Source organism: Enterobacter cloacae complex sp. 677-3DZ2D5B (assembly GCF_004136695.1).
Lineage (GTDB): Bacteria > Pseudomonadota > Gammaproteobacteria > Enterobacterales > Enterobacteriaceae > Enterobacter > Enterobacter hormaechei_C.
This window is the reverse complement of record NZ_QFLS01000019.1, coordinates 1-110,285: the sequence shown is the minus strand read 5'-3', so window position 1 is coordinate 110,285 and position 110,285 is coordinate 1. Positions and strand designations below refer to the sequence as shown.

Below are 110,285 nucleotides of genomic sequence, written 5' to 3'. Positions count from 1 at the left end.
GGTGTGTAAGCGCAGCGATGCGTTGAGCTAACCGATACTAATGAACCGTGAGGCTTAACCTTACAACGCCGAAGCTGTTTTGGCGAAGAGACAGACACGATTTTCAGCCTGATACAGATTAAACAGAATTTGCCTGGCGGCTTTAGCGCGGTGGTCCCACCTGACCCCATGCCGAACTCAGAAGTGAAACGCCGTAGCGCCGATGGTAGTGTGGGGTCTCCCCATGTGAGAGTAGGGAACTGCCAGGCATCAAACAAGAAGAACCCCGTACCGTAAGGTGCGGGGTTTTTTGCTTTTGTTTTTCTCCCTCTCCCTGTGGGAGAGGGCCGGGGTGAGGGCACCAAACCGCACCGTCCCCTCCTTGAAACTTTCTCACCTTACGCTTGCAGGCTCGACATTAACCCCGTTTCTGGGTATCGTTAGCTGTCTGGATGTCTAAACGTTTATACGTATGCTGTGAGGATTTAAGGTTATGCCGATTCGGGTGCAGGACGAGCTACCAGCCGTCAATTTCTTGCGTGAAGAGAATGTCTTCGTAATGACAACTTCGCGTGCTTCTGGTCAGGAAATTCGCCCGCTGAAGGTGCTGATCCTTAATTTGATGCCAAAGAAGATCGAAACAGAGAACCAGTTCTTGCGTTTGCTCTCCAACTCTCCGCTTCAGGTTGATATCCAGTTGCTGCGCATTGACGCGCGTGAGTCACGCAACACGCCTGCTGAGCATCTGAATAACTTCTACTGTAATTTTGAAGATATTCGCGATGAGAACTTCGATGGATTGATCGTCACCGGCGCACCGCTGGGTCTGGTGGAATTTAATGACGTTGCCTACTGGCCACAGATCAGGCAGGTGCTGGAGTGGGCAAAAGATCACGTCACGTCCACCTTGTTTGTCTGTTGGGCGGTACAGGCCGCATTGAATATCCTGTATGGTATTCCCAAGCAAACCCGCAGCGACAAACTTTCTGGCGTATACGAACACCACATCCTTCACCCGCATGCGCTGCTGACGCGTGGTTTCGATGACACTTTCCTGGCCCCGCATTCTCGCTACGCCGATTTTCCGGCACAGCTGATCCGAGATTACACCGACCTGGAAATCCTGGCCGAAACGGAAGACGGCGATGCCTACCTGTTCGCCAGTAAAGACAAACGCATCGCGTTCGTTACCGGCCATCCTGAGTACGATCCGCATACCCTCGCGGCAGAGTATTTTCGTGACGTTGAAGCGGGTCTGAATCCGGATGTCCCGTACAACTATTTCCCGAAAAACGATCCACAAAACACGCCTCGGGCAACCTGGCGTAGTCATGGAAATTTGCTGTTTACCAACTGGCTCAACTATTACGTCTACCAGATTACGCCGTACGATCTTCGCCACATGAATCCGACGCTGGAGTAATCGTCTGCATTAAACGATCCTAAAGCGTTTCAGCTATTCAGATCAGGCACCTTCGGGTGCCTTTTTTATTTCCGAAATCCTGTTCAACATACCAGGAAACTTTAACTCTATAGTAATCATGAAGTTGCGTTGCAATTAAAATTAAAATGGAAATTGTTTTTGATTTTGGAAAAATTATAGATAGTCTTAATTCTGCTGAGCGAAAACTACACAACGATCTTTCGCTCGCGTCGGGGGCGTGATTTGGATCTTTGATGAGGAGCAGAACGATGACTCAACAGGCAACAACGGTCGATGAACTGACCTTTACCCAGCCGAATGGTGAGCAAGAACAGCAAGTTTTGACGGCAGAAGCGGTAGAGTTTCTGACTGAACTGGTGACTCGCTTTACGCCACAGCGTAATAAACTGCTGGCGGCGCGCATTCACCAACAGCAGGGGATCGATAACGGCAAGTTGCCAGGATTTATTTCGGAAACTGCTTCCATTCGTCATGGTGATTGGAAAATCCGCGGAATCCCTGAAGATTTACAGGATCGTCGTGTGGAGATCACCGGCCCGGTAGAGCGCAAAATGGTGATCAACGCCATGAATGCCAACGTCAAAGTCTTTATGGCCGATTTTGAAGACTCGCTGGCACCGGACTGGCAGAAAGTTATCGACGGGCAGATCAACCTGCGCGACGCCGTCAATGGCACCATCAGCTATACCAACGAAGCCGGTAAAATTTACCAGCTCAAACCGAATCCGGCGGTGCTGATCTGTCGCGTACGCGGTCTGCATTTGCCAGAAAAGCACGTCACCTGGCGCGGAGAAGCGATTCCGGGCAGCCTGTTCGACTTTGCGCTGTACTTCTTCCACAACCATAAAAACCTGCTGGCGAAAGGCAGCGGCCCCTATTTCTATCTGCCGAAAACCCAGTCCTGGCAGGAAGCGGCGTGGTGGAGTGAAGTTTTCAGCTACGCAGAAGACCGCTTCAGCCTGCCGCGCGGCACCATTAAAGCCACGCTGCTGATTGAAACCCTGCCTGCCGTATTCCAGATGCATGAGATCCTCCATGCGCTGCGTGACCATATTGTGGGCCTGAACTGCGGCCGCTGGGATTACATCTTCAGCTACATCAAAACGCTGAAAAACCATGCCGACCGGGTATTGCCGGATCGTCAGGTTGTGACTATGGATAAACCGTTCCTCAGCGCCTACTCGCGCCTGCTGATTAAGACCTGTCACAAACGCGGCGCCTTTGCGATGGGCGGCATGGCGGCCTTTATCCCGAGCAAAGATGCTGAGCGTAACAACCATGTGCTCAACAAGGTGAAAGCCGATAAAGAGCTGGAAGCCCGTAATGGCCACGACGGGACGTGGATTGCCCATCCTGGTCTGGCCGATACGGCGATGGAAGTCTTTAACCGCGTACTCGGCGACAACAAAAACCAGCTGTTTGTCACCCGTGAAGATGATGCGCCCATCGCAGAAGAACAGTTGCTGGCGCCGTGTGCGGGCGAACGCACGGAAGAGGGGATGCGCGCCAATATTCGCGTCGCCGTGCAGTACATCGAGGCATGGATCTCCGGCAACGGCTGCGTGCCGATTTACGGCCTGATGGAAGATGCCGCCACGGCGGAAATTTCACGTACCTCCATCTGGCAGTGGATCCACCATCAAAAAACGCTCAGCAACGGCAAACCGGTAACCAAAGCCCTGTTCCGTCAGATGCTGGCCGAAGAGATGCGGGTCATCCAGGACGAACTGGGCGAGCACCGCTTCAGCAGTGGGCGTTTTGACGATGCTGCACGTCTGATGGAGCAAATCACCACCTCTGATGACTTAATCGACTTCCTGACCCTGCCGGGCTACCGCTTCCTGGCGTAATTCACCACATAACAATATGGAGCATCTGCACATGAAAACCCGTACCCAACAGATCGAAGAGTTACAAAAAGAGTGGACCCAACCGCGCTGGGAAGGCATTCGCCGCCCGTACAGCGCAGAGGAAGTGGTGAAGTTACGCGGCTCGGTTAACCCGGAATGTACGCTGGCGCAGAACGGCGCGGCGAAAATGTGGGATCTGCTGCACGGGGGAGCTAAAAAAGGCTATATCAACAGCCTCGGCGCACTGACTGGCGGTCAGGCATTGCAGCAGGCGAAGGCCGGCATTGAGGCTATCTATCTTTCCGGCTGGCAGGTCGCGGCGGATGCTAACCTTGCCTCCAGCATGTATCCGGATCAATCTCTTTATCCGGCGAACTCGGTGCCGTCAGTGGTGGATCGGATCAACAATACCTTCCGCCGTGCGGATCAGATCCAGTGGGCTGCGGGTATCGAACCCCACGATCCGCGTTTTATCGACTATTTTCTGCCGATCGTCGCCGATGCGGAAGCCGGTTTCGGCGGCGTGCTGAACGCCTTTGAGCTGATGAAATCGATGATTGAGGCCGGTGCAGCAGCCGTACACTTTGAAGATCAGCTGGCGTCGGTGAAGAAGTGCGGGCATATGGGCGGGAAAGTACTGGTGCCAACCCAGGAAGCGATCCAGAAGCTGGTTGCCGCGCGTCTGGCTGCTGACGTGCTCGGCGTGCCGACGCTGGTGATTGCCCGTACCGATGCGGACGCGGCGGACCTGATCACCTCTGACTGCGACCCGTATGACAGCGAATTCATTACCGGCGAACGTACCAGCGAAGGGTTCTATCGCACGCATGCCGGTATTGAACAGGCGATCAGCCGCGGCCTGGCGTATGCCCCTTACGCCGACCTGGTCTGGTGTGAAACCTCCACGCCGGATCTGGCGCTGGCGAAGCGCTTTGCCGATGCGATTCATGCGAAGTATCCGGGCAAGCTGCTGGCCTATAACTGTTCGCCGTCCTTCAACTGGCAAAAGAATCTGGACGATACCACCATCGCCAGCTTCCAGCAGCAGCTGTCGGATATGGGCTACAAGTACCAGTTCATCACCCTGGCGGGTATCCACAGCATGTGGTTCAACATGTTCGACCTGGCGCATGCCTACGCGCAGGGCGAAGGCATGAAGCACTACGTTGAGAAGGTGCAGCAGCCAGAATTTGCGGCAGGCAAAGAGGGATATACCTTCGTTTCGCACCAGCAGGAAGTGGGAACCGGCTACTTCGATAATGTGACCACGATTATTCAGGGCGGGGCCTCCTCCGTCACGGCATTAACGGGCTCAACGGAAGAAGCACAGTTCTAATCTTTTCCCCCTCTCCCCCCTCGGGGAGAGGGTTGGGGTGAGGGGGAATATATGTCGCGTGGTCTGGAATTACTGATTGCCCAAACTATTTTGCAGGGCTTCGATGCCCAATATGGCCGCTTTCTGGAAGTCACCTCCGGCGCGCAACAGCGTTTTGAGCACGCCGACTGGCATGCGGTTCAGCAGGCCATGAAGCAGCGTATCCATCTTTATGATCACCATGTAGGTCTGGTGGTGGAGCAACTGCGCTGTATCACCGACGGTAAAAGCCCGGATGCGGATTTTTTACTGCGCGTGAAAGAGCATTACACCCATCTGTTACCCGACTACCCGCGCTTCGAGATTGCGGAGAGCTTTTTCAACTCCGTCTATTGCCGGTTATTTGACCACCGCTCATTATCTCCTGAGCGGTTATTTATCTTCAGCTCCCAGCCGGAGCGCCGCTTCCGTACCATTCCGCGTCCGCTGGCGAAAGATTTCTTTCCCGATCGCGGCTGGGAAAAGCTCCTGCACCGCGTCTTAACGGATTTGCCGCTGCGCCTGCCGTGGGAGAATAAACCCCGGGATATCGGCTATATCCACGCGTATCTCAGTGAAACCTTCGGCGAGGAGGTGCTCAGCCGCAGCCATTTGCAGGTTGCCAACGAGCTTTTCTACCGGAATAAGGCCGCCTGGCTGGTGGGCAAACTGGTTACGCCGACAGCCATCGTGCCGTTTCTGCTGCCCATTCACCGTACCGACGACGGCGAACTGTTTGTCGATACCTGCCTGACTACCAGCGCTGAGGCCAGTATCGTATTTGGCTTCGCCCGTTCCTATTTCATGGTCTATGCCCCACTGCCTGCCGCCCTGGTGGAGTGGCTGCGCGAGATCCTGCCGGGCAAAACCACCGCCGAGCTGTACATGGCGATTGGCTGTCAGAAGCATGCCAAAACGGAAAGTTATCGGGAATACCTGCGTTATGTCACCACGGCTGATGAGCAGTTTATCGAAGCGCCGGGGATCCGCGGCATGGTGATGCTGGTTTTTACGCTGCCGGGCTTCGACCGGGTCTTTAAGGTGATTAAGGATAAATTCGCGCCGCAGAAAGAGATGAGCGCCGCGCACGTTCGCGCCTGCTATCAGCTGGTTAAAGAGCACGACCGCGTTGGGCGCATGGCGGATACCCAGGAGTTCGAAAACTTTGTGCTGGATAAGCAGCAGATCGATCCGGCACTCATGGCGCTTTTACTGCAGGAAGCACCCGCCAAAATCACCGATCTTGGCGATAAAATCGCGATCAGCCATCTCTACATTGAACGACGCATGGTGCCGCTGAATATCTGGCTGGAGCAGTCCGAGGGGCAGGCTTTAAGAGATGCGATTGAAGAGTACGGCAACGCGATTCGCCAGCTTGCCGCCGCCAATATCTTCCCGGGCGATATGCTGTTTAAAAACTTCGGCGTCACCCGTCACGGGCGGGTGGTGTTCTACGATTACGACGAAATTTGCTACATGACCGAGGTGAACTTCCGCGATATCCCACCGCCCCGCTACCCGGAAGATGAGCTTTCCAGCGAGCCGTGGTACAGCGTTTCGCCGGGCGATGTGTTTCCCGAAGAGTTTCGACACTGGCTGTGCGCCGATCCGCGCATCGGGCCGCTATTCGAAGAGATGCATGCTGATCTGTTCCGCGCCAGCTACTGGCGGGGACTGCAAACGCGGATCAAAAACGGGCACGTGGAAGATGTGTACGCTTACCGCCGCAAGCAGCGGTTTTGCATCCGGTTTTCAGAGGGCATCATGTAGGCCGGGTAAGGCGAAGCCGCCACCCGGCAATGCATGCTTAACGAATCCCACCGTACGCCAGCGTGACCTCTTTCGCCGCCTTAATCACCAGCGCACCCAACTCAGTGACCCGATCGTCGGTCATACGTGAAATCGGCCCGGAGATAGAGATGGCGGCAAACGGCTCGCGGTGCTCGTCAAAAATGCAGGCTGCGATACAGCGCAGGCCGAGGGCGTGCTCCTCATCGTCAAACGAATAGCCGCGCTTGCGGGTCAGGGCCAAATCTTCTTTCAGATGCACCGGCGAAACCAGCGTGGCGTGGGTATAGGCATGCAGTCCTTTACGGTGCAGCAGCCCCGTCACCTGCTCCTCGGTCAGCTGCGAGAGGAACGCTTTACCCGCCCCTGAGGCATGCATCGGCAGCTTGCCGCCAATCGGCGCGGACATGCGCATCAGCTGCGTGCATTGCACCTGGTCGATGATAATCGCCTGATGGTCGCTCTGGTCGAGCACGGCCAGATTCACGGTCTCGCCCGACTCTTCCATCAATTTGCGCAGAATCGGGTGCACAATCGCCAGCAGGTTACGGCTCTGCAGGAAGCTGCTGCCCACGATAAACGCATGCGCGCCCACCGCCCAGTGCCCCAGCTCGCCTACCTGGCGGACAAAGCCCAGCTGCTGCATGGTGGTCAGCAGGCGGTGCGTCGTGGAGTTCGGCAGGCCAGCCTGCTGGGCCAGCTCCGTCAGGGCCACGCTGCTGTGCGACTCGGCTATCCACTCCAGCAGCTTCAGACCGCGCGTGAGCGATTGAACCTGTCCACCCTGTTGTGCGGCAGCGGTGGTGGCAGCAGGTTTTCTGCCGCGTTTAGCGGGAACGGTCGTAACCATGACGAACTCCTTTTTCTGTATCGTGGAAATCATTTTCGTTTTATTTGGTGGTTTTGCAACCGCTTTCCTGACTGATCGGAGGAGTGATAGTGAACATGTCTCATGTTACCGCTGTGTGACTTTTCGACCCTGCGAGATTATGCCAGTATGGAACGCAGCCTTTTGGCCATGTTGAGCGTTGTCGGGAGCAAGTGTGAGCAGCAAAGTAGAGCAACTGCGTGCGCAGTTAAATGAACGAATTCTGGTGCTGGACGGCGGCATGGGCACCATGATCCAGGGTTATCGCCTGAGCGAAGACGATTTCCGCGGCGAGCGCTTTGCCGACTGGCCTTGTGACCTGAAAGGGAACAACGACCTGCTGGTGCTCAGCAAGCCGTCCGTGATCAAGGATATCCACAACGCCTACTTCGAAGCGGGTGCGGATATCGTTGAAACCAACACCTTTAACTCGACAACCATCGCCATGGCGGATTACCAGATGGAATCCCTGTCGGCGGAGATCAACTTTGAAGCCGCAAAGCTTGCGCGCGCCTGCGCCGACGAGTGGACGGCCCGCACGCCGGACAAGCCGCGCTACGTTGCCGGGGTGCTTGGCCCAACCAACCGCACCGCGTCGATTTCTCCGGACGTGAACGACCCGGCGTTTCGGAACATCACGTTTGACCAGCTGGTGGCCGCGTATCGGGAGTCCACTAAAGCGCTGGTGGAAGGCGGCTCCGACCTGATCCTGATTGAAACCGTATTCGACACCCTCAACGCCAAAGCGGCAATTTACGCGGTAAAAGAGGAGTTCGAGTCGCTGGGCGTCGACCTGCCGATCATGATTTCCGGTACCATCACCGATGCCTCGGGGCGCACGCTTTCCGGCCAGACAACCGAAGCGTTTTATAACTCTCTGCGCCATGCCGAAGCGCTCTCCTTCGGCCTGAACTGCGCGCTGGGGCCGGACGAGCTGCGCCAGTACGTGCAGGAGCTTTCCCGTATCGCGGAATGCTACGTCACCGCCCACCCGAACGCCGGTCTGCCGAACGCGTTTGGTGAGTACGATCTGGATGCCGACACCATGGCGGCGCAAATCCGCGAATGGGCTGAATCTGGTTTCCTCAACATCGTCGGCGGCTGCTGCGGCACCACGCCTGAGCATATCGCCGCCATGAGCAACGCCGTGGCCGGATTGCCGCCGCGCAAGCTGCCCGAACTGCCGGTTGCCTGTCGCCTGTCCGGCCTGGAGCCGTTGACCATCGGCGACGACAGCCTGTTTGTGAACGTGGGTGAACGTACTAACGTTACCGGTTCTGCGAAGTTCAAGCGCCTGATCAAAGAAGAGAAGTACAGCGAAGCGCTGGATGTTGCTCGCCAGCAGGTGGAAAGCGGCGCGCAGATTATCGATATCAACATGGACGAGGGGATGCTCGACGCCGAAGCGGCGATGGTGCGTTTCCTCAACCTGATTGCCGGTGAGCCGGATATCGCCCGCGTGCCGATCATGATTGACTCCTCCAAATGGGACGTCATCGAAAAAGGGCTGAAGTGCATTCAGGGCAAAGGCATCGTTAACTCTATCTCAATGAAAGAGGGGGTCGATACCTTTATCCACCACGCGAAGCTGGTGCGTCGCTACGGGGCCGCCGTGGTGGTGATGGCCTTCGATGAAGTGGGTCAGGCCGATACCCGCGAGCGCAAGATTGAGATTTGCCGCCGCGCGTACAAAATTTTGACCGAAGAGGTGGGCTTCCCGCCGGAAGACATCATCTTCGACCCGAACATCTTCGCCGTCGCGACCGGCATCGAAGAGCACAACAACTACGCCCAGGACTTCATCGGCGCGTGTGAAGACATTAAACGCGAACTGCCGCATGCGCTGATCTCCGGCGGCGTGTCAAACGTCTCGTTCTCGTTCCGCGGCAACGACCCGGTTCGTGAGGCGATCCACGCCGTGTTCCTCTATTATGCCATCCGCAACGGGATGGACATGGGGATCGTCAACGCCGGCCAGCTGGCAATTTACGACGATCTGCCAGCCGAGCTGCGCGACGCCGTAGAAGACGTGATCCTCAATCGTCGTGACGACGCCACCGAACGCATGCTGGATCTGGCGGAAAAATACCGCGGCAGTAAATCTGACGAATCAGCCAACGTTCAACAGGCCGAATGGCGCTCCTGGGATGTGAATAAGCGTCTGGAATACTCGCTGGTAAAAGGCATTACCGAGTTTATCGAGCAGGATACTGAGGAAGCGCGTCAGCAGGCCGCCCGTCCGATTGAAGTGATCGAAGGGCCGCTGATGGACGGCATGAACGTGGTCGGCGATCTGTTTGGCGAGGGCAAAATGTTCCTGCCGCAGGTGGTGAAATCCGCCCGCGTCATGAAACAGGCGGTGGCGTATCTGGAACCCTTTATCGAAGCCAGCAAAGAGAAGGGCTCCAGTAACGGTAAAATGGTCATCGCCACCGTGAAGGGCGACGTACACGACATCGGCAAAAACATCGTTGGCGTGGTGTTGCAGTGTAATAACTACGAAATTATCGATCTTGGCGTGATGGTCCCGGCGGATAAAATCCTCAGGACCGCGCGCGAAGTGAATGCGGATTTGATTGGTCTTTCCGGGCTGATTACGCCGTCGCTGGACGAAATGGTCAACGTGGCAAAAGAGATGGAGCGCCAGGGCTTCACCATTCCACTGCTGATTGGCGGGGCAACCACCTCGAAAGCCCACACGGCGGTGAAAATCGAGCAGAACTACAGCGGGCCGACGGTGTATGTCCAAAACGCCTCGCGCACCGTGGGCGTGGTCTCCGCGCTGCTGTCTGACACCCAGCGCGATGACTTTGTCGCCCGCACCCGCAAAGAGTATGAAACCGTCCGCATTCAGCATGGACGTAAGAAACCGCGCACGCCGCCGGTTTCGCTTCAGGCGGCGCGCGAAAACGATCTGGCGTTCGACTGGTCCAGCTATACGCCGCCGGTCGCACACCGTCTGGGCGTGCAGGACGTGACGGCCAGCATCGAAACGCTGCGTAACTACATCGACTGGACGCCGTTCTTCATGACCTGGTCGCTGGCGGGCAAATATCCGCGCATTCTTGAAGATGAGGTGGTGGGCGAAGAGGCGAAGCGCCTGTTTAAAGATGCTAACGACATGCTCGACAGGCTGAGCGCAGAGAAAGCCCTCAACCCGCGCGGCGTGGTGGGGCTGTTCCCGGCGAACCGCGTGGGCGACGACGTGGAAATCTACCGCGATGAAACCCGCACCCATGTGCTGGCCGTGAGCCACCATCTGCGCCAGCAAACCGAGAAAGTGGGCTTTGCCAACTACTGCCTGGCGGATTTCGTCGCACCGAAACTCTCCGGTAAAGCCGACTATATCGGCGCCTTTGCCGTAACCGGCGGTCTGGAAGAAGACGCGCTGGCGGATGCGTACGACGGGCAGCACGATGATTACAACAAAATCATGGTGAAAGCGATTGCCGATCGCCTGGCGGAAGCCTTTGCCGAGTATCTGCACGAGCGCGTACGTAAGGTGCACTGGGGCTACGCGGCGAATGAGAACCTCAGCAACGAGGAGCTGATCCGCGAAAACTACCAGGGCATTCGTCCGGCACCGGGGTATCCGGCGTGTCCGGAACATACCGAGAAGGGCACTATCTGGAAACTGCTGGACGTAGAAGCGCATACGGGCATGAAGCTCACCGAGTCATTTGCCATGTGGCCGGGCGCGTCCGTTTCCGGCTGGTACTTCAGCCATCCGGGCAGCAAGTACTTCGCCGTGGCACAGCTTCAGCGCGATCAGATTGAGGATTACGCTCTGCGTAAAGGCATGAGCGTGTCAGAGGTGGAACGCTGGCTGGCGCCGAATTTAGGCTACGACGCAGACTAACGTCACTTTTCCTTACAACAAACAGGGCACCGCTATGGTGCCTTGTCTCTTTCTTACGTTTAAACCCTTATACTGAACCTCAGGAAAACGAATAACGATAAGGAGGAATGCCTACCGTGTTGACGTTGTTACACCTGCTCTCCGCAGTCGCACTGCTGGTATGGGGCACCCATATCGTTCGTACCGGCGTGATGCGTGTGTTTGGCGCACGTTTACGTACCGTTCTCAGCGGCAGCGTTGAGAAGAAGCCGCTCGCCTTCTGCGCGGGTATTGGCGTCACGGCGCTGGTGCAAAGCAGCAACGCCACCACCATGCTCGTCACCTCGTTCGTGGCGCAGGATCTGGTGGCGCTCGCCCCGGCGCTGGTGATTGTCCTGGGCGCCGACGTCGGTACCGCGCTGATGGCGCGTATCCTGACGTTCGATCTCTCCTGGCTGTCGCCGCTGCTGATTTTTATCGGCGTCATTTTCTTCCTCGGCCGTAAGCAAAGCCGTGCCGGGCAGCTTGGCCGCGTCGGTATTGGCCTCGGGCTGATCCTGCTGGCGCTGGAGTTGATTGTGCAGGCTGTCACGCCGATCACCCAGGCCAACGGTGTACAGGTCATCTTCGCCTCGTTAACCGGCGATATTATGCTGGATGCGCTGATCGGCGCAGTATTCGCCATCGTCAGCTACTCCAGCCTGGCAGCGGTCCTGCTGACGGCGACCTTAACCGCCGCAGGGGTCATTTCCTTCCCGGTGGCGCTGTGCCTGGTGATCGGTGCCAACCTCGGCTCTGGCCTGCTGGCGATGCTCAACAACAGCGCCGCCAACGCTGCCGCCCGCCGCGTGGCGCTGGGGAGTTTGCTCTTCAAGCTGGTGGGTAGCCTGATCATTCTTCCGTTTGTGCACCCGCTGGCGAACCTGATGGACAATCTCTCTCTGCCGAAAGCGGAGCTGGTGATCTACTTCCACGTCTTCTACAACCTGGTGCGCTGCCTGGCGATGGTGCCGTTTGCCGCGCCGATGGCCCGCTTCTGCGAGCGGCTAATTCGTGATGAACCGGAGCTGGACGCGCGCCTTAAACCGAAGCATCTGGACACCTCTGTGCTGGACACGCCCGCGCTGGCCATCGCCAATGCCGCCCGCGAAACGCTGCGCATGGGTGACGCGATGGAAACCATGCTGGAAGGGTTGCAAAAGGTGATGCACGGCGAGCCGCGCGAAGAAAAAGAGTTGCGCAGGCTGGCGGACGATATCAACGTGCTGTATACCGCCATCAAGCTCTATCTGGCGCGGATCCCCCAGGACGAGCTGGCGGAAGAGGAATCCCGCCGCTGGGCGGAAATCATTGAGATGTCGCTTAACCTGGAGCAGGCTTCGGATATTGTCGAGCGTATGGGTAGTGAAATCGCGGACAAATCCCTGGCAGCACGTCGGGCGTTTTCTGTGGAAGGGCTGAAGGAGCTGGAAGCGCTGCACGAACAGCTGGTCAGCAACCTGAAGCTGGCGATGTCGGTCTTCTTCTCCAGCGACGTGCCGAGCGCGCGCCGCCTGCGCCGCAACAAGCATCGTTTCCGCATCCTTAATCGCCGCTACTCGCACGCCCACGTTGAGCGTCTGCATCAGCAGAACGTGCAGAGTATCGAAACCAGCTCGCTCCATCTGGGGCTGCTGGGCGATATGAAACGTCTCAACTCGTTGTTCTGCGCGGTGGCGTACAGCGTGATGGAGCAACCGGATGAAGATGACGAGCGGGATGAGTATTAATCCCCAGAGGGTTTGATTGTTAACCCAAGGCCCAATGCTTTCATGACCGCCAGCGTGGTTTTGAGCGTTGGGTTCCCCTTATCACTGAATGATCGATACAGTTGTTCTCGTGACAGGCCCGTTTGCAGGGAAATAGTCGACATCCCTTTCGCTCGGGCGATGACGCCCAGCGCTTTAGCAATGTACGCTGAGTCACCCGTCTCTAATGCATCAGCCATAAACACAGCGATTTCCTCGTCATCCACCAGTGCGTTGGCTGGATCGTAGGGTGTTAATTTATGCATGCTCATTCACTCCTGCCATTGGGATACATTGCTCAGCATTTTTGCCATAAGTATGTCTCTGCTGCTTTTGTCACCACCACATAACAGCACGATGATGCAATTGCCCTGGTCCTTAAAATAGACTCTGTAGCCCGGGCCAAAGTGGATCCTCAGTTCACTGATACCTTCCCCCACGGGTCTAATGTCGCCCGCTAAGCCATTTGCCAGCCTAAAGAGGCGGGAAGCGATAATCGTCTTTGCCCGCCTGTCCTTTAAATTTTGCTCCCAGCGTCGGAAGGATTCTGTCTGAACGATCTCCTTCATATTACTCCCTGTGATTTATAAACTACAAGCAATTGTCTCTGGAGAGTAAAGCTAAAAGGAGTTAGCTCAAGGATAAATAGCCTGACGCTAAATCCTGAAAGCGTCTCGCAAACTAAAAAACCCGTCTCAGTAACCGTCGGCTAATCTTTTTTTCCAGCCCAAACCTAAGGTATATTTCGCCCTTCACAGGAGAAACTATGCTGCCAACTCAATCAACCCGATTAAACAAATACATTAGCGAGAGCGGGATCTGCTCACGTCGCGAGGCTGACCGTTACATTGAACAGGGTAACGTGTTTCTTAACGGCAAACGCGCCACCATTGGTGATCAGGTGGTACCTGGCGATGTGGTGAAAGTGAATGGTCAGGTCATCGAACCGCGTGATGCCGAAGACCTGGTGTTTATCGCGTTGAACAAACCGGTTGGGATTGTCAGCACCACGGAAGATGGCGAGCGGGACAACATTGTTGATTTCGTGAACCATAGCAGCCGCATTTTCCCGATTGGCCGTCTGGATAAGGACTCTCAGGGGCTGATTTTCCTCACCAACCACGGCGATCTGGTCAACAAAATTCTGCGTGCCGGTAACGACCACGAGAAAGAGTACATCGTGACGGTGAACAAGCCGGTGACGGACGAGTTCATTCGCGGGATGGGCGCAGGCGTGCCGATTCTGGGCACCGTGACGAAGAAGTGTAAAGTCAAAAAAGAAGCGCCGTTCGCGTTCCGCATCACGCTGGTTCAGGGCCTGAACCGCCAGATCCGCCGCATGTGCGAGTACTTCGGTTATGAAGTGACGAAGCTGGAACGCACGCGCATCATGAACGTCAGCCTGTCCGGGATCCCGCTGGGCGAGTGGCGTGACTTAACGGATGACGAGCTGATCGAGCTGTTCAAGCTTATCGAAAACTCCTCGTCCGAAGCGAAGCCGAAAGCCAAAGCCAAACCGAAAACGCAGGCGATTAAACGTCCGGTGGTGAAGGCACCGCAGGCAGAAGAGAAAGGGCGGGGCAAGCCGGGTAACGGAAAACGCTTTACCCAGCCGGGGCGCAAAAAGAAAGGGCGCTAATTAGCGCCTTCCACGGGTTGATGTATTGGCGGACCAGGAAAAGGTCGCCTCTGCATCCGGCTTATAAGCCTGCTCTTTTTTCAGCTTGCGGGCTTTTTTCGCCGCAGCCTCACGTTGCGCCATCAGCTTGTCGATGTACTCTTTTTTAACCTGATTGGTTTCGGCGTTCGTCAGCGTGCGGCCATGCGCGATGCGGGCGCGGTCGAGAAGCGTTTTAAGTTCGCGCTGCTCGGCTTCGGTCATGTCTTTCTGGGTCAAACGTGGTGTAGCCATTGCTGAAGCCTCCTGATGGGGAGGCTTCAGTGTAAAGCAAGCCGGGACAATTAACCCTGTTTCACCGCATCTTTTTTCGGTTGGTCATCAATCGGCTTACCGGACCAGTACCCTGCTAACAGCGAACCGGACAGGTTATGCCAGACGGAGAACAGCGCCCCCGGTAGCGCTGCCAGCGGTGAGAAGTAAATTTTACCCAGCGCCGCCGCCAGGCCGGAGTTCTGCATCCCCACTTCGATCGCCAGCGTGCGGCAGGTGGATTCGTCAAAGCCAAACAGCTTCCCGCCCCAGTAACCGCCCAGCAGACCAATAGTGTTATGCAGCACAACCGCGACGATCACCACAAAGCCCACCGAAGCAATGTGCGATGCGGAACCGGCTACCACGGCGCTGATAATGGCCAGTATGCAGATCATCGAAAACGCGGGCAGATACGGCTCAACCGCTTTTACCACCCGCGGGAAGAGATGGTGGATCACCAGCCCCAGCGCAATCGGGATCACCACGATTTGCAGGATGCTGAGCAGCATGCCCATCACGTCCACCTGGATATGTGCGTCCACGTACAGGCGGGTTAACAGAGGCGTGGCAATCACGCCCACCAGCGTGGAAACGGACGAGATGGTGACGGAAAGCGCCACGTCGCCTTTCGCCAGATAGATCATGACGTTAGATGCCGTGCCGCTGGCGACGCTCCCCACGAGCACCATCCCGGCGGAAAGGTCGGGCGGCATCTTAAAGGCCATCGCCAGCAGCCAGGCCGCGAGCGGCATCACCAGGTAGTGCAGGAAAATCCCTGCGGCAACCGGCGCCGGGCGAGACAGCACGCGTTTGAAATCGTCAATTTTCAGATGCACGCCCATGCCGAACATAATCAGCATCAGCAGCGTGGTGACCCACGGACCAATGCCCGTGAACGTGGCAGGAGTGTAATACGCGAGTACAGAGAGCAGCAGCGCCCATAACGGGAACAGCCGGGTGATAGCGGAGAGCATAGTGAATTCCTTGCAGTATTGTCGTGTTGTTTTGTTATAAAAAAGCCGGGTCTGTGCCCGGCTTATTGATATTGTTTATCGTGCTAACGAATTTTATTCAAACAAATTCTGATGAAGTTTCTGCACGACCTGCTCGGCCTGATCGGCAGGGACCAGGAAGCAGAGGTTGTAGCTGGACGCGCCGTAGCAAATCATGCGGATATTGAACGGGTCGAGCACGCCGAACACCTCTTTACCCACGCCACAGGCGCGCGACAGCTTGTTGCCGATGATGGCCACCAGCGCCAGGTCTTCTTCCACTTCCACACGGCACAACTCGGAAAGCTCAATCAGCAGCGACTGCGTCAGCAGGGTATCACCCGTTGAGGTTGAACCGGTGGTGTCCAGCGTCAGCGCAATACTCACTTCGGAAGTGGTAATCAAATCTACAGAGATATTGTGGCGCGCCAGGATGCCAAACACTTCTGCCAGGAAGCCGCGGGAATGCAGCATATTATGGCTGTGCAGGGTAACCAGCGTCTGCTTACGACGCAGGGCCAGCGCGCGGAACAGCGGCGGGTTCTCGGTTTTCTTGCAGACCAGCGTCCCGCCCGCCTTTGGATCTTTACTGGAGCCAACGAAGACCGGAATGTCGCTGCGCACGGCGGGCAGCAGCGTGGCCGGGTGCAGCACTTTCGCGCCGAAAGTCGCCATTTCAGCCGCTTCTTCAAAGGCGATCACGTCAATACGTTTTGCCGCAGAGACCACGCGCGGGTCGGTGGTGTAAATTCCCGGCACGTCCGTCCAGATATCCACGCGGGTGGCGTGCAGGGCTTCACCCAGCAGGGCGGCGGTGTAGTCGCTACCGCCACGGCCCAGCGTGGTTGTGCGCCCTTTGGCTTCGCTGCCGATAAAGCCCTGGGTGATCACTATGCCTTCATCCAGGCGCGGGGCAAGCTGCTGGTTAGTCAGCTCAGCCAGGACTTCCACGTCCGGCTCGGCGCGGCCAAAGCGGTCGCTGGTGCGCATGACTTTACGCACGTCGAACCACTGCGCCTGAATATTGCGCTCGCGCATGATCTCAACGAACAGCAGGGTAGACATTAATTCACCGTGGCTGACCAGCTCATCGGTCAGGGCGGTAGAGGTTGCCAGCGACGCGGCTTCGGCCAGAGTGGTGATATTTTCCAGCAGGCGTTCCACTTCCTCACGAATGACGTTCGGGTTTTGCAGACGCTCGAGAATGTCGAACTGAATTTTGTGCAGTGCATCCAGCTTCACGAAACGCTCGGTCGCTTCCAGTCCTTCAGACAGAGAAACCAGCAGGTTCGTCACGCCGGCTGAGGCGGAAAGTACCACCAGGCGGGTATTCGGATCGGCCAGCACCACATCGGCGCTGCGGTTCATGGCATCGTAGTCTGCCACACTGGTGCCGCCAAACTTGGCGACCACAAAACTCGTCATAACAACCTCGTGTCAGGGAATGAATAGAGCGACCTTGGCACAAGAATGAAGCGAGAACAGGTGCAGGCGCAAAATACGGCCCTATAAATAAAATGCGGGGGAGGTCCTGTCAATGCTGGGATTATGCGGATTTTTCATGGGGGGGTACCCCTCAGAAACAGGACTTATAACAGGCCCATATTTTATGCTCCTTTTTACCCCTTTTTGACCAACATTTCGCCACGCCGGAAGGGCGCGACAGCAGCTATACTTTTCGGGTCTTTTCACCTGCGTTTGATGCAGACCAGGGCAATGGCATAAAAACCATCACAATTTTTATTTGCAGGCGCTACAATCGACCGCAGTCACAATTCTCAAATCAGAAGAGTATTGCTATGAAAAACATCAACCCAACGCAGACCGCTGCATGGCAGGCACTACAGAAACATTTTGATGAAATGAAAGACGTCACCATCGCGGATCTGTTCGCGAAAGATGCCGATCGTTTCAGCAAGTTTTCCGCCACCTTCGATGACCTGATGCTGGTGGATTTCTCCAAGAACCGTATCACCGAAGAGACGCTGGCGAAGCTGCAAGATCTGGCGAAAGAGACTGAACTGGCAGATGCCATCAAATCCATGTTCTCCGGTGAGAAGATCAACCGCACCGAAGACCGTGCCGTGCTGCACGTGGCGCTGCGCAACCGTAGCAATACTCCAATTATCGTTGACGGCAAAGATGTGATGCCGGAAGTGAACGCGGTGCTGGAAAAGATGAAAACCTTCTCCGAAGCGATCATCTCAGGTAGCTGGAAAGGCTACACCGGCAAAGCGATCACCGACGTCGTAAACATCGGTATCGGCGGCTCTGACCTCGGCCCGTTCATGGTGACCGAGGCGCTGCGCCCGTACAAAAACCACCTCAACATGCACTTCGTGTCCAACGTCGATGGGACCCACATCGCTGAAGTGCTGAAAAAGGTGAACCCGGAAACCACGCTGTTCCTGGTGGCGTCTAAAACCTTCACCACTCAGGAAACCATGACCAACGCCCACAGCGCGCGCGACTGGTTCCTGAAAACCGCGGGCGACGAAAAGCACGTGGCGAAACACTTCGCGGCGCTGTCCACCAACGGTAAAGCGGTGGGTGAGTTCGGCATTGATACGGCGAACATGTTCGAGTTCTGGGACTGGGTTGGCGGCCGCTACTCTCTGTGGTCTGCAATCGGCCTGTCCATCATTCTGTCCGTCGGCTTCGACAATTTCGTTGAGCTGCTCTCCGGCGCGCACGCGATGGACAAACACTTCTCCACCACCGCGCCTGAGAAAAACCTGCCGGTACTGCTGGCGCTGATCGGGATCTGGTACAACAACTTCTTCGGCGCTGAAACCGAAGCGATTCTGCCGTACGACCAGTACATGCACCGCTTTGCGGCCTACTTCCAGCAGGGCAACATGGAATCCAACGGCAAGTACGTTGACCGTAACGGCAACGCGGTGGATTACCAGACTGGCCCAATCATCTGGGGCGAGCCGGGCACCAACGGTCAGCACGCGTTCTACCAGCTGATCCACCAGGGCACCAAAATGGTACCGTGCGATTTCATCGCCCCGGCGATTACGCACAACCCACTGTCCGACCACCATCCGAAGCTGCTGTCTAACTTCTTCGCCCAGACCGAAGCGCTGGCGTTCGGTAAATCCCGCGAGGTGGTTGAGCAGGAGTACCGTGATCAGGGTAAAGATCCGGCAACGCTGGAGCACGTGGTGCCGTTTAAAGTGTTCGAAGGCAACCGTCCAACTAACTCCATTCTGCTGCGCGAAATCACGCCGTTCAGCCTGGGGGCGCTGATTGCCCTCTACGAGCACAAAATCTTCACTCAGGGCGCTATTCTGAACATCTTCACCTTTGACCAGTGGGGCGTTGAGCTGGGCAAACAGCTGGCAAACCGCATTCTGCCAGAGCTGGGTGACGATAAAGCGATCGACAGCCACGACAGCTCCACTAATGGTCTGATTAACCGTTATAAAGCCTGGCGTGCGTAATAAATATGTCATGAACAATGCCGGCGATATGCCGGCATTTTTTTATCGGATAATTCCTGATGTCTGTTAGTTATCTCAAATTCTGAATCTGAGTTTAATCCGAAAAAGACGGTAACCCCGTTAATTGCTGAGGTTTATTTTAAGAAAATACGGAGTGATGCTTTAATGTTCTTATATTATAAATGCTTGATTTATAGTGATTATATATTTCCTTGATTCTTTTTTCCTTCCATTTTTAACCATTAGTCTGAAAACCTCATCCCTATTTACCCCCACGGTAAACCCACTGCTTTAGTTGTGTATACTCGAATCCGCCTGAATTTCTTTTCGGGCAAATCTCCATTCATTCATTGAAGGGAAATTGTTATGAAGAAAGTACTGTATGGCATTTTTGCCATATCTGCGCTTGCGGCGACGTCTGTCTATGCAGCTCCGGTCCAGGTCGGGGAAGCAGCAGGGTCGGCAGCGACGTCTGCGTCTGCGGGGAGTTCTACCGCAGCCAGCACCAGCGCCGTAAGTTCAGCCGTGGGTGTCGCGCTGGCGGCAACCGGTGGCGGTGATGGCTCCAATACCGGAACCACGACCACTACGACGACCAGCACCCAGTAATACCGGGTGTTTTAATCATAACCACACTTCGGTGTGGTTATTTCGCCCCTTCGGAGAAGAGTCGTGAAGCGACCTGCAATCATCCTGATTTGCCTGCTGTTGCAGGCGTGCTCAGCTACCACCAAAGGGCTGGGCCACTCACTGTGGGACAGCATGTTCGGCACGCCGGGCGTGCATCTGACCGATGACGAACTTCAGAACATGCCGTATGCCAGCCAGTACATGCAGCTAAACGATGGTCCGCAACTGTTTGTGGTGCTCGCTTTCGATGAAAACGGGCAGCAGAAATGGGTGACGCAGGATCAGGCCACCATCGTGACGCAGCATTCCCGCATCGTGAAAACGTTGCTCGGCGGCGACAACCTGCTTGAGGTGAACAACCTGGCTGAAGATCCGCTCATCAAGCCGAATCAGATTGTCGATGGCGCAAGCTGGACGCGCACGATGGGCTGGACCGAGCACAAACAGGTGCGCTACGCCACGGCCCGCTCCACCTTCCGCTGGGACGGTACGGACAGTGTCAAAGTGGGCAGCGACGAAACGCAGGTGCGCGTGCTGGATGAAGAGGTGACAACCGATCAGGCCACCTGGCATAACCGCTTCTGGGTGGACGAAGAGGGGCAAATCCGCCAGTCCTTGCAGTATCTCGGTGCCGGTTTCTTCCCGGTGAAGACCACCCTGATCAAGGCGGCGAAATCATGAAAATGTTCATCCACATTGCGCTTCTCGCCAGCCTGGCCTCGCCGCTGGCGTGGTCTGCGGGAACGGTACAGGTCTACACCCCGGACAGCGAAAAACCTAAAACCTTAACCAATGCCGGGCATCTGCTCGATCTGGTGGGGCAGCCGAGGCTGGCGAAAAGCTGGTGGACCGGGGCGGTTATCAGCGAGCGTCAGGCGACGATTGTAGCGGAACAAAAACATCAGGCGCTGCTCGCCCGACTGAGCGGGCTGGCACAACAGGAAGATGCCGACGATGCCGCGGCTATTACTAGCCTGCGTCAGCAGCTTCAGGCGGTTAAGGTGACGGGGCGCCAGAAGGTGAATCTCGATCCCGACGAAGTGCGTGTCGCGGAAAACGGCAATCCGTCGCTGGAAGGGGACTATACCCTGTGGCTTCCGGCTCAGCCTTCCACCGTCACCGTGATGGGGCTTCTCAGCAGCCCTGGCAAAAAGCCGTTTACGCCGGGCCGGGACGTGGCGAGCTATCTCGACGAGCAAAGTCTGCTCAGCGGAGCGGATAAAAGCTATGCCTGGGTGGTCTATCCGGACGGGCATACGCAGAAAGCGCCGGTGGCTTACTGGAATAAACGCCATATCGAACCTATGCCGGGCAGCATCATTTTTGTCGGTTTTGCCGACCATTTCTGGACGAAAGCGTATGACGGGCTTAATGCCGATATCCTTCGCTCCCTGATACAGCGGATACCGGAATAATGAAAAAAACCTATCTCTACAGCATGCTTGCACTGTGCGTGAGTGCCGCCTGTCATGCAGAAACGTATCCGGCACCCATCGGCCCGTCGCAGTCCGATTTTGGCGGCGTGGGCTTACTGCAAACCCCAACCGCGCGTATGGCCCGCGAGGGGGAAATCAGCCTTAACTATCGCGATAACGATCAGTACCGTTACTACTCTGCGTCCGTGCAGCTGTTCCCCTGGCTGGAGACCACGCTGCGCTACACCGACGTGCGTACAAAACAGTACAGCAGCGTAGACGCTTTCTCCGGCGATCAGACCTACAAAGACAAAGCCTTCGACGTGAAGCTGCGCCTGTGGGAAGAGAGCTACTGGATGCCGCAGGTCTCCGTTGGTGCGAAAGACATTGGCGGGACCGGCCTGTTTGACGCGGAATACATCGTGGCCAGCAAAGCCTGGGGACCGTTTGATTTCTCGCTTGGTCTGGGATGGGGCTATCTGGGTACCAGCGGCAACGTCAAAAATCCGTTCTGCTCCTACAGTGATAAATACTGCTACCGTGATAACAGCTACCAGAAAGCGGGCTCCATCAACGGCGACCAGATGTTCCACGGCCCGGCCTCGCTGTTTGGTGGTGTAGAGTATCAAACGCCATGGCAGCCGCTGCGCCTGAAGCTGGAGTACGAAGGTAATAACTACAGCGAAGATTTTGCCGGCAAAATTGAGCAGAAGAGCAAGTTTAACGTCGGCGCCATTTACCGCGTCACCGACTGGGCCGACGTTAACCTCAGCTATGAGCGCGGTAATACCCTGATGTTTGGCTTTACCCTGCGCACTAACTTTAACGACATGCGGCCGCACTATAATGACAACCCGCGGCCAAAATATCAGCCGGAGCCGCAGGATGCGATCATTCAGCACTCCGTGGTAGCGAACCAGCTGACGCTGCTGAAATATAACGCGGGCCTGGCGGATCCGAAGATCCAGACCAAAGGCGATACGCTGTATGTTACCGGCGAGCAGGTGAAATACCGCGACTCCCGCGAAGGGATCGAGCGCGCCAACCGGATCGTCATGAACGATCTGCCGGAGGGGATCCGCACGATCCGCGTGACGGAGAACCGCCTGAATCTGCCGCAGGTCACCACCGAAACCGATGTTGCCAGCCTTAAGCGTCATCTTGAAGGCGAACCGCTCGGGCATGAAACCGAGCTGGTGCAAAAACGCGTTGAGCCGGTGGTGCCGGAAACCACCGAGCAGGGCTGGTATATCGATAAATCGCGCTTCGATTTCCATATCGATCCGGTGCTGAACCAGTCCGTGGGTGGGCCGGAAAACTTCTACATGTATCAGCTGGGCGCGATGGCGACGGCGGATCTGTGGGTGACCGACCACCTGTTGACCACCGGTAGTCTGTTCGGCAACATTGCCAACAACTACGACAAATTTAACTACACCAACCCGCCGAACGATTCAAAACTGCCGCGCGTGCGTACCCGCGTTCGCGAATATGTGCAGAACGATATCTACGTGAATAACCTCCAGGCCAACTACTTCCAGTACTTCGGCAACGGCTTCTACGGCCAGGTTTACGGTGGCTATCTGGAAACCATGTTCGGCGGCGCCGGGGCAGAAGTGCTTTATCGTCCTGTCGACAGCAACTGGGCGTTTGGGGTTGATGCCAACTACGTGAAACAGCGTGACTGGCGCAGCGCGCAGGACATGATGAAGTTCACCGACTACAGCGTCAAAACCGGCCACCTGACCGCCTACTGGACGCCGTCGTTCGCGCAGGACGTGCTGGTAAAAGCCAGCGTCGGCCAGTATCTGGCGGGCGATAAGGGCGGCACGCTGGATATCTCCAAACACTTTGACAGCGGCGTTGTGGTGGGCGGCTATGCCACCATCACCAACGTTTCGCCAGACGAGTACGGGGAAGGGGACTTCACCAAAGGGGTGTACGTGTCGATTCCGCTGGATCTGTTCTCATCAGGCCCAACCCGCAGCCGTGCGGCAGTGGGCTGGACGCCGCTGACGCGCGACGGCGGTCAGCAGCTTGGACGTAAATTCCAGCTGTATGATATGACCAGCGATAAGAACATTAACTTCCGCTGATGCTTCACGCCGGGCGGCACTGCGTTTGCCCGGCCTACGGTTTTTGTAGGCCCGGTAAGCGCAGCGCCACCGGGCGAATGCGCCAAACATAAACAAAAAATATAGATCCCCGTCACATTTTTGCGTTATACAGGAACCTCGCCCTGGAGAATGAGGTGCTGTATGACATCCCTGACTCGTCCGCGCGTTGAGTTTATCTCAACGATACTCCAGACCGTACTGAACCTCGGTCTGCTGAGCCTTGGCCTGATCCTGGTCGTTTTTCTGGGTAAAGAGACGGTGCATCTGGCGGATGTGCTCTTCGCTCCTGAGCAAACCAGCAAATACGCACTGGTGGAAGGCCTGGTGGTCTACTTTCTCTACTTTGAATTTATCGCCCTGATTGTGAAGTACTTTCAGTCCGGCTTTCACTTCCCGCTGCGCTATTTTGTCTACATTGGCATCACCGCCATTGTGCGGCTGATCATCGTCGATCATAAATCCCCGCTCGACGTGCTGATCTACTCGGCGGCGATCCTGCTGCTGGTGATCACCCTCTGGCTGTGCAACTCAAAGCGGCTAAAACGCGAATAAAAAAAGGGCGCTCCGAAGAGCGCCTAACAACAGTCACAAGTTGGTTCAATACAATACGTCTAAAGTTGAGGGTTGCAGTGGCATAACAAATGAAACTTAACCTTTCACACCGCCCGCCGTCAGGCCGTTGACCAGCCAGCGCTGGGCCAGCAGGAACACCACGGTAATCGGGATGGCAGAGAGGACGGCCGCCGCGGCAAAGTCGCCCCACAGGTAGTTTTGCGGGTTGAGATACTGCTGCATACCGACGGCCAGGGTGTAGCTGTTTACATCGCGCAGTAACAGAGAGGCGACCGGTACTTCGGTGATCGCCGCGATAAACGACAGAATAAACACCACCGCCAGAATCGGCACCGACAACGGCAGCAGCACCAGGCGGAACGCCTGCCACGGTGTCGCGCCATCCAGTGCCGCCGCTTCTTCCAGCGAGCCGTCGATGGTTTCGAAATAGCCTTTAATGGTCCACACGTGCAGGGCGATACCGCCGAGATAGGCGAAGATCACGCCGCCGTGAGTGTTCAGGCCGATGAACGGCACGTACTGGCCCAGACGGTCAAACAAGGCATATAACGCCACCAGCGACAGTACGGCCGGGAACATCTGGAAAATCAGCATCCCTTTCAGCAGGGTCGCTTTGCCCGGAAAACGCATACGGGCGAAGGCGTAAGCACAGGTGGTGGAGAGCGTCACGATGCCGATGGCTGTGATGGTTGCCACCTTCACCGAGTTCCACAGCCACAGCAGCACCGGGAACGGCGGCGGTGTGACGCGGCCATCCGCGTGTTCCACGCTGAAGCCCAGCGCGAGCTTCCAGTGCTCCCAGGAGATTTCGTCCGGGATCAGGCTCCCGGTGGCGAAGTTCCCCGAACGCAGGGAGATGGCGATAACCATCAGCAGCGGGAACATGATCGCCGCGATGAAAATCAGCAGGCCTAAGTGCGTCGCGAGGAGGCGCAGTTTCTGAGATTTGGGTTGTACCATTGCCATGTTCAGTGCCCTCCTTAGTCAAATTTCATACGTGTGGCTTTCAGGTTCACAATCGCCAGGGCGCCCACCAGCAGGAAGATCAGGGTGGCAATCGCCGCCGCCAGGCCGAAGTCCTGACCGCCGCCGCCCTCGAAGGCGATGCGGTAGGTGTAGCTCACGAGCAGGTCGGTATAGCCTGCCGGCGTGGTGGTGCCGAGACGGTCCGGACCGCCGTTGGTCAACAGCTGAATCAGCACGAAGTTGTTAAAGTTAAAGGCGAAGCTGGCAATCATCAGCGGCGTCAGCGGCTTAATGAGCAGCGGCAGGGTAATTTTGAAGAAGTTCTGGAACGGACCCGCGCCGTCCATCGCCGAGGCTTCGTAAAGGTCGTCCGGGATGGCCTTCAGCAGCCCCATGCACAGGATCATCATGTACGGATAGCCCAGCCAGGTGTTCACGATGATAATCATCGAGCGAGCGGTGGTCGGGTCGCTGAACCAGGCCGGTTTAATGCCGAACAGCGCGCTCAGCATCATGTTGATTTCACCGAAGCTCTGGTTAAACAGCCCTTTGAAAATCAGAATCGAGATGAACGACGGCACGGCGTACGGCAGAATCAGCAGCACGCGGTAAATCGCTTTGCCCTTCAGGGACTCCCACTGCACGAGGCAGGCCAGCACCATGCCCACGGCCACGGTCAGGATCACGGTCAGCACCGAGAAGACCACCGTCCAGACGAAGATGGCGAAGAACGGTTTCTGGATGCCTTCGTCGGTAAACACGCGGATAAAGTTGTCCCAGCCGATGGTGACGGTATAGCCCGGGCTGAGTTTGTCATCCCCCCAGCTGCCGTCGGCATTCACCGACTGATAGAAACCGATATCGTTGTTCGGGCGGTACTTCACGCCGCTCTGGTTGTTGGTCAGCGTGCCGTCATCCGCCAGGGTATAGAGCGGTTGGGTGCCGGAGAACTGGCGCAGCGAGCTCATGATCACTTTGCTTTCGTCTGGCAGTACGGCGGTGAGCTGGGTCAGTGCCTGGCGATTCTGAGTGATGATACGCAGGTTGGCACGTTCACCTTCCGGCAGGGCCGCAGCCTCTTTTAAGGTCAGCTTCTGCTCACCGCCAAATTTGAACGCGTCGGAAAGATAGGTTTTGCCGCTCTCACCGTCAGTGAGCGCTAACTTCCACTCATCACCCGCAGGATACAGGCCGAAGTTAAAGGTTTTACCCGCCTGATAAGAACGGTCCAGAAGCACCTGGGTGGCACGCTCCTGCGCGAGCTGGTTGGTGCTGCTGTAGTTGGTAAAGGCAATCGCGATGGTGCAGATCAGCGGAAAGAGGACAAACAGCCCCATCCCGGCAACACCCGGGTAAACATAGCGCCAGGCATACGCTTTACGGTTGGCGAAAATATACAGGCCAACCGAGCTTAAAATCAGCGTCATGATGGCGAATAGGTATTCCCCTTGCACGTACATTAAAACAACAAGGTAACCCACCAGCAGACACAGCAGACCTATCACTGACCACTTCAGTGCGTCGCTTTGCCACCAGTGTTTCTTTTTAATGACATCCATGGGGTTCTTCCTCTACAACGGTGGAAACTTATCGTCAGGTGGCGCTGCGCTTACCTGACCTACGGATCGTGCCGTAGTCGTAGGGCGGGTAAGCGCATGCGCCACCCGCCGTTTTTCAGACTTACTTAGTAATACGACCCTGAGCATCTTTCAGCGCGGCATCGACAGTCTGGCGACCGCTTGCAGCGTTGATGACGGCGGTACGGGTGGCGTACCAGAATGCAGCCATCTGAGGGATGTTCGGCATGATTTCGCCTTTCTGGGCGTTATCCATGGTGGCCGCAATACGTGGATCTTTCGCCAGCTGATCCTGGAAGGATTTCAGCGCAACGGCGCCCAGCGGTTTGTCCTTGTTCACTTCATCCAGACCCTGATTGGTCAGCAGGTAGTTTTCGAGGAACTCTTTCGCCAGCTCTTTGTTCGGGCTGGCGGCGTTGATGCCTGCGCTCAGCACGCCCACGAACGGTTTAGACGGTTTGCCGTTGAAGGTTGGCAGCAGGGTCACGCCGTAGTTGATTTTGCTCTTGCCGATGTTGGTCCAGGCCCACGGACCGTTGATGGTCATCGCGGTTTCGCCTTTGTTGAACGCCGCTTCCGCGATGGAGTAGTCAGTATCCGCGTTCATGTGTTTGTTCTTAATCAGGTCAACCAGGAAGGTCAGACCTTTTTTCGCGCCCGCACTGTCCACCCCCACGTCTTTCACGTCATATTTGCCGTTTTCAAACTTGAACGCGTAGCCGCCGTCGGCAGCAATCAGCGGCCAGGTGAAGTACGGTTCTTGCAGGTTGAACATCAGAGCGGATTTACCCTTCGCCTTCAGCTCTTTATCCAGAGCAGGGATCTCTTCCCAGGTTTTCGGTGGGTTTGGCACCAGGTCTTTGTTGTAAATCAGTGACAGGGCTTCAACCGCGATTGGGTAAGCGATCAGCTTGCCGTTATAGCGAACGGCGTCCCAGGTGAACGGGAACAGTTTGTCCTGGAAGGCTTTGTCTGGCGTAACTTCTGCCAGCAGGCCAGACTGCGCGTAGCCCCCGAAACGGTCATGCGCCCAGAAGATAATGTCCGGGCCATCGCCCGTTGCCGCAACCTGCGGGAACTTCTCTTCCAGTTTGTCCGGGTGCTCTACGGTGACTTTGATACCGGTGTCTTTCTCAAATTTTTTGCCCACTTCGGCCAGACCGTTATAGCCCTTGTCGCCGTTAATCCAGATAACCAGCTTACCTTCTTCAATTTTGGCGAGAGCCGGTGCGGAAATCATCATTGCTGCGAGGGCGGACAATGCGAAAACGCGTGCGCCAGTCTTGATCTTCATATCTGCCATCCTTTATTGGTGATGTGCTCGTGGATACATAAGGTGGTTCAACGTGACTCAGTCTCCTTATTTGACATCCTCTTTCCATCCTCCCAGTCCCTACGCCCCACCCCCTGTTTGTGTGATCCCTGTAACATAAATTTAAGTTATGAGTGCTGGCGCACATAAAAACCCACTGAATTTTGCAGGCCGCTTCACGATTTTCGCCTCGGCCCCTCAGCTGCGGTCGCAGAGCCTGCTCTCTCATCCTCCCGCCTCCTCCCCCATAAAAAAGCCGGGGGGTGGAGGATTCACGAAAGTAATGGAACACGCATAGTGAACTTATCTTGAATGTTTCTGTCGGTGACAGGTTGTAACGAAGGGAGAAGGGCATGGCGAGCGTACAGCTGCGTAATGTAACGAAAGCCTGGGGCGACGTAGTGGTGTCAAAAGACATCAATCTGGACATCCACGAAGGTGAATTTGTGGTGTTCGTGGGTCCATCAGGCTGTGGTAAATCGACTCTGCTGCGTATGATTGCCGGTCTTGAAACCATCACCAGTGGCGATTTATTTATTGGTGATACCCGAATGAACGACATCCCACCAGCAGAACGCGGCGTGGGCATGGTGTTCCAGTCTTATGCGCTTTATCCGCATCTTTCCGTTGCCGAGAACATGTCCTTTGGCCTGAAGCTGGCCGGCGCGAAAAAAGAGACCATTAACCAGCGCGTCACCCAGGTGGCGGAAGTGCTTCAGCTGGCACATCTGCTGGAGCGTAAACCGAAGGCGCTCTCCGGCGGTCAGCGTCAGCGTGTGGCGATCGGCCGTACGCTGGTGGCCGAGCCGCGCGTGTTCCTGCTCGATGAACCTCTCTCTAACCTGGATGCCGCCCTGCGCGTCCAGATGCGTATCGAAATCTCCCGTCTGCACAAACGCCTTGGACGCACGATGATTTACGTCACCCACGATCAGGTCGAAGCGATGACGCTGGCCGACAAAATCGTGGTGCTGGATGCCGGTCGCGTGGCGCAGGTGGGCAAACCGCTGGAGTTGTATCACTACCCGGCAGACCGCTTTGTTGCGGGCTTTATTGGCTCGCCAAAGATGAACTTCCTGCCCGTAAAAGTGACCGCGACGGCAATCGAACAGGTACAGGTGGAGCTGCCAAACCGTCAGCAAGTCTGGCTGCCGGTCGACAGCGCCAACGTACAGGTGGGGGCCAATATGTCCCTCGGTATCCGCCCTGAGCATTTACTGCCGAGCCACATCGCTGATGTGACGCTGGAAGGTGAAGTTCAGGTCGTCGAACAGCTTGGTCACGAAACACAGATTCATATCCAGATCCCCGCCATCCGTCAGAACCTGGTCTACCGCCAGAATGACGTGGTGTTGGTAGAAGAGGGTGCCACATTCGCTATCGGTTTGCCGCCAGAGCGTTGCCATCTGTTCCGTGAGGATGGCACTGCATGTCGTCGGTTGCACAAAGAGCCAGGCGTTTAAGCATTCCAATTACAAAGAAAAGCAATGATCTCAGGAGATAGAATAATGATTACTCTGCGCAAAGTCCCTCTGGCTGTCGCCATTGCGGCAGGCATCCTGTCTGCCCAGGCGGGCGCCGTAGACTTTAAAGGTTATGCTCGTTCCGGCATTGGCTGGACCGGAAGTGGCGGTGAACAACAATGTTTCCAGGCAACAGGCGCACAAAGTAAATACCGTCTCGGTAACGAATGTGAAACCTACGCCGAACTGAAACTGGGCCAGGAAGTGTGGAAAGAAGGCGACAAGAGCTTCTATTTCGACACCAACGTAGCGTACTCCGTTTCTCAACAGAATGACTGGGAATCCACCAGCCCGGCCTTCCGTGAAGCTAACGTGCAGGGTAAAAACCTGATTGAATGGCTGCCAGGCTCTACCATCTGGGCCGGTAAGCGCTTCTATCAGCGTCATGACGTACACATGATCGACTTCTACTACTGGGATATCTCTGGTCCTGGTGCCGGTATTGAAAACATCGATCTGGGCTTTGGTAAACTCTCTCTGGCAGCGACCCGTTCTTCTGAGTCCGGCGGTTCTGCAACCTTCGCCGATCGTGATGCGAACGGCGACCGTATTTATGACAACGTGGTACCAAACGATGTCTTCGACGTCCGTTTAGCCGGTCTGGAAACCAACCCGGGCGGTACGCTGGAGCTGGGCGTTGACTACGGTCATACCAACATTCCTGACGACTACTATCTGCAACCTGGCGCCTCTAAAGATGGCTGGCTGTTCACCGCTGAACACACCCAGAGCATGATGAAAGGATTCAACAAGTTCGTACTGCAATACGGTACGGATTCCATGACCTCTAACGGTAAAGGTATTCCACAGGGCGGCAGCATCGATAACGACGGCTCTATGTGGCGCGTGCTGGACCACGGTGCAATCACCCTGGCAGACCGTTGGGACCTGATGTACGTCGGTATGTACCAGAACATCGATCGTGACAACAACAACGGTACCGAGTGGTGGACCGTGGGTGTTCGTCCAATGTTCAAATGGACGCCGATCATGAGCACCTTGCTGGAAGTGGGCTACGACAACGTTAAGTCTCAGAAAACTGACGACAAAAACAGCCAGTACAAAATCACCCTGGCACAGCAATGGCAGGCAGGCGACAGCATCTGGTCCCGTCCGGCTATCCGTGTCTTCGCAACCTACGCGAAGTGGGATGAGAAATGGGGCTATGCAAACAACGACTCAGGTGCAGGTTACACCTCTGGCGTAGCGTATAGCGACACCTCCGCGAAAACCTTCAGCCGTGGCGACAACGATGAGTGGACCTTCGGCGCCCAGATGGAAATCTGGTGGTAATTCGTCGAGCCTGACGTAATGACCTGAAAAGAGGGGCGTAAGCCCCTCTCTCCTTAGGGTGCTGCGCGCTATTGCCTGGCCACCGCAGTGCTCACGCTATCAGAGGTAATAACAATGAAAATGAAGAAAAGTCTCGTCGCGCTGTGCCTCTCTGCGGGGCTGTTGGCCTGTGCGCCTGCGCTCACCTATGCAGATGTGAATTTTGTTCCTCAAAATACCAGTGCTGCGCCAGCTATTCCGGCTGCGGCACTTCAGCAACTGGTGTGGACGCCAGTTGATCAGTCGAAAACGCAAACCACCCAGCTTGCCGCTGGCGGTCAGTCGCTGAACGTGCCGGGTATCAGCGGTCCGGTTGCGGCTTTCAGCGTGCCGGCGAATATCGGCGAGCTGACCCTGACGTTAACCAGTGAAGTCAATAAACAGACCAGCGTCTTCGCGCCTAACGTGCTGATCCTCGATCAGAGCATGACGCCATCCGCATTCTTCCCAAGCGACTATTTCAGCTATCAGGAGCCTGGCGTCATGAGTGCCGATCGGCTGGAAGGCGTTATGCGCCTGACGCCAGCCCTGGGTCAGCAGAAGATTTATGTCCTGGTGTTCACGACTGAAAAAGATCTGCAACAGACAACGAAGCTGGTTGATCCGGCGAAAGCCTACGCAAAAGGCACCGGTAACGCTGTCCCGGATATCCCGGATCCGCATGCTCGCCATACTACCGACGGCCTGATCAAGCTGAAAGTCTCCACCAACAGCGCCTCCAGCGTACTCGTAGGCCCGCTGTTTGGCTCATCTGGCCCGGGGCCGGTAACGGTGGGTAATACTGCCGCGCCTGTGTATGCCGCGCCAGCCGCAACACCGGCCGCGGCTCCGGCCCCGGCGAAAAAAGCCGAGCCGGTGCTTAACGATACTGAAACTTACTTTAACAACGCCATCAAGCAGGCAGTTAAAAACGGCGATGTCGATAAAGCGCTGAAACTGCTTGATGAGGCCGAGCGTTTAGGTTCAACCACTGCCCGTTCCACCTTTATCAGCAGTGTAAAAGGCAAGGGGTAACCGTCTCCCCACAGTGCTGATTTTGTTAGTCGTTTAGTGCGCCTTCACGGGCGCACTTTTTTTGGCTAAGTTGCACCATTGTTGCGATAGTGATCGTTAAATTCTGTTTGTCCGTCCTCATTTTGCCAATCTGCGATACAATGCTTTTACGTTATGTATCGGAGAGTCTGGCATGTCACACCCCGCGCTCACGCAGCTGCGTGCGCTACGCTATTTCGACCACATCCCTGCGCTTGACCCGGAACAGCTGGACTGGCTGCTGCTGGAAGATTCCATGACAAAACGTTTTGAGCAACAGGGTAAAACGGTCACGGTGACGATGATTCAGGAAGGGTTTGTCTCGCCTGCGGAGATTGCCAGCGAGCTGCCGCTGCTGCCGCAGGAAGAACGCTACTGGCTGCGTGAAATTTTACTCTGTGCGGATGGCGAGCCGTGGCTTGCCGGGCGGACGGTGGTTCCTGAGTCTACACTTTCCGGGCCGGAGCTGGCATTGCAACGCCTCGGCAAAACGCCCCTGGGGCGCTATCTGTTCACCTCGTCTGAACTGACCCGTGATTTTATTGAAATTGGTTGCGATGCCGATTTGTGGGGGCGCCGTTCCCGCCTTCGTTTGAGTGGCAAGCCGTTAATACTGACGGAACTCTTTTTGCCTGCATCGCCGTTGTACTAAGAGGGAGAGAAAATGGAGTGGAGTCTGACGCAGAATAAGCTGCTGGCCTATCACCGCCTGATGCGTACTGATAAACCCATTGGCGCGCTGCTGCTGCTGTGGCCGACCTTATGGGCGCTGTGGGTTGCCACGCCGGGCGTGCCGCCGCTGTGGATCCTGGCGGTGTTTGTGGCGGGCGTCTGGCTGATGCGCGCTGCGGGTTGTGTGTTCAACGACTATGCTGACCGGAAATTTGATGGACATGTTAAGCGCACCGCGAATCGTCCTCTGCCGAGCGGTCAGGTGACCGGGAAAGAGGCGCGCATCCTGTTTGTGGTGCTGGTGCTTCTCTCTTTCATGCTGGTGTTAACCCTTAACACCATGACCATTCTACTGTCCGTTGCGGCTCTGGCGCTGGCCTGGGTTTACCCGTTCATGAAGCGATACACCCATCTGCCGCAGGTGGTATTGGGTGCGGCATTTGGCTGGTCGATTCCCATGGCGTTTGCCGCGGTCAGCGAGTCCGTTCCGCTCAGCTGCTGGCTGATGTTCCTGGCGAATATTCTCTGGGCCGTTGCGTACGATACCCAATACGCGATGGTCGATCGCGATGACGATCTCAAGATTGGCATCAAATCGACGGCGATCCTGTTTGGCCGTCACGACAAACTGATCATCGGCATATTACAGGTGGCGGTGCTGGCGCTGATGGTGGCGATTGGTCGCCTGAACGGGCTGAACTGGGAGTTTTACTGGTCCGTACTGGTGGCGGGGCTGCTGTTTGCGTATCAGCAGAAGCTGATCGCGAAGCGCGAGCGTGAAGCCTGCTTTAAAGCGTTTCTGAATAATAACTACGTCGGGCTGGTGCTGTTTCTGGGCCTGGCGATGAGTTACTGGTCATAAAAAAGCCGGGTGGCGGCTTCGCCTTACCCGGCCTACGATTTAGCGGAACATGTAGGCCGGGTAAGCGTTAGCGTCACCCGGCTTTAGCATCATTCGCCCTGCGTCGAACTCTCAATCGTTAAACGCACATCCGCGGTAATCAGCTCTGCCAGCATCTGGTAAACCTTCATCGTCTCTTCCGGCTCGGCATCGCCCGTATCGCTAATGTACCCTTCGTCGCGCAGCGTCAGCACCAGGGAGCTGAATACCGCTTTGTCGAAGAATTCCGGGGCGTTAATGCCATGCAGAACGGAGAGGCGCTGGGCCAGCGTCCGGCTCTCTTTTTCCAGCGTACCGCGGTTGATGGACGGATTTGCACTCAGCAACCAGAAGGTAATGGCGTAGCGCTGCAACGTCTCACGCGCACCGGAAGCCAGGAGCTGCAAGGTACGGGAACGTGACGGATTGATATGCAGTTCATCATCACTGATGGTAATCAGCCCCTGACGATGCATCTCTGCCGTCATTTTATCGAGCTCTGCCGCCAGTTCATCCTTACTCCAGCGCAGGAACAGCTCCGCTTTCAGCATCGGGTAGATGGTCTGAATATGGCGCAGCAGCTCCTGACGTGAAATACGGCGGTGCTGGGTAATAATGGCCGCCATCAGCGACGGCAGCATCAGCATGTGCGTGATGTTATTACGGTAGTAGGTCATCAGCACGGCCTGCTCGCGCGGCAGAATGATGATGTCACCAATCGTATCTTTCTCGACTTCGAACTTGTTCATCTGCAACGCGTGATCGATCAGCTCGCTGGCGGTGGCAGACGGCACGGTCGAATCCACGGAATACGGCACGTTGCGCATGATATCCAGGTAGCAGTCAATCTGCTCGGTCAGCTGTTCGCGGGTCAGTGAACGCTGGCGAGAGGCCAGAAGCGCAGTACAACACAGGTTCATGGCGTTTGCCGCACCAGCATTGTTGATGCGTACCATCAGCTCGGATGCAATGCCGTTGACCGTTGGCGTCAGCCAGGCCGGACGTACCGCTTCGATAGGATCGATAGACTCGCGCCACTCCGGAACATGATGGTTCAGATATGTCATCAGCGGCAGGGGCTCGCCAAAGTTCACGTATCCCTGGCCGAGGTTGCGCAATTTACTCAGCCCACGCAGCATCTGCGGCAGACTCTCTTTCTCTTTAGTCGCACCGCGCAGCTCTTTCGCGTAGGTGCCCACTTCCATCACGTGTTCATAACCGATGTAAATCGGCACCAGCGTGATAGGACGGGTACCGCCACGCAGCATGGCCTGAATGGTCATCGACAGCGTGCCGGTCTTTGGATCGAGCAGACGACCGGTACGCGAGCGACCGCCTTCAACAAAGTACTCCACAGAATAACCGCGGCTGAACAGCTCGCCCAGATACTCCCTGAAGACGGTGGAGTAAAGCTTGTTACCTTTAAAGGTACGACGAATGAAGAACGCACCCAGACGGCGGAAAATCGGGCCTGCTGGCCAGAAGTTCAGGTTGATACCGGCAGCAATATGCGGTGGCACCAACCCCTGGTGATAGAGCACGTAAGAGAGCAACAAGTAGTCCATGTGGCTGCGGTGGCAGGGCACATAGACAATCTCGTGGCCGTCGTGCGCTAACTGACGCACGCGTTCGGCGTTGTGGACGTTAATCCCCTGATAGAGGCGGTTCCACGTGAAGCCGAGGATACGGTCAGAGAGGCGAATCATCTCGTAGGAGAAGTTCGCGGCGATCTCTTCCATCAGCGCGATTGCGTTCTGCTGCGCTTTCTCGTGCGAAATTTTCTTGCTGCGCGCTTCGTCTTCTACGGCACGGGCAATCGCTTTGGAAGCCAGCAGCTTGTTGAACAGATCCTGACGTGCCGGGAGACGTGGTCCAACGGCCGCCAGACGCTGACGTGCAAAGTGCATACGCGCAACGCGCGCCAGCTTTTGCGCAATGATTTTGTCAGTGCCGTGTTCATCCGCCATGCGGCGCAGTGAAACGGAAGGTGAGAAGCGGACAAAACTGTCGCGTCCCAGCCAGGAGACGGCGAAAAACTTCTGAATGCCGTTGAGCATACGCAGCGGCGGGTTCTCTTCCCCTTTTTCGCGCCCCGGACGACGGCCAAACATCACCGACACCGGCACCATCTGCACGTCCAGATCGGGGTTGCTGCGGTGCAGATCGAGGTAATCATGGAACAGCTTAATGGACTCTTCTTTCGGCGTGTAATAGGTGAACACGCGCGGCCCGCCATGGATGAACACGTAGCGTGGCAGCAGCGTACCGTCGACTTCCAGCGGTTCAAGTGGGTCAGGTAAATCGTGCGCCAGACATTGAGCGCGAAGCGTCAGCAGGTCTGCCTTCGAGTTATAAGGCAAAACGTACATAATAGGGCGCGACGTATCGAGCCCTAATTCCAGCGCAGGTTCTGCTGGGATAGACTTACTTTTTACCAGGACGCTTAATGGTAAATTAAGTAATTTGTAGTAAATTCGTGGCCAGCCGGACATAAACGATGTAAAGCCTCTGGTTAATAATGCAATTGCGGCGCAAGGATAACAGAAAGCGCGCAAAATTTCTGTTGTTACCCGTCATACTTCAGGTTGCAGCAAAACGCGCTGCGGCTTTAGTTACAGACGCTATTTATCATAAAAGGTTCTTTTAATGGCCAATAATACCACTGGGTTAACTCGAATCATTAAAGCTGCCGGTTATTCATGGAAAGGTTTCCGCGCTGCATGGGTTAATGAAGCCGCTTTCCGCCAGGAGGCGGTTGCTGCAATCGTTGCCGTTGTCATCGCCTGCTTCCTTGATGTTGATGCTATCACCCGCGTACTGCTCATCGGATCTGTCTTTCTGGTGATGATAGTGGAAATTCTTAATAGCGCTATTGAGGCCGTTGTTGACCGAATCGGGTCGGAATTCCATGAATTGTCTGGCCGGGCGAAAGACATGGGTTCCGCTGCCGTACTGCTGGCGATTATCACTGCGGCGATCACCTGGGTCACGCTGCTTTGGTCGCATTTCCGATGAGCCTCGAGGAATAATTAAGTCCCTGGTTTTTTGTGCAGTTTTTGGTTCCAAAATCGCCTTTGACTGTATATACTCACAGCATAACTGTATATACACCCAGGGGGCGGTATGAAAGCGTTAACGACCAGGCAGCAAGAGGTGTTTGATCTCATTCGGGATCATATCGGCCAGACGGGTATGCCACCCACGCGTGCAGAAATTGCGCAGCGTCTGGGCTTCCGTTCTCCTAATGCTGCCGAAGAGCACCTTAAAGCGCTGGCGCGTAAGGGCGTGATTGAGATTGTTTCCGGCGCCTCACGCGGTATTCGTCTGCTGGTGGAAGAAGAGAGCGGTATTCCGCTGGTGGGTCGCGTAGCGGCAGGTGAACCTCTGCTGGCGCAGCAGCACATCGAAGGGCACTATCAGGTTGATCCAGGCATGTTCAAGCCGAGCGCCGATTTCCTGCTGCGCGTTAGCGGAATGTCCATGAAAGATATCGGTATTCTGGATGGCGATCTGCTGGCGGTACACAAAACGCAGGACGTGCGTAACGGGCAAGTCGTGGTGGCGCGCATTGATGATGAAGTGACGGTTAAGCGCCTGAAGAAACAAGGCAATACCGTGCAGCTTCTGCCTGAAAACAATGAATTCTCCCCGATTGTGGTGGATCTCCGCGAGCAGAGCTTCTCTATTGAAGGACTGGCGGTCGGCGTTATCCGCAACGGTGAATGGCTGTAATCTCTTCCTGACAGGCTGTAGTTCCTCTACAGCCTGGCCTGTTTTCTGATTCCGGTAATTTCCATGGCATTGCTAACTTCTGCCGATAAGGCGTTGTGGCGTCTTGCGCTACCGATGATTTTTTCCAATATTACCGTTCCTCTGCTTGGGCTGGTGGATACGGCGGTTATCGGGCATCTCGATTCGCCGATTTATCTCGGCGGCGTCGCGATCGGCGCAACGGCGACCAGCTTTCTCTTTATGCTGCTGCTTTTTCTGCGCATGAGTACGACGGGCCTGACGGCCCAGGCGTATGGTGCAAAAGATCCCCTGCGTCTGGCGCGTGCGCTGGTTCAGCCGCTCATTCTGGCGTTCGGTGCTGGCGCGTTAATCGTTCTGTTGCGTACGCCGCTGATTGATTTTGCGCTCCATATTGTGGGCGGCAGCGATGCCGTACTGGAACAGGCCCGGCGGTTCCTCGAAATTCGCTGGCTCAGCGCGCCCGCTTCACTGGCAAACCTGGTCCTGCTGGGCTGGCTGTTGGGCGTGCAGTACGCCCGCGCGCCGGTGATCCTGCTGGTGGTAGGCAACCTGCTTAACATTATACTCGATCTGTGGCTGGTGATGGGGCTGCACATGAACGTCCGGGGCGCGGCGCTGGCCACGGCGATTGCCGAGTACGGTACGCTGCTAATTGGTTTGGGAATGGTCTGGCGCGTACTGGCGATGCGCGGTATCACCCTGGATCTGCTGAAATCGGCCTGGCGCGGCAACATTCGTAAGCTGCTGGCGCTTAATCGCGACATCATGCTCCGTTCGCTCCTGCTGCAACTCTGCTTTGGCGCCTTAACCGTTTTTGGTGCGCGTCTTGGGCCTGAAATCGTCGCAGTCAACGCAGTGCTCATGACGTTACTGACCTTTACCGCTTACGCGCTGGATGGTTTTGCTTACGCCGTCGAGGCGCATTCAGGGCAGGCCTATGGCGCGCGTGAAAGCGGCCAGTTACGTGAGGTCTGGCGTGCTGCCTGTCGTCAGGCGGGCCTGGTGGCGCTGGTCTTTGCTCTGGTGTACGCCTGTTTTGGTGAGCATATTGTCGCGCTACTCACCTCGTTGCCCGCGCTACGTGAGCTGGCCGATCGCTACATCCTCTGGCAGGTAGTATTACCGGTGGTGGGTGTGTGGTGCTATTTGCTGGACGGCATGTTTATTGGTGCGACGCGAGGGGCGGCGATGCGCAACAGCATGGCCGTCGCGGCGGCGGGGTTTGGCCTGACGCTGCTGACCCTGCCGTATCTCGGCAATCATGGTCTGTGGCTGGCGCTGGCGGTGTTTCTCTCACTGCGTGGCCTTTCGCTGGCCGTTATCTGGCATCGTCACTGGCGAAACAATACCTGGTTTCCAGCCCCGCACGATATATCGTAACGGTTAAAGATTCCGAATATAAAAACAACTACCGAATCCTTAACTACAATAATAATCACGTCCAGCAGAAAAGAACGTAGCGGGCGATACTCATAGACGCTTAACACGAGGACACGATTATGAATAAAGACGAAATCGGCGGCAACTGGAAGCAATTCAAAGGTAAAGCGAAAGAACAGTGGGGTAAGCTGACAGATGACGATATGACCGTCATTGAAGGTAAGCGCGATCAGCTGGTAGGTAAAATCCAGGAGCGCTACGGTTACGAAAAAGATCAGGCGGAAAACGAAGTCAAAGACTGGGAAACCCGTAACGACTACCGCTGGTAACCGGTACTATCCCCAAGGGCGGCCCTGAGCCGCCTTTTTCTTTGGCTTTAACGCGGCTTTTTCTTCACCAGGATAGAGTGATCGTGCTGACAGTCATCCTGATGACGGCATGACTCCACCTCCACGCAGGCAGAACATAAGCCGTGGGCTTCAATCACGTTATGGCGCAGCGCAAAGCCCATTCTGGCTGCCAGCGTATGCATAATATCTTCCACACCTTCCGCACACTCTTCCTTCACCACACCACAGCGATCGCAGATAAACATGGCGGACGTGTGAGTTGGCTGGTCAAAAAGATGGCACAGCACATAGCTGTTTGTTGATTCCACTTTATGCACAAACCCTTGCTCCAGCAGAAAATCCAGCGCCCGATAAACGGTCGGCGGTTTCGCCTGCGGCTCGCTTTCACGCAGCAGATCGAGCAGATCGTAGGCGCTGATGGCGCCCTGTTGCAGGCTCATCAGACGCAGTACCTCAAGGCGCTGCGGGGTCAGGCGCACATTGCGTTGCGCGCACAGCTTTTCAGCTTGCGCTAACAGCTCTTTTGTGGACTTGTCCATCGGGCACCTCGGATGTGGTAAGGGGTGAAAACTCTCACTTTATCATGTTCTGCTAAAAACACCGAGATCCGCCAGGCTGTGCTATACCTGACGCATCGCAAATCAGGAGATCGCAAAATGAAAAGACCTGACTGTATTCGGCACTGGCGGGACGTGGAAGGCGCTGATGACGCAACGTATCCTGACAGCAACGAACGTTTTTCTATTGGCGCGCCGCTGGCCCGCAAACTGGGTCTCGGCCGCATTGGTATTCAGCATGAACGGCTGCCGCCCGGACGCCGCACATCTTATCCGCATGCGGAAAGCGACGAAGAGGAGTTTGTTTACGTTCTGGAGGGTTACCCTGAGGCCTGGATCAATGGCTATTTATGGAAGCTCGAACCCGGGGACAGCGTGGGATTTCCAGCAGGGACGGGCGTGTGTCACACCTTTATCAACAATACCGATGAAGAGGTGCGCTTACTGGTGGTGGGTGAGGCCAATAAAAAACATAACCGTATCTACTATCCGCTCAATCCGGTGTATGCCGCGACGCGCGAAGACCGCTGGGTCGACCATCCGCCTCAGTTTTTTGGGCCGCACGATGGAAAACCTGGGCGAAAATAATTTCCTCTTCTATAAATATTGATGGTCGTCACATATTACAACAGGCCGGGATGGAATTTAACTTAAGGAAATAGCGGGTCTTTTTGCACTTATTCACAGCAATAGTTCGTTCCTGTTTGGGTGATAACAGACAGGGTTAACTAATAACAAACTATTTACGAGCACACTGTGAAAAAACATTTTAAATTTTCGATGGTTAGCATCGCTGTCTCCTTTTTTATGGCAAATCAGGCGGGAGCAGCCAATACCTGGACGGAAGCGCGTAGCGACGCAATGGGCGGAACGGGTGTCGCGGCAGGGAGCTATGGCAGCGGGGCGTTAATCAACCCCGCGTTGCTGGCAAAATCTAAACCGGACGATAGTGTCACTGTGATCCTGCCGTCCATTGGTGCGCAGATTTCAGATAAAGACAATCTTCGGGATAAGATTGATGACATCAGTGATGATGTGAATAACTATCGCAGCACACTGAATAATATTAATCCTGTCGATCTTTTTAACCCTTCAAGCCCTGCCTCTTTGCAGGTCTCTTCGGCGGCAGGCGATCTTGCCGATCAACTGGATTCATTGAAAGGGAAAACCGCCAGCGGTAAAGCAGGAGGGGGGATCGCCGTAAGCATTCCTAATGATGTACTTTCAGTCGCTTTTGTAGCGAAAGCCAATGCGCGTGCACGCGTGAGCTCTTATATCGATCAGGGCGATATCGATAAGCTACGTTTAGTAGAGGCTACGCCCGTTGCCGTATTTGGCGTTAACCCGAATGATCTCAAATCAAAAGGGTATGGCCGTGCAGCAATCGTTTCGGATTATGGTGTTGCAATCGCACGTCAGTTTGATCTTAGCGGTGTGCCGGTTTCCGTCGGCATCACCCCGAAGCTACAAAAAACATGGCTTTATAACTACACCGTTTCTATCTACAACTTTGACAGTGATGATATAAACAGTAGCCGTTACCGCAATGATGACACCGGGTTTAACGTTGATGCTGGCCTTGCGGCAGACTTTGGGGAAAACTGGACGGTCGGCCTGACCGGTCAGAATCTCTTCTCTCGCGATATCGACACCAAAGAAGTGGATGGGGTACGCGATACCTATCAAATTAGTCCTGTCGTCACTGCCGGGGCCGCCTGGCATAACGATCTGGTCACGCTTACCGCAGACGGCGATCTGACCGAAACCAAGGGCTTTAAAAGCGAAGACACCTCCCAGTACGTTGGCGTCGGTGCCGAAGTCACGCCGCTGAGCTGGCTGGCAGTACGCGCCGGTTATCGTGCGGATATGAAAGGGAACGACAGCAACGTCTTTACCGGCGGTGTCGGTTTCGCGCCGTTCAACGCCGTCCACGTTGACCTGATGGGGCTTTATGGCGAAGACGAGACCTGGGGCGCAGGGGCACAGTTGAGCATGACGTTCTAAAGTCCACCGGAGGCGCTGCGCCTCCGGCTTTTCTTTATGCTATAGTAGCGCCCCTTTTCCACCAGATGCTTAAAACTTCGCCATGTCGTCAGAATTCCAGACCGCTTTCCCTGCACACCGTTTCTCCATTGCGCCAATGCTCGACTGGACGGACAGACACTGCCGCTATTTCCTGCGCCAGCTCTCCCGCCATACGCTGCTGTACACCGAAATGGTCACTACCGGCGCAATTATTCATGGCAAGGGCGATTATATGGCGTACAGCGAAGAGGAGCATCCGGTTGCGCTGCAACTGGGTGGCAGCGATCCGGCTGCGCTGGCGCAGTGCGCGAAGCTGGCTGAAGAACGCGGCTATGACGAGATTAACCTCAACGTCGGTTGCCCGTCCGACCGTGTGCAAAACGGTATGTTCGGCGCGTGTCTGATGGGAAATGCACACCTGGTGGCGGACTGCATCAAAGCGATGCGCGACGTCGTCTCTATCCCGGTTACGGTCAAAACCCGTATCGGCATAGACGACCAGGACAGCTACGAGTTTCTGTGTGATTTCATCAACACCGTATCAGGGAAGGGTGAATGCGAGATGTTTATCATCCACGCCCGTAAAGCCTGGCTCTCTGGCCTCAGCCCGAAAGAAAACCGCGAGATCCCGCCGCTGGACTACCCGCGCGTGTACCAGCTGAAACGCGATTTCCCACACCTGACCATGTCGATCAATGGCGGTATTAAGTCGCTGGACGAGGCCAAAGCGCACCTCGAACATATGGATGGCGTGATGGTCGGACGCGAGGCGTATCAGAATCCGGGCATTCTGGCGACGGTTGACCGGGAAATCTTTGGCGTTGAGGGTGCTGACACCGATCCCGTGGCCGTAGTGCGCGCCATGTATCCGTACATTGAGCGCGAGCTGAGTCATGGTACGTATCTGGGCCACATTACCCGCCATATGCTTGGCCTGTTCCAGGGCATTCCTGGTGCGCGCCAGTGGCGTCGTTATCTCAGCGAGAACGCGCATAAAGCCGGTGCGGATATTGAGGTACTGGAACACGCGCTGCGTCTGGTTGCGGATAAACGTTAAATTTCGCTAAAAGATGGTCAAATACGCCACGCCCTGCAACACATTGCGGGGCGTTTTGCTTTCAGAACAACAACTTATTTTTGGCATGATTCTTGTAACGATCGCAGCATCATTCGGGAACTCGTGGGAGAGCACCATGCTTGAACTACTTTTTGTGATTGGCTTCTTTATCATGCTGATGGTCACGGGCGTGTCGCTGCTCGGCATTCTGGCCGCGCTCGTTGTGGCCACGGTGGTGATGTTTGTCGGCGGTTTATTTGCCCTGACGATTAAACTCTTGCCGTGGTTACTTCTGGCGATTGCGGTGGTATGGGCCATACGGGCGATTAAATCACCAAAACTGCCCAGTTATCAGCGTAATAACCGCTTCCGTTACTAAGGTATTGAGGGGTACGTCACATACCTGCAACTTTTCCGGCAGCAATCCTTAGAACAGAATAGGATTTACTTATCGAATCTGTCACTATGGCTGCCGCTAAAGAATTCATCGAGCTGTACCCTACATACAGCCGAACTAAAAAAAGAAAGGGCTTCCCACGGGAAGCCCAATTTCTTTTTATGGCTCAGGGAATTAACAGACTCGACCCCTGCGTTGCCCGGCTCTCCAGCACCTCATGCGCACGTTGCGCATCGGTCAGCGGATATTTCTGCGCCTCTGCCACATCCACTTTAATCACCCCGCTGGCGATCAGCGAGAACAGCTCGTTGCTGGCTTCCTCAAGTTCTTCCCGGTTGGTGATGTAACCTTGCAGGGAAGGGCGAGTGACGTACAGTGATCCTTTCTGATTCAGAATGCCCAGGTTCACCCCGGTGACAGCCCCGGAGGCGTTACCGAAGCTCACCATCAGCCCGCGACGTTGCAGGCAGTCCAGCGAAGATTCCCAGGTGTCTTTCCCCACCGAGTCATACACCACGCGGACCTTTTTGCCGCCAGTGATCTCTTTTAGCCGCTCAACGATGCTCTCTTCCCGGTAGTTGATCACCTGCCATGCGCCCGCGTCCAGCGCACGCTGCGCTTTTTGCGCGCTGCCTGTGGTGCCGATCAGCTTCGCGCCCAGGGCTTTCGCCCACTGGCAGGCAATCAGCCCCACGCCACCTGCGGCTGCGTGAAACAGGAATTGCTCGTCAGGCTTAATTTCGTAGGTTTTACGCAGCAGATAATAGACCGTCAGCCCTTTCAGGAATGAGGCGGCAGCCTGCTCGAAGCCGATCGCATTTGGCAGAAGCGCCGCTTTCTCGGCCGGAACGTTATGGATGGAGCTGTAAGCGCCCAGCGCCGACTGCGCGTACACCACGCGATCGCCTTCCTTAATGTGCTTAACCGCGCTGCCCACTTTGCTGACGATGCCGGCCGCCTCTGTGCCCAGCCCGCTCGGCATCGACGGAGGCGGATAGAGGCCGCCGCGAATATAGGTATCGATGTAGTTAATGCCGATAGCTTTGTTTTCCACCTGGATTTCGTTCTCGCCAGGCGCAGCGGGGGTAAATTCCACCGCTTTGAGTACGTCAGGGCCACCATGCTTGTGAAATTCAATACGTGTTGCCATGCTTCCTCCAGAATGTGGTAATCTTTCGACCCACTCTTTATCTCGGTAACTCCATTCACTATGGCAGGAAACAAACCCTTCAACAAACAGACTGAACCTCGTGAGCGTGATTATCAGGTCGCCGGGTTAAAAGTCCCGCCGCACTCGATTGAAGCGGAACAGTCGGTGTTGGGCGGTTTAATGCTGGATAACGAACGCTGGGACGACGTCGCCGAGCGCGTTGTCGCGGAAGACTTCTATACCCGCCCGCACCGCCACATCTTTACGGAAATGGCGCGTTTGCAGGAGTCGGGCAGCCCGATCGACCTGATTACGCTCGCAGAATCGCTGGAGCGTCTGGGACAGCTCGACAGCGTCGGCGGATTTGCCTATCTGGCAGAACTGTCAAAAAACACGCCAAGTGCGGCGAACATCAGCGCTTACGCTGATATCGTTCGTGAACGTGCCGTTGTCCGCGAGATGATCTCGGTGGCGAATGAGATCGCCGAGGCCGGTTTCGATCCCCAGGGGCGCACCAGCGAAGATCTGCTCGACCTGGCGGAATCCCGCGTCTTTAAAATCGCCGAAAGCCGTGCGAATAAAGACGAAGGCCCGAAAAACATCGCCGATGTGCTCGACGCCACCGTCGCACGTATTGAGCAGCTTTTCCAGCAGCCGCACGATGGCGTGACGGGGGTGAACACCGGTTATGACGATCTCAACAAGAAAACGGCAGGTCTTCAGCCGTCGGATTTGATTATCGTGGCCGCACGTCCGTCGATGGGTAAAACGACATTTGCAATGAACCTCGTCGAAAACGCGGCGATGTTGCAGGATAAGCCGGTGCTTATCTTCAGTCTGGAGATGCCCTCTGAACAGATCATGATGCGTTCTCTGGCGTCCCTGTCGCGCGTGGATCAGACCCGCATCCGTACCGGTCAGCTGGACGATGAGGACTGGGCGCGGATCTCCGGCACCATGGGGATTTTGCTGGAAAAACGGAACATCTATATTGATGACTCCTCCGGCCTGACGCCGACGGAAGTGCGCTCCCGCGCGCGCCGTATCGCCCGTGAACACGGTGGCATCGGTCTCATCATGATCGACTACCTTCAGCTGATGCGCGTTCCGTCGCTTTCCGACAACCGTACGCTGGAGATTGCCGAGATTTCGCGCTCGCTCAAGGCGTTAGCCAAAGAGCTGCACGTGCCGGTGGTGGCGCTGTCGCAGCTTAACCGCTCTCTGGAACAACGTGCAGACAAGCGCCCGGTCAACTCCGACCTGCGTGAATCCGGCTCCATCGAGCAGGATGCCGACTTAATCATGTTCATCTACCGTGATGAGGTTTATCACGAGAACAGCGACCTGAAAGGGATCGCCGAAATTATTATTGGTAAGCAACGTAACGGCCCCATCGGTACGGTACGTCTGACCTTTAACGGCCAGTGGTCGCGTTTCGACAACTATGCCGGTCCTCAATATGATGATGAGTAATTTCTAAGGAATTCAAATGCAAGCGGCAACTGTTGTTATTAACCGCCGCGCTCTGCGACACAACCTGCAACGTCTGCGAGAACTGGCGCCCGCCAGTAAGCTCGTTGCAGTCGTGAAAGCGAACGCTTACGGACACGGTCTTCTTGAGACCGCGCGAACGCTCCCCGATGCCGACGCTTTTGGCGTCGCCCGTCTCGAAGAAGCTCTCCGCCTGCGCGCAGGTGGAATTACGCAACCGATTCTGCTCCTCGAAGGCTTTTTTGAAGCCTCGGACCTGCCGACCATTGCCGATCAGCACCTGCACACGGCGGTGCATAACGAAGAACAGCTGGCCGCGCTGGAAACGGCCGAACTGAGCGAGCCGGTCACCGTCTGGATGAAGCTCGACACGGGCATGCACCGTCTGGGCGTGCGGCCGGAAAGCGCGGAGGCGTTTTATCAGCGTCTGTGTCAGTGCAAAAATGTGCGTCAGCCGGTAAACATCGTCAGCCACTTTGCCCGCGCCGATGAGCCTGAATGCGGCGCAACGGAACAGCAGCTTGATATCTTCAACACCTTCTGCGAAGGCAAACCGGGGATGCGCTCGATCGCGGCATCCGGCGGTATTCTGCTGTGGCCGCAGTCGCACTTCGACTGGGCGCGTCCGGGCATCATTCTTTACGGCGTATCGCCACTGGAGAACAAACCCTGGGGGCCGGACTTTGGCTTTAAGCCGGTGATGTCGCTGGTTTCAAAGCTGATTGCCGTGCGTGAGCACAAAGCGGGAGAGCCGGTAGGTTACGGCGGCACCTGGATCAGCGAGCGCGATACCCGTCTTGGCGTGGTGGCGATGGGCTACGGTGACGGCTATCCCCGCGCCGCACCAACGGGCACGCCGGTGCTGGTCAACGGTCGTGAAGTGAAGATTGTCGGCCGCGTGGCGATGGACATGATTTGTGTTGATCTGGGGCCCGACGCGCAGGATAAAGCGGGGGACGATGCGGTGATGTGGGGCAAAGGCCTGCCGGTAGAACGTATTGCTGAAATAACAAAAGTGAGTGCTTACGAACTTATCACGCGTCTTACCTCAAGGGTCGCGATGAAATACGTCGACTAAGCATGAGCGGGATGCGGTGCATCCCGCTTCTGTTAACATCCCCTCGATCTTCTTCCGCTTCCGGTTTATTGTTGAATTCCCTGCCTCATAATAATCCGGAGAACATCGCGTGTTTCAGAAAGTAGACGCCTACGCCGGCGACCCTATCCTCTCCTTGATGGAGCGTTTCAAAGAAGATCCTCGCAGCGACAAAGTGAACCTCAGCATTGGTCTTTACTACAACGAAGACGGCATCATTCCTCAGTTGAAAGCCGTTGCCGAAGCTGAAGCGCGTCTTAACGCAACCCCGCACGGTGCTTCGCTTTATCTGCCGATGGAAGGATTAAACACCTACCGCAACACTATCGCGCCGCTGCTGTTTGGTGCCGACCACGCGGTGCTCGCGCAAAAGCGCGTGGCGACTATCCAGACGCTGGGTGGCTCGGGTGCGCTGAAGGTAGGCGCAGATTTCCTGAAAAAGTACTTCCCGGATTCCGGCGTGTGGGTCAGCGACCCGACGTGGGAAAACCACGTTGCGATCTTCGAGGGCGCGGGCTTTAAGGTTGAAACCTATCCGTGGTTCGACAGCGAAACCAACGGCGTGCGCGTTGATGCGCTGCTGGAAAAACTGAACACCCTGCCGGAGCGCAGTATCGTATTGCTGCATCCGTGCTGCCATAACCCGACGGGTGCGGACCTCACCAATGCCCAGTGGGATGCGGTGATCGAGATACTGAAGGCGCGTAACCTGATCCCGTTCCTCGACATCGCCTATCAGGGCTTTGGCGCGGGCATGGAGGAAGACGCCTACGCCATTCGCGCGATTGCCAGCGCGGGGCTTCCCGCTCTGGTCAGCAACTCCTTCTCAAAAATCTTCTCCCTGTACGGCGAGCGCGTTGGCGGTCTGTCCGTGGTGTGTGAAGACGCTGAAGCGGCGGGCCGCGTGCTGGGCCAGCTTAAAGCGACGGTCCGCCGTATCTACTCCAGCCCGCCGAACTTTGGTGCGCAGGTGGTGGCGACAGTTCTCGGTGACGAAACACTGAAAGCGTCCTGGCTTGCCGAAGTAGAAGCGATGCGTAAGCGCATCCTGTCGATGCGTCAGGAGCTGGTTAACGTCCTGAAAGAGGCCGTGCCTGGGCATAACTTTGATTATCTTCTCAAGCAGCGCGGGATGTTCAGCTACACCGGACTGAGCGCAGCGCAGGTCGATCGCCTGCGTGAAGAGTTCGGTGTCTACCTGATCGCCAGCGGCCGTATGTGCGTGGCGGGTCTGAATGCCAGCAACGTCCAGCGCGTGGCGCAGGCGTTTGCAGCTGTGATGTAAGTACTCACTACTTATTATCTCCCTCTCCCTGTGGGAGAGGGCTGGGGTGAGGGCATCAGGCCGCAGAAAATCTTGCCCGGTGGCGGCTGCGCCTTACCGGGCCTACATCACTCATCCACACTTTGTGATCGTCTTCTTTTTATTCCGCTTCATAAGTAAAAACTCCTTTCCTTCCCCTCCCGCTGGGGTTATGGTCGGATAGTTTTTTGACCATCCGCTCAAAATAAAAAGATAACAAACTGAATATTCAGGGGAAAATATGCGCAAGATCACACTGGCGCTCAGCGCCGCCTGCTTATTGTTCTCGCTTAATAGTACCGTTGTTGCGCGGGCTTCTGCACCCACGCCGCTTTACACCGGCACCACCGCCGCCATTCTTGCCGAACAGGCCCCCATTCACTGGGTTTCAGTGGCACAAATTGAAAACAGCCTGACGGGTCGCCCGCCGATGGCCGTGGGCTTCGATATTGACGATACCGTTCTCTTCTCCAGCCCCGGTTTCTGGCGCGGCAAAAAAACGTACTCCCCGGACAGCGAAGCCTATCTGAAAAACCCGGAATTCTGGGAAAAGATGAACAACGGCTGGGATGAGTTCAGTATCCCGAAAGAGGTTGCCCGCGCGCTGATCGCCATGCACGTAAAGCGCGGCGACAGCATTTACTTCGTGACCGGACGTAGCCAGACCAAAACCGAAACCGTCTCGAAAACGCTACAGGATGATTTTCTGATCCCGGCGGCCAGCATGAATCCGGTCATTTTTGCCGGGGACCAGGAAGGGCAAAACACCAAAACCCAGTGGCTGGAAAAGAAAAATATCAAAGTGTTCTACGGGGATTCAGATAACGACATCACCGCGGCGCACGACGTGGGAGCCAGAGGCATCAGGGTGTTACGCGCCTCGAACTCCACCTACCGACCGCTGCCGATGGCCGGAAAATTTGGTGAAGAGGTGATCGTTAACTCTGAATACTGATGCATTAACGGCGGGGTGAATGCTTTTTTAAGCAAATCTCGCTGCGCGGGTTTTACCTTTCGCTTTCTTGCTGCACACTTAGAAAGATTCACCTTTCATAATGGAGCAGCACATGTGGTATCAACAGACCCTGACCTTAAGCGCAAAACCACGCGGATTTCACCTTGTGACGGACGAAGTCATCGGGCAAATCCGCGACCTGTCGCGCGTCAAAACGGGTTTGCTGCATCTGCTGCTTCAGCACACGTCTGCTTCTCTCACGCTCAATGAAAATTGCGATCCCACCGTCCGGTCTGATATGGAGCGGCATTTTCTGAAAACCGTCCCGGATAACGCCCCGTATGAGCATGATTACGAGGGGGCGGATGATATGCCCTCACACATCAAATCCTCTTTGCTGGGCGTCTCGCTGATGCTGCCGGTCCACAACGGACGGCTGCTGTTGGGCACGTGGCAGGGGATCTGGCTGGGAGAGCATCGCATTCACGGTGGTTCGCGTAAAATTATCGCAACGCTACAAGGGGAATAAAGATGACAATTTCGGAGATACTTCAGTACTGCATGAGCAAGCCCGGCGCGGAGCAGAGCGTCCATAGCGACTGGAAAGCCACGCAGGTTAAGGTGGGGGATGTGCTGTTTGCGATGGTGAAAGAGGTAGAAGGCCGTCCGGCGGCGTCGCTGAAAACCAGCCCTGAACTGGCGGATTTACTGCGCCAGCAGCACGATGATGTCAGGCCTAGCAAGCATCTGAATAAAGCACACTGGAGTACGGTGTTTCTCGACGGCTCGCTGCCAGATTCGCAAATTTACTACCTGGTAGATGCGTCGTATCAACAGGCGGTAGAACTGCTGCCGGAAACGATCCGACAGCAGCTCTCCGTGTAACGATTACAGCAACGGTTTGAGGAAGCGCGCGGTGTGCGAGGCTTCGCACTCTGCAACGGTCTCTGGCGTACCGGAGACGAGGATTTCACCGCCGCCGCTGCCGCCTTCCGGGCCGAGATCGACAATCCAGTCCGCGGTTTTAATCACGTCCAGGTTGTGCTCAATCACCACGATGGTGTTGCCCTGATCGCGCAGCTGGTGCAGCACGTCCAGCAGCTGCTGGATATCCGCAAAATGCAGGCCGGTGGTCGGCTCATCCAGAATGTACAGCGTCTGACCGGTACCGCGTTTAGACAGCTCACGCGCCAGCTTCACGCGCTGCGCTTCACCACCGGACAGCGTTGTCGCTGACTGCCCCAGACGGATATAGGTCAGACCCACATCCATCAGGGTTTGCAGCTTACGCGCCAGCGCAGGGACGGCGTCAAAGAACTCGCGCGCCTCTTCGATGGTCATATCCAGCACTTCGTGGATGGTCTTGCCTTTGTACTTAATCTCCAGCGTTTCACGGTTATAGCGCTTGCCTTTGCACTGGTCGCACGGCACGTAGATATCCGGCAGGAAGTGCATCTCAACCTTGATTACGCCGTCGCCCTGGCACGCTTCACAACGGCCGCCGCGCACGTTAAAGCTGAAACGTCCTGGCGTGTAGCCGCGCGAACGCGCTTCCGGCACGCCGGCAAAGAGTTCACGTACGGGCGTAAAGACGCCGGTATAGGTCGCAGGGTTGGAACGCGGCGTACGGCCAATCGGGCTCTGGTCGATGTCGATAACCTTGTCGAAATGCTCCAGCCCCTGAATGTCGCGGTACGGTGCAGGTTCAGCCAGCGTCGCGCCGTTCAGCGCCGTCTGCGCAATCGGGAACAGCGTATCGTTGATCAGCGTCGATTTACCGGAACCGGACACGCCGGTGATGCAGGTGAACAGCCCGACAGGCAGCGTCAGGGTCACGTCCTTCAGGTTGTTGCCGCGCGCCCCGGTTAGCTTCAGCACTTTTTCCGGGTTCGCCGCCACGCGCTGTTTTGGTACTTCAATTTTGCGCTTGCCGCTCATGTACTGGCCGGTCAGCGACTCGGGCACCGCCATAATGTCTTTCAGCGTCCCTTCTGCCACCACCTGTCCGCCGTGCACGCCAGCGCCCGGGCCGATGTCGATCACGTGGTCAGCGGCGCGAATGGCGTCTTCGTCGTGCTCAACCACAATCACAGTGTTGCCAAGGTTACGCAGGTGAACCAGCGTGCCGAGCAGGCGTTCGTTGTCGCGCTGGTGTAGGCCGATAGACGGCTCATCCAGCACGTACATCACGCCGACTAAGCCTGCGCCAATCTGGCTCGCCAGACGGATACGCTGGGCTTCACCGCCGGAGAGCGTTTCAGCCGAGCGGGAAAGCGTCAGGTAGTTCAGGCCAACGTTCACGAGGAACTTGAGGCGATCGCCGATCTCTTTCAGCACTTTTTCAGCGATTTTCGCGCGCTGGCCGGAGAGCTTCAGGTTGTTGAAGAAGTCCATCGCGTGGCCGATGCTCATGTCTGAGATGGTCGGCAGCGCCGTGTTTTCGACAAACACGTGACGCGCTTCGCGGCGCAGGCGCGTGCCCTCGCAGGTGGCGCAGGAGCGGTTGCTGATGAACTTCGCCAGCTCCTCACGCACCGCGCTGGATTCGGTCTCTTTGTAGCGGCGCTCCATGTTGTGCAGCACCCCTTCGAACGGGTGGCGACGCACGGAAGTGTCACCGCGATCGTTCATGTACTTGAACTCAATGTTCTCTTTGCCGGAACCGAACAGGATCACTTTATGTACGTTCGCGCTCAGGCTGGCCCACGGGGCTTCAACGTCGAACTTGTAGTGCTCCGCCAGCGACTTCAGCATCTGGAAGTAATAGAAGTTACGCTTGTCCCAGCCGCGAATGGCGCCACCCGCCAGCGACAGCTCCGGATTCTGGATCACGCGATCAGGGTCGAAATACTGCTGAACGCCCAAGCCGTCACAGGTCGGGCACGCGCCCGCCGGGTTGTTGAACGAGAACAGGCGCGGTTCCAGCTCGCGCATGCTGTAGCCGCAAATCGGGCAGGCAAAGTTGGCGGAGAAGAGCAGCTCTTCCGCTTTTGCATCGTCCATGTCTGACACCACCGCCGTGCCGCCCGACAGTTCCAGCGCCGTTTCAAAGGATTCCGCCAGACGCGTCGCCAGATCTTCACGTACCTTAAACCGGTCAATCACCACTTCGATGGTGTGTTTCTTTTGCAGCTCCAGCTTTGGCGGATCGGACAGGTCACACACTTCGCCGTCGATACGGGCGCGGATATAGCCCTGGCTTGCCAGATTTTCCAGCGTTTTAGTATGTTCGCCCTTACGCTCTTTAATGATTGGCGCCAGCAGCATCAGGCGTTTGCCTTCCGGCTGCGACAGCACGTTATCCACCATCTGGCTGACGGTCTGGGCCGCCAGCGGAACGTCGTGATCCGGGCAGCGCGGCTCGCCCACGCGCGCATACAGCAGACGCAGGTAGTCATGGATTTCGGTAATGGTACCGACCGTGGATCGCGGGTTATGCGACGTGGATTTCTGCTCAATGGAGATAGCAGGAGACAACCCTTCAATGTGGTCGACATCCGGTTTTTCCATCAGCGACAGGAACTGACGCGCGTACGCCGAGAGCGATTCAACGTAACGACGCTGTCCTTCGGCATACAAAGTGTCGAAAGCCAGTGAGGATTTGCCAGACCCCGAAAGCCCGGTCACGACGATGAGTTTGTCGCGAGGGATTATGAGGTTGATATTCTTGAGATTGTGGGTGCGGGCGCCCCGAACTTCGATCTTATCCATTCACCTTTCCCGGTTGGAACACGGATTGCCTGATTTGTTTGAAGGACAAACGGCTGTCAGAAACGGCTAATTATGACACAAAATGACCTGTTTGAATATACAGTATTGGAATGCATTTTCTGATTCACTGTGTAACAATGTCGAGTCCGCGAGAGAACTCTGGAACATGCTACGCAACTATCAAAGTGTCGCATGGAAATGGTACACTCGCGCGTTTACACTATTAAGAAACGTATTCAGGAGACACGAACATGGCCAGCAGAGGCGTAAACAAGGTGATTCTCGTCGGTAATCTGGGCCAGGACCCGGAAGTACGCTACATGCCGAGTGGTGGCGCAGTTGCCAACATTACGCTGGCTACATCCGAATCCTGGCGTGATAAAGCGACCGGTGAAATGAAAGAGCAGACCGAATGGCACCGCGTTGTGCTGTTTGGCAAACTGGCTGAAGTGGCCGGTGAGTATCTGCGTAAAGGCTCTCAGGTTTACATTGAAGGCCAACTGCGTACCCGCAAATGGACCGATCAATCCGGTCAGGAAAAATACACCACGGAAGTGGTGGTGAATGTTGGCGGCACCATGCAGATGCTGGGTGGCCGTCAGGGCGGCGGCGCACCGGCAGGTGGCGGCCAGCAGCAGGGCGGTTGGGGCCAGCCTCAGCAGCCGCAGGGCGGCAATCAGTTTAGCGGCGGCGCGCAGTCCCGTCCGCAGCAGCAGTCTGCTCCGGCACCGTCTAACGAACCGCCAATGGATTTCGACGACGATATCCCGTTCTGATATCCAGACGCGTGAAACACAAAAAACCCAGACAATGTCTGGGTTTTTTTATAACAGGCTATCAGGTAATCACCATCGGCCAGTCTGGTGGGGTGTGGCTCATGGCTTCAACCATCACCACTTTAATGTTTTCCCAGACGGCGGCTATATCCACCAGCGTAATACCGAGCAAACCTGTTGCGAACCAGCATGCGGCGCCTAACCCTAACAGGGTGCTAATCACAGCAAGACCTGCGTAGTCGGACTTTCGGAACTGAATGTTTAACGTGCTGGCCAGGAACATCAAAACCGCGCTCAATAACGGCCAGCGCAGGAGCACCATGCTGGTGGTAATGGTTGCCATAAAACCCATCCTCGACAAAACAGACGAACTGGAATGAAACAATGTTTCTCGTTACATAAGATGTGTGAACTATATCACATTTGCTGTTTTATTAGCCAGTATCCGCGTGAGGTAAAAGTGGGTTTATTACCAGGGAAAATATATCGTCGTCGCTCGTATCCGCGTCTGGTCGGAATTTTTATTTTTAAATCATTCAGATAGCAAAACCTTTGCAAAACACCTTCGGCTGTATAGCGTTTACAGCAGTATGTCTATGGATTATGCTTGTGTGGAACAATAAATGTACCCGCAGAAATAATTCATCGCATTGAATTAATTGCCTTTTTTGGATTTTATATTCTTTGTTTTACACTCAGCATGCTCTTTGATTTCGTGGTCTTATTCTTTTATTCAGATATGAGTTATTGCGGTTGCTCTCTCGATTAATGACCTGCGAAAAGATAATGAAAGAACAAAGACGCGAGATTATTAACGACAGCATGCAGGCGCTGCACGCCCTGGCGAAGCTGATGCCGCAACTCAACGCGCAGTGTTCGCCGGTGGAAATGCTGGAAACCATCAACAGCGCTCTGGGGGCAAATCTCTCGTGGGTCAGTGTCGAATCCGCAGACGGGCCGCGCGTGGTTTGTGCTGGCGACGTGACGTGTCACGCCTTCAACGTGGCGGATTTTCTTGCCAGCACCCTGTTGCAGCGGCATCACCGCGCCTGGCGCGTTATCTACTGGAAAGCGCATATTGGCCGGGCGGTATTTTCCCCTCAGCACCCGGGCTATGCGCGGCTGCAAAGCGGCGTCCTGTGTAAACTCTCAGCGCATGGCAGACAGTGCAGTGGTTATTTCTTTTTGGCTTTTAATGGAAAACTTACCTCGTTGCCGATACTGAAAAATATCGTGGTGGTATTGGTTGAGAAGCTAAAAGATTATTTTGATGACATCATCGTGCGGGAAAAAACGGCGCAAGAAATGCAGCGCGTCGTCACGCAATATAAAACCTTATTTGAGCGTGCGCCGGTATTAATGAACGCCTTTGACAGGCATAACCGGTGTGTATTGTGGAATGCCGAATGCGAAAAAGTCTTTGGCTGGAGTATGACTGAAATCGACGAGCACCCCGATCCACTGGCCCTGTTTTATCCGGATCCCGAGGAGCGACAGCGCGTGCAGGAGTCGGTTCGTTTCGCACCACTTAAGGATATGTACGAATGGCACCCGGTGCGTAAAGACGGGACGCAGTTAACGATTCTCTGGTCAAACATCCTTTTGCCGGATAACTCCATTCTCAATATTGGCCTGGATATCACCGAACGTAAAAAAGCAGAACAGCAGCTGACCGTCAAAGCCACCACGGACGATCTGACGGGCTGTCTGAATCGCTCGACAATCTTACAGCAGCTCAAAATGGCGCTGGCAGCCAGTTCGCCGCAGGATGTCAGTAGCCACTTCTGTCTCCTGATGTTCGATCTCGATTATTTCAAGCAGATTAACGATCGGTGGGGACATCAGGTTGGCGATGCGGCATTGATTCACTTTTGCGACCGTATTCGCGAGGTGAGCCCGGCCGGGTCAGCGCTGGGACGGGTGGGGGGCGAAGAGTTTGTTCTTCTGCTGGCGCGTACGGATGGTATGGCCGCTACGTTGCTCTCTTCTCGCCTGCGTGCCGCGCTGATCTCAAAACCGCTGCGTGTGGGCGATAAAACGCTGGTACTCTCCTTCAGCGCCGGGGTGGTTGAAGTCTGTCAGGGGCAACGAGATACTTCTGCCATACTGATGCGTGCCGATAAGGCATTATATGACGCCAAGCGTACGGGAAGAGGAAAAACGGTCCTGGCGTCTGATTATTTATAAATCAGCATAAGAACAAAGAGCAGGCTATTTCAGCCAGCGAATTTTCCACACCTGTCGCGGGTAATTATTTTCCTTATCAGAAACGAAATGAATACTTTTAGTTTGGCTTACGGGAAAATATTATCGGCATCACGAATTTTAGGATTTTTAATACCAAAAGTCAGTTGCTAACTTCCTATGATTCATGCAACGTAATCACCTGTTTATCAAAGCAGCCGGTCTTCATTGCTACAGGCGTACAACATGCAGGGATACAGAGCGGGAAATGAATCGTAGCGCGCGGCGCAAAATGCTCAAAGTGGTCGGGATTATCATGGTAGTTATACTGCCGGTGATGCTTGCGCTATGGTTTGCCCAGCTTAGTGCAGTGTCGGAAATCAGCGCCCAGCTGCGCACGTTTGCTGAACTTGCTTTAAATAAAACTGAACGGGTTATTCAACAGGTTGACCTGGCCCGGAAAGACGCGGAAAAATATCAGGGCAAAGTGTGTACGCCGGAGCATCGTCAATATATGTTGAACGTTTCCCGCGGTCGCCTTTTTGTTGCCGATTTAATTTATGCTGATGGCCAGGACTTTCTCTGCTCGACCCTTTTTACGCCGGAGCATCCTTACATCATCCCCGCTGCCAATTACACACGTAAACCCGACGTTGCTATCTATTATTTTCGCGATACACCATTTTTTAATGGTTATAAAATGATATATATGCAGCGCGGAAATTATGTCGCAGTGGTCAACCCGCTTTCGTACAGTGAGGTGATGTCAGACGATCGTTCCCTGTCGTGGGGAGTGTATGACACCGTCAGCAATGCATTCTTTTCTGTGAGCCAGAAAGCCAATATTTCTTTATTGCATTCGATGCTTCGACATCAGGAAACGACTTTTCAGAAAGATGACCGTTTTTATACGATCGTAAAATCAGAGCAGCGGCCCATTGCGGCCATCGTTTCAACCTCCAGTGCCCGTTTTTATAAAACGCTTTATCATCAGGCTACCCTGACGCTACCGCTAGGGATAATTTGCAGCATTATTATTCTGCTGGTGTGGTCGCGTACACACCGTGAATTCAATTCGCCTGGCCGACTTCTGCACCGGGCGCTGAATAAACGCCAGCTGTGCGTCCATTATCAGCCCATCATTGATATTAAAAATAACCAGTGCGTGGGGGCAGAGGCGTTGTTGCGCTGGCCTGGATTCAACGGTCAGGTTATGAGCCCGGCGGAATTTATTCCCCTGGCAGAAAAAGAGGGGATGATTGAGCGCATTACGGATTACGTCGTGGAGGAGGTGTTCAGCGATCTGGGGCATTTTCTTGCCGCTCATCCCGATCTGTATGTCTCGATTAACCTGTCGGCGTCAGATTTCCACTCTTCGCGTCTTATCGCCCTGATCTCCGACAAAGCCCGCTTTTACTCGGTTCGCGCGCAGCAGATCAAAATTGAGGTGACGGAGCGGGGGTTTATTGACGTGCCGAAAACCACGCCGGTCATTCAGGCGTTTCGTCAGGCGGGGTATGAAGTGGCGATTGATGATTTCGGAACCGGCTACTCTAACCTGCATAACCTCTATTCGCTGAACGTCGATATCCTGAAAATCGACAAATCCTTTATCGATACCTTAACCACCAACAGCACCAGCCACCTGATTGCCGAGCACATCATTGAGATGGCGCAAAGCCTGCGGCTGAAAACCATTGCGGAAGGGGTCGAGACGGGGGAGCAGGTGAGCTGGCTGCTGAAGCGTGGCGTACAGTATTGCCAGGGATGGCACTTCGCGAAAGCGATGCCGCCCCAGGCATTTATGGCCTGGCAGCAGCAACCCTTGCGTTAACACGCATTAATTGAGCTGATGGCGGTAGTCGCTCGGCGTACGGTCAAACTCGCGGCGGAAGACGCGGGAAAAGGTCTGCTGCGACACATAGCCCAGATCCATTGCGATATCAAAAATGGGCCGCTGCGTTGAGCGTAACGCCTGCGCCGCCAGCAGGAGCCTGCGCTGGCGAATGTAATCACCCAGCGTTTGATGCATTACGGTGCGGAACATTCTCTGTAAATACCATTTCGAATAGCCCGACTTTTTAGCGACCACATCAATGTTCAACGGCTGGTCGATATGTTCATCAATCCATTCAATAAGCGTCTGAATAATTTGCTGATGCGACATAAGGTTACCCCTCTGTGGAGACATCTGTCCTGGTTAATTCGTCGTTTTCTCTGCGGGGGAGTATAATTCCTCAAGTTAACTTGAGGTAAAGAGGTTTTATGGAAAAGAGATTACCGCGCATCAAAGCACTGTTAACCCCCGGTGAAGTGGCGAAGCGAAGCGGTGTGGCGGTGTCGGCGCTCCACTTCTATGAAAGCAAAGGGTTAATAAAAAGTACCCGCAACGCCGGAAACCAGCGGCGCTACACGCGCGACGTGCTCCGCTACGTGGCGATTATCAAAATTGCGCAACGTATCGGCATTCCTCTGGCCACCATTGGTGACGCGTTCGGCGTATTGCCGGAAGGGCACTCACTGAGCGCGAAAGAGTGGAAGCAGCTGTCGTCCCAGTGGCGAGAAGAACTGGATCGTCGTATTCACACGCTGGTGGCCCTGCGCGATGAACTGGATGGCTGCATTGGTTGCGGGTGTTTATCACGTAGCGATTGCCCGCTGCGTAACCCGGGTGACAGGCTTGGCGAGCAGGGAACAGGGGCACGGTTGCTGGAGGAGGATTGAGAGGTGTTTGCCGGGTAAGGTGCAGCCGCCACCCGGCAACAAACATAAAGAACTAAAGCGCCACTAAGGGCGCTTTAGTTTTTTCCGGTCTTTGTCTTTCTCTCTATCCCGCTGGCTCACGGGAGGGTTTCCCCCGACATCAGTACCCCTCGTGTCGAGCTTGTGAAGGAGGTTCCGGTTTGTACTGACACTTTAATTTTATGCCCGGCCGCCGTTTTTGCCACCGGAGACGGTGAGATTTTAGCCGAATTTTTTTCGTGAAGTTGTTCAGTTTTCTATAGTTAAAAAGTATGAATCATCGGAGAACATCATGCTAACGGTCCACCACCTTAATCAGTCTCGTTCACATCGTGTCCTCTGGGCGCTGGAAGAGCTGGGTCTGACGTACGACATCGTGCGCTACCAGCGTGAAAAAACCATGCTCGCGCCAGACTCGCTCAAAAAAGTGCATCCGCTGGGAAAATCCCCGGTACTCGAAGATAACGGACTGGTTCTGGCCGAATCAGGTGCGATTCTGGAATATCTTCAGGAAACGTACGATTCGGCGTCACGATTCAAACCGTTAGATCCCGCCCATAAAGTGCAGTATCGCTTCTGGCTGCATTACGCCGAAGGGTCTTTGATGCCGCTACTGTTAATGAAGCTGGTGTTTAACAGCCTCGGCAAACCACCCGTCCCGTTTGGCCTGCGCACGCTGGGTAAGGCGCTGGGGCAGGGGGTGCAAAAAGCGTATCTCAACCGCCAGCTGGAAACGCATGCGCGCTTTATTAACGATCATCTTGCCGAAAACAGTTGGTTTGCCGGCGACACGCTGACCATGGCTGATATCCAGATGAGTTTTCCCCTCTTCGCCCTGCTGGCGAGAGGCGGCATCGACAATCTCGACCACATAGCGGCGTGGAAACAGAGAGTGGAGGCACGTCCGGGCTGGCAGACAACGCTTGCGAAAGGCGGCCCGCTGACGATCCCCGGCGAGGGATGAAATTTAACGAAATTGCGCATGGACGATAACGTTTGCGCATCCTCTGCTTAATTCTTCATCGTCATGAGGCAATTTTAGCGAAAAACGAGAAAGTTCAGTTGAAAAGGGCGGGTATTAGGCTAGATAATCGTTTGCCTTAATTTGACCACCCGTTTGTAAGCGCGGAGCTAAACGTTTGCTTTTTCTGTGACGCCCTTTCGTCGCAAACGCAACACAAGGATTTGACGTTTAGCTGGCAGTGGCGTCTCCACCTCGCTTACGGACTTCCTAAAAAACTCTCAGGGGATGTTTTCTATGTCTACGCCATCTGCGCGTACCGGCGGTTCACTTGACGCCATGTTTAAAATTTCTGCTCGCGGCAGCACCGTGCGCCAGGAAGTTGTTGCCGGTCTGACCACGTTTCTGGCGATGGTGTACTCCGTCATCGTGGTGCCGGGCATGCTCGGCAAAGCGGGCTTCCCGCCAGCGGCGGTCTTCGTTGCCACCTGCCTGGTTGCGGGTGTGGGTTCGATTGTGATGGGCCTGTGGGCGAACCTGCCTCTGGCGATCGGGTGCGCCATCTCCCTGACCGCGTTTACCGCCTTCAGCCTGGTGCTGGGCCAGCAGATCAGCGTCCCGGTAGCGCTCGGCGCCGTGTTCCTGATGGGCGTGCTGTTCACCGTAATTTCAGCAACCGGCATTCGTAGCTGGATTTTGCGCAACCTGCCGCAGGGCGTGGCGCACGGCACCGGCATCGGTATTGGTCTGTTCCTGCTGCTGATCGCTGCCAACGGCGTCGGCCTGGTCATCAAGAACCCGCTGGACGGCCTGCCGGTTGCGCTGGGTAACTTCGCGAGCTTCCCGGTGATCATGTCGCTGGTGGGTCTGGCGGTGATCATTGGCCTGGAAAAACTGAAAGTGCCGGGCGGCATTCTGCTGACCATTATCGGCGTGTCCATCGTCGGCCTGATCTTCGACCCGACCGTTCATTTCTCCGGGATTTTCGCCATGCCGTCGCTGAGCGATGACAAAGGCAACTCCCTAATTGGCAGCCTGGATATTATGGGCGCGCTGAACCCGGTGATCCTGCCAAGCGTGCTGGCGCTGGTAATGACCGCGGTATTTGACGCCACCGGCACCATCCGCGCGGTGGCCGGTCAGGCGAACCTGCTGGATAAAGACGGACAGATTATTGACGGCGGCAAAGCGCTGACCACCGACTCCCTGAGCAGCGTTTTCTCTGGTCTGGTGGGTGCGGCACCAGCGGCGGTGTACATCGAGTCCGCAGCGGGTACGGCGGCGGGCGGTAAAACCGGCCTGACGGCCATCACCGTTGGCGTACTGTTTCTGCTGATCCTGTTCCTCTCTCCGCTCTCTTATCTGGTGCCAGCTTACGCGACCGCACCTGCGCTGATGTACGTTGGCCTGCTGATGCTGAGCAACGTGGCGAAAATCGACTTCGCGGATTTTGTTGATGCCATGTCCGGCCTGATCACTGCGGTATTCATCGTGCTGACCTGTAACATCGTGACCGGCATTATGATCGGCTTCGCCTCGCTGGTGATTGGGCGTCTGGTCTCCGGTGAGTGGCGCAAGCTGAACATTGGGACCGTGGTCATCGCCGTTGCGCTGGTGGCGTTCTACGCGGGCGGCTGGGCCATCTGAATTGACTTTTTATGCGAAAACGGGTGGCTAAGGCCGCCCGTTTTTATTTTCAGGACTCATCCTGTTGCCTTTTACGTTACTCTGGAGAGGATAGAATAAGAGGCACGACGCCTCAGGTTTGGCTTATAAGAAACACAGCAAACAGGGAACGCATGGAAATTTTCTTCACAATACTCATCATGACCCTTGTGGTCTCATTATCCGGGGTGGTTACACGCGTACTGCCCTTCCAGGTCCCCCTGCCCTTAATGCAAATAGCTATCGGCGCGCTGCTGGCGTGGCCGACGTTCGGTCTGCACGTGGAGTTCGATCCGGAACTGTTTCTCGTGCTGTTTATCCCGCCGCTGCTGTTTGCCGATGGCTGGAAAACGCCGACGCGCGAATTTCTGGAGCACGGGCGAGAGATCTTCGGCCTGGCGCTGGCGCTGGTGGTCGTCACCGTGGTCGGGATTGGTTTCCTGATCTACTGGGCCGTACCGGGGATCCCGCTCATCCCCGCCTTTGCGCTGGCTGCCGTGCTGTCGCCTACCGACGCCGTGGCGCTGTCCGGCATTGTGGGTGAAGGGCGCATTCCAAAGAAAATCATGGGCATTTTGCAGGGCGAGGCGCTGATGAACGACGCCTCTGGCCTGGTCGCCCTGAAGTTTGCCGTGGCGGTTGCCATGGGCACCATGGTCTTTACCGTAGGCGGCGCGACCCTGGAATTCTTCAAGGTGGCGATTGGCGGTATCCTCGCGGGCTTCGTAGTGAGCTGGCTGTACGGACGCTCGCTGCGCTTCCTTAGCCGCTGGGGTGGTGATGAACCGGCGACGCAGATCGTCCTGCTGTTCCTGCTGCCGTTCGCCTCTTACCTGATTGCCGAACATATCGGCGTGTCGGGCATTCTGGCGGCGGTAGCTGCGGGGATGACCATCACCCGCTCCGGCGTGATGCGCCGCGCACCGCTGGCGATGCGCCTGCGTGCAAACAGTACCTGGGCGATGCTCGAGTTTGTCTTTAACGGCATGGTGTTCCTGCTGTTGGGCCTGCAACTGCCGGGCATTATGGAATCCTCGCTGATTGCGGCCGAAGCGGATCCAAACGTTGAAGTCTGGATGCTATTTACCGATATCGTGCTCATCTACCTTGCGCTGATGCTGGTACGTTTCGGCTGGCTGTGGACGATGAAGAAATTCAGCGTTCGCTTCCTGACCAAAAAGCCGATGGAGTTTGGCTCGTGGACCACGCGCGAGCTGCTGATTGCCTCTTTCGCGGGCGTTCGCGGGGCGATCACCCTTGCTGGTGTACTCTCCATTCCCCTGCTTCTGCCGACGGGCGACGTCTTCCCGGCGCGCTACGAGCTGGTGTTCCTGGCGGCGGGCGTGATCCTCTTCTCGCTGTTTGTCGGCGTGATTATGCTGCCGATTCTGCTGCAACATATTGACGCGGGTGACTCCTCGCAGCAGCACAAAGAAGAGCGGATTGCCCGTGCGGCGACGGCGGAAGTGGCGATTGTCGCCATCGAGAAAATGGAGGAGCGTCTGGCCGCCGATGCCGAAGAGAACATTGATAACCAACTGCTGAAGGAAGTCAGTTCACGCGTGATTGGTAATTTGCGTCGCCGTGCTGACGGACGTAACGACGTGGAAAGTTCGTTGCAGGAAGAGAACCTCGAACGCCGTTTCCGCCTGGCGGCGCTGCGCTCCGAGCGTGCCGAGCTGTATCACCTGCGCGCGACGCGGCAGATCAGCAACGAGACGTTGCAAAAGCTGCTGCACGATCTGGACCTGCTGGAAGCGTTGTTGATAGAGAATCAGTAGCGCGCTTTGCCCCCTCACCCTAGCCCTCTCCCCATAGGGGAGAGGGAACCGATCGAGCCCCTCGCCCTATGGGGAAAGGGGTTGGGGTGAGGGGTCAGGGCACCCAAAACCCCTCACAGCATTGCAACCACGCCTGCGCGCTGTGCGACAGATAGACCCCTTCACGCCAGATCATCCCCAGCTGCCAGTGCAGGTCGCTCTCCAGCGGGATCCAGCGCAGCGTGTTTTTATCCAGCCGCTCGCAGATCGGCTGCGGCAGAATGGCAATCCCCACGCCCGCCTGTACCATCGCCGCCAGAAAATCCCACTGGCCGCTGCGCACCGCAATGCGCGGCTTTACGTTGTGCTGGTTAAACAGCGCCATCAGCTGGCGGCTTAAGGCAAAATCTTCGTTGTAAATCAGCAGCGGGTGTTCGCCGAGCAGCTCGGGTTTTACTGAGTCTATCTTCAGCCAGTCGCCGGAGCGCGGCACCAGCACGCACAGCGGGTGGCTGAACAGCGGCAGCGTCGCCAGGCCGCTTTCCTCCTCTACGGGAAGGGCCGTCATGGCCACGTCCAGTTCACCGTTCATCACCGCCTGCTGCACGGTCAGGCCGCCAAATTCAGAAATTTTTAGCTCAACGCCGGGATAGCGCTGACGAAACAGGCTTATCGGCCCGGCCATCATCATGCCGACCATCGGCGGAATACCGAGCCGCAGCAGCCCTTTTGTCAGGTGGTTGATGTCCCCAAGCTCGGCCTCCAGCTGGCGGAACTCTGCCAGAATGGCCAGCCCGCGCTCGAACACTACGCGACCGGTATCGGTCAGCAGTAGCTTGCGCCCGTCGCGGATCAGCAGCGTACAGTTCAGCTCATCTTCGAGGTTTTTCAGCATTTTGCTGATGGTCGGCTGGGTTACGAATAACTTCTCCGCTGCGCGAGTAAAACTTTGCTGGCGAACCACCTCGACAAAATAGCGCAGCGTTCTTATGTCCATGATTATTCCTCGAAACTATACCTTCGATGATTTTAATTCATTTCAGTCGATACCGTACGCTCACTATACTGGCGCCTCGTCTCATTTCTGAGGAAAACCCCCATGGCCGTGGCGTTAAGCCGTGTTACGCCTGCCGTTGTGCAACGACTTCAGGTACCGGTTCAGGTACTGCTTTACGCGGGACTGTTTGTTTTCGCGGAATATCTTGTCGACTGGCTGCATCTGCCTTTACCCGCCAACCTGGTGGGGATGGTGCTGATGCTGACGCTGATCCTCTGTCGCGCGTTGCCCCTTAACTGGGTGCGCGCCGGGGCGCGCTGGCTGCTGGCGGAGATGCTATTGTTCTTTGTGCCGGCCGTGGTGGCGGTGGTGAATTATGCACAACTGCTGATGGTCGACGGCTGGCGCATCTTTGCGGTTATCGCCCTGAGCACGCTGATGGTGCTGGGCGCCACCGCCTGGGTGGTGGATAAGGTGTATCGCTTTGAAATCAGCAGGCAGAAGCATGACTAACTTTCAGATAAGCCTGCTGTGCCTGATTGCGACAGTTGTCATCTACTTTGCCAACAAGCGCCTGTATCGCCGCTTTCGCGCGCTGCCGCTGATGCCGTTGGTCTTTACGCCGATCCTGCTGGTGCTGATGCTGGTCTTCGGCCATATCTCCTGGCAGAACTACATTGGCGAATCCCACTGGCTGCTGTGGCTGCTCGGCCCGGCGACCATCGCCTTCGCCGTACCCGTTTATGACAACCTCGCTATTATCAGACGCCACTGGATGTCGCTCAGCGCGGGCGTCGTCACCGCGACGGTGGTGGCGGTGTGCAGCTCGGTCTGGCTGGCGCGGCTGTTTACCCTGTCGGATGAAATCCAGCGCAGCCTGGCGGTGCGTTCGGTGACCACGCCGTTTGCGTTGGCAGCCGCCAAACCGCTCGGTGGCCAGCCGGATCTGGTGGCGCTGTTTGTGGTGGTGACGGGCGTCTTTGGGATGGCGGTGGGCGATATGCTGTTTCTGCGGCTTTCTATTCGGGAAGGAATGGCCAAAGGCGCGGGATTTGGCGCGGCGTCGCACGGCGCGGGCACGGCACGTTCCTATGAGCTGGGACAGCAGGAGGGCGTTGTCGCGAGCCTGGTGATGATGCTTTCGGGCGTCACGATGGTGCTGATCGCACCGCTGGTGGCGTGGGTGATGTTTTAAGCTCCCCGGCCAGAATGGCCGGGGAGAAAAGGCTTAGTGCGCGCGGCCCTGCTCAACGCCAAGACCGGTTTGTGAACGAATAAACTGGGCGCGGAATTTCTCGCGCTCCAGGTTACCTTCCGGCGAATTGTCGGTAGCCGAGAAGACCCAGATACCGATAAACGCCACGGCAATGGAGAACAGCGCCGGATATTCATACGGGAAGATGGCGCTGGCGTGACCGAGGATCTGCACCCAGATCGTCGGGCCCAGAATCATCAGGATCACCGCCGTCAGCAGCCCCAGCCAGCCGCCAATCATCGCGCCACGGGTGGTCAGTTTCGACCAGTACATGGAGAGCAGGATGATCGGGAAGTTACAGCTTGCCGCGATGGAGAAAGCCAGCCCCACCATAAAGGCGATGTTTTGCTTCTCGAACAGAATGCCCAGCAGGATCGCCACAACGCCCAGCACCAGCACGGTGATTTTGGAGACCTTCAGCTCATCGCGCTCGCTCGCGCCTTTGCGGAAGACGTTGGCGTAGAGGTCATGCGAGACCGCCGACGCGCCGGCCAGCGTTAAACCCGCAACCACCGCAAGAATGGTGGCGAAGGCCACGGCAGAGATAAAGCCGAGGAACAGGTTGCCGCCCACCGCGTCGGCCAGATGCACCGCCGCCATGTTATTGCCGCCAATCAGCGCGCCTGCCGCATCTTTAAACGCCGGGTTCGCCCCCACAAGCATGATCGCGCCAAAGCCGATAATAAAGGTCAGGATATAGAAGTAACCCATAAACCCGGTGGCGTAGAACACGCTCTTACGCGCTTCACGCGCATCTGACACCGTGAAGAAGCGCATCAGGATATGCGGCAGACCTGCGGTACCGAACATCAGGCCGAGACCGAGCGAGAGCGCGGATATCGGATCTTTCACCAGCCCACCCGGGCTCATGATCGCTTCCCCTTTCGGGTGGACCGCCATGGCTTCGGTAAACAGGTTATTGAAGCTGAACCCAACGTGCTTCATCACCATAAAGGCCATAAAGCTGGCGCCGAACAGCAGCAGCACGGCTTTGATGATCTGCACCCAGGTGGTGGCCAGCATGCCGCCGAACAGCACGTACATCACCATCAGCACGCCCACCAGCACCACCGCGATGTGGTAGTTCAGGCCGAACAGCAGTTGGATCAATTTACCCGCGCCCACCATCTGCGCAATCAGGTACAGCGCCACCACCACCAGCGAACCGCAGGCGGAGAGGGTGCGAATCGGCCCCTGCTTCAGGCGATAGGAGGCGACGTCAGCAAAGGTATAGCGCCCCAGGTTACGCAGGCGCTCGGCAATCAGGAACAGAATGATCGGCCAGCCGACAAGGAAGCCGAGGGAGTAGATCAGGCCGTCATACCCTGAGGTATACACCAGCGCGGAGATCCCGAGGAACGAGGCGGCGGACATAAAGTCACCCGCAATCGCCAGCCCGTTCTGGAAGCCGGTAATGTTGCCGCCTGCGGTGTAGTAATCGTTACGGGAGCGCACGCGTTTCGACGCCCAGTAGGTGATATACAGCGTCAGCACCACGAAAATCAGGAACATCACAATCGCCTGCCAGTTGGTTGGCTGGCGCTGGACCTCGCCGGTAATGGCATCTGCTGCATGGGCAGCAAAGGGAAGTGTGGCGGCGAGCGCCGTCAGAATTCTCTTCATGATGCTTTTACCTCGCGCAGAACTTCTCTGTTAAGACGATCGAATTCACCGTTCGCACGCCAGACGTACACACCCGTGAGCACAAACGAAATGATGATAACGCCAATCCCAATCGGAATACCGCGCGTGACGCTGGTACCCTCATGCAGCGGGGTGCCCAGCCAGTGCGGCGCAAAGGCGATCAGCAAAATAAAGCCGACGTAGATAATTAGCATGATGATGGAAAGCAAGAAGGCAAACCGTTGCCGTTTTTCGACCAGCTCCCTGTAGTGCGCACTATTCTCTATCTGCTGACAAATATCGTTATTCATCACAGAAATCTCCAGAAGTAAGGTTGGTTTGTTTTATCCCCTCTCCCCTATGGGGAGAGGGTTAGGGTGAGGGGAGAGGGAGAAAAAAATTATGAAGGCATTGCGATGGCCTGCTTCTCTTCGAGCAGTTTTTCCACCACGCCAGGATCCGCGAGCGTTGAGGTATCACCGAGGTTGCTGGTGTCCCCTGCCGCGATTTTGCGCAAGATACGGCGCATGATTTTGCCGGAGCGGGTTTTCGGCAGCGAGTCGGTCCAGTGCAGCACGTCCGGCGTCGCCAGCGGGCCAATCTCTTTACGCACCCAGTTGCGCACCTCGGTATACAGCTCTGGCGACGGCTCTTCGCCGTGGTTCAGGGTGACGTAGGCGTAGATCGCCTGGCCCTTGATGTTGTGCGGAATGCCGACAACCGCCGCTTCGGCAATCTTCGGATGCGACACCAGCGCAGACTCAATCTCCGCCGTGCCCAGACGGTGGCCAGAGACGTTCAGCACGTCGTCCACGCGTCCGGTGATCCAGTAATAACCGTCTTCATCCCGGCGCGCGCCGTCGCCGCTGAAGTACATGTTTTTGAAGGTCGAGAAGTAGGTCTGCTCGAACCGCTCGTGGTCGCCGAACAGGGTACGCGCCTGGCCAGGCCAGGAATCGACGATCACCAGATTGCCCTCGGTGGCGCCTTCCTGCGGATTGCCTTCGTTATCCACTAGTGCAGGCTGTACCCCGAAGAACGGACGGGTGGCCGAACCGGCTTTCAGCTGCGTGGCGCCCGGCATCGGGGTGATCATAAAGCCGCCGGTTTCGGTCTGCCACCAGGTGTCCATCACCGGGCACTTCTCGTTGCCGATCTTCTTCCAGTACCACTCCCAGGCTTCCGGGTTGATCGGCTCGCCCACGGAGCCGAGGATGCGCAGGGAAGAGCGGTCCGTGCCTTCGATGGCTTTATCGCCTTCCGCCATTAATGCGCGGATCGCCGTTGGCGCGGTGTAGAGAATGTTGACCTGATGCTTATCAACCACCTGGCACATACGCGCCGGCGTTGGCCAGTTCGGTACGCCTTCAAACATCAGCGTCGTTGCGCCGCAGGCCAGCGGGCCGTACAGCAGGTAGCTGTGGCCGGTGACCCAGCCCACGTCGGCGGTACACCAGTAGATGTCGCCCGGATGGTAGTCGAAAACGTATTTAAAGGTGGTGGCCGCGTAAACCAGATAGCCGCCGGTAGTATGCAGCACGCCTTTCGGCTTGCCGGTGGAGCCGGAGGTATAAAGAATAAACAGCGGATCTTCCGCGTTCATCTCTTCCGGCTGATGCTGGTCGCTCGCTTTTTCAATCAGATCGCTCCACCACAGGTCACGCCCCTCGTGCCAGTCGATTTTGCCGCCCGTGCGTTTGAAGACAATGACGTTACTGATGGATTTCACGTTCGGGTTTTTCAGCGCTTCATCAACGTTTTTCTTCAGCGGAATACCGCGCCCGGCGCGCACGCCCTCGTCAGCGGTGATCACCAGCTTCGAATTCGAGTCGACAATACGCCCGGCAACCGCCTCCGGCGAGAAGCCGCCGAAGATAACGGAGTGGATCGCGCCGATGCGCGCGCAGGCCAGCATCGCCACCGCCGCTTCCGGCACCATTGGCATATAGATCGCCACTACATCGCCTTTTTTAATGCCCTGGGCCAGCAGCACGTTGGCAAAGCGGCACACGTCGCGATGCAGTTCTTTATACGAGATGTGTTTACTCTGAGAGGCATCGTCGCCTTCCCAGATGATAGCCGTTTCGTTGCCGCGTTCGGCAAGATGGCGGTCCAGGCAGTTCGCCGCCAGGTTCAGCGTGCCGTCTTCATACCATTTAATGGAGACGTTGCCCGGCGCGAAAGAGGTGTTCTTTACCTTCTGATAAGGTTTGATCCAGTCGAGGATGTGACCCTGCTCACCCCAGAACGCGTCAGGGCTGGAAACGGACTGCTGGTATTTCTCCTGGTACTGCTCCGGACTTATCAGGCAACGGTCCGCAATGTTTGCGGGAATGTCGTGTTTGTGTATTTGGCTCATGGCTTTTTTTCTCCTTGTAAGATGTTAATAATATGTCGCAAAAACGTTAATAGTAGGGGCTTTACAAGCTTTGTTTAGTATTTGGGCGACAGATCACGCAATGTCTGAAGAGTATGAAAATTGAGCGAATGAAACTTTGAAGGGAAATAATTCATCTGAAGAATTATTCACTTTTTTGAAGTGAAAATATTTTGTATAACAAACGGTTATTTATGCGAATTGCTATAAATTACCGACAATGACACTTTTTGCAGTGAAATGCCTTGTTCTTTAAGGCTTGCGCAGCATGCCGTGCAAATGATACTCATACGGCGCGTTAAAAAATCCCATAAACCAACGCAACACAATTCATACCCTTTCAGTATGTCTCCATATTCATGCAGTTTTGATGGTGCGGAGATTTCATTGAGGAAGTCAGTTTCTATGAAAAATTTGAAAGTCAGCCTGGCCTGGCAGATCCTGCTGGCCCTTGTGCTGGGCATCTTGCTGGGCAGTTACCTCCATTATCATAGCGACAGTCGCGAGTGGCTGATTGCGAACCTTCTCTCCCCTGCGGGCGATATCTTTATTCATCTGATCAAGATGATTGTTGTGCCGATTGTGATCTCGACGCTGGTGGTCGGTATCGCGGGTGTTGGTGATGCGAAACAGTTAGGCCGCATCGGCGTTAAAACCATTCTCTATTTCGAAGTGATCACTACGGTTGCCATCGTACTTGGCATCACCCTGGCGAATGTGTTCCAGCCTGGTGCCGGGATCGATATGTCGCAGCTGGCGACGGTGGATATTTCGAAATACCAAAGCACAACCGCCGATGTGCAGAGCCATTCGCATGGGTTGATGGGGACTATTCTCTCGCTGGTACCGACCAACATTATCGCGTCCATGGCGAAGGGCGAGATGCTGCCGATCATCTTCTTCTCGGTACTCTTTGGCCTGGGGCTTTCTTCCCTGCCCGCGACGCACCGTGAACCGCTGGTGACCGTGTTCCGCTCTATCTCCGAAACCATGTTCAAAGTCACCCACATGGTGATGCGTTATGCGCCAGTCGGGGTATTCGCGCTGATTGCGGTGACCGTAGCGAACTTCGGCTTTGCCTCCCTGTGGCCGCTGGCGAAGCTGGTGATTCTGGTGCACTTCGCGATTCTGTTCTTCGCGCTGGTGGTGCTGGGCATTGTGGCGCGCCTGTGCGGGCTCAGCATCTGGATCCTGATCCGCATCCTGAAGGATGAGCTGATTCTGGCGTACTCCACGGCAAGCTCCGAGAGCGTACTGCCGCGTATCATTGAGAAGATGGAGGCCTACGGTGCGCCGGCGTCCATTACCAGCTTCGTTGTACCGACCGGTTACTCCTTCAATCTGGATGGTTCAACGCTGTATCAGAGTATTGCAGCGATCTTTATCGCGCAGCTGTACGGCATTGACTTGTCGCTGTGGCAGGAAATCGTACTGGTTCTGACGCTGATGGTGACTTCAAAAGGGATCGCAGGCGTGCCGGGCGTCTCCTTCGTGGTGCTGCTGGCGACGCTGGGCAGCGTCGGTATTCCGCTGGAAGGCCTGGCGTTTATTGCCGGTGTGGACCGTATCCTCGACATGGCGCGTACCGCGCTGAACGTGGTGGGTAATGCCCTGGCGGTACTGGTAATCGCTAAGTGGGAACACAAGTTCGACCGTAAAAAAGCGCTGGCGTATGAACGCGAGGTACTGGGTCGTTTTGATAAAACGGCTGACCAGTGATGTAAAAAGCCGGGTGGCGGCTTCGCCTTACCCGGCCTGCATAAGCCGTAGGCCCGGTAAGCGCAGCGCCACCGGGCAACAATTTACTCCCCGCTCAATGCATCAAACTCTTCACACCCGGTATCAAACCCTTCGGTACAGCTCAGGTTTAACCAGTAAAGCGCTTTCTGCTTATTCGGTGTGATAAAGCCTTTCTCACCCTGCCTGAACAGCATTCCTGCCCAGTACTCCGCATAGCCCGTCCGGGACAGAGCCGAACTCCGCTTGAACCACGATGCGGCCTGCACGTCATCCTGAGGAACTTCAACGCCGTTGGCATAGATCAGCCCCAGCAGCTGTTGCGCGTCTACCGCCGAGTCGCTATCGATGTCTTCGGTCGCCGATTGCAGCAGTGCGATGGCCTGCGGGTAGTCGGTTTTGCCCGCCTGCGTGTTCACCAGCACACGCGCCAGCATGATCGCGCCGCGTTTGCTGCCCGCAATGTTTGCCTGTTGGGCCAGGGCTTTAGCCTGCGCATAGTCACCCTGCGAAAAGTGGATTTGCGACAGCAGCGCCATGGCGTCGACATCACCGCCTTTTGCCGCTTTTTCCGCCCACAGCGCCGCCTGCGCGCTGTCGCCGGAACTGAACCAGGTATCGGCGAGATAATACTGCGCGCGCGCATCGCCCGCTTCAGCCTGCTTTATATACTGGCTGCCTATCTCATCGGCATGGGCAAACGCGGTTAAAAATAACAACATCAGAAAAAGGATTTTCATGGATTCTTATCATCTGGGTACACGCCGCGCAGTATAATCGCGGCGACAGAAGAAAAAAACGGGTGCGTTAAGACCTCAGCATCCCACAAGCCGGGCGGAACACGCGTTCCGCCCGAAGAGGTTAGCCTGCGTTACAGGCTAATTTCGCCGCCACCTCCTGATGTTCACTCTTTATTGAAAACTCGCAGAGCCTGCCGCGAGTAATAAAGGTAAAGATCACTATCGTCAGGCAAACAATAAAGACGATGCCTAACGCAGTTTTTAAAGGCGTCATGCCTTTTACTCCTTGTCAAAAAAAGAATAAGAGGCTACTCTCAACTTGTTGGAGTTGAGGGAGTAGCCTCGGGTAAATGAAAATTTCCCGGGGCTTTCTACTTTCTGTCCCTCAACAATGCTCAAGACAGAAAGTCTTAAGCACCCGCCGCACATCTTATCCCTCTGAATTAAAATGCAAAGATGTAATTCTATTCTGCGTAAATTACATTATTTCTGCGAGCCGCTTTCCAGAATAATAATCTCTATTTCTTATGAATTAATCGGAAATAAAAAGGGAGTGAATATATCACTCCCTTTATTCAACGATAAATTAACGGCTTCAACCCATTGCGCTTTCGCGCAGTCGGGCTTTCAGCTTGTTATATTCGTCGATCACATACTGTTCCGCAGCGTGTTGATCCGCAATGGACTCCACGTTTACGGCGCAGTATTTATACTCCGGCGTTTTGGTTATCGGGCTTAAGTTCTCGGTCACCAGCTCGTTGCAGGCGCCAATCCACCACTGGTAGGTCATATAGACTGCCCCTTTGTTCGGACGGTCGCTGACCTGCGCGCGGGTAATGATGCGGCCTTTACGCGAATTCACCCACACCAGCGCTTCATCTTCAATACCGAGCCGTTCGGCATCGGCGGTGTTGATCTGCGCGTAACCCGGTTCATCCGCCAGCGCCGCCAGCGCGGCGCAGTTGCCGGTCATGGAACGGCAGGAGTAGTGGCCCACTTCACGCACGGTGGAGAGCACCATCGGATACTCGTCGGTGAGCTTATCGATCGGCGCGACCCAGTCGCAGGTGAAGAACTGCGCCAGCCCGTTCGGGGTGTCGAACTTCTCTTTAAAGAGGTATGACGTCCCCTGATCGGATTCTGACTCATCCCGGCACGGCCACTGGATGTAGCCCAGCTCACCCATTTTTTCATAGGTTGCCCCATAAAAGTCCGGGCACAGATGCCGCAACTCGTCCCAGATCTCCTGGGTGTTGTTGTAGTGCATCGGGTAGCCCATGCGGGTGGCGATTTCGCTGATGATCTGCCAGTCCGTTTTCAGATCCCATTTCGGCTCGACGGCCTTGAAGAAGCGCTGGAAGCCGCGGTCTGCCGCCGTATAGACACCTTCATGCTCGCCCCAGGAGGTCGACGGCAAAATCACATCCGCCGCTGCCGCGGTTTTGGTCATAAAGATATCCTGAACAATCACCAGCTCCAGATCCTCAAAGCCTTTGCGCACTGCGGACAGTTCGGCGTCGGTCTGGAGCGGATCTTCACCCATGATGTAGGCCGCACGCACTTCACCGTGCGCCGCGCGGTGCGGCAGCTCGCTGATGCGATACCCGGTGTGTGCCGGCAGGCTCTCCACGCCCCAGGCCTTCGCAAACTTCTCGCGGTTTTCCGGGAATTTGACGTACTGGTAGCCCGGATAGGTGTCCGGCAGCGCGCCCATATCACACGCACCCTGCACGTTATTCTGACCACGCACCGGGTTCACGCCCACATGCGCTTTACCCAGATTGCCGGTCAGCATGGCGAGGCTGGTGAGCGAGCGCACGGTTTCCACGCCCTGGTAGAACTGGGTCACACCCATGCCCCACAGAATAGCGGCGGTTTTCGCCCCGGCATACATTCTGGCCGCTTGACGAATCTCCTGCGCGCTGACGCCGGTTATCGCTTCGACGGATTCAGGCGTATAGCCCTCGACTATTTTCTTATACTCTTCAAATCCTTCTGTACGGGTCGCGACAAACGCCTGGTCGTACAGGTTCTCCTCAATAATGACGTGCCCCATTGCGTTCAACAGCGCGATGTTTGAACCGTTTTTCAATGCAATGTGCATATCCGCAATGCGCGCGGTTTCAATTTTGCGCGGATCGCAGACGATGATTTTCGCCCCATTCTGTTTAGCGCGAATAACGTGGTTCGCGACGATAGGGTGAGAATCCGCCGGGTTATAACCAAAGATGAAGACGAGATCGGTATTATCTATCTCGTTGATGGCATTACTCATTGCGCCGTTACCGACCGACTGGTGCAGACCTGCAACCGATGGGCCGTGTCAGACGCGAGCGCAGCAGTCGACGTTATTGGTACCAATAACGGCGCGCGCGAATTTTTGCATCACATAGTTGGTTTCATTCCCGGTTCCGCGTGAGGAGCCGGTGGTCTGAATCGCATCCGGGCCATACTTGGCCTTGATGGCGCTGAGGCGCGTGGCGACGTAATCCAGCGCTTCATTCCAGGAGACGGCTTCCAGCTTGCCGCCGCGCTCGCGGCGGATCATAGGGGTTTTCAGGCGCGGGGTGAGGATTTGGGTATCGTTAATAAAATCCCAGCCGTAATATCCTTTCAGGCACAGCGTGCCCTGATTGGTTTTACCCTGCGCCGCTTCCGCCCGGACGATTTTGCCGTTATTGACCACCAGGTGGATCTTGCAACCTGAGGCACAATAAGGGCAAACCGTGACGACTTTTTTCATCACTTTGCTCCAGTTAAACAGTTCTTACCTGCCCAATATGCAGCTTCTATGCCATGTTTTTATTATGGGTATTTCCTGACTTTACGACCCTTTGCGTGGCAAAACCCTGACGAAAAACAGCCAATCGTCAAAATTGACGTGTCGAAAGGGCAGGGGATGTGACATGGATTGAATTTCCGTCACGTAAAAAACAATTCGGCTGGAGCCGGCGGCAGAATGGTTCAGACTTAACATAATTCCCTGACGGAAGCATGCGATGAAACCGGCGATTCTGGTGGTTGACGATGATGTCGCAGTCTGCGAACTGCTACAGGATGTGCTCAGCGAGCACGTCTTTACCGTACTGACGTGTCACTCTGGGCAGGACGCGGTGAACCGTGTCCAGCAGGACTCCGGCATTGCGCTGGTTCTGCTGGACATGATGCTGCCGGATATCAACGGATTACAGGTTTTACTGCAACTGCAAAAGCAGCGACCATCGCTACCGGTGGTAATGCTGACGGGGCTGGGAAGTGAATCAGATGTGGTCGTCGGGCTGGAAATGGGCGCTGATGATTACATCGGAAAACCGTTCAATCCGCGCGTGGTGGTCGCCCGCGTTAAGGCGGTGCTGCGGCGTACCGGCGCGCTGGACGCGGAGCCTGCCGCGCCGCGCGTTGAAGGTATTGCCTTTAACGGCTGGACGCTGGACACCACCCGCTGCGAGCTGAGCGATCCGCAGCGTAATACCGTGCCGTTAACACAAGGCGAATATGGCCTGCTGCTAGCATTAACGCAAAACGCCCGCCGGGTACTGAGTCGTGAACAGCTGCTGAAGCTGACCCACAGCGAAAGCGCCGAGGTCTTTGACCGCACTATCGACGTGTTGATCATGCGGCTACGGCGAAAAATTGAGGTCAATCCGCACCAGCCTCTGCTGATCAAAACCATTCGCGGTCTGGGCTATGTTTTTGCCACGGACGTTTCCCATCATGAGAAAGCCGCCTGACCGTTCTCCTGAATAAACGCCTGAAGCTCGGCCAGCGTTTTCGCGCCGTCAATTGCATTAGCCGCCAGCAGGCTGGCCCGCGCGCAGGCGTGCGCCAGATAAATACTCTCCGTCAGCGGCAGGGATTCATGGCAGCCGTATAAAAAGCCCGCGCAAAACGCGTCGCCCGCGCCGACGCTGCCGATAATCTCGTCCTGCGTCAGCTTCCACGACGGAACCCATTGCCCTTTTTCACCCGGCGCTTCACCCCATGCCCCTTCCGGACAGTGGATCACCACCCGCTGTCGCACGCCTGCCGCCAGCAGTTGTGTGGCAGCGTCGGCGATATGGGCCATGTTCAGCGCATCATGGCCGTCACGGATCTCAAGCCCGCTAAACTCACCGGCTTCCAGCTCGTTAATCACCAGATAATCAAGATGGCGCAGGGCAGGGAGCACCAGCGGCTGATAGCGCGGATCGCCCTTGCGGGACACCAGATCGAGCGAGGTTTCATACCCCTGATCGCGCATCTGTGCCAGTAACCGCGCGCTGCGGGTGCCAAATTCCTCGTCCGGCATGTCCAGGCTGTCGAGCAGCAGCAGGTAGCCGAGATGGAAGATCTTCAGCGATCCGTCTAAACGATCGAAGGCGGGAAGATCCAACAGGCGGTTGGCGCCCGGCGAGTGGAAAAAAGTGCGCTGTCCGCTGGGGTCGGTCATCACCTGCGACATCGACGTTGGGGCGAACGTTGTACGCTGCACGCGCTGGCGATTGACGTGATACTGGTCGAGCATCGCCAGAATATAGTCTCCGTCGCTGTCTTCCCCAATCAGCCCCACCGCCTGTAACGGCAGGCCGACGTGCATTTTCGCCAGCGTCAGCAGAACGTTGAGCGGCGCACCGCCGGTTGAGCGCTCACTGTGGGTGATTTCCGCCAGCCAGCCGCGCTCCGGCCACTGTACGATCTGGTGGACGTGATCCACCAGCATGTTGCCTGCGGCGATAATCCCTTTGCGTTCCATTATGCCTGCCCCGCGCTGCCGAAGATGCGCATCTGTTCCGCAACCGTATCGGTAATGGCCTCTTCAATGCCCAGCAGCAGCTCTGCAAATTCATCGTACAGCGGCTGGCGGTTTGCCATGCGCTGCTCAACGGCGGCGAGCGCGGCCTGCGACATGCCGGTATAAAAGTTGATTTTATGAATGCCCAGCTCGATGGCGCGGCGGAAATCAGTATCGCTTATGCCAGAGCCGCCGTGTAAAACCAGCGGCAGGCCCGTCTGCTGTCGAATGGCGTCCAGACGCGGGAAATCAAGCTTCGGCTCGCCCTTGTATTTGCCGTGCGCGTTGCCAATGGCGACCGCCAGCGCGTCGATACCGGTTAAATCGACAAACTCGCGCGCCAGCTGCGGATCGGTGAAGAAGGCTTCATCCGCATGCCCGTAAAGCGCACCCCCTTCATCACCCCCGACCGCGCCCAGCTCCGCCTCTACCGAGACGCCCACCGCATGGCACATCTTCACCACTTCCCGCGTCTGGCGGATATTTTCCTCATAGCTCAGCGTCGAGCCGTCGAACATCACCGAGCTGAACCCTAAGCGCAGGGCGCGCACGACGGCCTCAAAATGCAGCCCGTGGTCGAGGTTAAGCACCACGGGAATATCGTGACGGGCGGCTTCGAACTTCACTGCTTCGACAAGCGACTCCAGAGACACGTACTTAAAATGCACTTCGGCGATGTTGATGATGAACGGCGAGCGTTCCTGTTTCGCGGCGGCAAACAGCGCACGCAGGAAGTGGGAGTCGAGCACGTTGAACGCGCCCAGGGCGTAGCGGTGTTCCCTGGCGTGGGCCAGACCATCGGCAAGAGAAATCAATGGCATCATTCACTCCTTATATCCGAAACAGGTTGTACTCGTTGCACAGCACCAGCACCGCCGGTTCGTCTTCTTCAATGGTGTTGTAGCGGTCAATGGGCTGTAAAAAGTGGTTGTCGTGTTCATCGTCATTGACCGACGACACTTCGCCCACCAGCACGTCGCCAAAGCCGCGTTCACCCCAGAAACTGTGGTACAGGCCGGGCGTCAGGCAGATGCTCTCCCCTGGTGTGAGGCGCAGCTGGCTGCCGGGCGCGTGCGTCTGCCGACAGCCGTCGACGGTAACGGTCACGTCGGTGTTTTCGGTCTCTTCATGCGCGCCCGCATTCCATAACTCAATAATCAGATTCCCGCCGCCGCGGTTAATGATGTCCTCCCGCTTGCGCCAGTGAAAATGCATCGGCGTCACCTGGCCGTCGCGGACGTGCATGATTTTTTCGGCATAGCACTTTTCATAGGGCACGCCGTTGGGGGAGCCGTTGCGCAGGGTGAACAGCGTTAACCCCTGTGCAGCGAAGTTGTTGCCACCAAATGCCGTCACGTCCCAGCCGAGCCTGAGGTCAAACACCTCCTGCCATGCGGCCTGGTCAAGCTGCTGCCATTTTGTCGGCGGAAAGCTGGCAAAAGGCGGGAGATGCACGTCGTGCATGGAGAAGAACTGCCGCGTATGGCCGAGGATTTCATTGATGTCGGAGCGTTTCATGGGGACTCCTTGAAAACAGTTCCCTCTCCCGGTGGGAGAGGGAAAAGGATCATTTAACCGTCCACCCCTTATACGTGCCGACGTTCTTTTTATCGATCATCGTCACCGGGATCAGCACAGGCTCTTTCGGCGCAGGTTTGCCCTGAAGAATGTCATAGCCGATCTCCACCGCCTTCGCCGCCATCACCTGCGGATCCTGCGCTGGCGTCGCCACAAACAGGGAGTTTTCGCGCTTCAGGGCTTCTTCACCGTCCGGGCTGCCATCCACACCAACGATAAAGAACTCGTTGCGCTGCGCCTGCTTCGCGGCCAGATCGGCGCCGATCGCGGTAGGATCGTTAATCGCGAATACGCCGTCGATCTTCGGATTAGCCGCCAGCAGGGAGGTCATGACCTCCAGCCCGCCTTCACGGCTGCCTTTGGCGTTCTGGTTATCCGAGAGCACTTTGATATCCGGGTGGCGCCTGAACTCGGTCTGGCAGCCCTCCACGCGGTTTTGTACCGCAGAAACCGGCGGCCCGTTGATGATCACCACGTTGCCTTTACCTTTCAGGCGGTCGGTAATGTACTTACAGGCCATCTCACCCGCCTGGGTGTTATCGGAGGTGATGGTCGCATCGGCCCCTTCCGCCGCCACGTCAACCGCCACGACCACGATCCCCGCCTCTTTGGCGCGTTTTACCGCCGGGCCGATCCCTTTGGAATCCGCGGCGTTGAGGATGATCATGTCCACTTTCGCCGCAATGAAGTTATCAATCTGCGACACCTGCTGGCCCAGATCGTACCCGCTGGAGACCAGCGTCACCTTGACGTTGTCCCCCGCCAGCTTGCGCGCTTCCAGCTCGGCACCTTTGGTGATCTGCACGAAGAACGGGTTAGCCAGGTCGCCCACCGTCACGCCGATGGATTTCAGATCTTTTGCCTGCGCAAACGGGGTTGCGGCCAGCAGCGCGCCAGCACAGAGCGCGGTCACTAAGGGCTTCAATCTCATGCTGTATTCCTCACGTAGGGTATTGTTGTTATGCACTTTGATGGTGTCGGGTACGGTATTTGTCGATCAGCACCGCAATGATGATCACCGCCCCTTTGATCACCAGCTGCCAGAAGTAGGAGACGCCCATCAGCGTCATGCCGTTGTTGAGGGTGGCGATGATCAAGGCACCGACCAGCGTGCCGGTGATCGTGCCGATCCCGCCGACGAAGCTGGTGCCGCCGAGGATCACCGCCGCAATTGCATCCAGCTCATACCCCGTGCCGAGGTTGCCATTGGCGCTGTAGAGACGTGAAGCGCTCATGACGCCGCCGAGACCGGAGAGCAGGCCGCTCATGCCGTAGACAAACAGCAGCACCAGCCAGACCTTAATGCCCGTTAAGCGCGCCGCCTGCATATTGCCGCCGACCGCATAGATGTGAACGCCGAGGGTTGTGCGACGCAGAATAAACCAGCACACCACAATCACCGCCAGGGCGATCACAACCAGCCAGGGGATCGGGCCGAGGTAGTTATTGCCGATCCACTCGAAGTTGATGTTGGAGTTAATGACCGTCGTGCCGTCCGCCAGCAGGTAGGCCGCGCCGCGCAGCGCCGTGTAGGTGCCGAGCGTGACGATAAATGGCGGAAGTCCGGCGAAGGCCACCAGCGCGCCGTTGAACAGCCCCAGTACCATACCGAGCATTAGCGCCGCCGGAATGGAGAGCATCGCAAATTCAGGGATAAGCGAGACCACCATCGCCGCTACCGCCGTAGTACCCAGAATCGAGCCCACGGAGAGGTCAATCCCGCCGGTCAGGATGATGAAGGTCATCCCCGCCGCCAGCACGATGTTGATCGACGCCTGCCGGGTAATATTCAGCAGGTTGCTCTCGGTGAAAAAGTTCGGGGCGATAAAGCCAAATACCGCCACAATCAGGATTAAAATCGGCAAAATTCCGATCGTTTGCATCAGATCGCTCATCAGCATTTTTTTGGCAGAGGCGGATTTCGCCACCTGCTGCGGATGGGTTGGAGTTGTCATAATTACACCGCCTGATGATGTGTGTCGTTCACGCCGGTTGCCAGCGTCATGATGTTTTCCTGAGAGATGTCGCGCCCGTGCAGTTCACCCGCAATGCTGCCTTCCCGCATCACGTACACCCGGTCGCTCATTCCTACTACTTCCGGCAGCTCGCTGGAGATCATCAGGATCGCCACCCCTTTGCGCGCCATCTGGTTCATGATGCGGTAGATCTCGCTTTTTGCCCCGACGTCCACGCCGCGCGTGGGTTCGTCCAGAATCAGAATGCGCGGGCCTATCGCCACCCAGCGGGAGATCAGCAGTTTTTGCTGGTTGCCGCCGGAGAGCCCGCCTGCGCGCACCTGAGAATGCGGCACGCGGATATTGAGCAGGGCGATGGCGTCATCGGAAATAGACTGCGCTTTTTTGCGGTTTAGCCAGCCGAAGGTGGCGTCGCGCTCCAGCGTCGCCATGGTGATGTTCTCCTGCGCCGCCAGCTCCAGAAATAGCCCCTGCTCCTTGCGGTTCTCGGTGAGAAAACCGATGCCGTTCTCAATGGCCGCGCGCGGGGAGTGGATCACCACCGGTTCGCCGTCAACCTCGATCATGCCGCCGGTGGCTTTGCGCACGCCGAAGATCAGCTGCGCCAGCTCAGAACGCCCGGCGCCGACCAGCCCTGCCAGCCCGACGATTTCACCGGAGCGAACCTGCAAACTGCACGGCTGCACTTTTTTGCCATCCGTGAGGTGATGCACGTTCAGACGCGGGCTGCCGAGCGGAATATCGCGCTCTTTGTTGAACAGGTCGCTTAACGGACGACCCACCATCATGCGCACCAGCTCGGAGGCGTTGAGCTTGTCGCGCGTCAGGCTGCCGACGTATTGCCCGTCGCGTAGCACGCTGACGCGGTCAGAGAGTTCATACACTTCCGCCATGCGGTGGCTGATGTAGATAATCGCCATCCCTTCATCGCGCAGGCGCAAAATCAGTTCGAACAGACGGTGGGTTTCGCGTGAGGAGAGGGCGGCGGTAGGTTCGTCCATCACCAGAATGCGGCTGTTGCGGTGCAGCGCGCGGGCGATCTCCACCTGCTGTTGCTCGGCGATGGTCAGTTTCATGACCAGGTCGGTGGCGCTGAACTGCGCGCCCAGACGGTCAATGACCGCCTGGGCCTGGGCAGCCATCTCTTTGCGCTGGACCAGCCCGCCGCGCGACAGCTCGCTACCGAGAAAAATGTTTTCCGCCACGGTCAGGTTAGGAGCAAGCTGCATCTCCTGATAAATCAGGGTAATGCCTGCGGCCAGCGCATCCTTCGGCCCTTTGATGTGAAACGGCTGACCGTCGATGAGGATGTCGCCGCTGCTGGCGGTATAGGCGCCTGCGAGGATCTTCATCAGCGTGCTCTTTCCGGCGCCGTTTTCCCCCATCAGCGCGTGGATCTCACCGGGGAAAACCGTCAAATCCACGCCCTTGAGCGCGTGGAAATTGCCAAAGGTTTTGGCAATGTGGCGCATCTCTAAAACCGGGGTTCTGCTCATGGCGGATCTCCTGTGAATGTCGATATCTGCACTTCATCACAGGCGCGTAAATGCAAAATGTCAGAAGCTGTTCATATTTGTCATAGTTATGAATAGCTAATCGCCATCACATTTTCCTTTTCCCTCTCCCTGTGGGAAGAGGGCCAGGGTGAGGGCACCAAACCGCAGAGGAGCCCAAACCCATGCCATCACGCCCCCCGTTCTTCACCAGCGCCCGCGGTCGCCTGCTGATATTTAACCTGCTGGTGGTGGCGGTAACGCTGATGGTCAGCGGCGTGGCGGTGCTCGGCTTTCGTCATGCCAGCCAGATCCAGGAGCAGGTGCAGCAGCAAACGCTGGATGACATGACCGGCAGCATGAACCTCGCGCGCGACACGGCCAATGTGGCAACGGCGGCGGTGCGGCTGTCGCAGGTGGTCGGTGCGCTGGAGTACAAAGGCGAAGCTGAGCGGCTTAAACAGACGCAAATGGCGCTGCGCCACTCGCTGGAGCAGCTTGCCGATGCGCCGCTGGCGCAGCAGGAGCCGGCGCTGGTGACGCGTATTATTCGCAGGAGCAATGAGTTACAGCAGAGCGTGACGGGAATGCTGGAGCGCGGGCAAAAACGGCATCTGGAGCGTAACGCGCTGCTCAGCGCGCTGTATCAAAGCCAAAGCTACCTGCGTCATTTGCAGGATATCAACCGTCGTTACGCGAGCAATGTGCCAGACGCCCGGCAGCTTGCAGAGATGGACAGGCTGATCGTTGCCGCCATTGATACCCCTTCACCGCGCGCCACGGTGCAGCAGCTGGATGCAGTAACCGCGATGTTACCCGCGAGCGCCCTGCAACCGGTGGTCAACCTGGTGCTCCCGGATTTTAATGATGAGCTGCGCAAGCTCGCGCCACTGTCGAAGCAGCTGGAAGAGAGCGATCTGTCCATCAGCTGGTACATGTTCCACATCAAGGCGCTGGTAGCGATATTAAACCGCGACATCAATCAGTACGTTGAACAGGTGGCGCAGGCCTCCCGGCTGCGTACCGCCCAAAGTCACCAGGAGCTGCGCTCCATCAGCGTGTTTATCAGCGTTTTCGCGGTGCTGGCGCTGATCATCACCGGCTGCGCCTGCTGGTATATTTATCGCAATCTGGGCTCCAACCTGACGGCTATCTCAAGGGCAATGTCGCGTCTCGCTCACGGAGAGCAGAATGTGTCGGTGCCCGCACTACAGCGGCGTGATGAGCTGGGGGAACTGGCGCGCGCGTTTAACGTTTTTGCACGCAATACCGCTTCGCTGGAGCACACCACGCGGCTGCTTAAGGAGAAGACCTCGCAGATGGAGGTCGACCGCATCGAACGTCAGGGGCTGGAGGAGGCGCTGCTGCACAGCCAGAAAATGAAGGCGGTCGGGCAACTGACGGGCGGTCTGGCGCATGATTTTAATAACCTGCTGGCGGTGATTATCGGCAGTCTGGAGCTGACCGATTCAGCGTCACCGGACGCGCCGCGCATCACTCGTGCGCTCAAAGCCGCGGAACGCGGGGCCATGCTCACCCAGCGTCTGCTGGCCTTCTCGCGCAAGCAATCCCTGCAACCCCATGCGGTAGAGATGAAGCCGCTGCTGGAGAACCTGAGCGAGCTGATGCGGCACTCCCTTCCCGCCACGCTGACGCTGGATATTGAAGCGCAAACCCCGGCCTGGCCCGCATGGATTGACGTCAGCCAGCTGGAAAACGCCATTATCAACCTGGTGATGAACGCCCGTGATGCAATGGAGGGGCAAAACGGTGTGATTAAAATCCGCACCTGGAACCAGCGTGTGACCCGCAGCGACGGGCGCAGGCAGGATATGGTCGCGCTGGAGGTGATTGACCACGGCTGTGGGATGTCGCAGGAGGTGAAATCGCAGGTCTTTGAACCGTTCTTCACCACCAAACAGACCGGCAGCGGCAGCGGATTAGGGCTGTCGATGGTGTACGGCTTTGTGCGTCAGTCCGGGGGGCGCGTTGAGATCGAAAGCGCGCCGGGGCAGGGAACCACCGTGCGGCTCCAGCTGCCGCGCTCGACGCTGCCCGCGTTCTCCAATGATGCCGCGCTGGCGACCACGGCCCCGACAGAAAGTGAGCTGCTTGTGCTGGTCCTGGAAGATGAGGCGGGCGTGCGGCAGACCCTGTGTGAGCAACTGCACCAGCTTGGCTACCTGACGCTCGAAGCCGAAAACGGCGAGCAGGCGCTGAACATGCTGGACGCATCACCGGATATCGGCATGTTTATCAGCGACCTGATGCTGCCGGGCGGCCTGAGCGGTGCGGAGGTGATCGGCCATGTACGCAGCCACTATCCGCAGTTGCCGGTGCTGCTGATCAGCGGGCAGGATTTGCGCCCGGCGCATAACCCACAGCTGCCGGACGTTCAGTTACTGCGAAAACCGTTCACCCGCGCACAGCTGGCGCAGGCGCTGCGGAAGGTGATGGTAATTTGAGATTGCCCATTCTTTTCAGAATTTAACACCTGTTTCAGCTATTTACAGTGCTGTTTCGCCATGTAACCATCCTCGCTTAACCTCATTTTAAACAAGGTCTTTGTTATGGATAACTGGCTGGCGCTCTTCGACGGACAGACCCGTTACACCCTGGACATTACGGACTCCCGCGTCACGCCCGACGTGCTGCGTTTTAAGGGCCGCGAGGCGCTCAGCGAGCCCTTCCGATGGACCATCGACTTCACCACACCGCAGGATAACCTCACCCCCGAAGAGGTACTGATGAAGTACGCCACCCTGCGCATGCGCAGCGGGAAGGCAGTGCACGGCATCATCACCCGTCTGGAGTGGCTTTCCACCACTGCCGACCAGTCGCATTACCAGGTGGAGCTGAGCTCCCGTCTGGCGCTGCTCAGCCGCACCCGCCAGTGCCGCATTTTCCAGAACCAGTCCGTGCCGGAGGTGGTGGAACAGGTGCTGCGCAGACACGGGCTGGATGGGCCGGACTTTGAGTTTCGTCTGGAGCGCAGCTATCCGGCGCGTGAACTTATCACCCAGTGGCGGGAGACGGATTTACAGTTTATCCAGCGCATTCTGTCAGAGGTGGGGATTTACTGGCGCACGGAGATGGACGACGTGCGCGGTCTGGATACGTACATATTTGCCGACAGCCAGCTTAACTACCGGTTTGATGTGCGCCTGCCTTACCGTGAGCCATCGGGGCTGTTCGACGGTGCGGCAGAATCGGTCTGGGATGTGCGGACCTGGCACAGGGTAGTCACCGGCACCGTCGCCACACGGGATTACAACTACCGGACAGCCACCACGCCGATGGATGCGACGGTCAGCGTGCGTCATGATGGGGTCACCACCGGGGAGCATTACCGCTACGCCGCGCCTTACCGTGAGGCGGGTAATGACACCAGCCCGGAGCCGGAAACCGAATCCGGGGCCTTTTATGCCCGCATCCACCACGAGCGGGAACTCATCAAATCAGCCCGCATTCACCTGTTCAGCAATGCTGCCCACCTCACGCCCGGGCAGGTGCTGGAGCCGCAGGGCGATGTCATTGATGCCCTGAAAGAGGGTGTTGTCCTCACGCTTGTGACCTTCCGGGGGGCCCGTGATTCCCGCCTGCACGTGTCGGTGTGGGGCATGCCTTACACCGAACGGTACTGTTTCCGCCCTGCGGACATCCCGCGTCCGGAAATCCACGGCACGCTTCCGGCCCGGGTCGAGAGCCGGGAGAAAAATGATATTTACGCTCACCTTGACGAGCAGGGCCGCTACCGGGTGAAGCTCGACTTCGACCGGGAGGGGACGGAAGCCGGTTACAGCTACCTGTGGCTGCGGATGGCGAAACCGTATGCCGGTGACACGCTGGGCTGGCACACGCCGCTCACCGACGGGACCGAAGTGGCGATAGCATACAGCAACGGTGATATTGACCTGCCGTATATCTCTCACGCCCTGCACGACTCCAGACACCCCGACCCCGTGACCCGCGACAACCACACCCGCAACGTGCTGCGCACTCCGGCGAACAACAAGCTGCGGATGGAGGATAAGCGCGGGGAGGAGCATGTCAAACTCGCCACGGAATACGGCAAAACGCAGCTGAACAGCGGGCATCTGGTGGACGCGCAGGAGCAGCCCCGGGGCAAAGGATTTGAACTCCGGACCGATGAACACGGCGTCATTCGCGTCGCAAAGGGGCTGTTTGTCACTGCGGACGGGCAGCAGAAGGCCGCAGGCGGGGTGCTGGACATGAGCACGGCACTCAGGGAAATCGACGTCTGCCTGAAACAGCTTCAGCAGCTGGAGATGGCGGCAGAGCAGGCGCAGGCGCTGAAGGCGGATATCGACAGCCAGATACAGATGTTTGAGCAGCGGCTGAAACCGCTCAATGAAGCCGTGCTGTTCTCGGCCCCGGCAGGGATGGCGCTGACCAGCGGTGAGCACCTGCAAATGGCAGCCACAAAAAACGTTGCCATTAACGCCGGGGGCGATATCAGCGCCGGAGCAATGGGCAATGCGACCCTGCTTACCGGGGAGAAACTGGGGCTCTTTGCCCGCACCGGTCAACTGAGCCTGAAATCCGGCGAAGGGCCAATCGATGTCCAGGCGCAAAATGCGAACATGCGGTTGTTTGCGGAGAGAAAGCTGACGCTGAGCTCAGCAAGTGACATCTCGTTTGCCGGGAAAAAGCGCATCACGCTGATTGGCGGCGGGAGCTACCTGCGGCTTGAGGCCGGGAAGATTGAGTACGGTACGACAGCGACGTACCTGCGGAGAACAAAGAGAACAATGGCGGCGGCCCCGGCCACCATGCCATTACCTATTCCATTGCTTCCCGGTCAGTATCTACCGCTTAACGGAACAATTTGCATCGAGTGCCTCCTCAATGCCATCAAAGCCAATGACGCTATTGTCCAGGGAGCGTAGAAAATGAATGCCACAAATATGATCCAGGCGTTACCGGAATCGAAAAACGCACATTTATTTCTGTTACTGGAAGGTGGGGCGCAAACAACAGAATCTTTTCAGGCTTTTTATAACGAAAACGCAGCAGTTATGTATTCGTTGTATCTTCATCCACAACTTACCGAAGCCAGAGATTATGGTCCCTGGTTGTTTGCAATAAGGGATAAAGAGGAGTTAACGGCCCGTATTACCTCAACGCCGGGGTTAACTGCTGTTATCGCCTCTTCACGATCCGCAGGGGCGTTAGCCGTTCAGCTTTCTGCGGCCTGCACAATGATTTCTCCGGAAGGAGCAGCGACTTTAGTGCGTTTTTATATGCATGATGTCATTCGTCTGCTGGCGGGCCTGAACGAACGTGAGTGGCATAGCCTATTATTCAGGGAGATTTCTCAGTGGTGGGCACCTGGTGAAAACGAATGGCAGCAGATGCACATTCCCGCTTCAACAGCAATCAATGCCAGAGACAGTGCCATACGGCTAAATCATGAAGAATGGCAACACATCACGGATAAACCTGTTGTCTCCGTAGTGTTAGCCGCGTGGCAGAAAATGCCATCCAGCCAGCATTTTCCCGCCTGTGCTCAACGTGACATGGTTATAAAAGCACTGAATAAGGCCAGAGAGGCGAAAATGAAAGCGGGTACAGAGCAAAAACTTTATGCTCTTTATCATCTTAATGGCGGAAAAAAGAACCTGGAGTCAGATGATATTCAGGCTGCACTCGAAAAAGTGGTTCAGGGAAAAGTATCGCTGGAATATGTGTTATTCAAACATGCGCAATCTCAGGGATGAAAATACAGAATGGGATTCTTCAGGACGTATAAGAAAATAGACGGTGCGGTTAACCGGGGTTATGCCCGCTGGGGAAAAGGGCTCTGGGGGGCATTGTTACTGCCGGTGGTGATTTATCTTGGCTGGTCGGTATGGGCGGCTGTCTGGGGGCCGCCGTCAGGGCCAGTGACGCTGATTATTCACAGCGAACTCGACAGGCCCATTTTAGAGTTTAGCGTGAATGGCATGGCAGGGGGGAATGCGTTCGCGCGTGATAAAAGCAATCCGTACGGGACCGGTCCTGGTAAATCAACTTGCTGCGGAAGCATCAGCGGGGATAAGGCAGAAATTATCTGGACGCTCAGTACCACAAGAGCCCAATACAATGCAGGGCTTCGTAAAGAGACTCGCAAGCTAACAACTCTTTTGCCAAAACGTGAGTGGGGCGAAAACTATCTCCATACCTATTTCCTGCCGGGTGACAAAGTCTATTTATGGTGGAGCACAGGTTTTAACAGTCCCACGGCTGACGATATTGCAGCCCGGGTGGAGCAAAAACGTCGGCAGAATATGCACTGATTTTAAGGGATTAAAATGGGATTTTTTAAAACGTTCGATAAAGTTGACGGTGCGGTGAACCGGGGTTATGCCCGCTGGGGAAAATGGCTCTGGGGTGTGTTGCTATTGCCGGTGGTGATTTACCTTGGCTGGTCGGTGTGGGCTGCTATCTGGGGGCCGCCGTCAGGGCCAGTGACGCTGATTATTCACAACGAAATTGACAGGCCCATTTTAGAGTTTAGCGTAAACGGCGTGGCAGGTGCGAATGCATTTGCTTATGGCGGCGGTGGGGCTACCTGCTGCGGCAGCATCAGCGGGGATAAAGCAGAAATTATCTGGACGCTGGATATCACGCATGAGCAATATCTTAAAGGTATGAGATTAGAAACACGCCGCACGGTAATGACTATGCCTGCACGCCAGTGGGGCGAAAACTATCTCCATGTTTATTTCCTGCCTGAAGAAACTGTCCGGTTATGGTGGAGCACTGGATTTAATCATCCGGACTCTCACGATATTAATGACCAAACTACAGAATTAAAAAAAGGAAAATAACATATGGATATCGAAAGTCTCATCGCCGCGGCAAACCGGGCCCAGCAGGCGGAAGATGCTGATTTAGGTAACTGTTCACGGATATGGCATGTGGGCTTCTTTTTTGATGGGATTCATCGCAATATAGAAAAGGATACACCAGAACATCGCCTCAGCAATATTGCTCGCTTGTATAGAGCATTCCCAAGCATACAGCAAAACACTCCTCGAGAAAGTTATGATGCATTTTATATTTCAGGATTAGGGACCCCTTTTAGGGAAACTATCGCCGAAAAACTTCATACCATCATGGACAGCGGTCTGGGCAGCATAACGGATGATATAACAGGCCAGCCCGGTGAAATGGCCAAAGAAGCGGGTATGGATTTTATAAAAGGCGACAACTGGTACGAGGTTTTAAAAAATCAGGGAAAGAAACTTCTTAACCCGACGGAATGGAAAAACCTGGCCTTTGATACGGCTAAAAATGCTGTTAAAAAAGTTAGTATCGAATCAACGCCCTGGCTGCGTGATAATCCTACGGTAGCCGATATGCTGGTAACAGGCGTCGATACCCGTATCACCTCCACAAAGCTAACGTTTCAAGAAGGCTACAAAGAAGCTATTAAAAAAAGCCCGGTTCCCATCAGGCTCATCTCTGTTTCACTGTTCGGTTTTGATCTCGGCGCTACCCTGGCACGTAAATTCCTGGACAGTCTGCTGAAAGATATCTGTAAGAAACAGGGCGATAAATACACTTACCAGGGCATACCGGTCGATATTGTCTTTACCGGGTTGTTTGACTGCTCGCGGCGTACATCTGCCAGCAACAACAACGGCGTGGATTACTTTATCTCTGCGTTCGGCGGTCCGGTAAAAGGGATCAGCGTATTACTGGGGGATAAATCTATCGACCAGGATACCTCACTGCCAGAAGCGGTAAAGAAAAGCCTGCATCTGGTTGCCGCCCATGAAACCCGCGTCTGGCGCTGCTTGTACCGCACCGGCAGTAATCCAGCGCATAAGGAAGAACTCTATCCCGGGTGCGCGGAGGATATCGGCGGGGGGCTGAAACCGGACGAACAGAAACCGAGTGCGGAACTCTGCCGGGTGGCGCTGCACAGAATGTACCGTGAGGCGACCATGGCGGGCGTGCCTTTCCCTTATTTTCAGATGCTTGATAAAACAGATACGGATGTAGCTGCTTATTTCATCGTCCAGGACAACGTCAAAAATCAGTCCGTTCTTCAGTGGGCAAAGGCGTACCAGAGCGCATTGCCGCTTACGTCAGTAAACACGGCAAACCAGAACCGTCATCTGGACAGCTATATCGACTGGCTGGGCCGTCAATACTATCAGTACCGCACGGAATGCATGAAATATGAAAAGCAGCGCGGCGATACGCTGGCCTCTGCTGGGGCATCTGCGGGGTTTGCTGGCATTACGCAGGAGGCGAAAAACAGAGCCGGAGAGTACGCCAGTGAACTCAGCGTGTTACAACAGCACTGGGGATGGCTCGACGACGTGAAGGATGCAGCAATCAAAATGCGAAACAGTATGGAACAAAACCCGGCGGACAGGCGCAGAGAAATTGTACCTGAGGTGTATGACTCAGCGTTGCGGCGCGCGAAGCGGTTTCTCGACTATTTCCACGCGGCGAATCTCGGCAAACCGCAGCCGTTTCCCCTCGACGCTGTGCCGCCAGAAATCTATGCGTGGTTTGTGCACGATCTGCAAACGGTGGAAAAAGGGGCGGGTATCTCGCAGAACTTTTTCGTGGTTCGCTCAATGGAAATGCCTGAGGTCTGATGGCGCGCGCGGAACAGAATTGAGATTCCTCCACTACTCCGACCTATCGCCGTTCATTACCGTAAAGCCAGCTCAACCGCTGCGAGACTGGCTTTATGAAACGTTACTCTACCGCTCTGTTATTTGGCCTGCTGACGCTGACCGGCCAGGTTCATGCCGATGTGATTGATGATGCCATTGGCAACATTCAGCAGGCGATTAACGACGCCTATAACCCTGGCAGCAGCCGTAGTGATGATGATGATCGGTATGACGATCGTCGCCGTACGGACAGCCGCCAGTATGACGATCGCCGCAGGCAGCTCGAGGACAGACGCCGTCGCCTGGATGAACGTCAGCGCCAGCTCGACGACGATCGGCGGCAGTTAGAGGAAGATGAGCGGCGGTTAGAGGATGATTACGATAGGTGATACCGTGCGGCCTGATGCCCTCACCCCGGCCCTCTCCCACAGGGAGAGGGAGAAAATCCGTTCCGGCGCTCTCCCACGGGGAGAGAGAGAAAGCTAGTCCAGCGCCAGCACCATCCCGTCATAGCCCGCTTCAAACCCTTCCGGTAGCGGGTTATCCATCATCCAGACGTCAAACTGATGGCTGATATGCGTCAGGATCACCTGCGGGCAACCAATCACCTTGTTCAGGGCGATGACCGTGTTGAGATCGCAATGGTTGCGCGGCGTTTCGGCGCGTGGTTCATGACTACAGTCGATGATCATCGCCTGTGGCCGGTTGTTGATCAGGAACTTGACCGTTTTCTCCGGCAGACCGGCGGTGTCGGACAGCCACGCCACGCGGCTGTGAGCGCTTTCCAGCAGGTAGCCAAAGGTCAGCTTTGAGTGGTTAAGCGGCAGCGGCGTGACACGCAGACCCTGAAGTTCGAAGACGACAAAGGGCTCGACCCTATGGCTGAAATCGAGAATGCCGGGGTGTTTGAACAGATCATCGCAGCCCGCCTCGTCAGGCGGACCGTACACCGGGATTGTCGCGCCCACGCCCCAGCGCAGGGGAAACAATCCCTGAACATGATCCATATGGTAATGCGTCAGTAAAAACTGCTGGAAGCTGCCAGCCGGCCAGTCGTCCATCAGGTGTGGAATGCCCGCATCCAGCAGGGTCACCGCGTCATTGAATTTGACCGCCGCGCTGCAGGAACGACGACGGTGATTTTCCTGCAACCGCGCCCGGCGGCAGGCCGGGCAGTCGCAGCCAAACACCGGCACCAGCTGCGCCCCTCCGGTTCCTGTCAGCGTGATCGTTAGACTCATAACGCCCCTCTACAGCGGTTTGGTGAAGCGGAAATGGCTTTGCGTATACCCTTCACGAACATAAAAACGGTGCGCGTCCACGCGCTTCACGCTGGTGGAAAGCTCGGTCAGCTCGGCGCCTGCCTGCCGTGCGACGTCCTCTGCCCAGGCCAGCAGCTGGCTGCCCACTTTTAATCCGCGCGCCTGCGGCATCACCACCAGTTCCTGGATCTCGCCGATCCAGCGGGCGTGGTGCAGGTGAAACTGCATATGCAGGCCGATCATCCCGATGATCTGCCCGTCCAGCTCGGCCAGCTGGTAGCGCATATTGTGATCCCGCAAGTTGGCCAGATACCCGGCGTGAAACGCCTGATGATCGAACTCGGCCTGCTTAAGTTCGCAGATCAGCGCGTAAACGATCGGCGCATCGTCGGCGGTGGCGGGGCGAAGCTGGCAGTCAGGCATGCTGTTTCTCCTTCTGGCGAATAAGCGATAGAAAGGTCTCGACTGACTGTAGCAAACTTCCGTCGTTATTGAGGAGATGGCAACCCGACGGGGTGTAACGCGCCGCCCGTTCCAGCCGCTGGTCGATCTCGCGCGCGTTTTCGCGCCCCCGCTTTTGCAGCCGGCTACGCAGAACGTCCGGGGAAACCTGCAAACAGACCGGGAGCAGCGCCGCTTCGTACCGGGCGCGAGCCTGCGGGAGATGCGCCCGCGAGCCGTTGACCAGTACGTCGAACCCCGCATGCAGCCAGAGGTCGATCTCGATGCCGACGCCGTAATAAAAGCCGTTCGCGTGCCAGCTCAGCGCCAGCAGGTTTTGCCCGGCGCGGGTAAAAAACTCCTGCTCGCTCAGGGCGATATGGTTTTCACTCCCGGCGTTTGCCGCGCGGGTAATGTAACGGTGCGCTACCAGCAGCTGTGAATGTTCCCGCTGCCGTAACGCCGACAGCAGGCTGTCCTTCCCCGAGCCGGACGGGCCCATTAACCAGATGAGTCTTCCCATCAGAACACCCTTTTTCCCTGACGCCAGACGTGGTCGATATGAACGTGCTCGCCCTTGCGGTGCGCCAGCACCAGGTCTGCCCGTTTGCCTTCGGCAATCTCACCGCGATCGTGAAGGTTGAGCGCGCTGGCCGGGTTTTTTGTCACCAGGCGAATCGCCTGTGGCAGCGTGAAGCTGTTGCCCTCGTCGTCCGCCACCCGGAACGCCGCGTCCAGCAGGCTGGCGGGGTAATAGTCAGAGGAGAGGATATCCAGCAGGCCGAGCGAGGCGAGCTTGCTTGCCGCCACGTTGCCGGAGTGCGACCCGCCGCGTACGATGTTCGGCGCGCCCATCAGGACGTTCATGCCATGCTTACGCGATGCTTCTGCCGCCTCGAACGTGGTGGGAAATTCGGCGATCACGCTCCCAAGCTGGTGGGATTCGCGCACGTGATCGTGCGTGGCGTCATCATGGCTGGCCAGGGCAATATTACGGTCCCGGCACATAGCGGCAATGGAGAGGCGATTCGGCTGCGACCACTGGGCCGCCAGCGCCAGCTGCTCTTCTTCGTAGCGCGCCATCTCCGCGTCGTTGAGCGAATATTTGCCTTGATAGTATTCGCGATACTTTTCAATGTTGGCGAACTGGCGCTGTCCCGGCGAGTGATCCATCAGGGAAACCAGCGAGACCGGCTCGCGGCCCACCAGCTTCTCAAACAGCGGCAGGGTGGTGTGGTGCGGCAGCTCGCAGCGCAGGTGCAGGCGGTGCTCGGCGCGGTTGAGGCCGCGCTTTTGCGTCTCCTCCACGGCGTTGATCATCTTCTCCAGGTTCTCCAGGCGATCGCCGCCGTCGCGCACGTCGCCGATCGCCACCGCGTCCAGCACCGTGGTGATGCCGCTGGCGACCATCAGCGCGTCGTGGCTGCTCATCGCTGAATGCGCAGGCCAGTCCACCTTCGGGCGCGGGGTGAAGAATTTATCGAGATTATCGGTATGCAGCTCAATCAGCCCCGGTAGCAGCCAGCCGCCTTCGCCGTCCATCGCGTCCGGTGAGCGGCTCTGGGTTTCGGCAAAGGCGCGGATGACACCGTCCCGCACCTCAACCGAGCCGTTCACGACCTCATTTTCCAGCACCAGCCTGACATTATTGATAATCATACGTTTGTCCCCATCGGGTGCAGTCTGTCCGCCACGCGATGGCGTACGGCGTCGTCGTGGAAGATCCCGACGATCGCCGCGCCGCGCGCTTTGGCCTGTTCGATCAGTTCTATCACCGCTGCGCTGTTTTTACTGTCGAGCGAGGCGGTGGGTTCATCCAGGAGTAAAATCGGGTAATCGACGATAAAGCCACGGGCGATGTTGACGCGCTGCTGCTCGCCGCCGGAAAAGGTCGACGGGGCGAGGTGCCACAGACGCTCCGGTACGTTGAGACGCGTCAGCAGGCTGGCGGCTTTAGCGGCGCAGGTTTCGCGCGGCACGCCGAGATCCAGCAGAGGCTGCATGACCACGTCCAGGGCGGAGATCCGCGGGATCACCCGCAGGAACTGGCTGACCCAGCCGATCGTCGAGCGGCGTACTTCCAGCACTTTGCGCGCGGGAGCCTGGACCAGATCAACCCATTCATTGTTATGGCGGATATGGATATGGCCTTCGTCCGGCAGATAATTGGCGTACAGGGAGCGCAGCAGGGTGGATTTTCCGCTGCCGGAATGGCCATGCAGCACCACGCATTCGCCGTTGCTGACCTCTAATGAGGCATTTTGCAGTACCGGCAGGCGGACACCGTTTTGCTGGTGGAGCACAAAGGTTTTACTGACATTTTCAACGTGGATCATGTTGGCCTCTTAATTCTGTAATACCGAGGACACCAGCAGTTGGGTGTACGGATGATGGGGATCGTCGAGCACCCGATCGGTCAGCCCACTTTCCACCACCTGACCCTGCTTCATCACCAGCAGGCGGTCCGCCAGCAGGCGCGCAACGCCTAAATCGTGGGTGACAATCACTACCGCCAGGTTCAGCTCCACCACCAGGCCGCGCAGCAGATCCAGCAGGCGCGCCTGCACGGAGACGTCCAGCCCACCGGTCGGTTCATCCATAAACACCAGCTTCGGATGGGTGACGAGATTGCGGGCAATCTGTAAACGCTGCTGCATGCCGCCGGAGAAGGTGGTCGGCAGGTCGTCGATGCGCGAGGCGGGAATTTCAACCTCTTCCAGCCAGTGCTGCGCCGTGGCGCGGATGTTGCCGTAGTGGCGCGCGCCGGTGGCCATCAGCCGTTCGCCGATGTTGCCCCCCGCCGAGACCTGGCGGCGCAGGCCATCCATCGGGTGCTGGTGCACCACGCCCCACTCGGTGCGCAGCAGGCGGCGGCGCTCGGCTTCGCTCATGCCATACAGCGACACGCCCTCATACAAAATGTCGCCATTCTGCGGCGTCAGGCGCGCGGAGATGGACTTCAGCAGGGTGGTTTTACCGGAGCCGGACTCGCCGACAATGCCCAGCACTTCGCCCGGCCACAGCTCAAACGACACGTCGCTAAAGCCTTTGCCCGGCGCATAAAGGTGAGTCAGGTTATTAACCGAAAGCAGCGGTTTCATTGGCTGTTCGCCTCGCTCTGTTGGCGGCAGTAATCGGTGTCGGAGCAGACAAACATCCGTTTGCCCGTGTCGTCCAGCACCACTTCATCCAGATAGCTATGCTTCGAACCGCAGATGGCGCACGGCTCGTCCCACTCCTGCACCGTAAACGGGTGATCGTCAAAATCCAGGCTCTCCACACGGGTGTACGGCGGTACGGCGTAGATGCGTTTTTCCCGTCCGGCACCAAAAAGTTGCAGGGCGGGCATCATGTCCATCTTCGGGTTATCGAATTTCGGGATCGGCGACGGGTCCATCACGTAGCGGCCGTTCACCTTCACCGGATAGGCGTAGGTGGTGGCGATATGGCCGAAGCGGGCGATGTCCTCATACAGTTTGACCTGCATGATCCCGTACTCTTCCAGGGCGTGCATGGTGCGGGTTTCGGTTTCCCGCGGCTCGATAAAACGCAGTGGCTCCGGGATCGGCACCTGGAAAATCAAAATCTGATCTTCAGTCAGCGGGGTCTCCGGAATGCGGTGACGGGTCTGGATCAGCGTCGCGTCTTCGGTTTTTTCAGTGGTGTTGACGCCCGTTACGCGCTTAAAGAAGTTGCGGATCGACACGGCGTTGGTGGTGTCGTCTGCCCCCTGGTCGATGACCTTCAGCACGTCCGCTTCGCCGATCACGCTGGCGGTGATCTGAATACCGCCGGTGCCCCAGCCGTAGGGCATCGGCATTTCGCGGCCGCCGAACGGCACCTGGTAGCCGGGGATCGCCACAGCCTTAAGGATGGCGCGGCGGATCATGCGTTTAGTTTGCTCGTCCAGATAGGCAAAGTTGTAGCCGCTTAAGTTAGCCATTGGCGCGCTCCCGTTGCAGGCGTTTCAGCAGTTCCAGTTCGGCCTGGAAATCGACGTAGTGCGGCAGCTTGAGGTGCGAGACAAAGCCGGCGGCCTCAACGTTATCCGCGTGGGCCAGCACGAACTCTTCGTCCTGTGCCGGGCCTGCAATATGCTCGCCGTAGTCCGGCGCCTGGAGCGCACGGTCAACCAGCGCCATCGCCATCGCCTTGCGCTCGCTCAGGCCATACACCAGCCCGTAGCCGCGGGTAAAATGCGGATCTTCATTCTCTGGCGCGACAAAACCGTTGACCATTTCGCACTCGGTCATCAGCAGTTCGCCGATGTTCACCGTAAAACCCAGCTCTTCCGGCACAATTTCGACATCGAGATAACCGCTGCGGATCTCTGCCGCGAACGGGTGGTTGCGCCCGTAGCCGCGCTGCGTGGAGTAGGCCAGCGCCAGCAGATACCCTTCATCGCCGCGCATCAGCTGTTGCAGGCGGGACGAGCGCGAACAGGGATAGACCGGCGGCGTGCGGGTGATGTCATCCGGTGTGCTGCCGGTGTCTTCTTCCGCCTTCGCCAGCCCCTGGTTTGCCAGCAGGCTAAAGACGTGCGGAGAGGCGTCTTGTTCAGCGTCAGAGACGCTGAGCTGCGGTGTTTCACCGTTCGCCAGTAGAGTGAAGTCCAGCAGGCGATGGGTGTAGTCGTAGGTCGGACCAAGCAGCTGGCCGCCAGGAATATCTTTGTACACCGCAGAAATACGGCGCTCTAAACGCATTTCCGCCGTTTTCACCGGCTCGCTTACCGCCAGCTTCGCAAGCGTAGTGCGGTAAGCGCGCAGCAGGAAAATGGCTTCCACGTTATCGCCGCTGGCCTGTTTCAGCGCCAGCGCCGCCAGCTCGCGGTCTGCGATGCCGCCTTCGGTCATCACGCGGTCGACGGCCAGGTTTAACTGCTGTTCAATCTGGGCGACGCTCAGCTCGGGTAAGGCGTCATCCCCCCGGCGTCTGTGCTCCTGCAAGGCATGGGCGGCGGCGATCGCCTTCTCGCCCCCTTTGACGGCAACGTACATCAGCACACCTCCACGTGAGTGGTTCTCGGGATCGCCAGCAGGCGCTCGCCGCAGGTCAGGATCAGGTCGATACCGAGCGGGAACGGATGCGGGCGCTCGGTCAGCTCATGAATGATGCACTCCGGCAGCTGGGGGGCGACCATCCGCTCGTCGGCGATCCCTGCCCCCGTCAGGCGTAGCATGCGGCCACCGCTCAGGCTGGAGACCTGCAAAATCAGCGTAGCGCTGGTTTCCGGTGCGACGGCGCTGCCTTCGCTCAGGGCATTAAGTTGTTCATGGCTGATTTGCTCGTCGGCCACGGCGAAGACCGCCTGCTGGGGCTGCTCGACCAGCGGCGCGTTGGTGTGAAAGCGCAGGTTCTGGCTGGCGATATCGTTCAGCAATGCCCCTGACAGCCATACCGGGGTGTCGTTGTCCGCCAGCGTCAGCAGCACGCTGGTAGAGGCGAGGTTCAGCGGCAGCCAGCCCTGGGAGAGCTGGTGCAGCGAGACAATGACGCCCGGCTCGCTCATGGCTTTCAGCAGTCGACGGAAACTCTGTTGGGCATCCTGGACGGCCAGGGTAAAAGCAGGTTGAAGCGTCATGCGTTGTCTCCGCGAACGAGCGTAAAGAAGTCGACCCGGCTGGTATTTACTTCGGCCTGACGCGCGGCAAGGCGTGCGGCGCGGTCAGCTTCCAGCGGGGCAATAAGGGTTTCCATTAACGTCTGAAAATGCGGCTGTTCCTGTAAAAGCGCGTCGATAGCTGCGCAGCGCTCGGCGTGCGTTTTGTCGCGGCCAAGTACGTAGCCGTAGCCCAGCGTGCCGCTTTTCAGGCGGATCACCGCGCGGGTGAGGGTGGCATCGCCGGCGAAGAAGCGCTCGCCGGTGCCGCCCATGCGTGCCTGGATCTGCACCAGGCCGATCTCCGGCGCGCGGATCGTGTCGTAATCCGGCGTCAGGCCGAGCGCGTTCATGCGGGCAGCCAGCGCAGCAGGCTGGCTGTGGGCCAGCACGCGCATCCAGCGCTGACGAGTGGAGGTGTCGAAGTGCATTCAGTGCTCCATGGTAAATTCAATCATGTCGGCGCGGGTCAGGCTGACGGAGTATTCCGTTGCGTTGACGTCGCCGTCACGGTGGTTGAGGGTGCGCACGCAGAGCAGCGGGGCCATGTTGGGGATCTCCAGCACCTTGCTCTCTTTCGCCTGCGCGCGGCGGGCGCTGATGCGCGTCTGGGTGCGTTTGAGCACGATACCCGTCGCGTCCTGAAGAAAATCATGCAGGGAACCGCTGGCGAAATGTTGCAGAACGGGCCAGAGGGTGAGGTCCGCGAAGTAGTGGTCGATCTGACAGACCGCCACGCCGTTCACCCGGCGCAACGTGCGCAGGTGAACGACGTTGTCGCCCTCCTGAATCCCCAGCGCGTCCGCCACGTGGCGGGAGGCCGGGCGCAGGACAGACAGCAGCTTTTCGCTGGTGGGGTGGCTGCCCTGATCGAGAAGGTTCTGGCTAAAACGCGCCTGGGCATTGAGCGGGTAGTCAAACGGACGCATCAGCACCAGCACGCCGACGCCCTGACGACGCTGGACCCAGCCGCGCTCCACCAGTTGATCGATGGCACGACGCAGGGTGTGACGATTCACTTCGTAGCGGTCGGCAAGCTGCTGCTCGGCAGGCAGGTAGTCTCCGCAGCGATAGTGCGTGCGCAGCTCCACTTCGAGCTTTGCCGCAATCTCTTGCCAGCGGGTGGGGTAACTGGTCGGATGTCTGGATAAGTGCATACCAATCAAAGCCTCGCTTCTCAGATGAAGTGCTTACGCAAACGTTGAGAGAGGAAATCCAGCAGGCTGACGGTGACGATGATGAGCACCATCAGGGCGCAGGTTTGCTGGAACTGGAAACCACGAATCGCTTCCCACAGGGTGACGCCAATGCCGCCTGCGCCCACCATGCCGACCACGGTGGCGGAGCGAACGTTGGACTCGAAGCGGTACAGGGAATAGGAGATGAGCAACGGCATCACCTGCGGCAGGACGCCGTACAGGATCTCTTCGATTTTGTTCGCTCCGGTTGCCCGGATGCCTTCCACCGGGCCGGGCTCGATGGCTTCAACCGCTTCGGAGAGCAGCTTGGAGAGCACGCCGGTGGTGTGGATGAACAGCGCCATCACGCCCGCGAACGGACCCAGGCCGACGGCGACCACGAATAGCATCGCAAAGACCATTTCGTTGATGGCGCGACAGGCGTCCATCAGGCGGCGCATCGGCTGGTAAACCCACCATGGCACGATGTTTTCGGCGCTCATCAGGCCAAACGGAATGGAGAGGATCACGGCGAGGGCGGTGCCCCAGACGGCAATTTGCAGGGTGATCGCCATTTCACCGAGGTAGTCCTGCCACTGGCTGAAGTCCGGTGGGAAGAAGTCGGCGGCGAAGGTCGCCATGTTGCCTGAGTCCCTGAAGAGCAGCAGCGGATCCATCTCCGCGCCCTTCCAGGAGATAACGAGCACCGCCAGCAGAACAGCCCAGCTTATGAGCGAGAACCAGCTGCGTTTTGGCGGCGGGAGGGTGATGGTTTGCATGTTGGCTCCTTTGGGTTTAGTCCCCTCTCCCTTGAGGGAGAGGGAGAAAGGCGTTACTGCACCGCTTTATTCACGCTGGTCATGGCGCCGAGCGCGGCGGTCAGGCGGTCAAGATCGTCCAGCTGCGCCTGAATTTCCGACACTTTGCTGTTCTTCTCTTCGTCCTTCAGGCCTTTGTTGTCCTTCACGCCCTGCATCTGCTTGAACAGCGCCAGCTGGCGAATCGGCACCAGTTGCAAATCGCTGGACGCGCGGAACGGTGCCCAGCCCAGACGTGCCAGAACCGCTTTCTCTTCCGGCGTTTTGCCGTAGTTCATAAAGAAGTCGTAGACCTTGTCCTTGGTGTTCTCGGAGAGGTTTTTGCGCCACACGATCGGGTCGCCCGGGATCAGCGGTGATTTCCAGATAACCTTGATTTCCTTCAGCTTTTCCGGCGCGGAGGTCTTCAGCTTGTCGAGGTTTTCAGTGTTGTTGGTAGCAACGTCAACCTGCTTATTCGCCACGGCCAGGGCATTGGTTTCGTGGCTGGCGTTAACCGTGCGCTTAAAGTCGCTGGCGGAGACGTTGTTTTTCGCGAAGACGTAGTAGCCAGGGACGAGGAAGCCGGAGGTAGAGTTCGGGTCGCCGTTACCAAAGGTCAGCTCTTTGCGTTTGGCGAGCATGTCGTTGAGGTTGTTGATCGGGCTGTCTTTGTTAACGATCAGCACGCTCCAGTAGCCCGGAGAGCCGTCTGCCGCAACGGTCTGGGCGAACACCTGGCCGTTCGCGCGATCTACCGCTTCCATAGCAGAGAGGTTGCCATACCAGGCGATGTCGACTTTGTTGAAGCGCATTCCCTGAATGATGCCCGCGTAATCCGGGGCGAAGAACGCGTTCACTTTGATCCCCAGTTTGGTTTCCATATCTTTCAGGAACGGTTCCCACTGGGGTTTCAGGTTCTGCTGTGATTCTGTCGAAATGATGCCAAAGTTCAGTGCTTTTTCCTGCTCCTCGGCGTGGGCCGGGCTTAACAGGGTGCTGATGCTGAACATGCTGGTGAAGGCCAGCGCGGCAACCGTTTTATAGCTCATTTCCATTCCTCGTTATGGGTCGTTATGCAGCCTGCGCGCGCTCTTCGACGCGGTTTACGCTGCGGTAGAGATGGTCAAAACGTTCGTTATCAAACTGGTGGCTTGCGCCATCAAAGAACACATGTCCCTGACGCAGGGCGACGATGCGCTCGCAGTAGCGCAGGGCGTAATCCACCTGATGCAGCGTCACCACCACGGTGATGCCGTCGTTCTGATTGATGTCGCGCAGGGTTTCCATCACGATGCGGGCGGACTCCGGATCCAGCGAGGCGATAGGTTCATCGGCCAGGATAATTTTGGCTTTCTGCATCAGGGCGCGGGCAATGGCGACGCGCTGCTGCTGTCCGCCGGAGAGCGTGGAGACGCGCTGGTGGGCGAAATGCGCCATGCCGACGCGGGTCAGCGCCTGTAAGGCTTCTTGCTTCTGGGATGGGGAGAACCAGCGCAGGCAGGTGCGCCAGAACGGGGTGCTGCCGAGCGCGCCAATCAGCACGTTCTCGAGCACGGTCAGGCGGTTCACCAGGTTGAACTGCTGAAAGATATAGCCCGTCTGAGCGCGGCTTTTGCGAATATCGCTCGCCAGACGCCCCGCATGTTGCACGGTGTTCCCCAGCAGTTCGACGCGGCTTTCCGGCGTTTTGTCACAGGTAATCAGGCCGCTCAAGTGACGAAGAAGGGTGGATTTACCTGAACCAGACGGCCCCAACAGCGCCACCATTTCGCCCTGCTGGACGGTCAGATCAACGGCATGCAGCGCCTTGTTGTGATGGAAGGTTTTGCTCAGTTTCTCGACGCGAATGACAGTTTGCATGTGCCCGGCCTCACGATAAATGTGGCCTCATGCTGGCGCATCAATATGACATTCAGGTTAAGTGTTGGTTGCGGGAGTTTGAAGAGTTGAGGGGAGTTTGATGACAATCACCCTAGGCCCGGCCAGCGCAGCGCGACCGGGCGCTGTTGCCGGATGCGCTGCGCTTATGCGGCCTATGATTTAACGACATTAATCATCCACGGCACGCCGTATTTATCGGTGACTTTCCCGAATCCGTGCGCCCAGAAAGTCTCCTGCCAGGCCATTTCGACATTGCCGCCATCAGAGAGGTTGTCGAACCAGCGTTTGCCTTCATCCACGTCCTGCGTGTCGAGCACCAGCGTAAATCCGGCGTACTGCGTGCTGCTACCGGGTGGCAGACCATCGCTCATCATGATATCGCTGCCGGCAATGCGGACATTAGAGTGGGCGATGGCGGTATCCGGGAAGTTCATGCCTGACGGACAGCCTTCTTCGCTGTTTTCGTCTTTGGGCATTTCGCCGAAGGTGATTTTGTAGAGGAGTTCTGCGCCGACGGCCTGCTGATAGAAGGCCGTCGCCTCCGCACAGTTGCCGGCGAAAGAGATGTAGGGACTTAACGGCATAATCTTTACCTCACGTAAGAAAAGCCCGTTAAGTGTAGTTCCCGAACGCCCGGTAAGCGAAGCGTCACCGGGCGGGACAATCAGTTCTTTTTCACGAACTCAGATTTCAGTTTCATCGGACCGAAGCCGTCAATTTTGCAGTCAATATTATGATCGCCTTCAACCAGACGGATATTTTTAACTTTAGTGCCGATCTTCAGCATGGAGGAGCTGCCTTTTACCTTAAGATCTTTCACAACGGTAACGCTGTCGCCGTCTGCCAGCAGGTTGCCATTCGCGTCTTTCACGATCAGCGCATCGCTGTCCTGCGCAGGCTCCGCATCGTTCCATTCATGGGCGCATTCCGGGCAAACGAACATGCCATTGTCTTCATAGGTGTATTCAGAATTGCATTTCGGGCAGTGTGGAAGTTGCATGTGGGTATCCTCAAAAGTGTTAACACGCTGGAAAACGCCAGCTAAATGACGGCAGTGTGCCGAAAAAGGCAGCGAGTATAACGCAAATCCCCACTTTTGTCGGTGATATTGTTTTATAAAAATAGCGCATAAATGCGCAAGCGATGACACGAACTGTCAGTGAATTAAGAGAAGCGTATGCCCTGAACGGCAGAGATCGTAATCATGCTAAATGTATCGAATATTTTATTACAGCAAATTGCTACGCTGTGCCATTTCGGATAAGGTGAAGGAACAAGCCGTTATTTATCTACCCTCCTCTGACGACATACATCTTTTGGCGTCAGGGAATACCTCTCTTTTTTGGTGGGTAAATAACGATGATATATCCTGATGTTTCCTGAAAATGCGTTTTGTCTATTCACTTTTGGCTTTCTGGCCAGGGGATGTTTTACACGTATTACGAGGGTGGGTTTTAAATTCTCATTATCTTCAGTTAGTTGTATTAAATGAACATGTTTTCCATACGTGATCATATAAGCCTGAAAAGTATAATTAAAACATCGTGGCTTAATAAAAGTAATAAATTTGCGTTAAGGGAAGGCTTTTATCATGCACACACAGACCATATTTGAATTAAGCCAGGAAGCTGAACGTTTGTTACAGCTCGCTCTGAACAATCTTGATTCATTAAAATCTATGCCGATTGCAAAACTGGATAGCACAACCGCTGCCATGAGCGGCGTTAATAACAACGTTTTGCCATTGCATTTTAGCGCACGAGGTGTCGACGCTCAGCAGGCGATGCTGAATAATGAATTACGCAAAATAACCCGCCTCGAAATGGTACTGGCGATTGTGGGTACCATGAAAGCGGGAAAATCGACCACCATTAATGCGATTGTGGGCACGGAAGTGCTGCCGAACCGCAATCGTCCGATGACGGCGCTTCCCACGCTGATCCGCCATACGCCGGGCCAGAAGGAGCCGGTGCTGCATTTTTTGCACGTTTCGCCCATCGATACCCTGATTACCCTGTTGCAGAAAAAACTGTGCGATAAAGATCGCGGCAAGCTGGCGCGGCGTCTGGAAATCGACAAGGACATGAATACGCTGCTGGAGCGCATAGAAAGAGGTGAGGCGTTTGAAAAACATCACCTGGGCGCGGAGCCCATCTTTCATTGTCTGAAAAGCCTGAACGATCTGGTGCGGCTTTCTCAGGCGCTAGGCGTGGAGTTTCCGTTCTCTGAGTATGCCGCGATTGAACATATTCCGGTGATTGAGGTGGAGTTTGTGCATCTCGCCGGTCTGGATGCGCACCTGGGGCAACTGACGCTGCTCGACACGCCGGGGCCGAACGAGGCCGGTCAGCCGCACCTGCAAAAAATGCTCAATGAGCAGTTGGCGCGCGCCTCCGCCGTTCTGGCGGTGATGGACTACACCCAGCTTAAATCCATTTCTGATGCTGAGGTTCGTCAGGCAATTTCGGCTGCCGGGAAATCCGTGCCGCTTTACGCCCTGGTCAACAAATTCGATCAGAAAGATCGTAATAGCGACGATGAAGAGCAGGTGCGGGCGATGATTTCCGGCACGCTGATGAAAGGGAATATTTCTCCGGGGCAAATTTATCCGGTCTCTTCCATGTGGGCCTATCTGGCAAACCGCGCCCGCTATGAGATGAACGTCCATGGGCGCCTTCCCGATCATCAGGATCAGCGTTGGGTACAGGATTTTGCCGAGGCCGCGCTGGGCCGCCGCTGGCGAACGGCCGACCTGGACGATATTGACCATATTCGCCATGCGGCGGATCTGCTGTGGGAGGATTCGCTGTTCGAACAGCCCATCCGCAAACTGATTTACGCGGCTTACGCCAACGCCTCACTGTTCGCTTTACGGTCGGCATCGCATAAGCTGCTGAACTATGCGCAAAATGCCAGAGAATACCTGGACTTTCGCCATCAGGGACTGACGGTCGCTTTTGATGAGCTGGAGCTGAATATTGCGCGCCTGGAAGAGGATATGACGATGCTGCGTCAGCGGCAGAGCGTGGTGAGCGATGAGGTCCAGCATGAAGTTGAAGAGGCGCTCAACGCAACGGATGCTTTTCTGCTTCGCCAGAAAGATGAACTTCACCAGGCGCTGGGCGACATTTTTAGCCGCCCGTCTATTCTTGACTTAGCAGGCCGCGAGCCATCCAGTTTGCGTGAAGACGACGCGGATGCGATCCAGCAGCTGGTGCTTGACGATGAAGGGCATGCGCAGATTGTCCTGAGCAAGATCCGATCGTCATGCGAGCAGATTATGCTGAATGCGCAGAGCAGAATTGGCCGGGAGCTGGCGTTACGCTTCGATCAGCTGGAGTCTACGCTCGCCCGATCGTTGAATGAGGCGATGCGACCCATCGAGACGCGAATTAAGGAACAGCTCAGTCATGCCGGATTTCGGGCGCGGATTAGCTTCCCGGCGTTTCAGGCAAACCAGCTTAATTTCAATACGCGCGGGTTATTTAATGATGCCATTGTGCAGGACACCCCTCCCGCCAGTCAGCCAGCAGGGGCAGGCAGCGTACGTAATACCGTCTCGCGCTGGCTCAATAATCCCGGCTGGGGCTGGGAGGAGTATGTCGTGACGCGCACACGCTATGTCATCGACATCGCTCAGCTTCATGGCAAATTTACGCAACATACCGATCAGTTTTGCGATCAAATTCGTAAAGCTTTGGCCGCGCAGGTCGATGTCTCTGTTACGGCAGGTATGGCAACGTTCTTTGCAGAGTTTTCGTTGTGCCTGACCGGGTTACAGGAAAGCTTGCGTGATAGCCTTGCCGTTCGGCAGCAGAATGAGCATTCAACCCGGGCGCTTAGCCAGTTGTTGAAGCAAAGTATGACCACTGCGGCGTGGATTCAGGAAGATACCCGACTGTTACGCGATGATATTCAAACCTTATTCGCGGCAGAGCAACCATGACAACACAGCTACTGGACGGTCCCGGGCGGACGCTGGAGTGTATTCATCCAAAATTTATGGTCGATTTGGTCCAGGGGGCGGATGCTGCACGTCACGCCCTCCTGGGGCCACAGCAACTACAATTTCGTGAGCGTTTGACGCAGGAGATCATTACGCAGACCCGGCTGCGGCCGTGGGCAATGGCGGGAATGCTCAACGAAAATGCAGCACTGCGGCTGGGTCTGGCGGAGAAACTTGCCGGTATGCTCGACCCCGGACACCTTGCGCTGACCCGTATGTCCGACAGGCTGGTAGCCCTGCGCCAGCAGGTGAATCCACGCCTCCCTCAACCTCCCGGATTGTTGCAACAGTACGAGGAGCTCTCCGCACATTTCAACCAGCGTGCCGCCTATAAAGAGAAAGCGCTCGCGCAGCGAGGCCTTACGGTTCAGGCGGGTGAGCACAGCGAGCAAATTTTTACCCGCTGGCGAGCCGGGCAGTATGACGGCTGGTCGCTGGCTGGCCGCTGCTTTATCGTGCTGGAAGAGTTGCGCTGGGGGGCGTTTGGCGATGCCTGTCGTCTGGCGAATAGTGATGTGGCGGCCATGCTGAAAGATAACCTGCGCAGCATGGCCGCAAATTATCTGGCACAGGAGATTAATGCTTCTCCCACCACCCGGCATTTTTACCATCAGTGGCTGACGACGCCCGCTTCTCCCGGTCTGATTGATTATAAAGATATGCTGGGCTGGCTGGGGGACTGGTGTCAGGCGGATAAACATCCGGTGAGCTGGTCAGTGACGCAGAGCTGGCAAACGGTCGCGCTGGGAATGCCAAGACTCTGTTCGGCAAAACGGCTGGTGGATGGCATGGTGGAAGAGATATTTGGTACGTGATTGCCCCCCTCTTTTTAAAGAGGGGGGCGAAAGGGTTAGTGGTGCATTTCTACCGCTTCATGTTCTGTCCGGGACTCAGGCACATGCCCAAAGCGTCTGGCGTACAGTGCCGTGATGATAGGGACCAGAATTGCCGTCACAATCACGCTGGCGGCAACCAGAGCCGTGGCGGAAGCGGCTACGGGTTCAAAGGCCGGGTTAATCTGGGCGATAATCACCGGGTTGGCTACCGCAGCGCCTGCGGCCGAAGAGGCGGCCACACCCGCGGTTCCGTTGCCGCCCCCGATGACGCGGTCTGCAATAATCAGCGGAATACCCGTGATGACGATGACGGCAACACCCAGCACAATACCCAGCAGGCCGGTTTCCAGAATTACGTTCAGGTTGATGGTATTGCCCAACGCGAAGCCGAAGAACGGGATCAGTACCGGGGTGGCTTTGCTGAAGAAATCGCGCAGATCGTGATCGAGGTTACCCAGCGCAAAACCAATCAGGAACGGCAGGATCGCCCCGACAAAATGGTGTAGTTCAAAGGAGGCAAGGCCAGCAGAACCCAGAATCAACATCGTCATCAGTGGACCCGACTCCAGGGACATCAGCACGAACGCGCCCGATTCTTCTTTGGTGCCATATTGATTCATCAGGCTGGCATAGAGACCGCCGTTGGTCATATCCATTGCTGAGACAATGGCCAGAACGGATAATCCGGCGAAGAAGCCAGTCTGAATTCCATTCTCCGGAATGAACATCGCACAGATCATGGCAACAACCCAGGCGACCGCAATTTTAGTAATGACCAACGTCCCTGATTTACGTAATACCGTACCTGTTGCACGCAAGTTAATAGATGCGCCGATGCAAAAGAACCAGACTGCCAGAATCGGTACCGTTCCGGTGATCATACCTTTTGTAAAACCGCCAAAATAAGCACCGGTATTCGGGGCCAGCGTATTTAATATCGCGCCAAGTACCAGCGGGACCAGCATCATCCCCCCCGGGATGCGTTCTATAGTTGCTTTAATCTTCATCATTAACCCTCACATCTCGCCCGCGTGGCTGGCGGAAATCTCAAAAAATAGATCAACAAATTCAAATGATTGCCTTTTTGGAGGCCAATCGATTCGTTACTTATGCTGTAAAGTGAAATTAAGGCGTTCAGTATTCCTTCATTTGAAAGCCGCTGAGATATCGTGTTCGGATTTATCATGCGATCTTTGGAATTGCGATTCAATCAAAACGAAACACCGTTTTAGTTATCTCCGTCACATATTGAATGGAAACAGGATTGCCCACGATTAATAATTAAATTTTGTGTAAATTCGCTGTGAAGAAATGTGATTGTATTTTGTTTGGGAATGAATAATAACGGGCGTTAAGATCTGTTTGATAAGGGGGTTGAGAATGACCTTACTTATCGTGAATTGACAAAAGCTGAAGGCATCTTACGAACAGGAAAAATATATGTGAAGTTGATCACATATATAAACGCTGGTAGGGTAAAAAGGTCTTTAACTGCCCAGACAGGCGTCAACAGGTTCGGTTGTATTGAGGTAAAACGTCAATGTAAGTAAACCTGCTACGCTTGAATAAGGAGATTCGCATGGAGCGGATCTCTGGTTCACAGCTTGCAAAATGCGCTGTGAAACGGACGGGGCTGAGTCTACGAGGAAAGCTATGCTTAGAAGGAAAAAAGTAAAACCCATCACGCTGCGCGATGTCACCATTATTGATGACGCGAAACTGCGCAAAGCGATTACAGCGGCCTCGCTCGGTAATGCGATGGAGTGGTTCGATTTTGGTGTTTACGGCTTTGTGGCCTATGCACTTGGTAAAGTGTTCTTCCCCGGTGCCGATCCCAGCTTGCAGATGATTGCCGCGCTGGGTACGTTCTCCGTTCCCTTCCTGATTCGCCCTCTTGGTGGTCTTTTCTTCGGCATGCTGGGTGATAAATATGGTCGCCAGAAAATCCTGGCTATTACTATTGTCATCATGTCGATAAGTACATTCTGTATCGGCCTTATTCCGTCCTATGCGACCATTGGTATATGGGCGCCGATTCTGCTGTTGATCTGTAAGATGGCGCAGGGCTTCTCCGTTGGCGGCGAATATACCGGTGCATCGATTTTTGTCGCCGAGTATTCTCCGGACCGTAAACGCGGCTTTATGGGCAGCTGGCTGGACTTTGGTTCGATTGCCGGATTCGTCATGGGCGCGGGGGTTGTGGTTCTGATTTCAACCGTAGTGGGTGAAGAGAACTTCCTTGACTGGGGCTGGCGTATTCCGTTCTTCCTGGCGCTGCCGCTGGGCATCATTGGGCTTTACCTGCGTCACGCCCTGGAAGAGACGCCTGCGTTCCAGCAGCACGTTGAAAAGCTGGAGCAGGGTGACCGTGAAGGGTTACAGGATGGCCCGAAAGTGTCGTTCAAGGAGATTGCGACCAAACACTGGCGCAGCCTGCTGACCTGTATTGGTCTGGTGATTTCCACCAACGTCACCTATTACATGCTGCTGACCTACATGCCGAGCTACCTGTCGCATAACCTGCACTACTCGGAAGACCACGGTGTGCTGATTATTATCGCCATCATGGTAGGTATGCTGTTTGTGCAGCCGATTATGGGTCTGTTGAGCGACCGCTTTGGCCGTAAGCCATTCATTATTCTCGGCAGCGTCGCCTTGTTCGCACTGGCAATTCCGGCCTTTATTCTGATTAACAGCAATGTGCTGGGGCTGATTTTCGCCGGTCTGCTGATGCTGGCGGTGATCCTCAACTGCTTCATCGGGGTGATGGCTTCTACGCTGCCGGCAATGTTCCCGACGCATATTCGCTACAGTGCGCTGGCGGCAGCCTTTAATATCTCCGTTCTGATTGCGGGCCTGACGCCGACACTTGCTGCTTCACTGGTGGAGAGCACGCAGAACCTGATGATGCCTGCTTACTATCTGATGGTCATTGCGGTGGTCGGCCTGATTACCGGTATTACCATGAAGGAGACGGCGAATCGTCCCCTGAAAGGGGCAACGCCTGCGGCGTCTGATATTCAGGAAGCGAAAGAGATCCTGCGTGAGCACTACGATAATGTAGAGCAGAAGATTGAAGATATTGACGCAGAGATCGAGGCGCTCCAGAAAAAACGTTCTCGCCTGGTTGACCAGCATCCGAGAATTAACGAGTGATAAAAAACCCGCCGCTGGCGGGTTTTCTTTTATTAGCATCCTGCGGCGATGTAGTCGCCGCCAGCGCTGACGGGGATCACCGTCAGGAACAGGACCGTCGCGAACAGTATCAGAACAACCCCTCCGGCAATTTTGACCATCGGCATTATCCAGTTCAGGGACGTGCCGCCACCAAACCAGGCTACTGTGCGTTCACGTGCGTAACGTACTGCCAGCGACAGCCCCATAATCGACAGCGCCGTGCCCAGCGACATTGTCATCACAGCAGCAATCCCCCAGCTAATAATGCCGAGCGCATTCGAGAACATCAGGATCATAATTGCCCCGCTGCACGGGCGTGCGCCTATGGCCAGCACCACGCCCAGACGGGTTTTCCAGTCGCTTTTAGCCAGATCCACCCCTACGCCGTGATGGCCGCAGCCACAATGTTCATTATGCTGGTGAAGCGGCTTGATGGCGCTAATCGCCATTTTGCGCGGACGCAGGCTGCTGAGCGCCTGATAAATGATAAATGCACCGAAGGCGGCAATCAGTAGGGCGCTGATTTTCTCGACGTACCAACGGCTGGTGCTGATATCCCCTGACGCGAAGTTCAATCCAACCGCCAGGATAAAGACAAAGGCGATTGCGCTGACGCCCTGCATCAGGCTACCGATAAACGGTACGACGCGCGCCGCGAGCTGGCTCTCTTTATTGGTGGTGAGATACGTGGTGACGATGAATTTGCCGTGTCCCGGTCCAACGGCATGGAGTACACCATAAAGAAACGCACCGGTTAACAACCACAGCCCACCGCTGTACTGATGATTATTAAGTTGCAGCAAATACATCACCAGATAACGGTGCAGGGTGATCTGGGTGGCGAGGCACCACTGAATAAAAGCATTCCAGTGCCCATGCAGTGCAAAACCTGCCATAAGTAACACCAGCACGGCGAGCCCGGCGGTTGGGAGACGCCAGTCACGTTGAAGTCGTTGTGTCGTCATGAGGTTGACCCGCGAGAGAAATATTTGCCGCTAGTATAGTGTTCAAATCGCTGGATCACACCGGGATCGTCAATGGATTGTGGATAAGTCTGTGCGTAAAAAGGTATAAGGCGGGGTTTTGCTGGGGAATACAGCAGTTAGTCATTTTTTTGCAACTTTTCTGTTGCGGTCGCTCGGGAACTCCCTATAATGCGCCTCCATCGACACGGCGGATGTGAATCACTTCACAAACAGCCCGGTCGGTTGAAGAGAAAAAATCCTGAAAATCAGGGTTGACTCTGAAAGAGGAAAGCGTAATATACGCCACCTCGCGACAGAGCGCTG

99 protein-coding genes and 1 rRNA gene are annotated in these 110,285 nt (G+C 56.3%); 54 read left to right on the top strand and 46 right to left on the bottom strand.

The features are described 5' to 3' along the window. Window positions 1-132 precede the first annotated feature (132 nt). The 5 genes from rrf (at window position 133) to aceK (ending at window position 6,397) form a co-directional block, all read left to right on the top strand. Window positions 133-248 (top strand): 5S ribosomal RNA (gene rrf, locus DD597_RS22580). 224 nt (window positions 249-472) lie between these two features. After that, window positions 473-1,402, top strand: coding sequence for a homoserine O-succinyltransferase (gene metA / locus DD597_RS22575; RefSeq protein WP_003860360.1), 930 nt, complete (start codon window positions 473-475; stop codon window positions 1,400-1,402). Window positions 1,403-1,671: 269 nt separating this feature from the next. Beyond that, window positions 1,672-3,273 carry a malate synthase A gene (gene aceB / locus DD597_RS22570; RefSeq protein ID WP_003860359.1) on the top strand — a complete coding sequence of 534 codons (1,602 nt, stop codon included), beginning with the start codon at window positions 1,672-1,674 and terminating at the stop codon, window positions 3,271-3,273. A gap of 31 nt (window positions 3,274-3,304) precedes the next feature. After that, on the top strand, window positions 3,305-4,609 hold the full coding sequence (gene aceA / locus DD597_RS22565; protein ID WP_003860356.1) for an isocitrate lyase: 1,305 nt from the start codon (window positions 3,305-3,307) through the stop codon (window positions 4,607-4,609). A 51-nt stretch (window positions 4,610-4,660) separates the two neighbouring features. Next, window positions 4,661-6,397 carry a bifunctional isocitrate dehydrogenase kinase/phosphatase gene (aceK, locus tag DD597_RS22560; protein WP_129256601.1) on the top strand — a complete coding sequence of 579 codons (1,737 nt, stop codon included), beginning with the start codon at window positions 4,661-4,663 and terminating at the stop codon, window positions 6,395-6,397. 37 nt (window positions 6,398-6,434) lie between these two features. On the opposite strand, the gene iclR is transcribed toward aceK, so the two are convergent. Then, window positions 6,435-7,265: a glyoxylate bypass operon transcriptional repressor IclR gene (iclR, locus tag DD597_RS22555; protein WP_129256600.1), complete on the bottom strand. Its 831-nt coding sequence runs from the start codon at window positions 7,263-7,265 to the stop codon at window positions 6,435-6,437. 193 nt (window positions 7,266-7,458) lie between these two features. On the opposite strand from iclR, the gene metH reads away from it, so the two are divergent. Together metH and DD597_RS22545 are read left to right on the top strand one after the other, a co-directional pair. Next, window positions 7,459-11,142: a methionine synthase gene (gene metH, locus DD597_RS22550; RefSeq protein WP_129256599.1), complete on the top strand. Its 3,684-nt coding sequence runs from the start codon at window positions 7,459-7,461 to the stop codon at window positions 11,140-11,142. A gap of 116 nt (window positions 11,143-11,258) precedes the next feature. Further along, on the top strand, window positions 11,259-12,890 hold the full coding sequence (locus DD597_RS22545; RefSeq protein ID WP_003860350.1) for a Na/Pi cotransporter family protein: 1,632 nt from the start codon (window positions 11,259-11,261) through the stop codon (window positions 12,888-12,890). Here DD597_RS22545 and DD597_RS22540 read toward each other — a convergent pair. Further along, window positions 12,887-13,174, bottom strand: a complete 288-nt coding sequence (locus tag DD597_RS22540) for an addiction module antidote protein (protein WP_032610152.1) — start codon at window positions 13,172-13,174, stop codon at window positions 12,887-12,889. The genes DD597_RS22545 and DD597_RS22540 overlap by 4 nt on opposite strands. A gap of 6 nt (window positions 13,175-13,180) precedes the next feature. After that, complete coding sequence (locus DD597_RS22535) at window positions 13,181-13,477, bottom strand: type II toxin-antitoxin system RelE/ParE family toxin (protein WP_129256598.1); 297 nt, start codon at window positions 13,475-13,477, stop codon at window positions 13,181-13,183. Between the two features lie 197 nt (window positions 13,478-13,674). Between DD597_RS22535 and rluF the strand changes: the two genes are divergently transcribed. Beyond that, window positions 13,675-14,547, top strand: a complete 873-nt coding sequence (gene rluF / locus DD597_RS22530; RefSeq protein WP_022646725.1) for a 23S rRNA pseudouridine(2604) synthase RluF — start codon at window positions 13,675-13,677, stop codon at window positions 14,545-14,547. Here rluF and DD597_RS22525 read toward each other — a convergent pair whose 3' ends face one another. The 3 genes from DD597_RS22525 to lysC form a co-directional block, all read right to left on the bottom strand. Continuing rightward, entirely contained in the window at window positions 14,548-14,820 is a 273-nt protein-coding gene (locus DD597_RS22525) for a DUF3811 domain-containing protein (protein ID WP_003860346.1), read from the bottom strand. 50 nt (window positions 14,821-14,870) lie between these two features. Further along, window positions 14,871-15,815 (bottom strand): ketopantoate/pantoate/pantothenate transporter PanS, encoded by a 945-nt coding sequence (gene panS / locus DD597_RS22520; protein WP_022650218.1) that lies wholly within the window; start codon window positions 15,813-15,815, stop codon window positions 14,871-14,873. Window positions 15,816-15,908: 93 nt separating this feature from the next. Continuing rightward, window positions 15,909-17,258, bottom strand: coding sequence for a lysine-sensitive aspartokinase 3 (lysC, locus tag DD597_RS22515; protein WP_129256597.1), 1,350 nt, complete (start codon window positions 17,256-17,258; stop codon window positions 15,909-15,911). Window positions 17,259-17,632: 374 nt separating this feature from the next. Here lysC and pgi point away from each other — a divergent pair, with 374 nt between their 5' ends. From pgi to psiE, 6 genes are all read left to right on the top strand, one after another. Continuing rightward, on the top strand, window positions 17,633-19,282 hold the full coding sequence (pgi, locus tag DD597_RS22510) for a glucose-6-phosphate isomerase (protein ID WP_003860343.1): 1,650 nt from the start codon (window positions 17,633-17,635) through the stop codon (window positions 19,280-19,282). Window positions 19,283-19,648: 366 nt separating this feature from the next. Next, window positions 19,649-19,891, top strand: coding sequence for an exopolysaccharide production protein YjbE (yjbE, locus tag DD597_RS22505; protein WP_003860341.1), 243 nt, complete (start codon window positions 19,649-19,651; stop codon window positions 19,889-19,891). A 63-nt stretch (window positions 19,892-19,954) separates the two neighbouring features. Beyond that, the gene (locus tag DD597_RS22500; protein ID WP_003860339.1) at window positions 19,955-20,593 is read left to right on the top strand and encodes a YjbF family lipoprotein; all 639 of its coding nucleotides are present in this window, start codon (window positions 19,955-19,957) and stop codon (window positions 20,591-20,593) included. Continuing rightward, the gene (locus tag DD597_RS22495; RefSeq protein ID WP_023315215.1) at window positions 20,590-21,327 is read left to right on the top strand and encodes a capsule biosynthesis GfcC D2 domain-containing protein; all 738 of its coding nucleotides are present in this window, start codon (window positions 20,590-20,592) and stop codon (window positions 21,325-21,327) included. Before DD597_RS22500 ends, DD597_RS22495 begins: the two co-directional genes overlap by 4 nt. After that, window positions 21,327-23,423, top strand: a complete 2,097-nt coding sequence (locus DD597_RS22490; protein ID WP_003860333.1) for a YjbH domain-containing protein — start codon at window positions 21,327-21,329, stop codon at window positions 23,421-23,423. Before DD597_RS22495 ends, DD597_RS22490 begins: the two co-directional genes overlap by 1 nt. Window positions 23,424-23,585: 162 nt before the next feature. Beyond that, window positions 23,586-23,996, top strand: coding sequence for a phosphate-starvation-inducible protein PsiE (gene psiE, locus DD597_RS22485; RefSeq protein WP_000202963.1), 411 nt, complete (start codon window positions 23,586-23,588; stop codon window positions 23,994-23,996). Window positions 23,997-24,092: 96 nt separating this feature from the next. On the opposite strand, the gene malG is transcribed toward psiE, so the two are convergent. The 3 genes from malG to malE all read right to left on the bottom strand — a co-directional run bounded on the left by malG (window position 24,093) and on the right by malE (window position 27,854). Beyond that, complete coding sequence (malG, locus tag DD597_RS22480; protein ID WP_003860332.1) at window positions 24,093-24,983, bottom strand: maltose ABC transporter permease MalG; 891 nt, start codon at window positions 24,981-24,983, stop codon at window positions 24,093-24,095. 14 nt (window positions 24,984-24,997) lie between these two features. Further along, window positions 24,998-26,542 (bottom strand): maltose ABC transporter permease MalF, encoded by a 1,545-nt coding sequence (gene malF, locus DD597_RS22475; protein WP_032608243.1) that lies wholly within the window; start codon window positions 26,540-26,542, stop codon window positions 24,998-25,000. A 121-nt stretch (window positions 26,543-26,663) separates the two neighbouring features. Beyond that, window positions 26,664-27,854, bottom strand: a complete 1,191-nt coding sequence (malE, locus tag DD597_RS22470; protein WP_129256596.1) for a maltose/maltodextrin ABC transporter substrate-binding protein MalE — start codon at window positions 27,852-27,854, stop codon at window positions 26,664-26,666. A 371-nt stretch (window positions 27,855-28,225) separates the two neighbouring features. Here malE and malK point away from each other — a divergent pair, with 371 nt between their 5' ends. The 5 genes from malK (at window position 28,226) to ubiA (ending at window position 33,293) form a co-directional block, all read left to right on the top strand. Then, window positions 28,226-29,335 (top strand): maltose/maltodextrin ABC transporter ATP-binding protein MalK, encoded by a 1,110-nt coding sequence (gene malK / locus DD597_RS22460; protein WP_003860329.1) that lies wholly within the window; start codon window positions 28,226-28,228, stop codon window positions 29,333-29,335. A gap of 42 nt (window positions 29,336-29,377) precedes the next feature. Further along, window positions 29,378-30,688 (top strand): maltoporin, encoded by a 1,311-nt coding sequence (locus DD597_RS22455; RefSeq protein ID WP_026080558.1) that lies wholly within the window; start codon window positions 29,378-29,380, stop codon window positions 30,686-30,688. Window positions 30,689-30,802: 114 nt separating this feature from the next. Continuing rightward, a complete protein-coding gene (malM, locus tag DD597_RS22450) occupies window positions 30,803-31,741 on the top strand; it encodes a maltose operon protein MalM (protein ID WP_003860327.1) in 939 nt (312 codons plus the stop codon). A 172-nt stretch (window positions 31,742-31,913) separates the two neighbouring features. Further along, window positions 31,914-32,411, top strand: coding sequence for a chorismate lyase (gene ubiC / locus DD597_RS22445; RefSeq protein WP_022646736.1), 498 nt, complete (start codon window positions 31,914-31,916; stop codon window positions 32,409-32,411). A 12-nt stretch (window positions 32,412-32,423) separates the two neighbouring features. Continuing rightward, the gene (ubiA, locus tag DD597_RS22440; protein WP_129256595.1) at window positions 32,424-33,293 is read left to right on the top strand and encodes a 4-hydroxybenzoate octaprenyltransferase; all 870 of its coding nucleotides are present in this window, start codon (window positions 32,424-32,426) and stop codon (window positions 33,291-33,293) included. An 89-nt stretch (window positions 33,294-33,382) separates the two neighbouring features. Here ubiA and plsB read toward each other — a convergent pair whose 3' ends face one another. Further along, window positions 33,383-35,803 (bottom strand): glycerol-3-phosphate 1-O-acyltransferase PlsB, encoded by a 2,421-nt coding sequence (gene plsB, locus DD597_RS22435; RefSeq protein WP_129256594.1) that lies wholly within the window; start codon window positions 35,801-35,803, stop codon window positions 33,383-33,385. A gap of 154 nt (window positions 35,804-35,957) precedes the next feature. Between plsB and DD597_RS22430 the strand changes: the two genes are divergently transcribed. The 4 genes from DD597_RS22430 to DD597_RS22415 all read left to right on the top strand — a co-directional run bounded on the left by DD597_RS22430 (window position 35,958) and on the right by DD597_RS22415 (window position 38,773). Continuing rightward, entirely contained in the window at window positions 35,958-36,326 is a 369-nt protein-coding gene (locus DD597_RS22430; RefSeq protein WP_003860321.1) for a diacylglycerol kinase, read from the top strand. A gap of 108 nt (window positions 36,327-36,434) precedes the next feature. Beyond that, window positions 36,435-37,043, top strand: coding sequence for a transcriptional repressor LexA (gene lexA, locus DD597_RS22425; RefSeq protein ID WP_003860318.1), 609 nt, complete (start codon window positions 36,435-36,437; stop codon window positions 37,041-37,043). 63 nt (window positions 37,044-37,106) lie between these two features. Continuing rightward, a complete protein-coding gene (dinF, locus tag DD597_RS22420) occupies window positions 37,107-38,444 on the top strand; it encodes an MATE family efflux transporter DinF (protein ID WP_129256593.1) in 1,338 nt (445 codons plus the stop codon). A 119-nt stretch (window positions 38,445-38,563) separates the two neighbouring features. Beyond that, a complete protein-coding gene (locus DD597_RS22415) occupies window positions 38,564-38,773 on the top strand; it encodes a CsbD family protein (RefSeq protein ID WP_003860314.1) in 210 nt (69 codons plus the stop codon). 47 nt (window positions 38,774-38,820) lie between these two features. On the opposite strand, the gene zur is transcribed toward DD597_RS22415, so the two are convergent. Beyond that, window positions 38,821-39,333, bottom strand: coding sequence for a zinc uptake transcriptional repressor Zur (zur, locus tag DD597_RS22410; RefSeq protein WP_003860309.1), 513 nt, complete (start codon window positions 39,331-39,333; stop codon window positions 38,821-38,823). Window positions 39,334-39,450: 117 nt separating this feature from the next. Between zur and DD597_RS22405 the strand changes: the two genes are divergently transcribed. From DD597_RS22405 to pspG, 4 genes are all read left to right on the top strand, one after another. Next, window positions 39,451-39,939 carry a cupin domain-containing protein gene (locus DD597_RS22405; RefSeq protein WP_129256592.1) on the top strand — a complete coding sequence of 163 codons (489 nt, stop codon included), beginning with the start codon at window positions 39,451-39,453 and terminating at the stop codon, window positions 39,937-39,939. A gap of 168 nt (window positions 39,940-40,107) precedes the next feature. Further along, window positions 40,108-41,355 carry a conjugal transfer protein TraF gene (gene traF, locus DD597_RS22400; protein ID WP_003860305.1) on the top strand — a complete coding sequence of 416 codons (1,248 nt, stop codon included), beginning with the start codon at window positions 40,108-40,110 and terminating at the stop codon, window positions 41,353-41,355. A gap of 82 nt (window positions 41,356-41,437) precedes the next feature. Further along, window positions 41,438-42,433 carry a tRNA dihydrouridine(20/20a) synthase DusA gene (dusA, locus tag DD597_RS22395; RefSeq protein ID WP_129256591.1) on the top strand — a complete coding sequence of 332 codons (996 nt, stop codon included), beginning with the start codon at window positions 41,438-41,440 and terminating at the stop codon, window positions 42,431-42,433. 136 nt (window positions 42,434-42,569) lie between these two features. After that, complete coding sequence (gene pspG / locus DD597_RS22390; RefSeq protein ID WP_003860302.1) at window positions 42,570-42,812, top strand: envelope stress response protein PspG; 243 nt, start codon at window positions 42,570-42,572, stop codon at window positions 42,810-42,812. A gap of 184 nt (window positions 42,813-42,996) precedes the next feature. Here the strand turns inward: pspG and DD597_RS22385 are convergent, their stop codons facing one another. Further along, window positions 42,997-43,980: a quinone oxidoreductase gene (locus DD597_RS22385; RefSeq protein ID WP_003860300.1), complete on the bottom strand. Its 984-nt coding sequence runs from the start codon at window positions 43,978-43,980 to the stop codon at window positions 42,997-42,999. A 60-nt stretch (window positions 43,981-44,040) separates the two neighbouring features. On the opposite strand from DD597_RS22385, the gene dnaB reads away from it, so the two are divergent. The 6 genes from dnaB to DD597_RS22355 all read left to right on the top strand — a co-directional run bounded on the left by dnaB (window position 44,041) and on the right by DD597_RS22355 (window position 49,710). After that, entirely contained in the window at window positions 44,041-45,453 is a 1,413-nt protein-coding gene (gene dnaB / locus DD597_RS22380) for a replicative DNA helicase (protein ID WP_003860298.1), read from the top strand. 16 nt (window positions 45,454-45,469) lie between these two features. Further along, complete coding sequence (gene alr / locus DD597_RS22375; RefSeq protein WP_063864504.1) at window positions 45,470-46,549, top strand: alanine racemase; 1,080 nt, start codon at window positions 45,470-45,472, stop codon at window positions 46,547-46,549. Window positions 46,550-46,658: 109 nt separating this feature from the next. Beyond that, window positions 46,659-47,852 carry an aromatic amino acid transaminase gene (tyrB, locus tag DD597_RS22370; RefSeq protein ID WP_127675623.1) on the top strand — a complete coding sequence of 398 codons (1,194 nt, stop codon included), beginning with the start codon at window positions 46,659-46,661 and terminating at the stop codon, window positions 47,850-47,852. Window positions 47,853-48,111: 259 nt separating this feature from the next. Beyond that, on the top strand, window positions 48,112-48,825 hold the full coding sequence (gene aphA, locus DD597_RS22365; protein ID WP_003860292.1) for an acid phosphatase AphA: 714 nt from the start codon (window positions 48,112-48,114) through the stop codon (window positions 48,823-48,825). A gap of 112 nt (window positions 48,826-48,937) precedes the next feature. Then, a complete protein-coding gene (locus DD597_RS22360) occupies window positions 48,938-49,354 on the top strand; it encodes a secondary thiamine-phosphate synthase enzyme YjbQ (protein ID WP_022650227.1) in 417 nt (138 codons plus the stop codon). Between the two features lie 2 nt (window positions 49,355-49,356). Beyond that, window positions 49,357-49,710 carry an MmcQ/YjbR family DNA-binding protein gene (locus DD597_RS22355; protein ID WP_063944872.1) on the top strand — a complete coding sequence of 118 codons (354 nt, stop codon included), beginning with the start codon at window positions 49,357-49,359 and terminating at the stop codon, window positions 49,708-49,710. A gap of 3 nt (window positions 49,711-49,713) precedes the next feature. On the opposite strand, the gene uvrA is transcribed toward DD597_RS22355, so the two are convergent. Continuing rightward, complete coding sequence (uvrA, locus tag DD597_RS22350; RefSeq protein WP_003860287.1) at window positions 49,714-52,536, bottom strand: excinuclease ABC subunit UvrA; 2,823 nt, start codon at window positions 52,534-52,536, stop codon at window positions 49,714-49,716. Between the two features lie 251 nt (window positions 52,537-52,787). Here uvrA and ssb1 point away from each other — a divergent pair, with 251 nt between their 5' ends. Then, complete coding sequence (gene ssb1 / locus DD597_RS22340) at window positions 52,788-53,312, top strand: single-stranded DNA-binding protein SSB1 (protein WP_003860284.1); 525 nt, start codon at window positions 52,788-52,790, stop codon at window positions 53,310-53,312. 61 nt (window positions 53,313-53,373) lie between these two features. On the opposite strand, the gene DD597_RS22335 is transcribed toward ssb1, so the two are convergent. Further along, window positions 53,374-53,655 carry a YjcB family protein gene (locus DD597_RS22335; protein ID WP_003860282.1) on the bottom strand — a complete coding sequence of 94 codons (282 nt, stop codon included), beginning with the start codon at window positions 53,653-53,655 and terminating at the stop codon, window positions 53,374-53,376. 443 nt (window positions 53,656-54,098) lie between these two features. On the opposite strand from DD597_RS22335, the gene DD597_RS22330 reads away from it, so the two are divergent. Together DD597_RS22330 and DD597_RS22325 are read left to right on the top strand one after the other, a co-directional pair. Then, a complete protein-coding gene (locus DD597_RS22330; protein ID WP_003860281.1) occupies window positions 54,099-55,499 on the top strand; it encodes a sensor domain-containing diguanylate cyclase in 1,401 nt (466 codons plus the stop codon). 265 nt (window positions 55,500-55,764) lie between these two features. Then, window positions 55,765-57,330, top strand: a complete 1,566-nt coding sequence (locus tag DD597_RS22325; protein ID WP_116290911.1) for an EAL domain-containing protein — start codon at window positions 55,765-55,767, stop codon at window positions 57,328-57,330. 6 nt (window positions 57,331-57,336) lie between these two features. Here DD597_RS22325 and soxS read toward each other — a convergent pair whose 3' ends face one another. After that, entirely contained in the window at window positions 57,337-57,663 is a 327-nt protein-coding gene (gene soxS / locus DD597_RS22320; protein ID WP_003860277.1) for a superoxide response transcriptional regulator SoxS, read from the bottom strand. Between the two features lie 98 nt (window positions 57,664-57,761). Between soxS and soxR the strand changes: the two genes are divergently transcribed. The 4 genes from soxR (at window position 57,762) to DD597_RS22295 (ending at window position 62,645) form a co-directional block, all read left to right on the top strand. After that, window positions 57,762-58,220, top strand: coding sequence for a redox-sensitive transcriptional activator SoxR (gene soxR / locus DD597_RS22315; RefSeq protein ID WP_032661173.1), 459 nt, complete (start codon window positions 57,762-57,764; stop codon window positions 58,218-58,220). Window positions 58,221-58,530: 310 nt separating this feature from the next. Next, window positions 58,531-59,202, top strand: a complete 672-nt coding sequence (locus DD597_RS22310) for a glutathione S-transferase family protein (protein ID WP_003860274.1) — start codon at window positions 58,531-58,533, stop codon at window positions 59,200-59,202. A gap of 294 nt (window positions 59,203-59,496) precedes the next feature. Then, window positions 59,497-60,846 carry a guanine/hypoxanthine transporter GhxP gene (gene ghxP, locus DD597_RS22305; RefSeq protein ID WP_003860271.1) on the top strand — a complete coding sequence of 450 codons (1,350 nt, stop codon included), beginning with the start codon at window positions 59,497-59,499 and terminating at the stop codon, window positions 60,844-60,846. A gap of 152 nt (window positions 60,847-60,998) precedes the next feature. After that, the gene (locus DD597_RS22295; protein WP_003860270.1) at window positions 60,999-62,645 is read left to right on the top strand and encodes a Na+/H+ antiporter; all 1,647 of its coding nucleotides are present in this window, start codon (window positions 60,999-61,001) and stop codon (window positions 62,643-62,645) included. A 94-nt stretch (window positions 62,646-62,739) separates the two neighbouring features. Here DD597_RS22295 and DD597_RS22290 read toward each other — a convergent pair whose 3' ends face one another. Beyond that, complete coding sequence (locus tag DD597_RS22290; RefSeq protein ID WP_003860268.1) at window positions 62,740-63,621, bottom strand: LysR family transcriptional regulator; 882 nt, start codon at window positions 63,619-63,621, stop codon at window positions 62,740-62,742. A 102-nt stretch (window positions 63,622-63,723) separates the two neighbouring features. Here DD597_RS22290 and DD597_RS22285 point away from each other — a divergent pair, with 102 nt between their 5' ends. Both DD597_RS22285 and DD597_RS22280 read left to right on the top strand, forming a co-directional pair. Next, the gene (locus DD597_RS22285; protein WP_022650231.1) at window positions 63,724-64,134 is read left to right on the top strand and encodes a CidA/LrgA family protein; all 411 of its coding nucleotides are present in this window, start codon (window positions 63,724-63,726) and stop codon (window positions 64,132-64,134) included. Next, window positions 64,127-64,816, top strand: coding sequence for an LrgB family protein (locus DD597_RS22280; RefSeq protein ID WP_022650232.1), 690 nt, complete (start codon window positions 64,127-64,129; stop codon window positions 64,814-64,816). Before DD597_RS22285 ends, DD597_RS22280 begins: the two co-directional genes overlap by 8 nt. A 33-nt stretch (window positions 64,817-64,849) precedes the next feature. Here DD597_RS22280 and actP read toward each other — a convergent pair whose 3' ends face one another. The 3 genes from actP to acs all read right to left on the bottom strand — a co-directional run bounded on the left by actP (window position 64,850) and on the right by acs (window position 68,858). Then, on the bottom strand, window positions 64,850-66,499 hold the full coding sequence (gene actP, locus DD597_RS22275) for a cation/acetate symporter ActP (protein WP_008503395.1): 1,650 nt from the start codon (window positions 66,497-66,499) through the stop codon (window positions 64,850-64,852). Further along, a complete protein-coding gene (locus tag DD597_RS22270; RefSeq protein ID WP_032608251.1) occupies window positions 66,496-66,810 on the bottom strand; it encodes a DUF485 domain-containing protein in 315 nt (104 codons plus the stop codon). The genes actP and DD597_RS22270 overlap by 4 nt, the downstream gene beginning before the upstream one ends. Window positions 66,811-66,899: 89 nt before the next feature. After that, complete coding sequence (acs, locus tag DD597_RS22265) at window positions 66,900-68,858, bottom strand: acetate--CoA ligase (RefSeq protein WP_109948763.1); 1,959 nt, start codon at window positions 68,856-68,858, stop codon at window positions 66,900-66,902. 423 nt (window positions 68,859-69,281) lie between these two features. Between acs and gltP the strand changes: the two genes are divergently transcribed. Further along, window positions 69,282-70,595 carry a glutamate/aspartate:proton symporter GltP gene (gene gltP, locus DD597_RS22260; RefSeq protein ID WP_003860256.1) on the top strand — a complete coding sequence of 438 codons (1,314 nt, stop codon included), beginning with the start codon at window positions 69,282-69,284 and terminating at the stop codon, window positions 70,593-70,595. Window positions 70,596-70,678: 83 nt separating this feature from the next. Here gltP and DD597_RS22255 read toward each other — a convergent pair whose 3' ends face one another. The 3 genes from DD597_RS22255 to fdhF form a co-directional block, all read right to left on the bottom strand. Beyond that, entirely contained in the window at window positions 70,679-71,353 is a 675-nt protein-coding gene (locus DD597_RS22255) for a tetratricopeptide repeat protein (protein WP_045894774.1), read from the bottom strand. A gap of 121 nt (window positions 71,354-71,474) precedes the next feature. After that, window positions 71,475-71,627 (bottom strand): Hok/Gef family protein, encoded by a 153-nt coding sequence (locus DD597_RS22250; RefSeq protein WP_003860252.1) that lies wholly within the window; start codon window positions 71,625-71,627, stop codon window positions 71,475-71,477. A gap of 321 nt (window positions 71,628-71,948) precedes the next feature. Further along, the gene (gene fdhF, locus DD597_RS22245; RefSeq protein ID WP_080340436.1) at window positions 71,949-74,096 is read right to left on the bottom strand and encodes a formate dehydrogenase subunit alpha; all 2,148 of its coding nucleotides are present in this window, start codon (window positions 74,094-74,096) and stop codon (window positions 71,949-71,951) included. Window positions 74,097-74,352: 256 nt separating this feature from the next. On the opposite strand from fdhF, the gene DD597_RS22240 reads away from it, so the two are divergent. After that, complete coding sequence (locus DD597_RS22240) at window positions 74,353-75,084, top strand: response regulator (protein WP_003860246.1); 732 nt, start codon at window positions 74,353-74,355, stop codon at window positions 75,082-75,084. On the opposite strand, the gene DD597_RS22235 is transcribed toward DD597_RS22240, so the two are convergent. The 6 genes from DD597_RS22235 to DD597_RS22210 are packed head-to-tail and all read right to left on the bottom strand — an operon-like array spanning window position 75,066 to window position 81,174. Next, window positions 75,066-76,085 (bottom strand): carbohydrate kinase family protein, encoded by a 1,020-nt coding sequence (locus DD597_RS22235; RefSeq protein ID WP_003860244.1) that lies wholly within the window; start codon window positions 76,083-76,085, stop codon window positions 75,066-75,068. The genes DD597_RS22240 and DD597_RS22235 overlap by 19 nt on opposite strands. Next, the gene (locus DD597_RS22230) at window positions 76,085-76,945 is read right to left on the bottom strand and encodes a ketose 1,6-bisphosphate aldolase (protein ID WP_003860242.1); all 861 of its coding nucleotides are present in this window, start codon (window positions 76,943-76,945) and stop codon (window positions 76,085-76,087) included. The genes DD597_RS22235 and DD597_RS22230 overlap by 1 nt, the downstream gene beginning before the upstream one ends. Window positions 76,946-76,955: 10 nt before the next feature. Beyond that, window positions 76,956-77,642 carry a D-lyxose/D-mannose family sugar isomerase gene (locus DD597_RS22225; RefSeq protein ID WP_050871348.1) on the bottom strand — a complete coding sequence of 229 codons (687 nt, stop codon included), beginning with the start codon at window positions 77,640-77,642 and terminating at the stop codon, window positions 76,956-76,958. A gap of 49 nt (window positions 77,643-77,691) precedes the next feature. Further along, window positions 77,692-78,633, bottom strand: a complete 942-nt coding sequence (locus DD597_RS22220) for an ABC transporter substrate-binding protein (protein ID WP_003860240.1) — start codon at window positions 78,631-78,633, stop codon at window positions 77,692-77,694. A 28-nt stretch (window positions 78,634-78,661) separates the two neighbouring features. Then, a complete protein-coding gene (locus tag DD597_RS22215; RefSeq protein WP_003860239.1) occupies window positions 78,662-79,657 on the bottom strand; it encodes a ribose ABC transporter permease in 996 nt (331 codons plus the stop codon). Between the two features lie 2 nt (window positions 79,658-79,659). After that, a complete protein-coding gene (locus tag DD597_RS22210; protein WP_003860238.1) occupies window positions 79,660-81,174 on the bottom strand; it encodes a sugar ABC transporter ATP-binding protein in 1,515 nt (504 codons plus the stop codon). Between the two features lie 182 nt (window positions 81,175-81,356). Between DD597_RS22210 and DD597_RS22205 the strand changes: the two genes are divergently transcribed. The 7 genes from DD597_RS22205 (at window position 81,357) to yjdP (ending at window position 90,202) form a co-directional block, all read left to right on the top strand. After that, the gene (locus DD597_RS22205; protein ID WP_058659671.1) at window positions 81,357-83,636 is read left to right on the top strand and encodes a hybrid sensor histidine kinase/response regulator; all 2,280 of its coding nucleotides are present in this window, start codon (window positions 81,357-81,359) and stop codon (window positions 83,634-83,636) included. 105 nt (window positions 83,637-83,741) lie between these two features. After that, entirely contained in the window at window positions 83,742-86,081 is a 2,340-nt protein-coding gene (locus DD597_RS22200) for a type VI secretion system Vgr family protein (protein WP_129256590.1), read from the top strand. 3 nt (window positions 86,082-86,084) lie between these two features. After that, window positions 86,085-86,912: a DUF4123 domain-containing protein gene (locus tag DD597_RS22195; protein ID WP_063944867.1), complete on the top strand. Its 828-nt coding sequence runs from the start codon at window positions 86,085-86,087 to the stop codon at window positions 86,910-86,912. Between the two features lie 9 nt (window positions 86,913-86,921). Beyond that, on the top strand, window positions 86,922-87,470 hold the full coding sequence (locus DD597_RS22190; RefSeq protein ID WP_063944866.1) for a hypothetical protein: 549 nt from the start codon (window positions 86,922-86,924) through the stop codon (window positions 87,468-87,470). A 15-nt stretch (window positions 87,471-87,485) separates the two neighbouring features. After that, window positions 87,486-88,004 (top strand): DUF3304 domain-containing protein, encoded by a 519-nt coding sequence (locus DD597_RS22185; protein WP_021242928.1) that lies wholly within the window; start codon window positions 87,486-87,488, stop codon window positions 88,002-88,004. 3 nt (window positions 88,005-88,007) lie between these two features. Beyond that, on the top strand, window positions 88,008-89,792 hold the full coding sequence (locus tag DD597_RS22180; RefSeq protein ID WP_063944865.1) for a DUF2235 domain-containing protein: 1,785 nt from the start codon (window positions 88,008-88,010) through the stop codon (window positions 89,790-89,792). Between the two features lie 95 nt (window positions 89,793-89,887). Next, window positions 89,888-90,202: a DDRRRQL repeat protein YjdP gene (gene yjdP, locus DD597_RS22175; protein ID WP_063944864.1), complete on the top strand. Its 315-nt coding sequence runs from the start codon at window positions 89,888-89,890 to the stop codon at window positions 90,200-90,202. Window positions 90,203-90,295: 93 nt separating this feature from the next. Here yjdP and phnP read toward each other — a convergent pair whose 3' ends face one another. From phnP to DD597_RS22095, 16 genes are all read right to left on the bottom strand, one after another. Further along, window positions 90,296-91,054: a phosphonate metabolism protein PhnP gene (gene phnP, locus DD597_RS22170; RefSeq protein ID WP_063944863.1), complete on the bottom strand. Its 759-nt coding sequence runs from the start codon at window positions 91,052-91,054 to the stop codon at window positions 90,296-90,298. A gap of 9 nt (window positions 91,055-91,063) precedes the next feature. Next, entirely contained in the window at window positions 91,064-91,498 is a 435-nt protein-coding gene (gene phnO / locus DD597_RS22165) for an aminoalkylphosphonate N-acetyltransferase (RefSeq protein ID WP_045331392.1), read from the bottom strand. Then, a complete protein-coding gene (gene phnN / locus DD597_RS22160) occupies window positions 91,491-92,042 on the bottom strand; it encodes a ribose 1,5-bisphosphokinase (protein ID WP_114078760.1) in 552 nt (183 codons plus the stop codon). Before phnN ends, phnO begins: the two co-directional genes overlap by 8 nt. Then, on the bottom strand, window positions 92,039-93,175 hold the full coding sequence (phnM, locus tag DD597_RS22155; RefSeq protein WP_058652444.1) for an alpha-D-ribose 1-methylphosphonate 5-triphosphate diphosphatase: 1,137 nt from the start codon (window positions 93,173-93,175) through the stop codon (window positions 92,039-92,041). The genes phnN and phnM overlap by 4 nt, the downstream gene beginning before the upstream one ends. Then, a complete protein-coding gene (gene phnL / locus DD597_RS22150; RefSeq protein WP_003860227.1) occupies window positions 93,172-93,852 on the bottom strand; it encodes a phosphonate C-P lyase system protein PhnL in 681 nt (226 codons plus the stop codon). The genes phnM and phnL overlap by 4 nt, the downstream gene beginning before the upstream one ends. A 9-nt stretch (window positions 93,853-93,861) precedes the next feature. Continuing rightward, the gene (gene phnK, locus DD597_RS22145) at window positions 93,862-94,617 is read right to left on the bottom strand and encodes a phosphonate C-P lyase system protein PhnK (protein ID WP_003860225.1); all 756 of its coding nucleotides are present in this window, start codon (window positions 94,615-94,617) and stop codon (window positions 93,862-93,864) included. Beyond that, entirely contained in the window at window positions 94,614-95,459 is an 846-nt protein-coding gene (gene phnJ, locus DD597_RS22140) for an alpha-D-ribose 1-methylphosphonate 5-phosphate C-P-lyase PhnJ (RefSeq protein WP_006810438.1), read from the bottom strand. The genes phnK and phnJ overlap by 4 nt, the downstream gene beginning before the upstream one ends. Continuing rightward, the gene (locus DD597_RS22135; protein ID WP_129256589.1) at window positions 95,452-96,516 is read right to left on the bottom strand and encodes a carbon-phosphorus lyase complex subunit PhnI; all 1,065 of its coding nucleotides are present in this window, start codon (window positions 96,514-96,516) and stop codon (window positions 95,452-95,454) included. The genes phnJ and DD597_RS22135 overlap by 8 nt, the downstream gene beginning before the upstream one ends. Next, the gene (gene phnH / locus DD597_RS22130) at window positions 96,516-97,100 is read right to left on the bottom strand and encodes a phosphonate C-P lyase system protein PhnH (RefSeq protein ID WP_003860219.1); all 585 of its coding nucleotides are present in this window, start codon (window positions 97,098-97,100) and stop codon (window positions 96,516-96,518) included. Before phnH ends, DD597_RS22135 begins: the two co-directional genes overlap by 1 nt. Then, complete coding sequence (phnG, locus tag DD597_RS22125; RefSeq protein ID WP_003860217.1) at window positions 97,097-97,549, bottom strand: phosphonate C-P lyase system protein PhnG; 453 nt, start codon at window positions 97,547-97,549, stop codon at window positions 97,097-97,099. Before phnG ends, phnH begins: the two co-directional genes overlap by 4 nt. Further along, window positions 97,550-98,275 carry a phosphonate metabolism transcriptional regulator PhnF gene (gene phnF, locus DD597_RS22120; RefSeq protein WP_003860215.1) on the bottom strand — a complete coding sequence of 242 codons (726 nt, stop codon included), beginning with the start codon at window positions 98,273-98,275 and terminating at the stop codon, window positions 97,550-97,552. It abuts the gene before it with no gap. A gap of 20 nt (window positions 98,276-98,295) precedes the next feature. Beyond that, window positions 98,296-99,075, bottom strand: a complete 780-nt coding sequence (gene phnE / locus DD597_RS22115; RefSeq protein WP_023302942.1) for a phosphonate ABC transporter, permease protein PhnE — start codon at window positions 99,073-99,075, stop codon at window positions 98,296-98,298. Window positions 99,076-99,128: 53 nt separating this feature from the next. Continuing rightward, on the bottom strand, window positions 99,129-100,145 hold the full coding sequence (gene phnD, locus DD597_RS22110; RefSeq protein ID WP_023324026.1) for a phosphonate ABC transporter substrate-binding protein: 1,017 nt from the start codon (window positions 100,143-100,145) through the stop codon (window positions 99,129-99,131). A 22-nt stretch (window positions 100,146-100,167) separates the two neighbouring features. Continuing rightward, on the bottom strand, window positions 100,168-100,956 hold the full coding sequence (phnC, locus tag DD597_RS22105; RefSeq protein ID WP_003860210.1) for a phosphonate ABC transporter ATP-binding protein: 789 nt from the start codon (window positions 100,954-100,956) through the stop codon (window positions 100,168-100,170). A 173-nt stretch (window positions 100,957-101,129) separates the two neighbouring features. After that, entirely contained in the window at window positions 101,130-101,561 is a 432-nt protein-coding gene (yjdN, locus tag DD597_RS22100) for a VOC family metalloprotein YjdN (protein ID WP_003860208.1), read from the bottom strand. Window positions 101,562-101,641: 80 nt separating this feature from the next. Beyond that, a complete protein-coding gene (locus tag DD597_RS22095; RefSeq protein ID WP_003860206.1) occupies window positions 101,642-101,977 on the bottom strand; it encodes a zinc ribbon domain-containing protein YjdM in 336 nt (111 codons plus the stop codon). A gap of 591 nt (window positions 101,978-102,568) precedes the next feature. Here DD597_RS22095 and crfC point away from each other — a divergent pair. Together crfC and DD597_RS22085 are read left to right on the top strand one after the other, a co-directional pair. Further along, window positions 102,569-104,923 (top strand): clamp-binding protein CrfC, encoded by a 2,355-nt coding sequence (crfC, locus tag DD597_RS22090; RefSeq protein WP_129256588.1) that lies wholly within the window; start codon window positions 102,569-102,571, stop codon window positions 104,921-104,923. After that, complete coding sequence (locus DD597_RS22085) at window positions 104,920-105,798, top strand: diguanylate cyclase regulator RdcB family protein (protein WP_048209967.1); 879 nt, start codon at window positions 104,920-104,922, stop codon at window positions 105,796-105,798. The genes crfC and DD597_RS22085 overlap by 4 nt, the downstream gene beginning before the upstream one ends. Window positions 105,799-105,833: 35 nt before the next feature. Here the strand turns inward: DD597_RS22085 and kdgT are convergent, their stop codons facing one another. After that, window positions 105,834-106,826, bottom strand: a complete 993-nt coding sequence (kdgT, locus tag DD597_RS22080) for a 2-keto-3-deoxygluconate transporter (protein WP_003860201.1) — start codon at window positions 106,824-106,826, stop codon at window positions 105,834-105,836. 646 nt (window positions 106,827-107,472) lie between these two features. Here kdgT and proP point away from each other — a divergent pair. Continuing rightward, a complete protein-coding gene (proP, locus tag DD597_RS22075) occupies window positions 107,473-108,975 on the top strand; it encodes a glycine betaine/L-proline transporter ProP (protein WP_003860199.1) in 1,503 nt (500 codons plus the stop codon). A gap of 32 nt (window positions 108,976-109,007) precedes the next feature. Here proP and DD597_RS22070 read toward each other — a convergent pair whose 3' ends face one another. After that, window positions 109,008-109,961, bottom strand: coding sequence for a nickel/cobalt transporter (locus DD597_RS22070; protein ID WP_023324028.1), 954 nt, complete (start codon window positions 109,959-109,961; stop codon window positions 109,008-109,010). Window positions 109,962-110,285: the final 324 nt, after the last annotated feature.

Bases quoted from the DNA above. Each gene is read 5' to 3' on its own strand.
- metA (WP_003860360.1), top strand. From the start codon at position 473: ATGCCGATTCGGGTGCAGGACGAGCTACCAGCCGTCAATTTCTTGCGT.
- aceB (WP_003860359.1), top strand. From the start codon at position 1,672: ATGACTCAACAGGCAACAACGGTCGATGAACTGACCTTTACCCAGCCG.
- aceA (WP_003860356.1), top strand. From the start codon at position 3,305: ATGAAAACCCGTACCCAACAGATCGAAGAGTTACAAAAAGAGTGGACC.
- aceK (WP_129256601.1), top strand. From the start codon at position 4,661: ATGTCGCGTGGTCTGGAATTACTGATTGCCCAAACTATTTTGCAGGGC.
- iclR (WP_129256600.1), bottom strand. From the start codon at position 7,265: ATGGTTACGACCGTTCCCGCTAAACGCGGCAGAAAACCTGCTGCCACC.
- DD597_RS22540 (WP_032610152.1), bottom strand. From the start codon at position 13,174: ATGCATAAATTAACACCCTACGATCCAGCCAACGCACTGGTGGATGAC.
- DD597_RS22535 (WP_129256598.1), bottom strand. From the start codon at position 13,477: ATGAAGGAGATCGTTCAGACAGAATCCTTCCGACGCTGGGAGCAAAAT.
- rluF (WP_022646725.1), top strand. From the start codon at position 13,675: ATGCTGCCAACTCAATCAACCCGATTAAACAAATACATTAGCGAGAGC.
- DD597_RS22525 (WP_003860346.1), bottom strand. From the start codon at position 14,820: ATGGCTACACCACGTTTGACCCAGAAAGACATGACCGAAGCCGAGCAG.
- panS (WP_022650218.1), bottom strand. From the start codon at position 15,815: ATGCTCTCCGCTATCACCCGGCTGTTCCCGTTATGGGCGCTGCTGCTC.
- lysC (WP_129256597.1), bottom strand. From the start codon at position 17,258: ATGACGAGTTTTGTGGTCGCCAAGTTTGGCGGCACCAGTGTGGCAGAC.
- pgi (WP_003860343.1), top strand. From the start codon at position 17,633: ATGAAAAACATCAACCCAACGCAGACCGCTGCATGGCAGGCACTACAG.
- yjbE (WP_003860341.1), top strand. From the start codon at position 19,649: ATGAAGAAAGTACTGTATGGCATTTTTGCCATATCTGCGCTTGCGGCG.
- DD597_RS22495 (WP_023315215.1), top strand. From the start codon at position 20,590: ATGAAAATGTTCATCCACATTGCGCTTCTCGCCAGCCTGGCCTCGCCG.
- DD597_RS22490 (WP_003860333.1), top strand. From the start codon at position 21,327: ATGAAAAAAACCTATCTCTACAGCATGCTTGCACTGTGCGTGAGTGCC.
- psiE (WP_000202963.1), top strand. From the start codon at position 23,586: ATGACATCCCTGACTCGTCCGCGCGTTGAGTTTATCTCAACGATACTC.
- malG (WP_003860332.1), bottom strand. From the start codon at position 24,983: ATGGCAATGGTACAACCCAAATCTCAGAAACTGCGCCTCCTCGCGACG.
- malF (WP_032608243.1), bottom strand. From the start codon at position 26,542: ATGGATGTCATTAAAAAGAAACACTGGTGGCAAAGCGACGCACTGAAG.
- malE (WP_129256596.1), bottom strand. From the start codon at position 27,854: ATGAAGATCAAGACTGGCGCACGCGTTTTCGCATTGTCCGCCCTCGCA.
- malK (WP_003860329.1), top strand. From the start codon at position 28,226: ATGGCGAGCGTACAGCTGCGTAATGTAACGAAAGCCTGGGGCGACGTA.
- malM (WP_003860327.1), top strand. From the start codon at position 30,803: ATGAAAATGAAGAAAAGTCTCGTCGCGCTGTGCCTCTCTGCGGGGCTG.
- ubiC (WP_022646736.1), top strand. From the start codon at position 31,914: ATGTCACACCCCGCGCTCACGCAGCTGCGTGCGCTACGCTATTTCGAC.
- ubiA (WP_129256595.1), top strand. From the start codon at position 32,424: ATGGAGTGGAGTCTGACGCAGAATAAGCTGCTGGCCTATCACCGCCTG.
- plsB (WP_129256594.1), bottom strand. From the start codon at position 35,803: ATGTCCGGCTGGCCACGAATTTACTACAAATTACTTAATTTACCATTA.
- DD597_RS22430 (WP_003860321.1), top strand. From the start codon at position 35,958: ATGGCCAATAATACCACTGGGTTAACTCGAATCATTAAAGCTGCCGGT.
- lexA (WP_003860318.1), top strand. From the start codon at position 36,435: ATGAAAGCGTTAACGACCAGGCAGCAAGAGGTGTTTGATCTCATTCGG.
- dinF (WP_129256593.1), top strand. From the start codon at position 37,107: ATGGCATTGCTAACTTCTGCCGATAAGGCGTTGTGGCGTCTTGCGCTA.
- DD597_RS22415 (WP_003860314.1), top strand. From the start codon at position 38,564: ATGAATAAAGACGAAATCGGCGGCAACTGGAAGCAATTCAAAGGTAAA.
- zur (WP_003860309.1), bottom strand. From the start codon at position 39,333: ATGGACAAGTCCACAAAAGAGCTGTTAGCGCAAGCTGAAAAGCTGTGC.
- DD597_RS22405 (WP_129256592.1), top strand. From the start codon at position 39,451: ATGAAAAGACCTGACTGTATTCGGCACTGGCGGGACGTGGAAGGCGCT.
- dusA (WP_129256591.1), top strand. From the start codon at position 41,438: ATGTCGTCAGAATTCCAGACCGCTTTCCCTGCACACCGTTTCTCCATT.
- pspG (WP_003860302.1), top strand. From the start codon at position 42,570: ATGCTTGAACTACTTTTTGTGATTGGCTTCTTTATCATGCTGATGGTC.
- DD597_RS22385 (WP_003860300.1), bottom strand. From the start codon at position 43,980: ATGGCAACACGTATTGAATTTCACAAGCATGGTGGCCCTGACGTACTC.
- dnaB (WP_003860298.1), top strand. From the start codon at position 44,041: ATGGCAGGAAACAAACCCTTCAACAAACAGACTGAACCTCGTGAGCGT.
- alr (WP_063864504.1), top strand. From the start codon at position 45,470: ATGCAAGCGGCAACTGTTGTTATTAACCGCCGCGCTCTGCGACACAAC.
- aphA (WP_003860292.1), top strand. From the start codon at position 48,112: ATGCGCAAGATCACACTGGCGCTCAGCGCCGCCTGCTTATTGTTCTCG.
- DD597_RS22360 (WP_022650227.1), top strand. From the start codon at position 48,938: ATGTGGTATCAACAGACCCTGACCTTAAGCGCAAAACCACGCGGATTT.
- DD597_RS22355 (WP_063944872.1), top strand. From the start codon at position 49,357: ATGACAATTTCGGAGATACTTCAGTACTGCATGAGCAAGCCCGGCGCG.
- uvrA (WP_003860287.1), bottom strand. From the start codon at position 52,536: ATGGATAAGATCGAAGTTCGGGGCGCCCGCACCCACAATCTCAAGAAT.
- ssb1 (WP_003860284.1), top strand. From the start codon at position 52,788: ATGGCCAGCAGAGGCGTAAACAAGGTGATTCTCGTCGGTAATCTGGGC.
- DD597_RS22335 (WP_003860282.1), bottom strand. From the start codon at position 53,655: ATGGCAACCATTACCACCAGCATGGTGCTCCTGCGCTGGCCGTTATTG.
- DD597_RS22330 (WP_003860281.1), top strand. From the start codon at position 54,099: ATGAAAGAACAAAGACGCGAGATTATTAACGACAGCATGCAGGCGCTG.
- DD597_RS22325 (WP_116290911.1), top strand. From the start codon at position 55,765: ATGAATCGTAGCGCGCGGCGCAAAATGCTCAAAGTGGTCGGGATTATC.
- soxS (WP_003860277.1), bottom strand. From the start codon at position 57,663: ATGTCGCATCAGCAAATTATTCAGACGCTTATTGAATGGATTGATGAA.
- soxR (WP_032661173.1), top strand. From the start codon at position 57,762: ATGGAAAAGAGATTACCGCGCATCAAAGCACTGTTAACCCCCGGTGAA.
- DD597_RS22310 (WP_003860274.1), top strand. From the start codon at position 58,531: ATGCTAACGGTCCACCACCTTAATCAGTCTCGTTCACATCGTGTCCTC.
- ghxP (WP_003860271.1), top strand. From the start codon at position 59,497: ATGTCTACGCCATCTGCGCGTACCGGCGGTTCACTTGACGCCATGTTT.
- DD597_RS22295 (WP_003860270.1), top strand. From the start codon at position 60,999: ATGGAAATTTTCTTCACAATACTCATCATGACCCTTGTGGTCTCATTA.
- DD597_RS22290 (WP_003860268.1), bottom strand. From the start codon at position 63,621: ATGGACATAAGAACGCTGCGCTATTTTGTCGAGGTGGTTCGCCAGCAA.
- DD597_RS22285 (WP_022650231.1), top strand. From the start codon at position 63,724: ATGGCCGTGGCGTTAAGCCGTGTTACGCCTGCCGTTGTGCAACGACTT.
- DD597_RS22280 (WP_022650232.1), top strand. From the start codon at position 64,127: ATGACTAACTTTCAGATAAGCCTGCTGTGCCTGATTGCGACAGTTGTC.
- actP (WP_008503395.1), bottom strand. From the start codon at position 66,499: ATGAAGAGAATTCTGACGGCGCTCGCCGCCACACTTCCCTTTGCTGCC.
- DD597_RS22270 (WP_032608251.1), bottom strand. From the start codon at position 66,810: ATGAATAACGATATTTGTCAGCAGATAGAGAATAGTGCGCACTACAGG.
- acs (WP_109948763.1), bottom strand. From the start codon at position 68,858: ATGAGCCAAATACACAAACACGACATTCCCGCAAACATTGCGGACCGT.
- gltP (WP_003860256.1), top strand. From the start codon at position 69,282: ATGAAAAATTTGAAAGTCAGCCTGGCCTGGCAGATCCTGCTGGCCCTT.
- DD597_RS22255 (WP_045894774.1), bottom strand. From the start codon at position 71,353: ATGAAAATCCTTTTTCTGATGTTGTTATTTTTAACCGCGTTTGCCCAT.
- DD597_RS22250 (WP_003860252.1), bottom strand. From the start codon at position 71,627: ATGACGCCTTTAAAAACTGCGTTAGGCATCGTCTTTATTGTTTGCCTG.
- DD597_RS22240 (WP_003860246.1), top strand. From the start codon at position 74,353: ATGAAACCGGCGATTCTGGTGGTTGACGATGATGTCGCAGTCTGCGAA.
- DD597_RS22235 (WP_003860244.1), bottom strand. From the start codon at position 76,085: ATGGAACGCAAAGGGATTATCGCCGCAGGCAACATGCTGGTGGATCAC.
- DD597_RS22230 (WP_003860242.1), bottom strand. From the start codon at position 76,945: ATGCCATTGATTTCTCTTGCCGATGGTCTGGCCCACGCCAGGGAACAC.
- DD597_RS22225 (WP_050871348.1), bottom strand. From the start codon at position 77,642: ATGAAACGCTCCGACATCAATGAAATCCTCGGCCATACGCGGCAGTTC.
- DD597_RS22220 (WP_003860240.1), bottom strand. From the start codon at position 78,633: ATGAGATTGAAGCCCTTAGTGACCGCGCTCTGTGCTGGCGCGCTGCTG.
- DD597_RS22215 (WP_003860239.1), bottom strand. From the start codon at position 79,657: ATGACAACTCCAACCCATCCGCAGCAGGTGGCGAAATCCGCCTCTGCC.
- DD597_RS22210 (WP_003860238.1), bottom strand. From the start codon at position 81,174: ATGAGCAGAACCCCGGTTTTAGAGATGCGCCACATTGCCAAAACCTTT.
- DD597_RS22205 (WP_058659671.1), top strand. From the start codon at position 81,357: ATGCCATCACGCCCCCCGTTCTTCACCAGCGCCCGCGGTCGCCTGCTG.
- DD597_RS22200 (WP_129256590.1), top strand. From the start codon at position 83,742: ATGGATAACTGGCTGGCGCTCTTCGACGGACAGACCCGTTACACCCTG.
- DD597_RS22195 (WP_063944867.1), top strand. From the start codon at position 86,085: ATGAATGCCACAAATATGATCCAGGCGTTACCGGAATCGAAAAACGCA.
- DD597_RS22190 (WP_063944866.1), top strand. From the start codon at position 86,922: ATGGGATTCTTCAGGACGTATAAGAAAATAGACGGTGCGGTTAACCGG.
- DD597_RS22185 (WP_021242928.1), top strand. From the start codon at position 87,486: ATGGGATTTTTTAAAACGTTCGATAAAGTTGACGGTGCGGTGAACCGG.
- DD597_RS22180 (WP_063944865.1), top strand. From the start codon at position 88,008: ATGGATATCGAAAGTCTCATCGCCGCGGCAAACCGGGCCCAGCAGGCG.
- yjdP (WP_063944864.1), top strand. From the start codon at position 89,888: ATGAAACGTTACTCTACCGCTCTGTTATTTGGCCTGCTGACGCTGACC.
- phnP (WP_063944863.1), bottom strand. From the start codon at position 91,054: ATGAGTCTAACGATCACGCTGACAGGAACCGGAGGGGCGCAGCTGGTG.
- phnO (WP_045331392.1), bottom strand. From the start codon at position 91,498: ATGCCTGACTGCCAGCTTCGCCCCGCCACCGCCGACGATGCGCCGATC.
- phnM (WP_058652444.1), bottom strand. From the start codon at position 93,175: ATGATTATCAATAATGTCAGGCTGGTGCTGGAAAATGAGGTCGTGAAC.
- phnL (WP_003860227.1), bottom strand. From the start codon at position 93,852: ATGATCCACGTTGAAAATGTCAGTAAAACCTTTGTGCTCCACCAGCAA.
- phnK (WP_003860225.1), bottom strand. From the start codon at position 94,617: ATGAAACCGCTGCTTTCGGTTAATAACCTGACTCACCTTTATGCGCCG.
- phnJ (WP_006810438.1), bottom strand. From the start codon at position 95,459: ATGGCTAACTTAAGCGGCTACAACTTTGCCTATCTGGACGAGCAAACT.
- DD597_RS22135 (WP_129256589.1), bottom strand. From the start codon at position 96,516: ATGTACGTTGCCGTCAAAGGGGGCGAGAAGGCGATCGCCGCCGCCCAT.
- phnH (WP_003860219.1), bottom strand. From the start codon at position 97,100: ATGACGCTTCAACCTGCTTTTACCCTGGCCGTCCAGGATGCCCAACAG.
- phnG (WP_003860217.1), bottom strand. From the start codon at position 97,549: ATGCACTTCGACACCTCCACTCGTCAGCGCTGGATGCGCGTGCTGGCC.
- phnF (WP_003860215.1), bottom strand. From the start codon at position 98,275: ATGCACTTATCCAGACATCCGACCAGTTACCCCACCCGCTGGCAAGAG.
- phnE (WP_023302942.1), bottom strand. From the start codon at position 99,075: ATGCAAACCATCACCCTCCCGCCGCCAAAACGCAGCTGGTTCTCGCTC.
- phnD (WP_023324026.1), bottom strand. From the start codon at position 100,145: ATGAGCTATAAAACGGTTGCCGCGCTGGCCTTCACCAGCATGTTCAGC.
- phnC (WP_003860210.1), bottom strand. From the start codon at position 100,956: ATGCAAACTGTCATTCGCGTCGAGAAACTGAGCAAAACCTTCCATCAC.
- yjdN (WP_003860208.1), bottom strand. From the start codon at position 101,561: ATGCCGTTAAGTCCCTACATCTCTTTCGCCGGCAACTGTGCGGAGGCG.
- DD597_RS22095 (WP_003860206.1), bottom strand. From the start codon at position 101,977: ATGCAACTTCCACACTGCCCGAAATGCAATTCTGAATACACCTATGAA.
- crfC (WP_129256588.1), top strand. From the start codon at position 102,569: ATGCACACACAGACCATATTTGAATTAAGCCAGGAAGCTGAACGTTTG.
- DD597_RS22085 (WP_048209967.1), top strand. From the start codon at position 104,920: ATGACAACACAGCTACTGGACGGTCCCGGGCGGACGCTGGAGTGTATT.
- kdgT (WP_003860201.1), bottom strand. From the start codon at position 106,826: ATGAAGATTAAAGCAACTATAGAACGCATCCCGGGGGGGATGATGCTG.
- proP (WP_003860199.1), top strand. From the start codon at position 107,473: ATGCTTAGAAGGAAAAAAGTAAAACCCATCACGCTGCGCGATGTCACC.
- DD597_RS22070 (WP_023324028.1), bottom strand. From the start codon at position 109,961: ATGACGACACAACGACTTCAACGTGACTGGCGTCTCCCAACCGCCGGG.